The organism is Pseudomonas sp. S04, assembly GCF_009834545.1.
Classification (GTDB): domain Bacteria; phylum Pseudomonadota; class Gammaproteobacteria; order Pseudomonadales; family Pseudomonadaceae; genus Aquipseudomonas.
In genome coordinates, this window is the sequence record NZ_CP019427.1 from 2,730,581 (window position 1) to 2,845,923 (window position 115,343).

Sequence of the window (115,343 nt, forward strand, 5' to 3'; positions counted from 1 at the left end):
GTACGCCGCACAGCACGTAACCGATGAAAAAAATCCCGGCCCCAAGGCCGTACACGGTTTCGCTGAATTTCAGCGCATCGAGCATCTGCAACTTGGCGAAGCCAACGTTGACCCGGTCCAGGTAGTTGAACAGGTAGCAAATGAAGATGAAGGGGATCAGGCGCAGGGTAATGCGCTTGTAGACGGCGTTTTTATCGTCATCGGTGGCCAGGGTGGCAGCGGCGCTCTGTGACATGGCGGGTCTCTCTTTATTATGATTTTTTGCGGTGCGAGGGTAACGTGACCGCATGCAGAGTCTCGGTCACCCATTGGCGGATGTCTTTGTGCCTGAGCACAGCGATTACGCCAAGCGCCTGTGCGGGTGAACAACCAAAGCCCTAGCTTTTCCAGGAATACCCCTCATGTTCGAACTTGATCACGACCTGGCCCAGGATATCGTCGACCGGGCGATGGCCATTCTGCCCTACAACGTCAACGTCATGGACAGCCAGGGGCTGATCCTGGGCAGTGGCGAGCCGGAGCGGGTCAACACCCGGCATGAAGGCGCGCAGTTGGTGCTGGCCAATGGTCGGGTAGTGGAAATCGACGCCCAGACGGCAGTGCACCTCAAGGGCGTGCAGCCGGGGATCAACCTGCCGTTGCTCCTCGATCAGCGCCTGATCGGCGTACTCGGCATCACCGGTGAACCCGAGCAACTGCGCACCTACGCCGAGTTGGTGCGCATGACCGCCGAAATGCTGGTGGCCCAGCGCAACCAGCAGGCCGAGCAGCAATGGCGCCGCCAGCGCTGCGATGATCTGTTGGCGCTATTGCTCAGTGAGGCGGGGGACTCGCCGCGGTTGATCGACGAAGCCCAGCAAATGGGCCTCAAGCCGCAATTGGCACGTACCCCCTATTTGTTTGAATTGGGCCTGGAACACGGCAACGGCCAGACCGTCGAAGCCTTGAGTGCCTGGCTGAGTTCGCGCTACCCCGATAGCTGGTGCGTCAGTTCGGCCAAGTCCTCGTTGCTGTGGTGCCGCCCGACCACTCATACGGTGGAGAACGAGCGCTTGTTGGAAAAACTCGATGGCCTGGGCTGGAACATCCTGCGCATTGCGGTCGGTGGCCAGGCCGACGGTCTGCAGGGCTTGCGCCGCTGCTATCGGCGGGTTGGCGACTTGCTGGCCTACGGTCGCGATGTATTGCCGCACAGTCGTTTGTTGACCCTCAACCGCTACCGCCTGCCGGTGATGCTCTGGCGCCATCGCAACGATGATGCGCTGGATGAGCTACTCAGCCCCTTGCGCAAGGTCATCGCCAAGGATAGCAACGGGCAGTTGCTGGCGACCTTGCGCAGTTGGTGCGAGCACGATGGCCAAAGCCAGGCCTGTGCCGATGCCCTGGGGATCCACCGCAACAGCCTGCGCTATCGCATGGAGCGGGTGGCCGAACTCAGCGGAGTCGATCCGCTGCGGCTGGATGGCATGTTGGCGCTGTACCTCGGTGTGCAGCTGTTGCCCCAACCCTGCGCAGACGTGTAGGAGCAGGGCTTGAGTTGGGTTTTGTAGAAATGAACAATAAACCCCCTCCACCCTTGTGCAGCGGACTGGCGTCATCGTCTGGGGCAACTGGCAGCATGCTCTGCATAACAACCGGAGAAATCACATGAAGATCGTCATCGCCCCCGACTCGTTCAAGGACAGCCTGAGTGCTATTGGGGTGGCGGATGCCATTGCCCAGGGGCTGGCCGAGGTCTGGCCGGATGCACAGTTGGTCAAATGTCCGATGGCCGACGGCGGTGAAGGCACGGTCGAGGCGATTCTCGCGGCCTGCGCTGGCGAGTTGCGCAGTACCCGGGTGCAAGGGCCATTGGGCGAACCGGTCGAGGCCCGTTGGGGCTGGTTGCCCGACAGCCACACTGCAATCATCGAGATGGCCGAAGCCAGCGGTCTGCAATTGGTTCCGCTGGAGCAGCGTGATGCGTGCATCAGCAGCACCTTTGGCACCGGCGAGTTGATTCGTGCGGCGCTGGATGCGGGTGCCCGACGTATCATCCTGGCCATTGGCGGCAGTGCCACCAATGACGGTGGAGCGGGCGCGATGCAGGCGTTGGGCGTGCGCTTGAACGATGCCCAGGGGCAAGCGATCCGTCACGGTGGCCTGGCGCTCGAAGACCTGGCCCGTATTGAACTCAAGGGCATCGACTCGCGCCTGGCCGAGGTCCGTTTCGAGATCGCCGCCGACGTCGACAATCCACTCTGCGGCCCCCATGGCGCCTCAGCGATTTTCGGCCCACAGAAAGGTGCTTCGCCTGAGCAGGTGCACCAACTCGATCTTGCCCTGGGGCACTTTGCCGATCGTTGCGCGCGCGTGCTAGGCAAGGACCTGCGTGACGAACCCGGCAGCGGTGCGGCGGGGGGCCTGGGGTTTGCAGCCAAGGCGTTTTTGAACGCGCAATTTCGTCCTGGCGTGGAAGTCGTGGCTGAACTGGTCGGGTTGGCGGACGCCGTGCGGGGAGCCGATCTGGTGATCACCGGCGAAGGTTGCTTTGATGCGCAGACGCTAAGGGGCAAGACCCCTTTCGGGGTGGCGCGTATCGCCCGCCAAAACCGTGTACCGGTGATCGTGATCGCCGGCACCCTGGGCGAGGGTTACGAGCAGATGTATGAACAGGGGGTCGATGCCGCCTTTGCGTTACCTTCCGGGCCAACAAGCCTGGCTCGGGCGTGTGCCAATGCCGCGCAACTATTGCGTGAGCGGGCACGGGATATTGCCCGGGTCTGGCGGTTGGCGTTGCGCCAGGCATGACCCTCCACACAGCGGGTACCTGTCAACTCTGACAGCTATCGGCAGATAAAAAACTAGTGCCTAATTTGCTCCGGGTCGCTCAGGTCCGGCAGAACGATAAGGCGTAGTGTGCAGTGCTTTCGAAGTTCGAACTGCCAGACAGGTTTCATCGCCTTGGCTCAGGTCACGGTTGACTATGAACAGTACTGGAGAAAGCACATGGCACGTTCAGACAAGCAGCTAAATGCCGAGCAGGTGCGCTGGGCCAATCGCGAACGGTTGGCCCAGCGTGATGCCCCAACCGCGGGGCCGCTCGACCCCCTTACCGTGAACGGCTTGATGCCGGGAGATACTGAGGGACTGCGACCGGCGGTGAGCAATGACCAGCCGCTGGTGGTGAATATTCCGGCTTGGGATAATCTTGTGCCGATCCCCAACGAGGCTGACACGGTTCGTATTGAAATGGCCAGGGTTGGCAGCGGCGTCTGGGAAGTGCTCAAGGAGCAACCGTTTCCCTACCCGCAAAACCGTCCGGATTTCCCCAAGGCGGTCACGCTCGATGTGTTCGATAAGGAGATTGAAGGTAAATTCAATCTCCGATGGAGGTTGAAAATCTGGAGTGCTCCGGGGTTCGTCGAAGAGTCAACCACCGCACCACTGAGAATTGACCGCACGCCTCCGTATGATCTGCTCAACCCACCGGAGTTCATACTCGCTACCAATGAAATCAACGATGTCTACCTGGCTGCCAACGGCAACCAAGTAATCGTCGAGTTACCCGCCTATGCGGATTATGAGCCGGGCGACACGATTTCCTACGGCTGGCAAAAAGTCGAACCGATCAACCCGGATGACATCGTGCCGATTACTCCGGTTCCGGTCACTATTCCTGCGAATCGCCTGTTCGAAATTCCCTTGCCGTGGATTCAGGACGCTGGCGATGGCCCGGTCTTCTGTGCCTACCGCTTGTTCGACAAGGCCGGCAACCCGGGCCGGTTGTCCCGGATGCGCCTGCGTAACGTTGCGCTCGGAGCGCTACCCATTGCTCCTCTGGATCCTCCCAGCGTACCGCTGGCAGACGACGACGGTTTGATCGATCAACTCGACGCCGCCACTCGAGAGGTCACCGTGGTGATTCCTGCAGTGACCAACGGTAAGAGCTCCGACAAAATTCATCTCATCTGGGGGACTCAGGAACTCGAGCCCCATCCTCTCGTGCCGCGTGCGCAAACGTTGGTCAAGGTTCCGCTGGCGGTGTTGCTGGCTCAATACACCCAGACTACAGGCGAGCAAACCACCCCGGTCAGGTATGAGGTTCGCCGGGGGTTGAGGCCGTTCGACGCACCAGGCATTACCGTCCAGGTGGATTTTTCCAGGATCGGCCCCGTTAACCCAGATTGGCCGGACATTACCAACCCCAACCTGCACGAAGTTGAGGTGTGGGGTGACCAATCGGGCCTTAAGGACGAACTGAATCTGTCGGATGCGACATATGACGCCGAGGCCAGGTTTGCGTTGTACGACTCGCCGACCGCCGGTGATGAAATCCACTTGATGTGGGACAACTTGCCTGTGTTACCCGTACACGTCATCACAACTGAGGTTGCGGGTCAGGCGATGGTCCTCCCAATCCCGTGGAGTGTGATTGATCAACGCAGTAACAGTACGGCTCCTGGGTTGCCAGTGTTTTACTGGCTGCGTCGTGCTGGCTATATCAACGCCGAGCATTCCAAGCCCAAGCCGGTCAAGGTGGAAGTCCATACCATTGTCCCGGATGTCGTGGAATTTCCCGGGAACGCCGGTGGTTTCATGTTCTGTCACTTGTTGGACTGGGATCCGGTGGAGGGCCTCGGGATCAAGGTGCACATTCCGGCCAACGCCCGCTACTTGAAGTTAGGGGTGGTAGTCACCGTCAAGTGGCAGGGGCATAAAGGCTACGATCCTTCGGGTCCGCTCCCTGCCGACCCCATTGCGGGCACTGATTTGCAACATACCTTCCCACCCCTGACTGCGGCGCAAGTGGTTAACGGTCTTGACTGGATCGTGCGGCCGTATGCGACAAAAATCCTGCCCTTGTACGGCGGCGAGTCGGACCAGATTGGTCGGGGCATCGTCAGCTATACGGTTAGCGGCGTGACGCCACCTTCGCCGGACGCCACGCTGAATGTCGCGTTGGGCACGGGTACAGGCACCTGCCCGATACCCCCAAGACCGTAATGGGGTAGATGAGTCGTTATGTCGATGCAAGAGGGGCGTGCAGCCCCTTTTTTGCACCTGAACGGCTGGATGTCTGGTTCTGTGGATGATTCCGTTCCATTGCAGGATTAGTCCTACATTCGGTGGGGCTGTATCTCGATATTGTTCGCCGCCTTTGTAAGTACAAGCCGAGTTCGTCGTGAGAAGCAATGAACTCGTTCTACTGGCGACTCTAATTTCGTGGTGATCCTTTCATGTTTTCGATAACTCCTTTTGCTGTGCGCCAACTGGCTGGCGCGATCAAACTATTGTCCATTGCACCGTTGTTATGGGTCAGTCCGCACGCGCTTGCGCGGGATATGAACAATGAAAATGCAACGATTGGTGCAGGTAACTCTCCGGACAATTATCTACTTCGCAACCAGTCCAGCCTGACCGCAATCGATGCACGTACCTTCGATATCCAGGTTCGCAGTGGCTCGACCTTGAGCCTTGATCGCAGTCAGGTCACGGCAAGTGGTTTCAACGATGGTGTCGGAGTCCATGGCAGTACGGCGAGCATTACCTCCAGCACGATCGTTGCCGGTGTCGATGCTACGGGAGTGTCCGCCGGCGACAATGGCGCGGTCAGCTCAACGGTGAGCGTGGTTGATAGCACGATTTCGGGCGGGCGCAATGGTGGCCTGGTCAACGGGCGTAGTCAGTTGAATCTGACCCGATCTTCCCTCAACGGTACTAACGCGGACAGATTTGGCCTATTGATGTCCAGTGGCAATGTCACGGCCAACGACAGTTCAATCAGTGGCGGCAAGAACGGGGTGCTGATGGTGTTCGACCCGCAAGTCTCGGCCCCCGGCACACTGATACTGGACAACCAGTCGAGCGTCACCGGACAAAACGGTTCGGCAATCCTCGTCGATGGTTTCGATATCAGTACGCCCACCGCCAATATCGAAGTGCGCAACAACTCCACCCTGGCTGCCAGTAACGACACCTTGCTTGAAGTCAAGGGTGGGGGGCTGGCCAACCTGCTCGTGAGTAACAGCCAGCTGGAGGGCAATGTGGTCGTCGAGGCTGGCAGCGCCGCCACGGTGCAGCTGGAAAATTTTGCGACATTCACCGGGCACCTGGAGAATGTCGAGCGCCTGACGATCAATAGCGATGCCACCTGGGCCATGGTGGGTGATGGTGATATCGCGACGCTGTCGATGAATGGGGGGGCAATCAAGTTCGGTGATGTGAATGAGTTCTACACCTTGTCGGTCGGCAACCTGTCCGGCAACGGTACGTTCATCATGGGTGCCGATTTCGCCACCGGCAGTGTCGACTTCCTCGACGTGACGGGCTCTGCCAGTGGAAATCACAGCATCGCCGTCAGCAGTAGCGGTGCAGATCCTTCCGACACCAGCAATCTGCACATGGTGCGCATCGGCAGCGGCGACGCCGATTTTACGTTGCAGGGCGGTCCGGTCGACCTGGGCGCGTTCTCTTACGATCTGGTTCAGCGAGACAGTAATAACTGGTATCTGGACACCACGACACGCGTCGTCAGCCCTGGTACGCAATCGGTCATGGCACTGTTCAATGCAGCGCCAACCGTCTGGTACGGCGAACTCAGCACGTTGCGTAGCCGCATGGGCGAATTGCGGATGGACGCAGGCAAGGCGGGTGGGTGGATGCGCGGCTACGGCAACAAATTTGAGGTCGATGCCAGTGCAGGCGTCGGTTATCAACAAATTCAGCAGGGTATTTCGTTCGGTGCCGACGCACCGCTGCCGATCGGCGACGGGCAATGGCTGGTTGGCCTGCTCGGCGGTTACAGCAAGTCCGATCTGGACCTGGGCCGCGGCACCAGCGGTAAGGTCGACAGTTATTATGTCGGTGCCTACACCACCTGGCTGGATGACGAGAGCGGTTACTACGTTGACGGCGTCCTCAAGTACAACCGCTTCCAGAACTCGTCCGATGTTCAGTTGAGCGATGGCAAAAAAACCAAAGGTGATTACGACAACAGCGGCATTGGTGCCTCTGTGGAGTTCGGCCGGCACATCACCCTGGACGACGGCTATTTTATTGAGCCGTATACCCAGCTGTCGGGCGTGATGGTTCAAGGCAAGGATTACGATCTGGACAACGGTTTGGCTGCCGAGGGCGATAGCACTCGCTCCTTGCTGGGCAAGGTAGGTGCCACCGCCGGACGTAACTTCAATCTGGGTGAAGGCAAGGCAGTGCAGCCGTATGTACGTGCGGCTTATGCACATGAGTTTGCCAAGAACAACGAAGTCAAGGTCAACAGCAACGTGTTCAACAACGACCTTTCCGGTTCCCGCGGTGAACTGGGTGTCGGGGTGGCGATGACGGTGACTGACAAGGTGTCGATCCATGCCGACTTCGATTACAGCCAGGGTGACAAGATCGATCAGCCGTGGGGGGCTAACGTCGGCGTGCGCTACAGCTGGTAATCGCCTGGCATCAGCCTGTGCCCCTCTGGTTTGATCGTGTGTCCGAGCGCAGTCAAGCCTTAGGGGAGGGTGACAGGTTCGTTTGCATTTTTATCCTGCCTACCTGTCAACTCTGACAGTATCAGACGGCGTCAAACTGTCGTCTAATCCCGGTTTATATAGTTCATGTGAAGTAGGCCCTGCCGGGTAGGCATTGTGTCCCTTCGCGTCTATGTAAGGGAGAGCGACAATGTCCGGATCCAGATCTGATGCAGAGGAAAAACTTGGCGCCCCCAGCGTGCCGGATGTGCTTCCAGACATAGAGGGCGGGGAAAAGAATCTTGTTCCCGTTGATCCTGGGCGTCAGCACTTGAAGGTCATTTTCCCCCTCTGGAAGAACTCCTTGCCCTCGATTGCGTTTCCGGAAAGCGTACGGATGTTTCTGGACGGTGCTGAAGTTGCATACAAAGTGTGGACCGCAGGGCCTATCGAAAGCAGTGATTTGTTCGTCGAGATTCCTCTCGACAAAGTGCTGAATGTTCACGGTGTGCGGGTTTTGCATTACGAGGCGCTGAACTGGTCCGGTGATCCAGATAATCCAGATCCATCGGACACCGAGATTATTACCGTCGACATTCGTGCGCCGCTGTTGGCCAGCCCAGACAGCAGGTTGAGCATACCGAGTGCTGTTCTCCCGCCCAGTCAACTCACGGCCTATTACCTTGATCGCAACGAGGATCGACTCCAGGTCACTGTCCCGGTTTTCACAACGCCAGCGCCAGGGGATCGTATTGTCTGGTATTGGGGGCGCAGTCCCGGGGATCTGGACGAGGGTGGTTTTCTCGAGCTGGACGAGCAAAACTACACCGACCTGCTAGTGCTCAGTATTCCTGGCGAATTGATTCGCGGGCGTGGGGATGGCTTGCGCTCTGTGAGTTACCGGGTATTGGATCGTGCGGGTAATCCAAGTGCATATTCCGACTATGTCGAACTGGATGTCGCCGCAACACCGATTCCGCGTTTATTGCCCTGGCCTTCAACTGACAAGGCAACGGGGGCGGGTGAGCAACAGGTACTGGACCCCTTGCAGGCAAGTTCCGGAGTCGTTGTCGAGATTCCGCAAACTGCGGTTATCTACCCACCAGAGCGGGCTTGGGTGCAATGGGGGGAGCCCGGCCAGGTAGGTGCGCATCGGGTTGACCAGCCTATCAGTCCAGGGCAACGGCGCTATCAGATTCCCATGCGGCCGGTGGCTGCCCATATAGGTAGAACCCTGTGGGTGCGATACTACGTCATTGATGAGGATGGTAATGAAATACCCTCTGTACCGCGCAAACTGCAGGTTCAAACCCTACCCGTGAACCGATTGCCGACGGTTCAATGCAATGGGCTCAGCGGTGGTAACTTGAGTTACCGGACCGTTGCACCTGAAGGCGCAATTCTCAAGATGACGACATGGCCCTTAATGACAATCGACCATTGGCTCATGATTACGATGACGGGTATGGACGCCAATGGACGGGACTCTGTTTTTCCCGTGATCCCCAAGCGTGCGGTCACGGCACAGGAAGTCATCGGCGGGATCGGCCAGGGTAATCAGGTCCGAGTACCGAAAACATTTCTCAATACATTACGGCGTAACCAATACCTGACAGGTAAGGTTTACGTGAGTTTTGATGGCGGGCGGACTTGGCCTTCTCTATTAGCTCCCAACTTCCCGGAGTTAAAGCTGACACTGATTGATTGAGACGCTCGCCAGCCCTGGCTAAAGGGCTGGGTCTGGCTATCTGTACGTGAGCGTGAAATTCAGGGCACCCTTGGCAATGCCGGGGTGAACGTCGATGCTCGGATCGGTCTGGTAGAAGCGCGCGGTGAAGTCCAGAACAGTCCCGCTCGCGCTGATGGGCCTGAGTGGAACTTCTGTATTGAGTTCCACCGGCGTTGAACCATCGCTTTTCAGGATCTGTATCCCGATACCCTTGGCGGTGGAATCAGGCGTCAGGCCGAAGACGCCAGGAGCCGACACCACGAAGGGGAGCGCACTGGCGTCCTCGAAGCGGATGTTGGCCGTAGCGATATTGACATTCGAGCCATCCGCTTCGCAGTCGCTGAGGGTGATGCTGAAAGGAATTGCGGCGGTGGCGTAGCCGGTATGGGTAAAGTCCTTCTGGTCCCAGTCTCCGAGTTGTACCGGATCGGCGCTGACGGTGTTGCTGCCACAATGGGCTTGTATCACGGTACCGCTAAGTCCGGCACCGAAGGCCTTGCCGGGGATTCCCGAGAATCTGCCGCTGAACAACTCAGTTCCGTCGAATGTCTGTGGCCCGGGAGCGATCGGCCCGGTTTTTATCAGGGTGATGTGGCTTTCCAGGACGGCAAAGTTCATCTGTGCCGATCCCATGCCCTGCTGGTGATGTGCACTGAAGGGAACCGTGGTGTCTCCATGGTCGGGGGTGAATGCGTTGGAAGCCGAACCATCGAACGGGAAACCCAGCGACGTCAGCACACCCACCCCCGGGATATTGGTCTGCCTGACGGTGAACCCCGGTATGCCATTGAGTACCCCATTCAGGGGGGGCGCGGTACTTTGGGCATCAAACGTCAGCCTTGCATTGCCATCGTTGTCACAGATTATGGCGAGCCCCTCATTATTGTTGGTTCTTTTGAACTGTCGTTCCCTGCCAATGACGCTTCCAACAGGCGCGTCCCGCGGAACGTAGACGCTGCCCATATCCTGGGTAAATGTCATGGGCCCGCTGCCGGTCCGCCATTCGCATGTATTGGTGGCGCTTGCCATGACCCACGGCGCCTGACAGCTGGCGACCAGCCCCAGGGCGGTGGTCAGGCAGCGGATGGATGGTTTCATGTGGTCTCTCCGAAATGGGCCGGATGGGTGTAGACGGCTACGGCTTTTCTTGAGTGCTCAGGCGTGGTCGCAGTCACCGACATGTCAGCTCCTGCAAGCGGTAGCCTTGCGCTTGATCCATGGCCTGGGGGTCGATGAGCAACTGACATTGCGGCTCGGCCTGTTCTCCCCAGTGCACATCGAGTATTTGTGGCTCTATGCCAGTTGACAGCATGACCTGGCCGGCTTGACCGACAACGCCGATTACGCCGTGTTCGGTATTGCTCAGCTGTGCACCGAAGGGGAGCGGTTGGCCCGTTGCGGTTCGGGCGGTGATAACCAGACGGGTGACGGAGCGGGCAGGGAATGTCGCCTTGACCACAGCGCCGCGTCGAGGCACGAGCTGGGTCGTGGCGTTGTCGATTTCCACCTCGGGACCCAGGTCGTCGGTTTTCAGCACCACATGATTGACCCGGTACGGTCGCAGGTAAGGCGCCAACGCATAGCCGCGCTCATTAGTCTTTACGCCAGTGGCATTCTGTATGCCGACGCCGGCAATGTTCGGAACTTCCACCAGGGCCGTGGTTTCCCCCAGATAAGGCCCCAACTCAATGCCGCCGGCATGCAGCAGTAGTGCTCCGTTGGCGTTGAGTGACAGGTTGCGGTAGTCGTTGCCTTGGGTAAGTCCTGCGCCGACGGTGCCGAAGGCCGCCTGATAACCGAGAGAAAGCGCCCCCGTTCGCTGCTTGTGGTTATCGTTGCTGACAGACGCCTGATAATTCAGCCGAGTTTCATCGACGTTGCCGCTCATGCTCGCGCGTTGACTGAAATGCTCGCCGCTCTTCTGGATATCGAAGGTCGCGTTGGCCGAGTGCCCGAAATCCAGGGGCATGGTCATGCTCAGGCCAAGTTGTCGATCATTACCACGCGTGTCGTTCAACGATTGCGACGCAAACAGGTTGTATCCCACGCCTTTGTAGTGAGTACTGACGTTGAACTGGAATTGACGCTGCACTTCGCTGTTTTGCCAGTAGTCCTGATGAGACATTGTCAAGCTCAACGAACTGCGCGCGCCGATATTCTGGTAGACCGAAGCCTCCAATCGGCTGCGTCGACTGCCGTGCCAGCTCGAGTCGTGGCTGCGTTGGCGGACGGCTTCATCGAAGTCGCGATAGCCTTCGGTGGAGTAGCGATAGCCGGCGAAGCGCAGATTGGTGTTAGTGGCAAACGACTTGCCGTACTTCAGTGCGTAGCTCATGCCTTGCAGGCTCTGGGTGTCCCGACTATCGATGTCGGCGCTGGAGTGGGTCAGGTCCAGGGACAACGCACCGAAGGGGCCTAGATCCTTGGACGCTCCCATGTTGCCGGCGCGGTAGAAGTCACTGGCGATCAGGCCACCGTACAAGGTTGAGTTCCACGCGGTGCCGGCAGCCAGGGTGCCCTGCCAGAGCAGGGGATCCTCAAGCCCATGTGCGCCGTTGTAGCGACCCAAGGCGGCGCTGTAACGCCATACCCCCTCACGCAACAGATTACTGAGGGTGGCGAAGGATTGGCTAAATCGCCGGACCTGGCCGTCAGCCTCGGTCAGGACGATGTCCAGTTCACCGCTGCCACCGTTGGTGCTCAGGTCGTCGATCTCGTATGGGCCAGCACTGACATAAGTGGAGTAGATCGGGTAACCGTTCTGGAAAATTTCGAGTTTCGCTCGGGTTTGCGCGACGCCACGGACAATCGGTGCATAGGCCTGCAGAACATCGGGCAGCATGCCAAGGTCGGTGGCAATGAGCGCGCCCCTGATCGGCAGGCTTCTGAATACATCGCCGCTGGTGAATGTTTCACCCAGCGTCAGATTGGCCTGAGTACCCGGCAGGTCGCGCTGGGCATAGGTATAAGCACTGGTCCATTGACGATCGCCCTCTGCGTCCTGGCGCAGTGACTGGTTACTGCGCAAGCGCCAGGCGCCCAGGTTGATCCCGCTGTTGAGGTACAGGTCATCGCTGTTCTGGCGTCCGCGATAGCGGTTGCTGCCCTGCTGCGTGGACGCCTGGTAGCTGACAAAGGCGGCATTGATGCCGTGGTCCCAGCGCTCGGGGTCGACTTGACCGAGCACATCGCGACGCATGGCGATTTGTGGAATGGAAAGGTTCAGCAGCAGCTTGCTGCTATCGAATTCGAGGGTGGCCCCCGGGATCAGCGCCAACAGATCGACACAGCTGGACTGCGTGAGTGCAGGCTCCGCCAGGCTGTCGAGTCGCACGCCCATCTGACTCAACAGGTCGGCGGACAGGCAAGGCAGCAGTCGATCATCTTCGGGGCTGAGCACGAACTCGATTTCACGCTGGCCGAAATACACCTGATTGACCTGTATATCGACCTGATAGCGTCCGGGTCCCACATCGTTACCTTGGGTCAGCGCACTGAGGGCCAACACCCCCGCGTCGCTGGCATGGTCTGCGCTCTGGCGCATGAAACTGGATTGAAATTCCACGGTGGGCGCCGCCATAACGAGCCGGGTTTCAACCAGGGCGGCACCGCTTACGCCGGTCACGAACAAATGGGCAAGGCGGAGTCGAAAAGGCGCCCATGGGCGCCCGGGCAATAGAGTCATGGGTATATTCCTGGCCGTGAACACAGTCGGCACTGTTTCAAGGGGCCGTCTGAATCGGCAGGGTCAACGCCAGGGTGTAGCCGCCGTAGTCGTTGATGGCCGAGAACTCCACCTGCAATCCTGCTTGCGGCTTGATGCCGTCCAGTGCATAGGTCTGACTGGACAAGGGAGCGAGCATTTCGGCGTTATGCAGGGCAAGCTGCTGGCCATTGCCCTTCACTTCGATGCGGGCGAAGGACACATGGAAAGGTGTTGGGTTGTTCACCCGCAATTGCGGTTTACCGTTGGCCAGTTCGATCGACCACTGCAGTTCCTTCAGGCTTGTGACGGGGTTGTCCTTGAGTTGGGCAGGCCGATAAAACAGTTTGATGCGAGTGCGCAACGCGATGTTCAGGACATTGCCTTCGTTGGCATTGGCCTGGGGGATTTCCTGAACATTGAAGTAAAACAACGACTCTCGATCCGTGGGCAGCGTATTGGGCAGTCCATTGATCTGGATGTGCTGCTCTTTGCCTGGATTGAGACGGAACAAGGGGGGGGAAGGGATGAATGGCACCGCAGTGGTCGTATCATCGGCGGCCGTGTTGACCCAGGTTTGTACCGCGAAAGTCCGGTCGCTGGGGTTGGCGACGATCAGTGAAACACTGCGCTTGTCGCTGTCGAATACCACGCGGGTACCATTGAGCGTCAAGGCTGCCTGGCTGGCTGGCAGGTAGGATGTAAGCATGAGCGCAGTCATGCAGGCAGCAAGGGTCGGGCGGGAAGTGGCCGCCTGCTTGATCAAGCCGAACATAGGTCTTTACCTTTTGCCCAGGAGAAACTGCAGACCTGGACTGTCGTGAGCAGCCCCTTGTTCACGACCGTGAGCAAGGGGCCGGGAGCGGGTATCAGTTGATGGCGACAATGAACTGGACATCGGCCGAAGCCGCGCCAGCAGTGACAGCGGCGGCGGTCGACCGGTAGTAGGCGTTGAACTCCAGGTCGGTCGTTGTGCCGACGTTCAGGTCATAGTCGGCCGAGGCGGCCCCTGGTGCGATCGAGGCACCGAGTTTGTCCCTTAGGGAAATGACCACGTTTTTCGCGCCGTCCAGTCCCGGCGTTACCGCAAAATAGGAGCCGGTTGGGTCGGCGGTACCGTTAAAGGTGGTATTGGCCACGCTGCCAGCTGTGATGTTGCAGCCTGGATCGCCGCTGACGCGAAGCGCAAAACGTTTACCGCCATGCTCCTGGCCCGCGGCGGTAAAGCGACTGGAATCGACACTGCCCATTTTCACCAGGTCGCCGACCTGGCCATCTTCCGGGTTGACGATTTGAATCGGGCAGGTACTGCTGGTGATCTTGCCCTCGAACTTGATGGTACCGGTGTTGGCGAATACCGAAGTGCCGATCAAACCGGCAGTCAGGCCTAACGAAAGTGCGAGTAGAGACTTTTTCAATGTGTAAATCCTTTTAGGTCAAATGGCGCCCGGCGTTGAAGGGTCGAGACAATGCCGTGGCATCGCTGTTTGAGAAGTGAGGTGTGAGGAACACCGGGTGTCTCGATGGGGGGCGATTCTAGAAAGCGCGGAGGAGGGTGAATATGAGAGAACTCTCAGTCTGGGGCTGCTTGTGTAAGTGATTGCGAATGGTGTTGACCCATGGCTGAAGTCGATTGAGGGCTGACAAAGAAGTTTGTACCCGTTCTAGGGACGCTCCGAATAAGTCCTCAAATGTGCTGATATACGACCGCACTGCCTGACCCGAGCAATGCATGAGCCAGATGAGCTTCCGACTTTGTCCCTGCGCCAGGGCACCATCGCCGATGCCACGATCATTCATGCTCCCAGCTCAACCAAGAACGAGGAAGGCAAGCGTGATCCTGAGATGCATCAGACCCAAAAAGGTACGGGAAACGCAAAACGGCGTGTATCTGTTGGGCAATGGTTATCGCGCGTACAGCCCGGGTTTGATGCGGTTTCATTGCCCGGATAGTTGGAGTCCGTTTGGGGCGGGGGGGGCTTAATGCCTATGTGTTTTGTGGGGGGAATCCAATGGGCAATGTGGATCTGGATGGACATAGTTGGTATTCAGCTCTGTGACGGCGTATTTCAGCGCCTTTTCGGAGAAGCCCAACTAGTGGTGTCGCACAAAAAATACTATGGATAAAAGCACCCAAATAGGAGGGTCTGCTGGTCCGGCACAGAGTTCGGGAGAAAAGAATGTATCCAAGTGGGTGAATGATTTAACGGAGAAAGGGTATCGGGCCAATATTGAGGTTTGGATCAAAGGACAAAAAAGAATCCGAAGTCGCAAAAAATCCAGCAAGCAGCAGATAAACGAAAAAAATTGGTGCAAGAGAGAAAAAAGATTGAGGGGGGGATGTCACTTTGGGGGTCAAGAAAAAACACACCGAGGCTGTATATGATGCAAATAAAACAGCTTTTAAGCCCTCTGGCGATGCAGTACCGAACCAAAGAAAAATAGATGTTGATCCTAGAAGTCTTTTGGACCCGGATCTTCATAATAAAATGGTTGTTTTACGACGCGATGTCTTGTTCTAACGCAATTGCGCTGCCTTGGGTCCGAAGTGGAGTGGGCAGGGAGTAGCCCACTAGCCCTTCAGCCCACTCACCCGCGCAAACTCCACCAACCCACCGTCATGCACAAGTCCCAACTTGTCCATGGCGGTGCGTTTTTGTCGGCTGATGGTTTTTTCGCTGCGGTTCAGATGTGCGGCGATCTGCCGGCCGGACAGGCCTTGAACAAACAAGCGCACCACTTCCAGCTCCCGTTCGGACAGGCTCACCAGCGGTGCTTCGGTACTGTCGGTTGGCAAGGCCTGGGCCTCGAGGATCCTGGCGAACGTCGGGCAGAGATGGCGACGCCCCCTGGCCACGCTCTGTACCGCGTGCCTGAGTTCACTCAACGGGCTACGTTTATCGAACAGTGCGCAGGCGCCCTGGTTGAGCAACGCCTGCAATAGGGACGGATTGCGCAGCATGGTCATGACGACCAAGCGCACATGTCCGAAGTGGCGTCTCACATAACCCATCAACGCCAGGCCATCGGGAAAGTCCCCATAGGGCATTGCGTAGTCGCTGATCAGGATGTCACAGGGTGTGCGTTGCAGGCGGTCAATCAGCTCATCGGCGCTGTTGGCCTGGGCGACAACCGCGAACCCCTGGCTGGAGGGGTGGCACAGGGCCATTTCAGCGCCCATCAGCACCACGGGATGGTCGTCGGCGAGAATGATGCGTGGTGTGTTCAGTGTGCGCTGTACAGGTGTTTCAGGTGTCTCACCGCAGCGGTTTGGGGCAGTTTGGGACAACGATTGCGCAGGGTTCATGCGGTGTCTCGACAGGGGCCAACGGCGCGCCGTACACCGCAGTCAGCCAGGTTCAAGACAGTTGAATCAAACCTTGCTCCAGTGCCTTGAACACTGCGGTCCAGCGTGAACTGACGCCGAATTTCCGGCGGATATTGCCAAAGTGATAATTCACCCCGGATTCGCTGCAATTGACGATCTGGCCGATTTCCCAGGACGACTTGCCTCTGGCACTCCATAGCAGCACTTCTTTTTCTCGGTTGGTCAGCGTGATACCCAACGGCTGTCCGGTTGCTTGCCGCTCAAGCCCGGGCTGGAGGTTGCGAGCGCGAATGGCGATTGGGGCTGAATGGTTCATGACAGGCACTCCCATTTATCAATCAATGAGGTGGGCGAAGGATCCTTCCTGAATCTGGGCGTGGTTCCTGCGTCCTGCTGACAGACGCCGCTCAGGGCGCTGTAGGTTCGGCTCAGTTATAACGCGGATCCAACGCCTTGAAACCTGTAAGAACTAACAGGTGCTGCACCTTAATGCAGGGGAGTGAGAAATTTCTGTCTGTTGTTTCTCAAAATTGTGTAGGTGGATTCTCTGGTTTGGTCCGATTCTAGGCCCTCGCGAGCCCTTGTACGGGGCAGACCCTTGCGGATCTGCCGTTCATCACATTTTCAACGCTTGGAGCGATCGGTCGAAGCGCGCCCGATCTCAGACCCTTTCCAGCCTCTGGCGCCATACCACCTCGTTCACCAGATTTGCTGGCCGCTCACCCGCCAGCGCCGCCAGCAAGTTGTCCACCGCGCATCGCGCCATCGCTTCACGCGTTTCATGGGTGGCCGAGCCGATATGTGGGGTCGCCACCACATTGTCCAAATGCAGCAACGGTGAATCGTGCTGCAGCGGTTCACGCTCGAATACATCCAGACCGGCGGCGCGAATCTGCCGCTGCTGCAGGGCTGCGATCATGGCGTTTTCGTCGACCACCTTGCCCCGGGAAATATTGATGAAAATACTCTCGGGGCGCATCAGGGCAAACTCTTCGGCACCGATCAGGCCTTGGGTCTGGGCGGTCAGGGGCAGGGTCAGGCAGATGAAGTCGGCTTGCTGCAACAGCTGCGACAGGCTGCGGTATTGGGCATTGAAGCGTTTCTCCACCGCCGGTTTCGGGTTGTTACTGTGATAGATGATCGGCATGCCAAAGCCGAAATGCCCGCGTTGCGCCAGTGCCTCGCCGATTCGCCCCATGCCGATGATGCCGAGGGTCTTGCCGTGCACGTCGCTGCCAAAATGCAGCGGCCCGATGTTGTGGTTCCATTGTCCGGCGCGGACCAGATTGGCGAGCTCCACCACCCGCCGCGCCGTGGCCAGGATCAGCGCGAAACCGGTATCGGCGGTGGTTTCGGTCAACACGTCCGGGGTGTTGCTGAGCAGGATATTGCGGCCGCTCAGGTAGTCGATGTCGTAGTTGTCGACTCCCACCGAGACACTGGAGACGGCTTCCAGTCGGGGTGCCAGGTCCAGCAGTTCGGCGTCCAGGCGCAGGCTGGCGCCCAACAGGCCGTGGGCACTCGGCAGGGCTGCGCGCAGGCGCTGCAGGCCGTCGCTGTCGAGCGTGTCGATCAGGGTCACCTGTGCCCGTTCCTGCAAGCGGATCATCAGCGCGGGCGACAGTTTTTTGTAGAGCACGATGTGCTTGTTCATGGGTATACCTTCCATTCAATTCAGGAGTGGGTCGCCAGCAGCGGTTGGTTCGCGGTCTGCTTGGATGGCGCGCGGTCGCTGGCGCCGGGCTTGAGGCAGAGGGTCAACAGCACCGACAGCAGCAACGCACCGCTCATCAACAGGTACGAAGCGCCGGGCGAGCCAGTGGAGCTGTTCAGGTAGCCGACCAGATAAGAGCCGCCGAACGAACCCAGCGCGCCCATGCTGTTGATCAACGCCATGGCACCACCAGCGACGTTGGCCGGGAGGATTTCCGGGACGATGGCGAAAAAGGGTCCGTAGGGCGCGTACATGCACGCGCCGGCAATCACCAGCAAGGTGTAGGACCACCAGAAGTGTTCGGCGCCGAGGGCGTAGGAGCCGTAGAACGCCACCGAGGCAATCAGCAGCGGTGGCCAGACGAAACGTTTGCGCTTTTGCAGTTTGTCCGAGCCCCAGGACACCAGCAGCATGCCGATCACCGCCGCCAGATACGGCAGGGCAGACAGCCAGCCGGCTTCGATCATGTCCATCTGCGCGCCTTGCTTGAGGATCGACGGCAGCCACAATACGAAGCCGTAGACCCCAATGCTCCAGCAAAAGAACTGCAGGGCGAGGATGATCACTTTTGGCGAACGGAAGGCTTCGGCGTAGTTTTTCACCGCCTTGATGCCCACCTGTTCGGCGGCCAGGGCGCTTTCCAGGTCGTGTTTTTCCTGGTCGTTGAGCCACTTGGCCTGGGACGGACGATCATCGGCCAGGCGCCACCAGATAAACGCCCAGAGCACCGCCGGCAGGCCTTCGATGATGAACATCCAGCGCCAGCTGTAGTGCTGCACCAGGTAACCGGAGACCACCGACATCCAGAGCATGGTCACCGGGTTGCCGAGGATCAGGAAGGTGTTGGCGCGCGAGCGTTCGGCGCGGGTGAACCAGTGGCACAGGTACACCAGCATCGCTGGCATCACGGCGGCCTCGACCACCCCGAGCATGAAGCGGATGACGATCAGCCAGTAGGCGTTGGAGACGACTCCGGTCAAGGTCGCCAGGCTGCCCCAGAGGATCAGGCTGACGAAAATCAGCTTCTTCACGCTGTTTTTCTGCGCGTAGATCGCGCCGGGGATCTGGAAGAAAAAGTAACCGAGGAAGAACAGGGCGCCGAGCAACGACGACAACCCCGGGGTGATCATCAGGTCGGCGGCCATTCCGGAGGCGGCGGCGAAGCCATAGTTGGCGCGGTCCAGATACGCCAGGCTATAGGTGATGAACACGATGGGCATGATGTACCACCAGCGGCGGGTGGCGAGTTTGGGCGTTTGCATGGCAGTGCTCCTGAGCTTGTTGTTTTTGTCGCAGCAGGTATCGGAATCTTCAGTGACTGGGCTTGCTCGCGATGGCGGCCTCAAATTCGGTGACCATTTCGGAGCGGGTCGGCAAACCCTCCATGTCGCCACGGCTCTGCACCGCGCGGCTACCAATCCAGTTGGCGCGTCGCACCGCGTCGTTGACGCTGTGGCATTCGAGCAATGCGCTGATCAGGCCGACGGCAAAACCATCGCCGGCGCCGACGGTATCGACCACCTGCGCCACCGGCACGGCGGCGACAAAGCCCTGGTCCAGCGCCGTGCGGTAGTAGGCACCGTGGGCGCCGAGCTTGATCGCCACGACCTGGGCGCCTTGATCCAGGTAGAACGCGGCAATGTCCGCCGGGTCGTCGAAACCAGTCAGCAGGCGGCCTTCGCCCAAGCCCGGCAACACCCAATGGGCGAGGGCGGCGAGGCGGTTGATCTCGGTGATCATCTGCTGCTCGCTGGCCCACAGCGCCGGGCGCAGGTTGGGGTCGAACGACACGGTGCGGCCGGCGGCGCGCATTTGCGTCATCAGTTGCAAAGACAGCTCGCGGGCCGTGGCCGACAGCGCAGGCGGAATGCCGGTGGCATGCAGGTGCCGGGCTTGCAGCAACTGCGGCTGGATCGCCTGGGTCGACAGATGACTGGCGGCCGAACCCCGACGGAAGTACTCCACCTGGGGATCGGCGCCGGCTTCCTCGCGGGACTTGAATTGAAAACCGGTTGGGTGCAACGGATCGACCTCGACATGGGAGCAGTCCAGGCCTTCACGTTGCAAAGCGTCGAGGACAAAGCGCCCCAGGGAGTCAGCGCCGACCCGGCTCAGCCAGGCCACCTTGAAGCCCAATCGCGACAGACCGATGGCGACATTGCTGTCGGCCCCGGCAATGCGTTTGTGAAAGTTCGCGACCTGCGCCAGATCACCGGTCTGCTCGGCGACCAGCATGGCCATGGTTTCGCCAAACGACAGGATATCGACTTCAGACATGGGCCTGCTCCAGGCGTGGTTGACCCAGGCGGGCGAGGACGGCCACGTGCTCGGTGGTCAGTTGCTGCAGGTCATCGGCCTGCAATGGGTATTCGGCGGCACGCGAGATGCCCGGTGCCATGTGCTGCAGCATCTGTTCCCACTGCAGCAGGTCGTCGGCGGCCGGCGGGATCGCCACCAGCTTGCTGTCGGAACGACGGGTCACCGCCTTGCAATGCACATAGGCGACATGCCGGCCCAACAGACGCGCCGCGGTGGCGGCGCTCTGGTCCTGCCATGACCAGTTGCCGATATCGAAGGTCATCCGCACCGGCAACGCGTGTTGCTCCACCTGCGCGAAAAAACGCTGGAACGGCTCGATGCGTCCGCCGTGCAGGGTCTGGTCGTTTTCCACCAGCAACTGCACCGAATGCTCGGCCAGGCACGCGGCCAGGCTGTGCAGGTCGTTGTTGTCGGTGAAGTAACCCAGCGACACCTTGAGCCACCGGGCACCGAAGCTCGCGGCGCGCTTGAGGGTCGCTGCCAGCAATGGGGTGGGCTGCGAGCGACCGGCCACCCACAATTCCAGCGGCGAGGAAAATACCGCCTCAAGCCCCTGTTGTTCGATGGCGTGGGTCAGTTCCCGCGGGTCCTCGCTGGTCAGCAATTCTTCGCGCCACTCGATCCGCTGGGCCCCGGCCCTGGCCAGGATCTCGACGAATGCCAGTTGGCCAACCTGGCGAACCAGGTCGGCGCCGTAGCTGGACAAGCTGATGGAAACAGGTGATTTACTCATTGTTATTGACCTCTGAAACCGGTTTCATTTTTGTTCAAAAAAATCTGCACACATCTGTAGCAACTGCGCAGGCTGCGTTTGGTTGCCTAGCAAGTGCCTGTGCGGATTAGCCGTTAGTGCTGGAGGATCGTGGGTGCGTCGACCCGCGCACAATCAATTGCGCCGGGTAATCCAGGGTTCGCACGGGCCCATCGTCGCCGCGCAAGCGCTTGAGCAGGCAGTCGAACGCACTGGCGCCAATGGCTTCGGTCGGCTGGGCGAGGGCAGTGATGCCGCTGCCCACCAGCGGGTACCAGTCCAGATCATCGAGGGCGATCAGGCCGACGTCGGCGAACAAGTCGCACCTAAGTTCACGCAGCGCACGGGTCGCCGCCAGGGCGGCAATGCCGTTGGCACAGAACAGGGCTTTAGGCACATCAGGGGCGTCAGTGAGGAAGGCCTGGATACGTGCAGTCAGCTCGCTGCCGGTCTCCACCACCGCCCCCGACAAGGCCGGGCGTTGGGCGATTTGCGCGGTGAAGCTGCTGACCCGCTCGATCCGCGAGCTGGTGCCGTCATAGGGCTCGCTGACCAGCAGCACCTGGCGATAACCCTGCTCCTGCAGATGGCTCAGGGCGGTGTGGACGGCAGCGGGGTTGTCCAGGCCGACCAGGTCGCTGTGCAGCTGCTCGACCTTGCGATCCACCAGCACCATGGGCATTTCCCGGTGCAGCTCACGCAGTTGTTCTGGATGATGGCCGAGGGTATTCACGATCAGGCCTTCGATGTTGTACGAGCGCAACGCTGCCAGGTGCTGGCTTTCCTGCTCGTCATCGCGGTCGGTGTTGCACACCACCAGGCTGTAGCCGTGCTGGCGGCAGGCGGTCTCCACGCCATGCATCACGGCAATCGAATAGGGGTTGCGGATATCGGCCACCAGCATGCCGATCAGGCGGGTGCGCCCGCGTTTCAGACCGCGAGCCATCTGATTCGGGCGATAACCCAGCTCGTCGATCGCCTGTGCGATGCGCAAGGCGATGGCATCTGACAGCAGAGCGCGGTCCTCGCCGATAAAACGCGACACGCTGGCTTTGGACACCCCGGCACGTTCGGCGACATCGAGCATGGTCACGCGGCTGCGTTGGGCGGCGGAAAAACTGTTCACGGCGACGACCTTATTTTTGGAATTATCGGCAGCAGCGTAGGTTAACTATCGTTGAAACCGGTTTCAGAAGATACCAAAAGCCCTTGGGCCGTCAAGCTCGAAAATGCCCGTATCGAAAAAAGTTGATCAAGCGCGTGCGCCATCGTCCGGATCACGACGTGGGCACAAAGGCAACTGGCAGATCTGTCAGGTGCGCGACAGGTTGGTTTCGCCTGACACTGTGTGACGCAAGGTTAACGTGCGCAGGAGCTTCAATCATGATTTGCAGTCCCGGTGGAATTCGAGGAGAAAGAACCAGCGCGACAACCGCGCTCCTGACGTGGGATGAGCCCTACACCCGGTGCGTCTATTGCCCGTATAACGCCTCGGGTTATGAGGTCATGGCCGAGGGGATTGCCACCATTACCGTGAGCCGACCACCGTGCGTCATCAACGGATTGAACCCTAATCAGGAGTACTTTTTTTATCTCTATGCCAAGGCGGCGGGCAACATCCGCTCCAACCCGAGTCGGGCTCGCATAGGGCGGTATGTGCCGGATCGGACGCCACCGAGTAAGCCAACGGAGTTACGCACTGAAAGCGTGGTTGGTAACAGGGTCGACTTGGCGTGGGTGGCGTCGGTCGACAATGGTGGGGTGGTGGGGTATCAGATTTTCTGCGACGGGAAGCTGATCGGAAATACAGATAGTACTCGTTATGCGGTCGCCGATCTGAACGATGCGACGACTTATATTTTCATGGTGCGGGCGCAAGATCCCGATGGAAACCATGCCGATTCCGATCCCCTGATGGTAACAATCCCGGATCTGGGGGGGCCTACGACTCCGGGTAGCTTCAGGGTCATCGCGGCCATCACCCATGACACCATCAGCGTCGGATGGCTTCCCTCTTATGGCGACGCCCGTATGGCATATGAGATTTTTGTAGATACGGTGTACCTGGCTACAACCGGCAACACCTACCGACGCATTGAAGGTTTAAGGCCCGGCACGACTTACAGTTTTTCGGTGCGTGCAGTGAACACTCTGGGCAAGCGTTCGGGCTCGACCACCATACAGGCGACGACGACTGCTGCGCGTTAGCTACCGACCAACCCCGCCGCAATATTGATCGAAAAGCCCAGTATTGCGGTGTTGAACACAAAGCCGATCAGTGATTGTGCCAGCACGATCTTGCGAATGTCCCGGGTGGCCACGCCGACGTCGGCGGTTTGGACCGCCACGCCGATGGTGAAGGAGAAGTACAAAAAGTCCCAGTAGTCGGGGTGTTTCAGGCCCTCGGCGAAGCGCAACGCCGGTTCCTTGCCGTCCCAGGTGTAGAACAGCCGCGCGTAGTGCACGCTGAAAATCATCCCGATCAGTAGCCAGGAACCGATCACCGTCACCCCGGTAAAACCGTAGCGCACAAGCTTTTGCGAGGTGCCGAGATCGCCGGTGCCTGCCAACTCGACAGTGATCGCGACCAGGCTGGCGATGGCGGCAATGCTGACGATGAACAGCACCAGCCCGGCGTTTTCATCCTCGACCTCAGCGATACGCTTGACCTGATCGGCCCGGGAACGGACGGTGAGCCACAGCATCAGCGCCAGGTAGGTCCAGACGCCGGCATTCCAGCCAATGAGGATTTTGCTGACCACAGAATCGGCCGGAACCAGGATGCCTACCACCACACCCAGCAGGGCGGCAGCGGTGAGGCGAGGGTGGGTACGCAGGAGGTGGGGCATAGCAGCTCGATTGAAGTGTCCAGAATCATTAGGCCAGTTCAGGCTTGTCCGCGATGGCGGTGTGTCAGGCGCCAGTGATGTCGAATGTTCTGGCCCCATCGCGGGCGAGCCCGCTCCCACAGGTGCTTGTGGGCTCCCCCCAACTATAGAACCACCCACACTGGACAGTGTTGTGTCAGGTGATTTTATTTCGCTTGCGCACCAGCTTCATCACCACCACAAAAAACACCGGCACAAACACCACCGCCAGGGTCGCGGTGATCATCCCGCCAATCACGCCAGTGCCGATTGCTTGCTGGCTCGCCGAGCTGGCGCCGGTGGCAATCGCCAACGGCACCACGCCGAGGATGAACGCCAGCGAGGTCATGATGATCGGCCGCAGGCGCAGGCGCGCGGCTTGCAGGGTGGCGTCGAGCAGGTCGTGGCCGTCGTCGTACAGGCTCTTGGCGAACTCGATGATCAGGATCGCGTTCTTCGCCGACAGGCCGATGATGGTGATCAAGCCGACCTTGAAGAACACGTCGTTGGGCATGCCGCGCAAGGTCACCGCCAGTACCGCACCGAGTACTCCCAGCGGCACCACCAGCAATACCGACGTCGGGATCGACCAGCTTTCGTACAGCGCCGCCAGGCACAGGAACACGATCAGCAACGACAAACCGAGCAGGATCGGCGCCTGGCTGCCCGACAAGCGTTCCTGCAATGACAGCCCCGTCCATTCCTGGCCCAGCCCCGCTGGCCCCTGGGCCACCAGACGCTCGATTTCCGCCATGGCTTGTCCGGTGCTGTAGCCAGGGGCCGGCTCACCGGAAATGCTCACGGCCGGGTAGCCGTTGTAGCGGGTCAACTGGGTCGGCCCCTGGGTCCATTCGGCCCGGGTGAAGGCCGACAGCGGGACCATATTCGCGTTGCTGTTGCGCACATGGATCTTCAGCAAATCTTCAACCTGGCTGCGTTGATCACCCTCGGCCTGCACCACCACCCGCTGCATCCGTCCCTGGTTGGGGAAGTCGTTGATGTAGCTGGAGCCGACCGCGGTGGACAATACGCTGCCGATGTCGGCAAACGACACGCCCAAGGCATTGGCCTGCTTGCGGTCGACGATCAATTGCACTTGCGGCGCTTCAGCCAGGGCGCTTTCGCGCACATTGGCCAGGATCGGACTTTTTTCAGCGGCGTCCAGCAAGGCCGTACGCGCCTGCATCAACGCGCTGTGCCCCAGGCCGCCACGGTCTTGCAGGCGGAACTCAAACCCGCTGGAAGTGCCCAGGCCATCGACTGGCGGCGGCAGCACCGAGTAGGCGACCGCGTCCTTGATCTGGCTGAAGGCGATATTGGCGCGCTCGGCAATCGAGGCCGCCGAGTCATCGCTGCCGCGCTGCGACCAATCCTTGAGGGTAGTGAAGGCCAGCGCCGCATTCTGCCCACTGCCGGAGAAGCTGAAGCCGAGAATCACCGTACTGTCGCCGATTCCCGCTTCGCTGGCGTTGTGCGCCTCGATCTGTTGCGCCACCTGCACCGTGCGGTTCTTGCTGGCGCCCGGCGGCAGTTGAATGTCGGTGATGGTGTAGCCCTGGTCTTCGGTCGGCAGGAACGAGGAGGGCAGGCGACTGAACAGCACGCCGAGCGCCACCAGCAACACGCCGTAGATCAGCAGGTAGCGGCCGCTGCGTTTCAGCGCATAGGCCACCCAGCCTTGGTAGCGATCCGTGAACTGCTCGAAACGTCGGTTGAACCAGCCGAAGAATCCGCTCCTGGCATGCAGCTCGCCCTTGGCCACTGGCTTGAGCAGGGTCGCGCAGAGCGCCGGGGTCAGGGTCAGCGCGAGGAACGCCGAGAACAGGATCGAGGTGGCCATCGACAGCGAGAACTGCTGGTAGATCACCCCCACCGAACCTTGCATGAACGCCATCGGGATAAACACCGCCACCAGCACCAGGGTGATGCCGATGATTGCCCCGGTGATCTGGGTCATGGCCTTGCGGGTCGCTTCCTTGGGCGACAGGCCTTCTTCGGCCATGATCCGCTCGACGTTCTCCACCACCACGATGGCGTCGTCCACCAGGATGCCGATGGCCAGCACCATGCCGAACATGGTCAGCACGTTGATCGAAAAGCCCAGCGCCAGCATGGTCGCGAAGGTGCCCATCAGCGCCACCGGCACCACCAGGGTCGGGATCAGCGTGTAGCGGATGTTCTGCAGGAACAGGTACATCACCGCGAACACCAGCAGCATTGCCTCGCCCAGGGTGTAGACCACCTTGGTAATCGAGACTTTGACGAAGGGCGAGGTGTCGTAGGGGATCTTGTATTCGACGCCAGCCGGGAAGTAGCGGGCCAGTTCGTCCATCTTCTCGCGCACCAGGGTGGCGGTGTTAAGCGCGTTGGCGCCAGGTGCCAGCTGCACGGCGACCGCGGTGGACGGCTTGCCGTTGAGGCGGGTGCCGAACTGGTATTCCTGGCTGCCGATCTCGACCCGCGCCACATCGCCGATGCGCACGATGGAGCCGTCGGGGTTGGCCTTGAGCACGATGTCGGCGAACTCTTCGGGCGTCGACAATTGCCCCTTGACCAGCACGGTGGCGGTGATTTCCTGGCTGTTGTGGGTCGGCAAATCACCGATGCTGCCAGCGGAAACCTGGGCGTTCTGCGCGACGATCGCGGCGTTGACGTCGGCCGGGGTCAGGTTGAAGCCAATCAGTTTCTGCGGGTCGATCCAGATCCGCATCGCCCGTTCAGCGCCGTACAACGAAGCCTTGCCGACCCCATCCAGGCGCTTGATCTCGTTCATCACGTTGCGCGCCAGGTAATCGCTGAGCGCCACTTCATCGAGCTTGCCGTCGCTGGAAGTCAAGGTGATCATCAGCAGGAAGCCGGAAGACACTTTCTCCACCGACAAGCCCTGCTGGATCACTGCTTGCGGCAGGCGCGACTCCACCACTTTGAGGCGGTTCTGCACATCGACCTGGGCCAGCTCCGGGTTGGTGCCCGGCTTGAAGGTGGCCGTGATGGTGGCCGAAGCGAGGCTGCTCTGGGATTCGAAATACAGCAGATGGTCGGCGCCGTTGAGCTCTTCCTCGATCAGGCTGACCACACTTTCATCGACGGTTTGTGCCGAGGCACCCGGGTACGCCGCGTAGATTTCGATCTGTGGCGGCGCCACATCCGGGTACTGGGCCACCGGCAGTTGCGGGATGGCCAGGGCGCCGGCCAACAGGATGAACAGTGCAACCACCCAGGCGAACACCGGGCGGTCAATAAAGAAATGCGGCATAAAATCTGCGTCCTGCCTACTGCCCGGTGACCAGGGCGTGCTCAAGAGGGGTGGCGTCGATGGCTACTTTGTCGCCGGGACGGGCGTGCTGCAGGCCTTCGATGACAATGCGGTCGCCGGGCTTGAGGCCGGCGCTGACGATCCAGCGGTCCTGTTGCACCTGGCCCAGTTGCACGGCTTGCTGGCTGACCCGGTCCTCGCTGTCGAGCAGCAACACCTGGGCAATGCCGGCGCTGTCGCGCTGGATCGCCCGTTGCGGCACGCTGATGCCTTGCTGGTTGACCGCTTGCTCCAGGCGCACGCGAATGAAACTGCCAGGGAGCAGGTCGAGGTCGGGGTTGGGGAACTCGCTGCGCACAATGATCTGGCCGGTGCCGGGGTCGACACTGATTTCCGAGAACAACAGCTTGCCCGGCAACGGATAGTGGCTGCCGTCGTCCTGGATCAGCGTGGCCTTGGCCTGGTCCTGGCCAACCTGCTGCATCTGCCCGGCACGGAAGGCGCGGCGCAACTCGTTGAGCTCGCGGGTCGACTGGGTCAGGTCGGCGTGGATCGGGTCCAGTTGCTGGATCAGCGCCAGGGGCGTGCTTTCGTTCTGTCCGACCAGTGCGCCTTCGGTGACCAGCGCGCGGCCGATGCGCCCGGAAATCGGCGCGGTGACCGTGGCGTAACCCAGGTTCAGCCGGGCACGGGCCACGGCAGCCTGGTTGGCGGCGACGTCGGCATTGGCCTGCAGCGTGGCCGCACGAGCATTGTCGTAATCCTGGGCGCTGACGGCCTGGTCCTTGATCAACTGGGCGTAGCGTTTTTCCTGCAGGCGCGCCTGGAACGCATTCGCCTGCGCCTTGCGCAGCGCCGCGTCGGCGCTGTCGAGGTCGGCCTTGAACGGCGCCGGGTCGATGCGAAACAACACCTGGCCCTGTTTCACGTCGCTGCCTTCGCGAAAGGCGCGCTGCAGCACTACCCCGGCGACCCGGGCGCGCACTTCGGCGATGCGTGGCGCGGCGATCCGCCCGCTCAGCTCGCTGCTGATCGACAGGGGACGGGCTTCGATGGTTTCGATGCGCACGCTGGCCAGCGGCGCGGCCTCCTCGACGCTGGAAGACTTGTCACAGGCGCTCAGCATCAATGCCAGTGCTATCAGGCTGAGCGGTGCAAGCAGGTTCTTGGACATGTAAATACCCCAATAATGACCCAGGCATGCTACGGGCAGCCGAGCAGGGTAGCGGTGAAGCTTTGTAGTGGCTGTGTGAAATTGTGTGAAGGTTTTGCTCCTGCATGCGTGAGGGCGTATATCCTTGGTTTCTTTTGTGTCTGTTCAGCCGCTTTCGCGGGCAAGCCCGCTCCCACATGATCTGTCTGTGGTGCGCAATCCCCTGTGGGAACGGGCTCGCCCGCGATGGACCCGTCCAGACGCCATCGCTATTTCTGGAAACACCCATGCCCAACATCCTCCTGGTCGAAGACGACTCTGCGCTCTCCGAGCTGATTGCCAGCTACCTCGAACGTAATGGCTATCAGGTCAATGTGATCAGCCGTGGCGATCAGGTGCGTGAGCGGGCGCGGGTCAACCCGCCGGACCTGGTGATCCTCGACCTGATGCTGCCCGGGCTCGATGGCCTGCAGGTGTGCCGGCTGTTGCGCGCCGATTCGGCGAGCCTGCCGATCCTGATGCTGACCGCCCGCGACGACAGCCACGACCAGGTGCTGGGCCTGGAAATGGGCGCCGACGACTACGTCACTAAACCCTGCGAGCCCCGGGTCCTGCTGGCGCGGGTGCGCACCTTGCTGCGCCGCAGCAGCCTCAACGAACCGCAAAGCGCCAGCGACCGGATCCTCATGGGCAACCTGTGCATCGACCTGTCGGAGCGCACCGTGACCTGGCGCGAGCAGCCGGTGGAGCTGTCCAGCGGCGAGTACAACCTGCTGGTGGTCCTGGCCCGGCATGCCGGCGAAGTGCTGAGCCGCGACCAGATCCTGCAGCGCTTGCGCGGCATCGAGTTCAATGGCACCGATCGCTCGGTGGACGTGGCGATTTCCAAGCTGCGGCGCAAGTTCGACGACCACGCCGGCGAAGCGCGCAAGATCAAGACGGTGTGGGGCAAGGGCTATCTGTTCAGCCGTTCCGAGTGGGAATGCTGACGCCATGCTGCGCATCCTGGTCCGCCTGTACCTGATCACCATCGTCACCTTCAGTGCGGCGATCTACCTGGTGCCAGACCTGGTGGTCAAGGTCTTTCACGAGCGCTTTTCCAGCTATAACCTGGACCACTCCCGGGGCGTGCAGAACCTGCTGGTCAAACAGTTTCAAGGCGTGCCGAGCGCTCAATGGCCGGCGCTCGCCGCTGAGCTGGATCAACAATTCAGTCCGTTGCAGATCGCCGTGGTTCCGATCAGCGATGAGGGTTTCACCGTCCATGAACGCGAGCGTTTGCAGCGCGGTGAAATGGCCGTGCGCACCGGTGACTGGGGCTGGCGCACGTTGGCCGCGGCGCCATTGAATGAGTCGCAGGCGGTCAAGCTGGTGGTGCCGCCGGATCCGCTGGACGTCAGTTTGCTGTACTGGGGCATCAATGTGCTGATCGGTGCGGCGCTGCTCGCCTGCCTGCTGATCTGGTTGCGTCCGCACTGGCGCGATCTGGAGCGCCTGCGCAACACCGCCGAACGTTTCGGCAAAGGCCACTTGAGCGAGCGCACGCAGATCGCTGCCAGCTCCAACATCGGCAGCCTGGCCCACGTCTTCGACACCATGGCCGGCGACATCGAGAACTTGCTGAACCAGCAGCGCGACCTACTCAACGCGGTATCCCATGAGCTGCGCACGCCCTTGACTCGCCTGGATTTCGGCCTGGCCCTGGCGTTATCCGATGACTTGCCGGCCGCCAGCCGTGAGCGTTTGCAAGGCCTGGTGGCGCACATTCGTGAGCTGGACGAGTTGGTCCTCGAGTTGCTGTCCTACAGCCGCCTGCAAAACCCGGCACGTTTGCCGGAGCAGGTCGAGGTGGCACTGGACGAGTTCATCGACAGCATCCTGGGCAGCGTCGATGAAGAACTGGAGTCGCCGGAAATCGTGATCGACGTGCTGCTGCACGGCCATCTCGAACGCTTCAGCCTCGACCCGCGCCTGACCGCCCGGGCTATCCAGAACCTGCTGCGCAACGCCATGCGCTATTGCGAGAAGCGCATCCAGATTGGTGTGCAAGTGCGGCCCGAAGGCTGTGAAATCTGGGTCGACGATGACGGCATCGGTATCCCAGACGACGAGCGCGAGCGGATTTTCGAACCGTTCTACCGTCTCGACCGCAGCCGTGACCGCGCCACGGGCGGCTTCGGCCTGGGCCTGGCCATCAGCCGCCGGGCCCTGGAAGCCCAGGACGGCACCCTCACCGTCGAGGCGTCGCCACTGGGCGGAGCGCGGTTCCGGTTGTGGTTGCCCACCCCAGGCTGATTGCGAAGCGGCTACTTAGCCCAATGGCCAACTCGCGCTCCAGGTGCGCACACTCACGTATTGAACCAGGAGTGTTCATGCCCGATATCGACCACGGCTCGGCGATTGAACGGAAAGTAATGATCGATCAGGGCCATTTGCTGGTCGACATAAGCCTGATCCCACAGGTGATGAGTGTTTGAAATGTTGGCGCCCGGCTCGGCATTGAAGCAAAGCCGATAGTAGTCGGCGCGCTCGACGGCGACCACATCGTTGAGCACACCGGGGCCTGTGAGGCGGAACAGTTCACGTGCGTAGGTCGGCATGTCCATGGCCGCTTCCCTGGGGTTGCCGAGGATGCCTTGGGCATCGACATAGGGCCGGACCTGGGTAAAAAAGCCTGGGTTTTGCACAAAGCGCAGCTGCATCTCCTTGGAAATTTCCTGCAATACCGGATTGTTGGGATGGGACGCGAAAATGCTGCTGTTGTAGCCTGAAAACCCTGCCATCTGCTCAGTGACCTTGGGCCCAAGCAGCAAATCGTTAGGTGCGGCCAGCAATTCGATATCGTTGATATCCACCTGAAAGGTGTCATCGACATCCATGTAGATACCACCATGATGGTCGGTCAAGGGATAGCGCAACACATCGGAGGCTGCCGAGTAATTACGCCCGGGCCCGTGCATGACGGTGGTGTACTGCTGGTAGTTGTCCGATTGCGAGAACATGCTGAAAAACGCGGTGTCCCGTAAGGGCGCTATCACCAGCGAGGGCGCGGCCCGTTGCAGCTGCTCCCGAATTTGTGCCAGTACCTCGGCGTCTTGTATATCGACATGCAGGGTCGACACATAACGACTGCTGAGCCGGCAGTTATGGGCGATGTTCTCGATCAGTCGAGGCGACGGCACGGCATGGCCCAGCCATAGGTAGTGAATGTTCGCAGGAATCGGCGCAAGGTCGCTTGGAAAGACCGGGAGCCTGGGCAGTTGCACCGTCTGCATTCTTGCAGGCGCCGGCAGGCTGTCCTTGACCGCGCGCCATTGCGCGACAGGACCGGTGACCCATTGGCCCTGGGCATTGCGCCAGGTGGGTGTAGTCGGCTGGCCGCGCCAATCGATCAACCTCCAGCAACCTTGCTGCACCATGAAAATCGCTTGGCAATCCTGCTCTGGCCCCAGGTGAACCCAGCCGATGTTGGGCATGTCATCGGCAGGAATGGCGACCTCATGCACAGGTGCCAGCTGTTGTTGCGGCGTGCGTGGCAGGCGGCACAGGCCGCTGACGCTCAGCATGTGACCTCCCAGGCCTGGCGCGAGGCGTTGAAGGTGACTACCGGCCCCTGCATCTCAGCGCTGTGGACCCGCCATTGCGTGGTATCGGGCAGCGGGCTTACAGCGTAGGGATGGCCCTGCATGAGGATGTAGGTGTGCCGGTTTATCGTGTAAAGGTTCATGACGGGGGGGACGTCCGAAAGATCAATGCCGTGGGCGACCAATTGGCGCTGTTGAGGGATAGTCAGAGCGTTGTGGGTGACAGACAGGTTTGGCTTGAAGAAAGCCAGCGCGTCGGCCTGCCTGAATGCGGCCAGGGTGGTCAGGTCCTGTGAGCGCAACAAGTCGCCGGAGGTGCCCCCCAGGGGCGGCAGGTTCAGGCCGTTGGCAAGCTGCGATGCATGGAGTTGCCCACGAACGAAACGCGAGCCGGCGCGTGCCAGCGCCACGCCTTTGATACCGCCTTGAAACAGGAATATCGCCGGTCCCAGCGGGTTGGCGGCCTGAGCAAAGCCTTTGGCCAGCACTGCACCAAACTCCCGGGCACCCTGGGCGGTTTGCGCCGCCTTGAGCGCCAACCGGGAAATCCCGAAGGAGGTCGAACGCACGACCAGGCGTCCCACTTGGACGTAAGCCCTCACGGCATGCAATACGGCACTGCCAAAAGGCACCAGGTAGCTCAGCGCTTCCAACCCGGCGAACAGGAAGGTTCCGGGGGTTACGGTGCCGCGGCTGATGTCCAGGTATACCGAATAGCCGGGCACGAAGAAGCTCGCCAGGCGCTCGTTGCTCGCCAGTAGACTCTCGCGGTAGCGCTCATAGGGTGTCGGCTCACGCAAGACGTCATAGGCCTGCTCGACGGCTTTGCCAAAGACTTCGTCGACCATCTTCTGGCTGAGAAAGCGGATTTTTCCATCACGATCCAGTGCGCTGACCTGGCGAGCTACTGTGTAGAAACCAACGTCCAGTTCGGGTTCCGCGAGAACCTTGCCGGGACGCCCTTGAAGGTAGGCATCCTGGTCCAGATCCGGCACTGCGCTCATGTAGGGCGATTCGTGATAGATGGCGTCGGCCGTAGGGGGCGAGAACTTGTAGTTGACGCGAATTCTTCGCGTGCCGTTGCGTCCCAGCAGGCGAATCGTGCCCGATGCAGAAAAGATTTCGTAGGCGTACTCCTGGTCATCCTTCTTGTAGAGTGCGATCAACCCGTGGCAGGCGGTCTGGCGTTGCCCCTGGGGATCCTTGAAGGACACCTTGATGAATTTGTAAGCCCCAAGGATCCTGTCACGGTCCAGCGCCGGCAAGTCGTGCAAGGCCAGGACCATGCGCTCTACCTGGCCTTGCAGGTAGTTTTGCTTGAAGTCCTGGTAGCGCTCCTCGAACGCTGCTTGAAGCGCACAGCCGCCGTCGATATCAGGGACAAAACCCAATTCGCTGACACCGAATGCACGCTCTACACCACAGGTCATATAGCGTTCGAGCGCGGTCATGCGCATCGAGCGACCAAGCTCGTGATAACCCTTCACAAAAAATCGCAGTACCTGGCTTTCAGTGAATGATGACCGGCGTTGCAGGTTCAGTTCCGGTTGCGACTTCAGACGTTCCAGGGCCATGGATTTGCGCACGGGAGGCACTTGTGCCAGCTGGGTAAAGGTTCTGGCCTCAAGCATTTGTTGCTGTTGCAAATGCAGCAAGGCTGCCAATGACTGATCCGGCCCGACCTGGTCAGCGTTAGTCTGCGCGATGACGCCCCGGCACATCGCAAAGTGCAAGGTGGCGACTTGGCCACTGACGGCAATCGCCAGTTGTGCTGGTTCAGGCAATTGCTCGAATGGGCATTGGCTGTAGAAGCTCATTAGCTCCTGATAACGGTGAATCAGCGAAGAACCGGGGCGAAGTTGTTCTGCCAGGTTGACCGCATGACGGAACTGGATGGCGCTCAGGCTCTGTCCGAACAGCAGAGTGTCAGGCACATTGCGGACCAGCAACTCCGGTGCATGCTCACGACACAGCAAGGTAAAGGTCAACGCACCTGCCCCACGGGCGCTGCTTTGCTTAAACGTGGCCTGCAGGTGCTGGCGCAGGTGTAGACGTACCTGCTCATGGGTACGCTCTCCCAGCGCCACGGTTAACAGGTTCAGCCCGCAGACATGCCCCAGGGAGCGGCTGGCCACCGGCTCGATATAGTTGGTCAACGCCTCGAGCGCCATGGCCCTGCGCAGTGGGGGCGATTGGCGGTGCTGGGGATCCATTGCCCGTTCGAGCCGGTGAAAACCCGGAAAGTCAGACAGTAAGTCGAGGAACAGCCCGTGGGTCAGCAGGTAAGGATCCGTGTGGGAAGGGGCGGTTGCTGCTGGGTACACAAGGCTGACCTGCAAGTAATCGCACAGGGCATCGATGTCGGGAGGCGTGCTCCTGGCGCCGATGATTGAAGCAATCATCAAGCTGGCGGCCCGTACGCGGGCCTGAGCTTCGTCCAGCACGGTGGAGCTATAGCTGAGGTCCAGGCGCTCGGAGGCGGCGGGATTCAGGCCCAGCAAGCCTGGAGTCACCAGGTCGGCGGTATGTCGTGCCTGTTCGCGGGTCGCGTCGCGAGCAAGTAGTTGCTCCATGACGAAACACTTGTAGCCACGGCTATCGGGAACCTCCCACTGCGCATTCAGCCGATGCAATTGATGGCGGTAGATCTTTTCGATGACGCTGAAGGCGAGCGCTGGGGTGATGGCGCCCTGGGCAAAATAATACGGCGTTCGGTTCAGCACTTGGCCAACACGCTCGATCGTTTGCGGGCTGGCCAGTGCTTCAAGCATCAGTTGACGACGTTCGGTGTCTGTCAGTGCTCCAGTCCTTAGAGGAGGCATGTCGAAAAACGTCAAGGCCAGGGCATTGCCGTCGCGACCGGCTTCGTTGCGGTGCGCCGTCCAGGCATTGAACAACTGTTGGTCGGCGATCTTTTCGACGAGCCGCAGGTTACGTTCGGCCACCCATGGGGCCAGATCCTGGACGCGGGATGTCTCAAGGGCGGCATCCAAATGTCCGAGGAATGCGAGCAGGCCTTGGTCCAGTACCGACCCCTTGCCGGTTTCAACGGCAAAGTTGAGGTTTTTATCTTGCATTGCCAGCGTGGCGTCGATCAGTTCGCCGACCAGGTCCGAGGCAAGCGGGTACGCGTGAAGGGATACTCGCTCGATGCTGTCACGCAGCGCGCTGGCCAGATGCAGGGCGTCGTGCCTGGTCAGGCATCCCAGTAATGGACCTGCTCCTGGCGCCTGAGCCAATTGCTCAGTGACGTCGCGGTTCAGCGCTGTCCACCCGGTAAATACCTGCAGCCCTCTGGTCGGCGTCACACAGATGATCGGGCCTTGCAGTTGCTCGACGTCTGGCGCATCCGCCAGAGCGGGCGTGATGAGGAAGCAGCGATTGAGTACGCAGGTACGAAAGCTCGCGCGGTCTTGCAATGCCAGGGTATGGATGCGCGCGGTGGTCGGGTCTTCAAGCGTTGTGGACAGGAATTGATAGTGCGCAGTTTCCAGCGTGCCATCCAGTACGCCCAGGCGTGCAGCATCCTGCAAGCGTGCCGTCAGCTGGCTACCCCATGCCTGTTTGCTGGGTGTGTTCCAGTAGTGCTTGAGGTCGTCTAGCCACCTTGCCGTCCAGTTGCGCAGGAACTCGAGGAGACCATCGAACAGGGTGCGGCTGACGGGCAGGAAGGCGTGGAGTTTGAAATTGCTGTAGTTGACCGGTGCTTCCCTGAGCAAGTCCGCGCTGCTGACTGGGCTCGACGGGCCGTCCTGCTGCTGGACGTGAAGGTCCTGATACAGGGATATCCAGAGGGTTTTCCATTCGAGACCCTCAGGCGAGGTCGTGTTGGCGCGCAGCATCTCGGTGATCAATTGGGCAACCGGTTGGTTGTACGACAGCGCGATAGCCGGACGTTGCGTGATCGGGTCGAGCATGATCAGGGCCGGGTCATCTTCTTCTGCAGCGTGTACCCGCATCGAGTAAATGGTTGTCGGATCGAGGGTCGGAGCAACTTTGCCGATCAGCTCGGTGAGCGCTTTGATCAGCGTTGCCTGCGCGCTCGGCTGCTGGGCAAACAAGCCGATCTGCTCGAAGCGGTTATCCAGCATTCGCCCAATCTGCTGGCGTTGCAGTCCGCGTACGTGGTGAGCATCGACGATGCTGGCGAGTAGGCTGATCTGATCGTTATCCAGTACATAGGCGTTGTGGTTGTGCTCCAGGGCCCGGGCAAAAAAGCTGGCTCGGAACTGGCGTCGCGCTGCGCTATCCGGGAGCGAATCGGGATAAGCCGCACGGTCGGCAAAGTCCCGCCAGATGGTCGAGGCCAACTGGTACATGAACTCCAGCATCCACTCGGGACCGATGGTATCCAGGGCGCGGCCCGTGGCCCGGGCCGCGATCAACCGGGTTGCCTTGAGGTTGAGCAGCAGTGGCAGCACGCTGCCGTCGGTCCATTGGCCTGTACTGTCGGGCGCCGTGGCACTCAGGGCGCGATGAACATCGACGCTCGTCAGGTAGCCCAGCATCTGCCGGGCTTGCATGCTTTCCAGGCTACTGATGGACGGATCATCGAGGTGGGTGAGGTAGGTGCGGATCGTGAGCGGAGTGAAGGGTTGCATAGTGGGCTCCCGTTAATTGTGAGCTTCACTATCAAAAGAACCGAACCTGGTAATGCGGTACATAGTTATCGCTTGCCAATGTGTTTTCGCGTGGTGTTGCACAGCACTTTGTAGGAGCGAGCCTGCTCGCGATGGTCGCTAACGATGACGCGTATTGCCTGAATACACGCGTAGTCTTTTGCGCACGAATGCGGTGCGTCGCGGTCGTACCCTTCACAGGGCCCAGGCCCAGCGCAACGGGGAGACGTAATGAGCCAGGATGTACTTGCCACTGAAACCAATCGCCGGCAGTTGCAGCAAATCATCGCCGGGCTGTCCGATGGGGTGATTCTGCTCGATGCCGACAAGACCCTGCTGTGGGCCAATGACGCGGCGCTGGCCATGCACGGGGTCGAGCGGATCAGCGATCTGGGGTCCAACGCCCGCGAGTATGCCCGGCGATTCACCCTGCGCTATCGCAACAACCATCCGGTGTTGGTGAAAAACTACCCCATCAGCCGGGTTGCCAATGGTGAGACCTTCAGCGATGTGGTGGTCGAAGTCACGCCGACCGGCGACCCGGAGCGTACCTGGGTGCACCGCATCCGCAGCATGATCCTCACCGATCAGCAGGGTGCGCCGGAATCCCTGGTGTTGATCCTCAGCGATGCCACTGAATGGGCCAGCGCCGAGCAGCGCTTTGAAAAAACCTTCAACGCCAACCCGGCCCCGGCGGTGATCTGCCGCCTCAGCGACCTGCGTTACCTCAAGGTCAATCAGGGTTTCGTGGAAATGACCGGCTACTCACGCGAGCAGATCATTGGCCGTTCGTTGTACGAACTGGACGTGCTGGAGGACGCCGAGCGCCGCGACCTGGCCATCGAACGCCTGAGCCAGGGCATTACCGTTCCGCAAATGCAGGCCGACCTGCGCCTGCCCGATGGCAGCCGCAAATTGGTAGTGGTGGCCGGGCAGCCGCTGGACCTCAACGAAGAACCGTGCATGCTGTTTTCCTTCGTCGACCTGGAATTGCGCCGCAGGGCCGAAACCGCGCTGCGCCAGAGCGAGGAGCGGTTCGCCAAGTCATTTCGCATGAGTCCGGTGCCGACCCTGATCTGCAGCGCCGAGAGTCTGCAGGTGGTAGACGTCAATGATGCCTTCCTCAACAGCATCGGGTACGCCAGTGAGACGCTGCTGGGCAAGACCATCGATGAGCTTGGCTTCTTCGCCACCCGAGATGCCGCCAGCCAACTGTTTGCTACGTTGAAGAGGCTCGGCAGCGTGGAAAGCGTCGACCTGCAAGTGCGCAAGCAGGACGCGGTGTTGATCGACTGCGCGGTCTGGGCCGACACGGTGAGCATCCAGGACCATCCTTGCTATTTGCTGGTGCTGATGGACATCACGGAACGCAAACGCACCGAGCTTGAACTGGTGGCGGCGATCGAGGAGGTGATGCAGGACGCCTCCTGGTTCAGCCAGACCCTGATCGAAAAGCTGGCCAACGCCAAGAGTGCCCATCGCAGCCACCGGCCGAGCGTGGCGTTTACCGAACTTACCGCACGTGAGCGCGACGTGCTGGGCTTGATCTGCGAAGGCCTGGCTGACAAAGAGATCGCCGCGCGGCTGCAACTGGCGCCCAATACCGTGCGTAATCACGTGGCTACGCTGTACTCCAAACTGGCCGTGCACAGCCGTAGCGAGGCTATTGTCTGGGCCCGTGAACGTGGGTTGTTTGCTGGTGAGCGGCGGCTGAAAAGCCCGCAATAAAGGTGCAAATGCACTAGTTGCGACAGTGCAAATTGAGCTTCTGCAACGGCTCGCCAGTTCATAGGCTGTCAGGGTGCGCATCGTCCATCGGACGTTTGCCGCTTCCTTTCAGCCCAGCCCAATGGACGCCTGCCGTGATGACCCAAGCGCAACTGCGCAGTTACATCGAACAAGCCCTGGCCCCGCTGGCCTGTGCCTTCAGCGTGGATGCCGATGGTTGCCTGACGCTGCGAGTGTTCGAAGCGCAAGACGGTCGGGTGCACCTGGTGGTGACCGGGATCAAGCCCGGCCGGCTGACCAGCGCCAGCGACCTGGCGCAAATGCTCGAAGAGCTGCGTTACGAGCTTGGCGCTACCCGCCTGGGGCAGGCCGACAGCGCTTGAGCCTGGGTTTGCCGTTGAGGAACCATCGAGTGCTGAACTATCTGGAACCCTTGCGGCTCTACAGATCAGGCCCTCTGTGGCTTACATTGGGCTGAACTCCTCTTAACCCGACTCGCAGGCCACCTCATGCACACTTTTTTGAGATCTGCTTTTGCGCCATTGCTGTTGCCACTCTGCGCGGTTGCCATCCTCAGTGGCTGCGCCAGCCCACCACCGCCAGTGGTGGTGCAAGCCCCGCCGGTCAAGACCTGCAACACCGCGCAAGATACCCAGGTGCTGGGCCAGGCCCGGGCGGAGGGGGAAGTGACCCGGGTCACTACTACCACCCGTTGCATCACTCAGTAGCCGGCAACAAGCGCTGGCGGCAATCGAGTGTCAGGCGCGCACCGCCCAATTCGCTGACCCCGACGTCCAGGCTGAAGCCGTGCAGATGGACGATGGCGGCGACAATCGACAGGCCCAGGCCGAACCCACCGTTCTGGGCGCTGTCGTCGACCCGGTAGAAGCGCTGGAATACGGCCGTGCGTTTGTCAGCGGGAATGCCGGGGCCGCAATCGTGTACTTCGATCCGGCAACTGCCGGCATTGTCGCTGGCCCGTACCTGCACCTGACCGCCGGCCGGGGTGAACTTGATCGAGTTGCTCAGCAGGTTGGACAAGGCCTCGAACAGCAGCGCCCGGTCGCCGGTCAACGCCGGCAGGCTGGGCGGTGCCTGCAGGCTCAAGGTCAACTGGCCTTCTTCGGCGAGGGGCAGGTAGAAGTCGTGCAGTTCCTGCAGCAGCGGTAGCGGGTCGAACAACAGGAAGCCGGAACGCCGCTGTTGATCCTCCAGCTCGGAGATCCGCAGCAATCCGCGAAAACGCGCCATCAAGGTGTCGGTCTCGGCAATCACCTGATCCAGTTGCGCCGCCTCGGTCGAGCCTTCGGCTGCTTGCTGCTGGATCCGGTACAACTGGGCGCGCAGCCGGGTGAGCGGGGTGCGCAGGTCGTGGGCGATGTTGTCGCACACCCCCTTGACCTCGTTGACCAGGCGTTCGATGCGTTCGAGCATGGCGTTGACGATGGCGGCCAGCATGTCCAGTTCGTCGCGGCGGCTGGACAGCGGCAGGCGGTGGTTGAGGTTGCCGGCGACTATGGCTTCGGCGCTGGCCTGCAGGGCGTGGATGCGGCGCAGGGGGCGGCGGCGTAACAGGTACCAGCCGGCAATGCCGGGAATGATGGTCAGCGATACACCCCAGAGCAGCGCATGCAGGATGATTCGGTTCACGGCAAACAGTGAACCGTTGTCGCGCGCCAGCACCAGCCAGCGACCATCCAGGGTCGGCGTTGCCACGGCGTCGCAGCTGTCCGGGGGGAGGCGTGGGTCATGGGGGTCGGCGCAGTTGGCGAGTTCATGCACTTTGCCGTCCAGCGGCAGACCCTCGGGGATCTGCTGGATCAGCCCGTGCAGGGGGCGGTGAAAGGCGTCGAACAGGCCGTAGGCATCAACGCCGCGTTGGTCGAAGGTGGTGCTGGCGATCAGCGCTTCATCCAGTTGCTCGCCGTGAAAGCGCGAGAACAGGTGCTGGCGTTGCATGATCGAATGCCGGGACAGGTTATCCAGGTAGCTCGACACCTCGTAGTACATCACGCCCATCAGCAGGCAGCTCCAGACCACGAACAGTGCACTGTAGAGCGCCAGCAGGCGGCTGCTGGAGGAGCGCCAGCCTTTAGACGGGTTCAGCAATGACATAACCCGAGCCTCGCACGGTGCGGATCAGTGGCAGCAGCCCCGGTGGGTCGACTTTCTTGCGCAGGCGGCCGATGTGGACGTCGATCAGGTTGGTGCCGGGGTCGAAGTGGTAACCCCAGACTTCTTCGAAGATCATCATCCGCGAGAGGATCTGCCCGCTGTTGCGCAGCAGGAATTCCAGCAGTTTGTATTCGGTGGGCAAGAGGATCAGCAGTTGCCCGGCGCGGGTGGCTTCGCGGCTGATCAGGTTGAGTTCCAGGTCGGCTACCTGCAGGGTGGTTTCCACGCTCTTGACGGTGTTTTGGCGGCGCAGCAGGACTTCGACCCGGGCGGCCATTTCATCGGTGGCGAAGGGTTTGGTCAGGTAGTCGTCGCCTCCGGCGCGCAGGCCGCGTACACGTTCGTCGACATCGGACAGGGCGCTGATCATCAGGATCGGGGTTGACACACCCATGGTGCGCAGGGTGGTGACGATAGCCAGGCCGTCGAGTTCGGGCAGCATGCGGTCCAGGGTGATCAGGTCGTAGTCGCCGCTGACCGCGCGAGCCAAGCCTTCGCGACCATTGGCTACCCAGTCTACGTCGAGGCCGTGGCTGCTCAGTTCGGCGACGATCTCCCGGGCGGTGACTGCGTCGTCTTCAATGGTCAGGATTCGGGTCATGGGGTTGCCTGAGAGTGGGTGAGTTGCCTGGCGTAGTGTGCCAAGAAATGGGGGTTGGGTTGCTAAATTAAAGTTTATGTAGGGTTGAGGGGCGGGGGGGTATTGCCTAACGCCCACTGGCAGCAGAGCTACAAGCGTAAGTAGTGCATTAAGCCCGCTCCACGGGGGCGGTTGTTGCAAATTGCATGGGTGGAAAATCGCTGAAGTTTTCAACCGATTGAAATAGAAGAATTTATTCAAAGTTAGTCGCTGGCATGTTGACTGCAATATCAGGTCTGAAGCGTTGCAACAGTCTTCCTCATGCCTGGAGCACTACAACAATGAATAGAACCTCTGATATGTATCCGGCCGATCTGCCAGCGTCGAGTGCGCTGTCGGGGGTGTCCTGGGCGGCGATTTTTGCCGGGGCGGCGGCAGCGGCAGCGCTGTCGCTGATTCTCGTGGTGCTGGGTTTTGGCCTCGGATTTTCCGCGGTGTCGCCGTGGGCCGGGAGCGGGATCAGTGCCAAGGGCCTGGGGATTTCGACTATCGTCTGGCTGGCTTTCACCCAGATTGTTGCCTCCGGGGTCGGTGGCTATATCGCTGGGCGGTTGCGGGTGAAGTGGTCGAACATGCATGGCGATGAGGTGTATTTTCGCGACACGGCCCATGGCTTTCTGGCTTGGGCGGTGGCGACCCTGGTGACCGCGACCCTGGTGGTCGGTTCGGTCAGCAGCATCGTCAGTGGTGGGGTGCAGGCCGGTGCCAGTGTGGCAGGCGGGGCGGCCAGTGCCATGACCATGGCTGCGGGGACCGCTGCCAGCCAGGGCGGCGCGGATGATTACGGCTATTTCGTCGACAGCCTGTTTCGTGATGATCGTCCAGCGGCGGTGAGCGACGATGCCGCCCATGCCACCGTGACCCGGATTTTCGTGCAGACCCTCAGCCATGACGGTCAACTGGCGGCGGAGGATCGTACCTACCTGGCCCAACTGGTGGCCCAACGGACCAACCTGACCCAGGCGGATGCCGAGCGGCGGGTCGATGAAGTGTTCGCCAAGGCGCGCAAGGCGGTCGAGGATGCCAAGCTGGCGGCCAAGCAAGCAGCCGATACTGCCAGCAAAGTGGCGGCCTGGACCGCACTGTGGATGTTTGTCGCACTGTTGTGTGGTGCTTTTTTTGCGAGCCTCGCCGCTACCTTTGGCGGTCGTCGCCGGGACGCGGTGGTGTACCTGGAACCGGCCGGCTATATCCCGGTCTCTGCGCCCACTGCCATTCGTTGATTGAGGAGAACTACCATGCGCTCACTCCTGCTGTTTTTCCTTGGCGTGCCAATCCCGATCATTATCCTGATTGCCTTGTTCATGCATTGATCCTGCTACAAGGCGGAACCCACCGCGTCTGCCCCTGGCAGGCGCGGTTTTTTTGCGCCCGGTACTTGGCAAGGGCAGTCCTGTTTTTGGCCGATGCGGCGCCTACGGCTGGGGGCATCGGCTTGGTATAGTTCGGGCCTTCATTTCTGTGCCAGCAAGGACTACTGCCATGCCCGAATATCAAGCCTTCCGCGTCGAACTGGCGGACAACATCGCCCATGTGCAGATCAACCGTCCGGAAAAGATCAACGCGATGAACGCGGTGTTCTGGACCGAGATCATCGAGATTTTCCAGTGGATCGACGACACCGACGAGGTGCGCGCGGTGGTGATCAGTGGTGCCGGCAAGCATTTCTCCTCGGGGATCGACCTGATGATGCTGGCCGGGGTGGCTAACGAAATGGGCAAGGACGTGGGTCGCAACGCGCGCCTGCTGCGCCGCAAGATTCTCGCCTTGCAGGCCTCGTTCAATGCGGTCGACAACTGTCGCAAGCCGGTGTTGGCGGCAATCCAGGGGTATTGCCTGGGTGGGGCCATTGACCTGATCAGCGCCTGCGACATGCGCTATGCGGCCGCCGATGCGCAATTCTCGATCAAGGAAATCGACATCGGCATGGCTGCCGACGTCGGTACCCTGCAACGCTTGCCGCGGATCATCGGTGACGGCATGCTGCGTGAACTGGCTTACACTGGACGCACCTTTGGTGCCGAGCAAGCGCGTGAGATTGGCCTGGTCAACCGGCTCTACCCGGACACCGAGAGCCTGCTGGACGGGGTCATGGGCATAGCCCGCGAGATCGCCGCCAAGTCGCCAATCGCTATCGCCGGTACCAAGGCAATGATCAGCTACATGCGTGATCACAGCATCAACGATGGCCTGGAATACATCGCCACCTGGAACGCCGCCATGTTGCAGTCCAACGATCTGCGCGTGGCCATGGCCGCCCATATGAGCAAACAGAAGCCCGAATTTCTGGATTGAGCCCACATGACTTCACGCTGGACCACGGCAGTACTCGACACCGACGTAACCGGCGGCTGGGCAGTAGCCCGCAGCCCCGAAGGCTTTTTGTTCGATGACAATGGCGCGCTGTTCCCCCGGGAATGGCTCAAGCGCCAGGACTTGTCGCTGCTCGCCGAGCATGGCATTGGCCATCTCGACGGCGAGCCGGTGTATCTGCTGGAGTTGCAGGCCGCAGGCGAGGTGCCGGGGTGTGGCTGGAAAGGCTTGCGTGGGTTCATGCTTGAAGGCGATCACACGTTGTACAAGGTACTGGGCTACGCCGCGCAGATCGGCACCTGGGCCCGCGAGCACCGTTTTTGTGGCAACTGCGGCCAGGCCATGGTCCAGGTGCCACGTGAGCGGGCGATGTATTGCCAGCCGTGTGACTTGCGCAGTTACCCGCGGATTTCACCGAGCATGATTGTGCTGATCACCCGCGGCGACGACATCCTCCTGGCGCGTTCACCGCGGTTTGTCAGCGGGGTCTACAGCACCCTGGCCGGTTTTGCCGAGCCGGGGGAGTCGGCCGAGGACTGCCTGATTCGCGAGGTGCGCGAGGAGGTGCAGATCGAGGTCAGGAACATCCAGTACCTGGGCAGCCAGTGCTGGCCGTTCCCTCATTCGATGATGCTCGGCTTCCATGCCGAGTACGCCGCTGGCGAGATCGTCCCACAAGCCGACGAGATTGAAGACGCCCAGTGGTTCAACATTCACGCGCTGCCGCCGTTGCCGGCGTCGCGCTCGATTGCCCGCTACCTGATCGACGTCTACGTTGCGCGGCGTTTAGGCCACGCTGAACCAGTGCTGCCAGGCTAGGCGTACGGTCAGGCCCAGCACTACCGCGATGAATACCGGGCGAATGAACTTCGCCCCACCGCTGATGGCGGTGCGCGCCCCAAAAAACGCCCCGACCATCACCGACACGCCCATGCTCAGGCCGATGATCCAGTCCACCTGCCCGGAAAAAATGAACACCGACAGCGCGGCCGCGTTGCTGACGAAGTTCATGCTGCGCGCCACGCCGCTGGCCTTGACCAGGTCGATGGGGTACAGCAGCAGGCTGCTGACGGTCCAGAACGCGCCCGTGCCGGGACCGGCCACGCCGTCGTAGAAGCCGAGGCTGAAGCCCTGGGTCGACTGCCACTTCTTCTTGATCGGCGCGTCGCTGTCCACCGGCGCCTTGGGCGTCCCGCCAAACAGCAGGTACAGGCCACAGGCAAACACGATCACCGGGAGCATTTTGTTCAGCCATTCGGCCGGCAGGTAGTGCGCCACGACCGCACCGGCCAGCGCTCCCACCAGGGTGCCGACAATCGCATGCACCCACTGCCTTGGATGGAACAGCTTGCGCCGGTAGAAGGTGACGCTGGCGATGGCCGAGCCGAAGGTCGCGCTGAGCTTGTTGGTGCCCAGCACCAGGTGCGGGGGCAGGCCTGCAGTGAGCAGGGCCGGGGTGGTCAACAGGCCGCCGCCGCCGGCAATGGCATCGATGAAACCGGCAATGAACGCGACAACGGCCAGAATGGCCAGGGTGGTGAGGTCTACGCTGAGTTCGAAAGGCATGGGGTCGACTTATTCGGTGGGGCAGTGGGATAAGGCCGGCGCCATCTTACCCATAACCTGTGGCGGCCGCGACCGCCACACCACCTGCCGCCAGGTTCAGGCGCTGTTGCGGCGCAACGTCTGGGACGGCGATTCACCGTAACTGCGCTGATAGTCCTGGGAGAAACGCCCCAGATGGAAGAAGTTCCAGTGCATGGCCGTTTCGGTCACGGTCGCCCAGCGCTGGGTCAGCAGGTCGTGCCTGGCGTTAGACAAACGCAGGGTGCGCAAGTACGCCATGGGCGTGGTGCCGAAGGTCTCGACGAAACCCTGGTGCAAGGTGCGGCCGTGGGTTCCCAGGGTTTGCGTGAGCTGCTCCATGCACAGGGCGGTGTGCGCATGGGCGTGCAGGTATTCGATGGCCTGGCTGGCGATTTGTCTGCGCAATGGCGCCTCGCGCGCCGAGTCATGGCGTGGGCTCAGGGCTTGCAGCAAGGAGCTGAGCAAGGTCGCTTCCCATTGCGCGCCGGACACGACGTCAGGTGGATGGCGCTGGTTCAACGAGACGCTGATGGCGTTGACCGCGTTCAGCACCGAGTAATGATCGTGCGCCTGATAGCGCTGGCCCTGGCGCTGCTTGAGCACATCAGTGGTGCCGTACAGTTCGCGGCACTGCTCGTAGTGCTCCAGGGTGGTGGTAACGGTGAACAGCGCTTCGTTGGGCTCGCACAGGTAATGCACCGGTTCGCCGCTGTACAGCACCACCATTTCATTGGGGTACAGCCGCTGGTGGTTCCAGGTCGGGCGGCCCGTGGTGGACTGGGACAGGGCGAAGGTGATGTGCCCGTCGGGAACACAACTGACGGCGCTGATGGAGCACTTGAAATCGAACCGGCTATGGCGCAGGCGAGGGCCGCGCATGTGCTTGAGGCGATGGATGCGCGCGTGTTTCTCGACGGAAGAAAAATCGATGTGCCATTGGTCATTGCCGGTGGACAGTTCGTCCAGGGCAACGGATTCGAGGGTCAATAAAGCAGGAGTTGGAAGGGCGGACATGCTGTACAGGAAGGGCACCTGAAAAAGACTCGGGTTGAGTGGGCCTCGCGGCGTCTGAGTGGCCAGGTCGGGCGAGCATTGCGCGCGCCCGGCCGGCGGAACTCAGAACAGTATATAGGCCGACGCCGTGGTCTGGTTCAGATCTAGGTTACCGACCTGTAACACTTCATACTCGGCGCGGATGCCAATGTTGCGCAGCACATCCATCTCGACCCCGGCGCCGTAGGTCAGGTCGACCCCGGTGTCATCGTCGGCAGCGTTGCCATCGGCGTCCCAGGCGTGGGCGCCGACGATGCCGAACAGACGAATGCGCTCGCCCAGCGGGAAGCCGACGTGGGCGGCGACCTGGGCCGAGTGGCCTTCGAAGTCGAGGTTGTCGTCCTTGAACTTGCCGAGGTCGACAATGGCGCCCTCGAATGCCAGGTAACCATTGGCGCGGTAACCGGCATAGACCTTGTAGCTGTTGTCTTCATCACTCAAGGCGCTGTCGTCGGTTTCGATGCTAGTCACACCGGCGCCCAGGTAAAAGCCCTTGTCATCGGCGAACGCTGGCAGCGCCAGCAACGACAGTAGGGAAACGAAGGCGAATTTTCGAAATGGCATGTGCAGGGTAGTCCTTGTACGGGTTTGTCAGGTGTGAAGTGTTGGGCGGGAAATTGCCCGGCCCCAATCATGGATAAAAGTCATTAATGCTTATTGCCGTCGCCGCGGTTCAGCGCCCCAGGGTCTGCGCTTCGTTGGCAATCGCGAAGTACTTGCGGGCCAGCGCGGCAATGGGCAGCGCGGCTGGCTGATTGCCAGGGGAACTGGCGCAGGCATCGAGCATGATCGCCGAGGCGGGGATGGCGTACCGCTCCAGTACGTCGGCAACAAAGTCCGGGAAATCAGGGTCGAGGATGTCCAATGGGGACAGGGGAAGGCAGATGGAGAAGTTTTTGCAGGCCCACAGGTAGGTGCTGTAGTCCTCGGCAACCTGGCGGACCACGGCGCCTGTCAGTTGCTGCGCTACCTGGGGTGCGATACTGACGCCGCCCCGGGCCCAGCGTGACAGGGCCCTGGCGCCGACCAGGCGGCCCGTGCGCCGATCAGTGATGGGCAGGTAGTTGATTTCAAGCCATCGGTTACTTACACAGCTCGACAAGTCCTGTTGTCTCGCCCACGCCAAATAGTGCGCCATCATGGTTTGACCCTGGTGTATTCAAATCGGCTGTTGCAACCCGTGGCGGCTGTTCACACGTCCACTAGCCAGGCCAGGGTGATTCCGCACAGGTAGGCGAAGGTGCACAGCAGGATCTTTTGTTTGAGTGGCAAGCGATTCAAGCGACGGCTGAGCATGCTGACCTCCTAGGGACAGGGAAATGGAGCAGGGTGGGAATGCCAGGCGCGCAATGGAAATGATTGATTGTCATTTGCCGGGATTTCAGTGGTTCATGCAGCGCAGGCGGTCCATTTCATGGAGGAAGAAACACAGGGTGTTTTCACTGGGCGTCGCCAGCAGGCTGTAGTTGAGCGTGGAGCCTTCCTGGACGACGTACTGGCGACGAAAAAACAGCTCCGGGGTTTTTTCGATGGCAAACAGTTCGCGATCATGGCTCAGTTTGGCGCGCACCACTTGTACCTGGAGGGCGTCATTGCCCGATTGGGTGATGTCGGCAGTCAAGGTGGCATGACGGAACTTGCCGTTGAGACTTTCGATGGTCGAGTGGGTCATTCGATGCGCGTTCACCGTGAGGTATTCCTCGGTGTTCAATTGGCTCTGGTCATCCAGCCACTGCTGGCTCTGGGTGTGAAAGTTGCTGTTGTTCTCGAACGGCACCGGCGAATAGAGCCAAGCTCCGATACAGCCCAGGTTGATCAGCCCCAGCAACAGCCACTGCACAAGGGTTTTTGTCTGGCGGTTCACAGGGTCACCTCCAGGCATTGCGCAAGCATGCTGGCGAGTGGTTTTTGCTGGGGGTTGAACAGCATATTGCGGGTACTTTGATCGGCGCGAATGCAGGAGATCGAGTAGTTGGAGCGGGACTGGTTGATCCAGACCTGGCCGATCAGGTTCTTCGGCAGGTCTTGCAGTTGTTGCTCGACCGCGGTGTTGAGTGCCCGGGCCGAATCGAGGCTGCTACCCAGGGTATTGATGGTCAACTGCTCACGCTGGGAGCTGGCCACTTCGATGCTCGGCGCCTTGGTCGAGAACGTGTAGTGGGCCAGGGTTGCCAGGCATGTGAGCAGGGTCACGGCACAGGCAATCGATAGCCATCCAATGGGCTGTTTCGGTTCGACAGTAGGCGCTGTATCAGCGGTTGGGGTGGTCACCCTGATGGGTTCCAGCTCGACCGGCGCCGGCGTCGGCTGAGCCTGCAAGGTGGTCCCGGCGCTGACATACGCCGGGTTGAAGCGATAGCCACGCCGCGGAATGGTCATCAGGATTTCGTGATCGCGGCTGTCGTTGAGCAAGTTGCGTAGGGAGAACACCACCTGATTCAAGCTGCCCGAGGCGACCACCCGATCATTCCAGGTGTGCTCGATAATCTGCTCGCGGGACTTGATCACCCCAGGTTCAGCGAGCATCAGATCCAGCAGGCGTGATTCGGCTCGACCCAGGGTGCTGTGCTGAACTTCGCCCAGGGGCGTGGTGATCGATAACCTGGAGTCCTCAGGATTGAACAGGGCCTTCGAGCCGTTTTTCAAGGTGAAAGAATGGCTCATGGTTCGTCCTCTTGGGTGCTCGTGTTCGCGAAGTTCTGCTGGTCAGCCACGGTCTGGCCAACCAGGGGACTGTTGCCCGGTGTCGGATCAGTCGGTGGTGGTTTGTTTGGCGAAGGCCAGGTCAGCGCGCTCGCGCAATTGTTTGGCCCAGGCATCAAGGGCGGGGTAGGTGTCCTCGACCTTGGTGGCGTCCGATGGCGAGATTTGCTTGCCAGTGGTGGCGCTGACGGATTGAGCCAGAAGTTCGCCAGTCTGGGCGTCGCGCATTTCGCTTTCAAAGAAGATGCGCAGGCTTTCATCCCGGGTGCCAGTCAGGTACATGGCGCCGCCGATGACAAACCCGATTGGCAGGTATTCGGGAATCGACAGGTCACGTGGGGTGCGTTCGGTGCCGGTGATGGCGGTGCGCAGCATCAGAGCATGGGGTTCCGGGCGACGGGTTACTTCGTAGCCTGCCGTCAGGAACTGATGCTGCAGCGCCTGGTTCAGGTACTTGAGCATGGCGGTGGTGTCCGCCGGGCTGCGCGAGAGGTCCTTGCCGGTGAAGTAAAAGCGCGGCGGCTCCAGGTAGACCCGTTTCTGGTAGGCCTGGTTTATTTCAAGGCCAGGCTTGACCCACATTTCGCTCTTGGGCCATTGCGGATCCTTGCTCAGCCTTGCGTAGTCGTTGAGGAATCCGGAATGGCGTGTGTCAGCGTCGGGCATTGTCGTACAACCGGTCACGGCGAGGAGCAGGACCACTGGAAGCAGGCGAAAGAGGCGTATCACTGGATTACCCATGGGCTGTGGCGAATGAGCCGCGCATGGTGCAGGGCGCCCGGGGGTGGCGCTATCCGAAAACTGCGAGGCCCGAAAGCGCTACCCCAGGCGGCTCAAGATCAAGCTCTACAGGCCCAGCTCAGACAGCCCGGGATGGTCGTCCGGCCGCCGGCCCAGGGGCCAATGGAACAGACGTTGGTGCTCCTCGATCGGCAGGTCGTTGATGCAGGCATACCGCTTGGCCATCAGGCCCTGTTCATCGAACTCCCAGTTTTCATTGCCGTAGGAGCGGTACCAGTTGCCCGAGTCGTCGTGCCATTCGTAGGCATACCGCACGGCGATGCGGTTATCGCTGAACGCCCAGAGCTCCTTGATCAACCGGTAATCCAGCTCCCGGGCCCATTTGCGGGTGAGGAAAACCCTGGCTTGCTCGCGGTCGTTGATGAACTCGGCGCGGTTGCGCCATTGGGTGTCCAGGGTATAGGCCAGCGACACCCGCTGTGGGTCGCGGGAGTTCCAGCCGTCTTCGGCCAGGCGCACCTTGTGCATGGCCGACTCGCGGGTGAAGGGAGGCAAGGGCGGACGAACTTCGGCAGCAGAGGACATAAAGTGGCTCCGGGCAGGTTGGGGTAAAAACAGCAGGTGTCTACGGATTGACGCATTCGAGCTGTAACAGCTTGCGCACCATGTCTTGCGCAGTATCAGCGGCACTCTGATCACCCGTCACCAGGGCGACGGTAATGGCGCCATCGATCAGGATCAGCAACTGCCTGGCCAGTGCGTGCGGGTCCTGTACGGCATGGTCGAGACACAGGGTGTGCAGGTAGTCGAGCAGCTTGTCTTTATGCGCTTTGGCGACCTGGCGCACCGGGTCCTGGGGATCGCCGGTCTCGCCACTGGTGTTGATGAATGCGCAGCCGCGAAAGCCTTCGCTGGCGAACCAGGCCTTGAGCACGTCGAACAGCTTGAGCAGGCGCTCGCCAGCAGTCGGGGCCTGGTCCACCTGGCTGGTGAACCAGTGCATCCAGCGCTGATCGCGACGCTGCAGGGCGGCAACGATCAACTCGTCCTTGTTGGCGAAGTAGCGATAGATGCTCTTGCGCGAGACCCCGGCGGTTTTCACCAGCAAGTCCATGCCCGTGGCGGCAATGCCACTTCGGTAGATTAACTTTTCGGTGACGTCGAGGATAATATCGCGGGTGTCGTTACTGGTGATTGAGTTCATGTGGCAAAGAGTAGAACGATCATTCTCCTTGGTCAATGCTAGATTCGAAATGTCTATTTTTTCGGACATGGTGTAAGCTCGTGGGTTCTTCGGATTCGACCCATTTGCGAGCCCTATGCCGTCGCTTTTCAAACGTTCCCTGCTGCCCAAACTGCGCAGTTTCCCGCTGACCGCCGATGCGGTCACCATCCTTGATGGCGCTGCCGAGTTCCGTCGTTGCCTGCTGGAGCAGATCGCCCAGGCGACCCGGCGCATCTACATTGTCGCGCTGTACCTGCAACAGGATGAAGCCGGCCAGGAAATCCTCGATGCCCTGCACGCCGCCAAAGCCGCACGTCCGGAACTCGATGTGGTGGTTGTGGTGGACTGGCTGCGGGCCCAGCGCGGCCTGATCGGTGCAGGTAAACAGCCGGGCAACTCGGCCTGGTACCAGCAGATGACCCGCGACCACGCCAGCGAAGTGCCGGTGTATGGCGTCCCGGTCCAGACCCGCGAGTTGTTCGGGGTGTTGCACCTCAAGGGCTTCGTGATCGATGACTGTGTGATCTACAGCGGCGCCAGCCTGAACAACGTTTACTTGCACAAGTTCGACAAGTACCGCTTTGATCGTTATCACCTGCTGCGCAACCGCGCGCTGGCCGACTCCATGCAACACCTGGTGCAACACGGGCTGATCACCTCCAAGGCGGTGCACCGCCTGGACCTGCCGAACCTGCCGAGCACCCGTAGCCTGCGCCACGACATTGGCGATCTGCGCAGCCGCCTCAAGCATGCGGCCTACGACACCGCCGCGGGTGAGGTGGTCAAGGGTGGCCTGTCGGTGAGTCCGCTGCTGGGAGTGGGCAAGAACAACCCGCTGAACCGGGTGATTTGCGAACTGATTGCCAGTGCCCAACAACAACTGACCATTTGCACGCCGTACTTCAACCTGCCCTTGCCGGTCACCCGCGAGATCAACCGGGCCCTGGCCCGTGGGGTGAAGGTCGATATCGTGGTCGGCGACAAGACCGCCAATGACTTCTATATCCCGCCAAGCGAGCCATTCCGGGTCATCGCGGCGCTGCCATACCTCTACGAGATCAGCCTGCGGCGCTTCGCCAAGCGACACCAGCGGGTGATCGACAGTGGGCTGTTGAACCTGCACCTGTGGCGTGACGGTGACAACACCTATCACCTCAAGGGCATGTGGGTCGACGAGCGCTACACCCTGTTGACCGGTAACAACCTCAACCCGCGGGCATTTCGCCTGGACCTGGAAAACGCCTTGTTGATCGATGATCCCAAGGCCGAGCTGCAGGAGCCCCGTCGTCGCGAGCTGGCGCAGATTTTCCGCAATACCAGCCGTATCGAGCGTTATCAGCAACTGGAGACGCTGCTGGAGTACCCGCCGGACGTCAGCAAGTTTCTGCGTCGGGTCAGCCGGGTACGGATCGAGCGTCTGCTTTATCGCATCCTCTGAGGCTCAGCGCGGCTTGCGCGACGGCCACACCGCCACCAGCACCAACAGGGCTGCAGCGCAGAGGTAGGGCAGGCGCGGTTCCAGGGCATAGATCAGGGTCCCGGCCAAGGGCCCGATGACCACGCCAAAACCCTGGGCGGCACCGATGCTGCCGGCCGTGGCGCCTTGTTCGCCGGCCTCCACGGCATTGGCGGCCAGGGCGGCGAAGGACGGGAAGATCCAGCCCATGCCCGCCGCAGAGACAAAAAAGCACAACCACAGGCCCCAGGCCGTGTCGGCCAACATGCTGCCGGCATAGCCGCACGCTGCAATCAGCGCGCCGATGCGAATCAGGCGCTGCGGCGACCAATCCAGTTTGCGCACGATCAACTGCGCACAAATCAGCGCCAGGCCAACCATGGTCAGGGCGATGCCGGCGGTTTGCGCTGCTTCGGCCGGGCCCATGCCCAGGCGGTCGATGGCGTAGAAGCCGACAGTGATCTGGGCGATCGACACACAGAGCATGGCCACGAAGGCCACGGCCATTGGCCGGCGCAGGCGTGGGTCGTTGAGGCTTACGCTGCGCGGGGCTTGCTTGAGGTGCAGCTCCTGGCCCTTGAGCTTGAACCGCAGCACCAGGAACGCCAGCAACGGCAGCAGGGCCATGGCGTAGAACGGCAGGCTCAGGCTATAGCGCGACAGCAGGGCAGCAATCGCCGGGCCGATTACCAGGCCACAGGCGTTGGCGGCGCCCAGTGAGGCCATGGCGGGAGCGCGAAGACGGGGTTCGAGGTTGTCGGCGATCAAGGCGTTGCAACCCACCGGAATCGCCGCGTAGAACACGCCAATGATCCCGCGTCCGAGCATGATCCCGATAAACCCCACCAGGGCCGACGGCAGCCATTGCAGGGAGAGGTCGATGAACACGCAGAGCGCCCAGTAGGCGAGGGTGAAACCGCCGACGCCGAGCAACAGGATATGCCGGCGTCCACGGCGGTCGCTGTACTCGCCCCAGGGTCGGGCAAGGATCATCCACAGTACGCCGGACACCGTCACCGCAGCCCCGGCTTGCCAGGTGGCCATGCCCAGCACCCGGGAAATCGGGCCGATCAGCGAAACAAAAGCCATCATCGCCATGGTGCAGGCCATGTTGGCGACCAGTAGCGGGCGCAAGTCAAAAGTACTGTGCGTCAGTGCGGTATCGACACTGGCGGTGGGCGTGGTCATGGGCAACATCATCCGTGAAAGTCGAGAGCGTGGGTGATGGTAGCCAAATGCTCACGATCCACATAGGTCGGAGTGAAAATCCGTTGCTATGGTGATGGCTGATTAGATGTGGGAGCGGGCTCGCCCGCGATGGCGGCCTCTGACTCATCCTGGATCTCGGGAGTAACCCAATCCCCCGTAGCTGTCGAGGACGCAGTCCTCGCGGGTCCTTGCACTTCGGGACAAAAGAAATAAAAAAGCCCCGTCACCAGGACATAATGCTGTTCACTTAAGCATTTGAGCTCACGCCGGGCTTCCTAGAAAATCCGATGCCAGACCTCTGGCATCGGATTTTTTATGTCTGTTCAACAGGACCTGCTCGACCTCGACGACCTTTTTAACTTCTGCGACCTGAGCACCTTCACCCAAAACATTCCCATCGAGTGGGTAGCGTCTGCGCTCGACCTCTCCAGTCAGGCGACCATTCGCCGGCGGCGCCTGCCCGCTGATCAAGTGCTGTGGCTAGTGCTTGGCATGGCGTTATTTCGTGACGAGCCGGTTCACGAGGTGGCCAGGCGTTTGAACATCTGCGCCCAAGGCCTGGCCTCTGACCATTTGCTGGCGCGCAGTGGTGTAACCGAAGCTCGTAAACGGCTCGGCGCCGATCCTGTTGAGTGGTTGTTCCGTAAGACCGGCAACCATTGGGGCGCAGAGCGCTATGACGATGATGCCTGGCATAATTTGCAGGTTTTCGCGGTGGACGGTGCGCTTTTTCGCACCCCGGATACGCCCGAGCTTCGAGATCACTTCGGGTCGGGAAACACCCCCAGCGATCGCCAGACACCGTTTCCGATGCTGCGCCTGGTGGCGCTAATGAATGTGCGTTCGCACGTGATCCTAGATGCACAATTGAGCCCCTACCGACGCAGTGAAATGCGCCTGGCCGACGAGTTTTTGCAGCAGATTCCCGACCACTCGGTGACGCTGTTCGACAAAGGGTTCTGGGGCGCGGAGCTGCTGTTGAGCCTAAGTAGAACGGGCACCAGCCGTCATTGGTTGATCCCGGCAAAAAAGGGACTGGTCTGCGAGGAAGTGGCCCGCTACAACCAGCGCGACCGTTTGGTGCGTATGAAAGTCTCGCCACAGGCCAGAAAGCGAAATCCGACTCTTCCCTCGCACTGGGAGGTACGCGAAGTCAGCTATGAAATTCAAGGCAAAGTGAAAACCGTCATGACGTCCTTGCCGGCCAAGACCTACACCACTAAGGCTGTTGCCAAACTTTATCAGGAGCGTTGGGAGATCGAGTTGGGTTTCAGGGACATCAAGAGTTCAATGCAACAGAACGCAATGACCTTGCGCAGCAAAAAAATCGAGCTGATCTATCAGGAAGTGTGGGGGCTGTTGCTGGCTTACAACGTGATTCGCCGGGAAGCGAGCCAAGCGGCGGTGGCGTTTGGTCGAGCGCCTTCGGACATCCGTTTCAAACCGGCCTGTCAGTACATCGCCGTGCAATTGATCGTGATGGCAGCAGCCAATCCAGTTTCAGCGACAGGGAGACGCTTGGCGGAACTGAGGGCAGGTATCGGGGGATTGTTTCTGGATCACCGCCCCAGGCCTTCGAGGCCAAGGACGGTGAAGATTTCAAAGACCCGGTTCCCAGTGGACCGTAAGGCTGCTCCGCTTAAGTGAACAGCATTACGTCACCAGGACAGGGCTTTTACTTGTAGCGTTTCACTTGAAACTGACAGCTGACCTTAGAACACCACGCCTTGGCTGCGCAGGTAGTCGTCGTAGGTGCCGCTGAAGTCGGTCACGCCGCTTGGGCTCAGCTCGATGATGCGAGTGGCCAGGGACGATACGAATTCACGGTCGTGGCTGACGAAGATCAGCGTGCCCGGGTAGTTCTCCAGCGCCAGGTTCAGCGCTTCGATGGATTCCATGTCCAAGTGGTTGGTCGGTTCGTCCATGACCAGCACGTTTGGCTTTTGCAGGATCAGCTTGCCGAACAGCATGCGACCTTGCTCACCACCGGAGATGACCTTGACCGACTTGAGGATCTCATCGTTGGAGAACAGCATGCGGCCCAGGGTGCCGCGTACCAGTTGCTCGCCACCGGTGGTCCAGCGACCCATCCAGTCGAACAGGTTGGATTCGTCTTCGAAGTCCGACGCGTGGTCCTGGGCGTAGTAGCCGATTTCCGCGGCGTCGGTCCATTTCACGCTACCGGCATCCGGGCTCAGCTCGTTGACCAGGGTGCGCAGCAGGGTGGTTTTGCCGATGCCGTTAGGGCCGATGATCGCGACGCGCTCGCCGGCTTCAACCTGGAAGCTGAAGTCCTTGAACAGCGGCTTGCCGTCGAAGCCTTTGGCCATACGCTCGACGATGACCGCCTGGCGGTGCAGCTTTTTGGTCTGCTCGAAACGGATGAACGGGCTGACCCGGCTCGAAGGCTTGACCTCGGCCAGCTGGATCTTGTCGATCGCCTTGGCACGGGAGGTGGCCTGCTTGGCTTTCGAGGCGTTGGCCGAGAAGCGGCTGACGAACGATTGCAGTTCCGAGATCTGCGCTTTCTTCTTGGCGTTGTCCGAGAGCAGTTGCTCGCGGGACTGGGTCGCCACGGTCATGTACTCGTCATAGTTGCCCGGGAACAGGCGCAGCTCGCCGTAGTCCAGGTCAGCCATGTGGGTGCAGACGCTGTTCAGGAAGTGACGGTCGTGAGAGATGATGATCATCAGGCTCGAACGCTGGGTCAGGATGTTTTCCAGCCAGCGAATGGTATTGATGTCCAGGTGGTTGGTTGGTTCGTCGAGCAGCAGCACTTCCGGATCGGAGAACAGGGCCTGTGCCAGCAGCACGCGCAGTTTCCAGCCTGGCGAGACTTCGCTCATCGGGCCGAAGTGTTGTTCGATGCCAATACCCAGGCCCAGCAGCAGTTCACCCGCGCGGGATTCGGCGGTGTAGCCGTCCATCTCGGCGAACTCGGTTTCCAGCTCGGCAACGGCCATGCCGTCTTCTTCGGTCATTTCCGGCAGCGAGTAGATGCGATCGCGCTCGGCCTTGACCTTCCACAGCTCTTCGTGACCCATGATCACGGTGTCGATCACGCTGAATTCTTCGTAGGCGAACTGGTCCTGGCGCAATTTACCCAGACGCACGTTCGGTTCGAGCATGACCTGGCCGCCGGACGGATCGAGGTCGCCGCCGAGGATTTTCATGAAGGTCGACTTGCCGCAACCGTTGGCGCCGATCAGGCCGTAGCGGTTACCTGCACCAAATTTGACCGAGACGTTCTCGAACAACGGCTTGGCGCCGAACTGCATCGTGATATTTGCTGTGGAGATCAATTACTTTACCTTTCAATAGCTTAGGTTGCGCATTTTGCAGCCGGGAGCAATTTCTGACCCATCTGGAGTATGTTTCGCTGCACTCCAGCCTGAGCGTGAGTTGATCCATCGCGCATAAGTAGACAGCAACATCGGCGGGTGTTGGCCGAGTTGCTGGGAAATGAATGCGGGGTTCATGCCAGACATAACGCATATTGTCGCATAGACGTGACGACAGTTGTATGGCGGTCTGTATTGCGATCGCAGTGTTTTCGTCGCCGATTTGCCCGGTGCGCGTGCTGCAGGCGTCTGTCCAAGGTGCCCGCTGTTGTTTGATGGCGGGAAAAAACAAGGTGCTTCAAGGACTCTTCCTGGTGGTTTTTTCCGACGGTTTGTCTATTTTTTGGTGAATGCCAGCGCGTGCGATGCTCGTTCATTGAGCAGGACCAAGCGATCACCGCCACTCTTCAGCAAGGATCCGCCTTGGGCTTCGAGGACCTTGTAGACCATGTGCCCGCTAGCGCGACCACCACTGATTCCGATCTGGACTGGGCCGGTCATCAGGTAGGGATTCCTAATTGCTCCAGGCAGCCGATTGCCTCGCCGGCTGGCGTGATTCGTTGAGGTGGGTTATTTCTATTATCTCGACACTTTTGTTACTGACGGAGTATTTCAATGAAGCGATCACTGCTTGGCGCTTTGGTTGTATTGACTGCGGGGACTGCGAATGCGGGGATTCCGCTAGTCAACGCGACCTGCCCAGGAAACATTGAGGTACACGCCGATGAGGGGGGGCCAATCTATATCAACGGTAAAGAAGCCAAGCTGAAGAAGTTCAGTGAGGCTTATTTCGAGGCCAAGGGCAGTAACGTCACGATCTCATTGATGGTGAATCCCGACGGTTCTCCAAGTGTTTCATACACCGGCAAGGGCAAGGCGAATGGTGTTTGCCAAGTCAAAGAGTAGACATCAGGAACATGATGATTAGCCTGGGTATATAAGCAGGGTATTCCAACACGCGCACCGATGGCCCCGGCCAGAGGCTGGATACCAGCAAGCGCAAGTACACACTGACTTTCCCGGCCGGCAAACTGCCGCCAGTCAATGCCTTCTGGTCAGTGACCATGTACGACGGCAAGAGCCAGGTGCTGGTCAAGAATCCGCTCAACCGTTACCTGATCAATTCGCCGATGCTGTCGGCGATGAAGAAAAACACGGATGGTTCACTGACGCAGCGCACCCTTGAGCGCAGCATCGTCCGAAACGTGAAGGTTCGCGGTGCTGGTGGAGCGGAACGACGTCCAATCGTGCTGATGAAAATTTGCATCGGCAAGCCAGTCTACAACGAACAGTTTTCTCTCAATGATCGAGGGGAAATGAACTATCCGGTACTCATTGGGCGGAACACCATTGAGCACCTGGGCCCTGTGGATGTCACCAAGGCCTTCACGATGGAGCCTCATTGCGCTAAGGACTTATCCTCGAAATAGCGGGCTAAAATCCACCAACTGCATATCAGCGCCATTAACCAGATCTTCACGATCACCCCCGCAGCTATTTGGCTGCCTGGGCATGGTGCTGGCATGAGTGCGAGGCGATTTTGGATGCCTAGCCAAACAGGTTTTCGAGGGTCGTGATGAAAACTACTGACAAGCCGGGCGATGTTTCAACTACTGCGCCAATCCAGAAGCCGTCAACCGGCAATGTCTGGCGCACCATGCCTAGCGGCATCTGGGCATTGGGCTTCGTCTCGATGCTGATGGACATTTCCTCAGAGATGATCCATGCATTGCTGCCGCTCTATATGGTCACCGTACTGGGTACCTCCGTTTTGGCCGTGGGGTTCATCGAAGGCATAGCCGAGGCTACGGCCTCGATCACCAAGGTATTCTCCGGGGCACTGAGTGATCGATGGGGCAAGCGCAAATTGCTTGCGGCGCTGGGCTATGGACTGGGGGCACTGTCCAAACCGATCTTTCCTTTGGCAGGCTCGCTGGATTGGCTGATCGGGGCTCGCTTTATCGACCGCATTGGCAAAGGTATTCGCGGCGCCCCGCGCGATGCGTTGGTCGCCGACATCACGCCGCTCGAGATACGGGGGGCAGCTTTCGGACTGCGGCAAACTCTGGATACCGTTGGTGCATTCCTGGGACCGTTGCTGGCGATCGGATTGATGTGGCTGACCGCGAACCACTTCCAGTCTGTGTTTTGGGTGGCCGTCATCCCGGCCTTCCTTGCCGTCGCGGTGCTGCTGGTGTTCGTTCATGAGCCCAAACAAGTGGAAGGGACGCGCCGGGTGCATGCACCTTTGAGCCGGCGGGAATTAGCCCGACTGGGCGCTGCCTACTGGTGGGTGGTGGGTGTCGCTGCGGTGTTCAGCCTGGCGCGTTTCAGCGAAGCCTTTCTGATTCTGCGCGGTCAGGCAGTCGGGCTGGCGCCGATGTGGGCGCCGGCGGTGCTTGTCCTGATGGGGGTGGCGTACTCACTGTCAGCCTATCCCGCCGGGGCATTGTCTGATCGTGTCAGCCGCGTGGCGGTGCTCGGCATAGGTCTGATATTGCTGATTGCTGCCGACCTGACTCTGGCATTCGCGCCGGGTATCGGTGGCCTGGTCGTTGGCGTCGTTCTATGGGGGCTGCACATGGGGTTCACCCAAGGGATATTCGCCGCACTGATTGCCGATTGCGCGCCGGCTGAACTGCGCGGAACGGCATTTGGCATGTTCAATCTATCGACCGGGTTGGCCTTGCTGCTAGCCAGTGTCATCGCTGGGGCGTTGTGGGACACGGTAGGCTTGCAAGGCACCTTCTTGATGGGTGGGGGCTTTGCTGTGCTGACTTTTCTGGGGTTGTGGGTGATCCAGGCAAAAGTTCAGGTTCGATAGCGACTCAGTGACTACCGATATCACGGCAGCTCCCTCTTACATGGTCGAATACAGGCCCTCACGACAGGCAGCTATCTCACCCGCTGTCAGAGCTAGTTCAACTAATTTACTGGTCAACGCCGCGCCCATTGAGCCAGGTAGGCTTGGGCCGCGTGAACGGCCTCCCGGCACAAGGTGGCAGAGATGCTTCCTTCCTGCGCGTAACCATATTTCATACAGGCGAAGGCAATTTCCACCGAGAGGACAGCCGCATCCGGAGACTCTGGTAGCGCGGTTAATGCGCTCATTTTGGTGCGCAGCAGTGTACTGATGGCCTGATTCTTTACGGCATGGGCTTGGTCGTCGCCATCGGCTAGCGCGCCTCGCAACAACAGGATGCTGGCGACTGGGTGGCGGTTGTAATAATCCGTGGCTGTCTCGATCAGCACCTGGACCCAGGCTCTCCAGTCATCGTCAGCAGCGTTATCGAGCCGCGCCTCGCTCAACACCACCACCAAGCGCTCCATGTGCAACCTGGCGAGATGAGAGAAGAGCGCGTATTTGTCCGGAAAAAATGGATAGATTGCTGCTCGCGGGACGCCAGAGGCTTCAGCAATTGCCGGAATAGAGGTCTTCTCGGGGCCGAGTTGCTCCAATAGTTGCTCGGCAGTCTCCAGCACTTTGGTCATGCGAGCAGCGGAGCGCTCCTGTGCGGGTTGGCGAGGGGGCGTGACTTTGGCGTTGCTTGTCCTTAAATCCAACATAAGTTATATTTTTCCCGTTTCTAACATAAGTTGGATTTTACATTGATCTGGCGTTAAGCCAAGCAGCGCATTCTCGGGAGCAGACCGTATGACTTACTCAGAACAGGCCGAATGGCGGGCCATTCAACAGTTTCTTCCGCAAGGCTACCGGCTTAAACCTGATCAGGAGCCAACGGAAGAGTGGTGGCAATGGTGCCAACACAGCATCCACCTGGACTGCTACCGCAATGCCGCAGCGCCCATGAAAGTCATATTGCTGCACGGTGTCGGCACCAACGGGCGACAGATGTCGACGATTCTGGGGGCACCATTGGCGCGTCTCGGTTATGAAACCATCGCTATCGATATGCCCGAGTATGGAGTCTCTCGTGTTGGGAAAGGATCGCTGGTTACCTACGACGACTGGGTACAAGCTGGCAGCGATCTGGTTGATGCTGAACTCGCTCGCGATGATCGGCCCATCGTGTTGTACGGGCTGAGTGCCGGTGGTATGGAGACCTATCACATCGCCGCCCTGAACCGGAAAGTTAAAGGCATTGTCGGGATGACCTTCCTCGATCAACAACTGCAACAGGTCCGCGACGCTACAGCTCTGAATCTGTTTATGAGCCGAGTTGGCGTGCCGCTGGCCAAGTTCAGTGCCGTGGGGCCGCTCGCGGGTCTGCGTATGCCGATGTCTATCGCCGGTAAAATGCACGCGTTGGTGAATAACCCTGAGGCACTCAAGGTCTGCTTGGCCGATAAAACCTCAGCGGGGAAATGGGTCACCATGCGTTTCTTGGCCAGCTACATGTACTACCGGCCTGCTGTCGAGCCGGAGGACTTTGATGTCTGTCCGATACTGCTGACACAGCCCGCCCAAGACCGCTGGACTCCGCTTGAGTTGAGCAAGCTGTTCCTTCGCCGAATCACGCACGTGCCGGTAAAGACCGTACAACTGGAGCACGCCGGGCACTATCCTTTGGAACAGCCTGGCCTTGATCAGATGGTGGCCTCGATTCACCAATTTCTGTTGGCGTGCGCGTAGTTATCGCCGCACATTCAAGATCACCGTCTTGGCCGGCACGGCCATGGGTCTGGCTGACGACGCCATGGACTCGCCGATTCGAGCCTAAGTAGGCTGAAGGCATACAACAAATGGAGTCACATATGGAGTTCAATAACCGCGTGGTCTGGGTTACCGGAGCCTCATCGGGCATTGGCGAGGCACTGGCCCGACTGCTGTTGCAACAGGGGGCCTTCGTTATTCTGTCTGGCCGGCGCGAAGCGGCGCTGCAGTCCGTCGCAGCACAGGCGGCAGAGCGCGCGCTGGTGCTGCCCTTCGAAAGCACCGACTATGCTGCGCTACCCCTGGCAGTCGAGCGCGCTCGGACTTGGCGCGGGCGCATTGACTGCCTGATTAACAATGCGGGCGTCAGTCAACGTAGCTTGGCGCTGGACACCCACTTCGAGGTCTATCGCCAGTTGATGGAAGTCGACTACCTAGCACCCGTGGCCCTGACCCAGCTACTGTTGCCGCACCTGGTTGCACAGGGCGGCGGCCAACTCGCGGTGGTCAGTTCGGTGGCCGGCAAGGTTGGCGCGCCTCTGCGCACGGGTTACTGCGCTGCCAAACATGCGGTTATCGGCTATTTCGAGGCGTTACGCGCCGAAGTCGAGCAGGCCTATGGCATCTCTATCAGCGTAATTCTGCCTGGCTCGGTGCATACCTCCGTGGCAACCAATGCGCTAAGTGGCGATGGTTCGCGCCGCGGACGCTCGGACATCAATATAGACAACGGCATGCAGGTCGAGGAGGCCGCGCGCCGCATCGTCGAAGGCCTGGCTGCTGGCCAGCGCACCATTGAGGTGGCAGAGGGAGCCGAGAAAATGGCGCTTTTCCTGCGCAATGCTGATCCGGATCGGCTCTTTGCCCTCACCGCCGCCGAAGGTGCGCGCCTTACAGAAGAGCGCGCCAGAAACGGCAGTGCGGGGATCGAGCCTGGCGATGTCCAGCACCTCGGTGCATGACACCTTTGGAATCAACGCTCCACTTTATGGAAATGCTGCTTGTGTAGAGGATTACTAATGAAAGTGTATCCGCATAGCTGCAACCGACCGCTTCTGGCCGATTCTGTTGAAAAAGCCGGTCATGGTTTCCGCGGCTGAAAAGTACGCGTTTGAGATTGAAATCTTTACTTTTAGCAGAGGATTCCAGGCTCAGGTTTCGCGTAGCGATGCGCAATAAAGACGTTTTCAGCGCTCAGTATTGGGGCAGTCTGGACGAACTGTTTTTTTCAAAAGAATCGACCCAGAGCTGACATTCACCAAGGTTTGTTTTCGACCAGTTACTGTCAAGAGAGTAACCGGTCGAAAAAAGTTTGTAGCTGTCCAGGCCATTGAATTACAGCTTATGCCGCGCGGCATACAGGCAGATCATCTCCATCGCCAACGCGGCCCCGGCAAGCGCAGTAATCTCGGCGTGGTCATAGGGCGGTGCTACCTCCACCACGTCCATGCCGATCAGGTTGATACCGCGTAGACCTCGCAGAATCGCCAAGGCCTGATGGCTCGATAGTCCGCCGCAGACCGGCGTCCCCGTGCCAGGGGCAAATGCTGGGTCGAGGCAGTCAATATCGAAGGTGAGATAGACCGGATGGTCGCCAACGCGCGCCCGGATAATCTCCGCCAGTTCCTTGGTAGAGCGATCATGCACTTCACTGGCGTTGAGCACCTGGAAGCCCATGACGTCGTCATTGGTCGTGCGCTGACCAATCTGGATGGACCGTGCAGGATCAACCAGTCCTTCGCGGACGGCGTGATAGAACATCGAGCCGTGGTCGATGCGCTTGTCCTCGCCGTCGGACTCCAGGTCATGGTGCGCGTCAAAATGGATCAACGACAGTGGACCATGCTTAGCCGCATGAGCTTGCAGCAGCGGATAGCTGATGAAGTGATCGCCGCCCAGGGTTAGCATCGCAGAACCCGCCGCCAGGATCCGTTCGGCATGGGCCCTGATCGCCGCAGGGGTGTGCTCCGGGGTGCCGTAATCGAAATAGCAATCGCCATAATCGACACAAGCCAGCAGATCGAACGGGTCAAATTCCCAAGGCCAATGACGCGCCCAGGCGGACTGTACCGATGCCTCGCGGATGGCCCGCGGCCCGAAGCGGCTGCCCGGTCGATTGCTGGTCGCTGTATCGAACGGGATGCCGCTGATGGCGATATCCACGCCTCGCAAATCGCGGGTGTAGCGACGCCGCATAAAACTGGTGATACCACCGTATGTCGGTTCACCCTCGGTGCCATACAGGCTGTCACGTGTCATCGCCTGATCGATTATTGAATTGTCATTTAGCATGGGATTCTCAATGCAAGTTGTTGAAGCTGACCCAGGCATGCGTACGCTCACGCAGCGCTCGCTGGGGCAAAGGTTGGTTTCTGTAATTCGGACTTGCCGTGAATGAGCGGGGTTGGCGCTTGACCGCGCCAATCCCATTGCGGTTTCAGCCGCTTGGCAAGGGCGGGGTCCGCACCGGGATCAAGCGTTTCGATCCAGTGGCCTCAAATGCCGACGCCAGGCGCAGCAGCGCTGAGTCGTCGTAGGCGCGCCCAGCAAATGTCAGGCCGACGGGCATGCCGATGTCCGGCATCACACCCATCGGCACGGTGACCGTTGGCACGCCGAGGTGACGGATGGCAAGGTTGCCGTTGGCGACCCAGACGCCGTTGCTCCAGGCGATATCCGCCGATTGCGGATCGACATCGGCATTCGCCGGGCCCACGTCGGCGACCGCCGGGAAAATCACCGCGTCGAGCCCCAGCCGATCCATCCACTCCTCAAGATCGATACGCCGGGTCTGCTCCAGCCCGCGTAGGCCATCAGACAGCGTGGCGATCTGATCCCACGGGGTGATGCCACGCTCCGCTATGCGCACGTATTCGTCCATGCCAATGGCCGGGCCATCTTCGCGGTCAGGCAGAGCGCCTGGGGCGTGCGGAAAAATCTGCGGGCCGTCGACGTCAGCCAGACGGTTTAGTTTGGGATCGTCGTTGGCCTGCAGGAAGTCATCGAATGCCCAGGCGGTCAGGTCCCACAGTTCGTGATGGAGGAATTCCTTGGACACCAGGCCGCGGGTTAACACCGTCGGCGCCCCAGGTCGATCTCCCTCGCAATTGGAGACCAGCGGGAAGTCCGTCTCGACCACTTCGGCACCGGCCGCTTCAAGAGTCTTTCGCGCGTTTTCCCAGAGGGCAATCACCGAGGGGCGAGTGTTGATCCGCTGGCCTGTCGCCCACCCGATACCTGGCGCTTCGCTGGTGCCCGCGCCGGGGTCGGCATTGATGTACATGCGCGGAACGCCCAAGCGCTTGCCGGCGAGTGCGGCGGGCCTGGCAGCCAGTTCCAGGTAGGAGGCGGGACGCACCGAGGTGACGCCGGGGATCGGCACCCAAGGCTGCAAGCGCCACAGGTCGCCACGTTTGTCGGCGTCTTCGGCCACCACCACGTCGAGCACTTCGAGCAGGTCGGCCATGGTCCTGGCATAGGGCACGACCACGTCCATGGTTGGCGTCAGTGGCCAGTTGCCGCGCACCGAAATCACCCCGCGCGACGGTGTATAGGCGCACAGACCATTGTTGGAGGCCGGCCCGCGACCGCTCGACCAGGTTTCCTCAGCAAGGCCGAAGGCGGCGAAACTGGCAGCGGTGGCCGTGCCTGCGCCATTGGAGGAACCCGAGGCGAAGGGTGCAGTGAGGTAGTCCGCGTTGTACGGGCTCTCGGCACGGCCATACACGCCGCGCTGCATACCGCCATTGGCCATGGGCGGCATATTGGTCTTGCCCAGGCAGATCGCACCGGCGCCGCGCAAGCGCTCGATGGTGAACGCATCGCGATAGGCAACCAGGTCCTTGAAGGCCGGGCTGCCGGACGCCGCGCTCAGGCCTTTGATCAGATAGCTGTCCTTGGCTGTATAGGGAATACCATCGAGCGGGCCGAGCGATTCACCACGGGCACGACGGGCGTCGGAAGACAGCGCTTCTTCAAGCGCATTCGGGTTGCGCACCACCACCGCGTTGAGGGCGGTGGGCGTGTTGGGGCCGTCGTAGGCATCGATCCGTGAGAGATAGGCCTGGACCAGCTCAACTGCCGTGGTCCGGCCAGCTTCGAGGGCTGCGCGCAGCTCGGCAATGGAAACTTCGGTTACTTCAATCATGCTTTTACCAATGGCTACTGGGTCTGCAAGGTGACTAGATTGGCGCCGCGTGCCAGCGAAACCGCATCGGCCATGCGCCTGGTTCCGTTGAGTTTCACTGGCGCAGCGCAATTTACTGTCAGGTTCCCGACTTGAGCTTGGTCCATGCACGGGTGCGAGCGCGTTCTGCACTGGACGGCAGAGGCACCAGCGCGAATAGAGAAGTCTGGATGTCGGCGGCGGGGTAGAGATTGGGGTTGTTGCGGATTTCCGGGCTGACCAGGGCAGTGGCGTCCTTGTTCGGGTTGGGATAACCGACGAAGTCACTGATTGGGGCAATCACCTGTGGCTGCAGCAGGTAGTTGATAAAGGCATGGGCATCATCCGGGTTCTTCGCATCCTTGGGGATGGCCAGCACGTCGAACCAGACCGGTGCGCCTTCCTTGGGCAAACGCATATCCACCACCACGCCGTTGCCGGCCTCTTTGGCGCGATTGGCTGCCTGGGAGAAGCTGCCGGAATAACCCACGGCCACACAGATGTCACCATTGGCGATATCGGTCATGTATTTTGAGGAGTGGAAGTAGGCGACGTTGGGGCGGATCTTTTTCAGCAATTCTTCGACCTTCGCGTAGTCCTTGGCTTGAGTACTGTTGGGCGGTAGGCCCAGGTAGTGCAGGGCGATGGGAAACATATCCGTCGGCGAATCGAGAAGGGCTACGCCGCACTGCTTGAGCTTGGCAATGTTCTCTTCCTTGAAGATCAGATCCCAGCTGTCCACCGGCGCGTTTTCGCCGAGCGCAGCCTTGACCTTGGCCGGGTTGAAACCGATCAGTACGGTTCCGTACAAATAAGGCACGGCGAAACGGTTACCCGGATCGTTGGCTTCGATCAGCTTCATCAGTTGCGGGTCCAGATGCTTCCAGTTGGGTAGCTTGCTGCGGTCAAGTGGCTGGAAAGCGTCGGCCTGAATCTGCTTGGCGAGGAAACTGTCGGACGGCACCACCACATCATAGCCGGAGTTGCCGGTGAGCAGTTTGGCCTCCAGGGTTTCGTTGCTGTCGAAGATGTCGTAGACCAGTTTTGCGCCGTTCTCCGTCTTGAAGTTGTCCAGGGTCTGCGGGGCGACGTAGTCGAACCAGTTGTAGACACGCAGGGTGCGCTCTTGCGCATTAGCGTTAGCAGTTAGCAGGCCAAGGCTGCAGATCGTAGCGAGGAGCGATCGGAGGAGTGGATGCTTGATCACTTTCTCACAGCTTTTTCCAACGTGGGAGGTGCGCCAGGACAGCGAGTCCGCTCCTTTATCGAGTTTTTGCCACGGCTGTTGTTGCTTGTACTTCATAGAACCACCTTTTGAATTATTGTCTTTGGCCTAGCTCCAAATGAATTGTTGCGGTTGCTCGAATCACAATCAATCTATATAAATTACAAGAAGTTCAGGCAGAAAAACTAAACGATAAGATCTCACGCCGATGTCTCCTCGGCTTCGTGCAGACGCTGAAGGGATGGACTAGTCAGCGACATGCACAAGCACACGCACGTCATCCTCGTGGCGCTGGGCGGTGATTCATCGTAGCTATTGGACCAGCCGATCTGGTCCGACGCTGCTAAGGAAAGCAATCTTGCTAATGCTTGCGCCCCATAGAGGGCAATTATCTTCAGCGCTAACCGACACCAGGAATGTGTTGGGTGATGCAATGCACACCACCGCCATTGCTGGCAAGGATGGTGCCATCAACACCCACTACTGGCCGTCCCGGAAAAATCTCACGGAAGAGCTTCAAGGCAGTTTCATCCGCAGGAGTGTTTGAAGTAGGAACCACAATGCCGACATTGGATTTATAGAAGTTGATGTAGCTGAAGTTCTCTACCGTCAGGCCTGATACTTTGAATGTTGGCTGAACGGGCATCTTGGTAATCTTGAAGGGGCGGCCCCTTGCATCGGTGCTTTGTTGCAGCACTGCCAGGTTTGACGCCATCCTGGGCACGTTGGGGTTGGCTGGGTCCGATGGGTAATTCAATAGCAAATGTGCTGGCTCGATGTACGCAGCAACCAGGTCGACATGCCCATCGGTAGCAGCGGCGCCGTCGTCGCCGTGCACCCCATACGGCAGCCAGATCATTTTGGTCGCGTTATAGGCGCGTAGCAGCGCTGTCTCGATCTGTGCCTTGGTCATGCTCGGATTACGATTGGGATTGAGCAGGCACTGTTCGGTGGTTATGAGCGTGCCCTGTCCATCGGTAATCACTGCACCCCCTTCAAACACCATATTGACTGTTGATTTAGGCACATCAAGGGTGGCGCACACGCCGCTTGGCAATTGATCATCCAGGATGGCCGACCACCTGTTGCCCCAGCCGTTGAAAATGAAATCTCGCCCCAGCATGTCGCGTCCTGATGGGCTCAGTGCGAAAACTGGCGCGGTATCCCGGGTCCAGCAATCGTTGTATGGATACTCGATGACAGTAACGTTAGGGCCGCAGCGCTTGCGTACAACCTCGGTATAGCCGGTCATCGCCATCATCAATACCGGCTCGAACTGCGCAATGGCATTCGCTACGTTGATGACAGAATCCTGCATAGGTTTCAGCTGGTCCTCGTAGCTCTCGTCATAGGGGTACGCCATCAATACGCTCTGGTGTGGCTCCCACTCTGCGGGCACCCGGTAGCTGTTGGCGGCAGAGTTGGACTCTGCCGCCCAGGCCTGGCGTCCAAGCCCCGATGCGGCGATGGCCGTTGCAGTGACAGCCACCAGAGCGCCCATATTGAACCGACGCCTTCCCGGATTCGCAGGTCCCTCCATCGCGACTTGATCTGCCATCAAAGGCTCTTTTGCCAACTGAATGTCTTGTTCTTGATCCACGTAACGAGTCCCCCCAGGTTATCTAGCCAGATATCTCATTTTCCAAGGCGTGCTAGCGAAACAGGCAGTAGTGCAACGAGCCCATCCCTCATCACTTCTTTTGCCGCGCCTGTTGTTGCCTGTGCTTCGTAGGGCCAGCTATTGAGTTGTGGTCTTTGGCTTGCCTCTGCTGAATCTTTGCGGTTGCTCAAGGCACAATCAACCTATATAAACTGCCATGAAATCAAGCAGAAAAACTAAACGGTAGGCCCGCATGCCCTTACCTCCGCTCCATGCGTTTCGAGTATTTGAATGTGTTGCAAGGCTGGGCCATGTCGGTGCGGCCGCGGCTGAGTTGCATGTCACCGCCGGGGCTGTCAGCCAGCAGATAAGAGCGTTACAGGGCTCACTTGGCATCGATCTTTTCTACAAGCAGGGCCGCCACTTGGTGCTGACCGAACGAGGCTTGGCCCTACAACGTTCGGTAGCCCGCGGCATCGGCGAAATCACCGAAGGGGTGCGACAGATTTCCGAGGCGTACTTCCAGGAGCCGGCGACGAAAGTCCTGACCATTTCCACGGAACCGATTTTTGGCGCGGCCTGGTTGATGCCGAAGTTGTTCGCCTTCCGTGCAGAACATCCGCACATTCAACTGCGCGTCATTACTGCCGACGACATCAGCGAGGTGGACTGGCGCAGGGCGGATATCGCCGTGCTCTACGACGCTCCGACGTGGGAGGGCTTCTGGTGGCGGCCACTGCAAAACCTCCATATGTTTCCCGTCTGCTGCCCGCAATTGTTGCGCGGTCCGCGTGCGCTCAAGCAGCCGTCGGACCTCGTTCACCACCGTCTCTTGCATGAGGACGACGGCGCTCAATGGCGGCGCTGGCTACTTGAGGCGCGCTTGCCTTACCCAGGTGATGCCGATGTTCATCTGGAAGACTTCGGCATTGCCCTGCAGGCGGCGCGAGATGGGTATGGCGTTGCACTCAGCGACGAGATCAATTCATTGCGCGATTTGGATGAGGGCCGCCTGGTGCAGCCCTTTGCACTGAAGGTTCCGACGGGGATGGACTATTTCTGCATCTGCAACGAGGAGAGTCGCGATATCCCTGAGATAGTTTTGCTCATCGATTGGCTGATCAAGCAGGCAAAGATAGTCCCGGGCTACCCGTAAGCATTGGTGGGGCGTTTTAAGTTGCGCATTTTGTAGCCGGGAGCAATTTCTGACCCATCTGGAGTATGTTTCGCTGCACTCCAGCCTGAGCGTGAGTTGATCCATCGCGCATAAGTAGACAGCAACATCGGCAGGTGTTGATGGACTCACTGTTGCTCGACAGCGCGAACACGCAGGGAGTGGCCAACACCTTTGCAATCCCTGGTTTTCAGCCATTTGCGCAAGCGCCCGCGTGCATTGTCATAGGGCGATGCGGTGTTGAATTGGATCATTCGCCCCATCGTCCAGCGCTCATACCACGGGCACTCATAGAGGTCGGCGTTGGCGTGACTGCGGATGAAGGACACGATCCGCTGTTTCGCCATGTCGAGTCGCTCGAGCAACTGCGCAAAAGCAATGCCCTCGTAGTCGCGGTAGAACTTCTGCGCCAACTCGCCCAACTGGTTCCACTTGAAGCCGGTTTCCGGGAAGTCGATAACTTGCCCGCGAGCATCCATTTCCAGCCACTTCAACACCAATTCGTTCCAGCCCACGAGGTAGGCGACGAGGTTGGCAACGCTCATCTGAGTCCCTTTGGCGTGTCCCTCCAGGGTGCATTCGTCGAGCCATTGCGTTGGCACACTGTTGAGGGTGCAGAGAAGTTTTTCATAGCGAGTCTCTATGGCAGCCAGCAATTGCTCTTTGTTTTGCGGGACGGCCATGGCTCACCTATATCGTGAAAAAACCTGATCCTACCTCAGCACGGAGGAGGGGCTGTAACCCAATAAGCGCCATATCCGTGTTGAGCCCCGCGACGAAATACCGCAGCCCGGTACCCGCCAGTGGGGGGGGCCGTAGGACCTGAACCCTTTGCTTGTACGAGCACGGTCTGACACTGCTAGAATGCGATGCATTCTCATTCATGTATCTCCTATACCGTGCAGTCCACTTCATCGGCAAACCGCCACCCTAACCAGGCCATCGATCAGCTCTACAGCCACCACCACGGTTGGCTGCAACGCTGGCTGCACAAACGCCTGGGCAATGCCGCCGATGCGGGGGACCTGGCCCAGGATACGTTCGTGCGGCTGCTCAGCAGTGCGCCTGGCGAGCCGCTGAACTTCACGACGCCGCGCGCCTATCTGGCAACCATCGCCAATCGCCTTTCCATCAATCTCTACCGCCGTCGCTCACTGGAGCAGGCCTACCTGGCCACCCTGGCGCAAACCCCGGAAGACCTGGCGCCGTCTGCGGAACATCAGGCGCTGGTGCTCGAGGCCCTCGACGAGATCGACCAGGTACTGGCCCTATTGCCAGCCAAAAGCCGGCAGGCATTCCTGATGGCGCAGTTGGAGGGTTACACGCAGGAAGAGATCGCCAGCCGCCTCAATCTCAGTGTGCGTTCAGTACAACGCTATCTGGCGCGTGCTTTTGAAGAGTGCATCATGCTCGCCAGCCAGGACGCGTTGCATGAGTGATACGCCCATCGACCGGCGCATTGCCCGGGAAGCGGCGGGCTGGTTCGTGCGCTTGCAGAACAGCGGTGCCGGTGCCGCCGAGCATGCCGCCGGCGCGGAGTGGCGGGCGCGGCACGCTGATCACGAACGCGCCTGGCAACTGGCCGAGCGCTTCAGCGAACGCACCCAGCAGCTTGCCGGTGATGCCGGACGGACAGCGTTGGAACGCCCGCGCGGTCTGGATCGGCGCCAGACGCTCAAGACCCTGGCGTTGCTGATCGCCGCCGCCCCGCTCGGGTTCGCAGCACAGCAACGCCTGCCGTGGCGCGAGTGGCAGGCGGACGAGCGTACCGCCACCGGGGAACAACGCACGCTGCATCTGCCGGATGGCGAACAGATTCGCCTGAACACTGGCAGCGCCGTCGATATCGCCTACGACGAGAGCATTCGTCGTGTGCGCCTGATCAGCGGAGAGATGCTCGTCGAGGTGCCTCGCGAGCATGCCAGGCGGCCATTCATTGTCGATACCGCCGACGCGCAACTCACCTTGCTCGGCAGCCGCTTTGTGGTGCGTCAGTACCCGCACAGCACTTACCTCGCCGCTCTGGAGGGCGCTGTCCTGGTGCGTCCGCGACTGTCACGGGGTGATGACGGCCTGATGCGCCTGACGGCCGGCCGGCAGACCCATGTCACCCCCCTGGCTGCGGAGCCATCACTGGCATTGGCGCAGAATCGTCTGGACTGGATCAGCGGCGTGCTGCGCGTAGAAAAGATGCGCCTCGATGCCTTCATCCGCGAACTGGATCGCTATCGAACTGGCCTGCTGCGTTGCGATCCAGCGGTCGCCGGACTGCTGATCTCCGGCACCTTCCAGTTGCGTGATACCGACCAGATTCTTCATGCACTGAGCCAGACTCTGCCGGTGAGCGTCCACTACCGCACGCCCTACTGGGTCACTCTCACGGCCCGCGCGTAAAGTTAATAAGAATCATTGTCGTGTTTTCTTCAGGTCGCGTGTCCCTTCTGTAACCACATCAATTTTACAGGGCTGGGACGAACACATGGCGACGAAGCAGGGCATGCAACCATTGGCGCGGGCAGTACACGCTGCCGCACTGGGTCTGATCATTGCGGGCGGCAGCCTGGCCACCGCAACGCTGCAGGCCGTCGAGCAAGGCGCGCAGCATAAGCGTGCCTATCAGGTGCCAGCCGGCAACCTGAGCAGTTCGCTCGCCGAGTTCGCCAGCCAGGCGGATATCACCCTGCCCATCGAACCGGGCCTGGTGGAGGGGTTGCGCAGCCCTGGCCTGAATGCCGCCACCAGCGTGGAAGGCGGCCTGCAGCAACTGTTGCAGGGTACCGGCCTGCAAGCTTCACCGCAGGGTCGCGGGCTGTACCTGCTGACACCGCAGGACACCGGCACCAGTCTGGAACTGGGCGCTACCAGCATTACCGGACAGCACCTGGCGGCGACCACTGAGAATAGCGGTTCCTATACCACCGGGGTTATGCAGACTGCCACCAAGCTGCCCCTGACCTTGCGCGAAACACCGCAGACGGTCAGCGTGGTCACGCGCAAGCGTATGGACGACAAGGCCATGACCAGCATCAGCGATGTCGCTCAAAGTGCACCGGGGGTTTTTCTGAACAACTCCGGCGGGGCGGGGCGGCCGACATTCAGCGCTCGCGGTTTCGACATCGACAACATCATGTACGATGGTTTTCCCACCAGCTTCCTGACCTACCTGCCCAGTGGAGAGGCCAACCTGGCCATGTATGACCGGGTCGAAATCGTGCGCGGCGCCACCGGGCTGGCCCAGGGCGCCGGCAATCCTGCTGGCGCCATTAACCTGATACGCAAGCGCCCGACCCATCAATTCCAGGGCACGCTCACCGGCAGTGCCGGGAGTTGGGACGATTACGCCGGCACCCTGGATGTCGGCGGCCCGCTCAATGACAACGGTACCCTGCGTGCCCGTACCGTGATCTCGCGCGAGGATGCCAAAAGCTTCCGCGACTCGGTGGAAAGTGATGCGGATCTGTACTACGGCGTGGTCGACGCCGACCTGAGTGAAAGCACCACCCTGACATTCGGTGGTTACCGGCAGAAGAACTACACCAACTACATCTGGGGCGGGTTGCCGATGGCCCGTGGTGGCGGTCATCTCGGGCTGCCACGTGACACCTTCCTCGGTAATGACTGGGAGTATTCGGATAATCGCACTACCGGCTATTTCGCCACTCTTGAGCAAGGCTTGGCCAACGACTGGACATTACGCCTGGCAGCCATGCAATCGAAGACCGACACCGACGTGCTGGCCTCTTCGATATGGGAATACGATCGCCACTACCTCTGGACCGAAGCCATGGAGCAGAAGGAAACCGGCTACGACCTGGCGCTGAGCGGCCCTTTCCAGTTGCTCGGTCAAGAACATGACCTGAGCCTGGGCGTAAGCAAGCGCAAGCTGGATTATCGTTCCGGTAAGGCTTGGAGCGATTTCATCGACGCAGGCAGCAATCTTTTCGAGTGGGACCCACGGGGTCATGACAAGCCGGATTACGTCAGGGGGCCTGATGGCCTTCCCGAGACCACCACCCAGGACAGCTTCTATGCCAGTACCCGCCTGCGCTTGAGCGAGCCACTGTCGCTGATTCTCGGTGGCCGTCTGGACTGGTATGAATTCGATGACAGCGCAAACAGTCAAAGCAACTACAAGGTCACTCGCAACCTGACCCGCTATGCCGGCCTGGTCTACGACCTCAACGCCAATCACTCGGTCTATGTCAGCTACACCGATATCTTCAAGCCGCAGAGCGAAAAAGGCATAGGCGGCAACGTGATTGAGCCCGTAGTGGGTGAGAACTACGAAGTGGGCATCAAGGGCGAGTACTTTGATGGCGCGCTGAATACCAACATGGCAGTGTTCCAGATCGATCAGAAGAATCGCGCCCAGGAGTTGCCTGATATCAAAGGTTGCGGTTCAGGCGCCGCCAGTGCCTGCTATGAGGCCGCTGGCCTGGTGCGCAGCAAGGGCATTGACCTGGAAATCCAGGGCGCCCTGACCGACAACTGGCAATTGGCTGGCGGTTACACCTACACCCAGACCCAATACGTCAACGACGCCAACGCAGCCAAAGAAGGCGAAGACTTCGACCGCAAGAAACCGCGCCAGCTATTCAAGCTGGCGACGATCTACACCCTGCCCGATGACCTGCAGCGCTGGCGCATTGGTGGTGATGTCTATCAGCAGAGCCGCATACGCACTTCGGGAGGAACCGGTGCCAGCGCATGGAAAAACCAGCAGGGCTCCTACACCGTGGTCGGTCTGGTAGGAGGCTACCAGGCCACCGAGCAACTGGATCTGCAGCTCAACGTCAACAACCTGTTCGACCGCACCTACTACAGCAGCGTGGCCAATGGTGGCTATAGCCCGTACGACATCTACGGCGACCCACGCAATGTGAAGCTGACCGCCCGCTATAGCTTCTAAGAAGCTGTTAGAACCCCCAGATCCATCAAGCTACACGTGCTGCCCAGCGGCATACTGCTGGGCCACACATCCACCTCAAGGAACGAGCCAATGATCACCCCACCTGAGCAGTTGCCGTTTTTGCCCGGGGCCTTGCGCAACTGATAACGCACGCGCAACTGCAGGTGTTCCCCGACGCGGGTCATGACTTGGGTTTACCCACTCACCTGCAGCGGCCGGGTTGATCGATAAGCACCTGGATTGCGCGCAGCTTTGTAAGCAACCGGCAAATTAAGAATCCTCCTAAAGAACTGTTCAGTGCGCAGCCCTAAGCTGTGCTCATTCGCCCGGTAAGGGTTTACAGGCTCAAGGTTGGAGCCAGGGAACGGGCGAATACCGTCAACTGAGCTGGAAGGTATTTCCATGAAGCGTCGAGTCGCCCCCGCTGCGTGTTTGCTTGCCTCGTTCCTAATGGTCAGCCTGGGCGGGTGCATGAGTGATAAAGAGGCGCTGGCTACCAGTAAAGAGTCGGCCCTCCTGACCGCGACTAAACGCGCGCAGTACGAAATCAATTGTGAAAACGTCACTTCGGCGGTGATCACCAGCAAGATCAGCTTTATTCCCTATTCCAGTCAACGCACGGAGTACACCATCGGTGTGCGCGGTTGCGGCAAACAAGTCATCTACATCACCCATTGCCTGGAGGCGGGCAGTTGCAGTGCGATCAGCGACAACGCCTCTATTTTGCAAGAGCAGGAGGGTTGAGCGGGGCGTTGCGTCGGCGTTGATCCAGCAGGTGGACCATCAGGCAGGCATAGAGGGTCACCAGGATAAACAGCCCCATGCGGATCGCGAATGCGGTGTAGACGTCCTTGCCGGCGGCGCTGTCTTGTACCGATTGACCGAGCAGGATGATCATGGTCACCAGGGTGTTTAGCCAGAAGCCCGGGCTTTGTGCGGTCGGGCGCAGGCGGTAGAGCTTGCGCGCCACCAGCAAGGTGAACAGCAGGGTCCACAGGAAAAACATCCAAAGGTGGACAAACAGGCTCAGTCCACACCAGAACAATATCGCCAGCAGGCCGCCGAGCAGGGTCGAGCCGATCAGTTCGCGCCCGGCGTGGCGGGTTCCGGTGGTGGAGCTCTGTTGCCCCAGGCTGACGGCCTTGAGGACGATCGGCAAGTAGCTGGCCGGGTCAAGCAGCACCAGGACAAAAGTCGGCAGCACGATCAACGTGGCGCGCAGCGCGACCCGGGTAATCTCTGCTGGGCTGAGGGCCGGGGCCGGCGGGGGGGAGGGCGCGTTACCAGGGTCGGGAAACAGCCAGTGGCTCACGCCTACCGACAGCATCGCGAGGAACAGGCCCTTGCCCAGTGCCTCGATCACCGTCACCGCCAGGCCGAAGTCGGCGACGCCGGCAGCGGAGATCAGGGTCAGGCCGATAATCAGAAAGGTCACCACCAGGCCATTGGCGCCACGCAAACCCATGCGAAACACCACAAACAGCGCCAACGCGATCAGCAGTACGCCGCTGGCCGGGTAGTAGCGCAGCATGGGGATCAGCAGCAGGCCGATACCGGTGGTGAACAGGGCGACCAGGATCAGGCCCAGGCCGGCCTTGAACGACAGCGGTTGGTTGAGTGACACCAGCAGCATCAGGGCCAGCACCGGTGCCATGAAGGGAATCGGCAGCGCCAGGCCGAAGCTGACCGTCAGGCACAGCGCCGTACCGCAGGCCAGGCGCAGCGCGCGCTGGGCCTGTGGCGAGCGCTCAGTAGGCATAGGACAGCCAGCTCATCAGCCCAAGGAACAAGCGGCCAAGGGGATTGAGGGGGTTGCCAGCGGTGGGGAACGCCATGACTTCCGCCTGGCCACCGGCGCGTATTCCACGGCCGTCGCGCAGGCTGGCCAGGGACTCGGCGGAAAACTCGATGATCACCGGGAAACGTTGCGCCGGGCGTAGCCAATCGCGGCTGTTCTGCACAGTAGGCAGGGCGCCGGGGGAGGTCGGTTGGCCGACGCTGACGCCGTAGCCGACGCTGCGCACGTGGCCGCTGAAAACCTCGCCGGGCAGGGCGTCGAGGACGATGGATACCTCGGTGTCGGTCTTGACCAGGCCGAGGTTGTTCTCGGTCATGTCGGCACTGATCCAGACATCGTGGATGGCGATCAGGGTCATGACCGGGGTACCGGTAGCCGCAAACTGCCCGGTGTCGGTACGCAAGTCGGTGATCAGGCCCGCCGAGCGTGCATGCACCTGGGTATTGGCCAGGTCCAGTTCGGCTTTCGACAGCGCGGTGGCGGCGCTGCGCAACAAGGCGTTGTCCTGCTCGCTGCCGCCTTCCTGCTCACGAGCGCGCTGGACTTCGGCGCGGGCGGCCGCTACCTGGCTGACCGCCTGGGCGTGGTTGGCGCGGGAGACTTCCAGCAAGCGCACGGAAATGGTCCCGCGGTCTTCCCGGTACAAACCTTCCAGGCGCTGGTTGTCCTGACGGGTCTTGAGCTCGTTGGCCTGGGCCGCGCGCAGGTTGGCTTGCGCTGCGGCAATCCCGGCGGTGCTGGCGCCGATCTGCCGGCGGGTCGACTCAAGGTCGGCACGGGCCCGGTCGACGGCGATCTGGTAGGGCTGCGGATCGACTTCGAACAGCACGTCCCCGGCCTTGACGTCCTGGTTGTTGCGCACATTGACCTTGATCACCCGACCCGCTACCTCGGACGCCACCGGGATGACAAAGGCGCCCACGCGCGCCTGCTGGGTGTAGGGCGTGAAGCGGTCCGCCAGCAGGTACCAGGCCAGGCTCAGGACGATGAGCAGCACAACCCACTTGAGGCTTTTGTTCACCGGTTCGGCGGCAGGTTCGGGGGCCTTGGCGGCGGGCGGCGGGACGTCACTCATCGTTGATCACCTTGGGGAGCGGGAGCCGGGACTGGGGCGGGTGGCGGGCTGGCGGGTTCCTGCAGCAGGTCGCCCCAGTCGGTGCGTTGTTCCATTTGCTGGCGCGTAGCTGCATCGATTTTCGCCTGGGCGCTGTACCAGCCACCTCCCAGGGCCCGGTACAGGGCAATCAGGTTGCTGACGGCGGTGCTGCGGCTGAGCAGGTAATTGTCCTGTTGCGCCAGCAGCGCGCTCTGCGCATCGAGGACCCGCTGGAAGTCCGAGTAGCCCTCGCGGTATTGGGCGTTGGCCAGCACCAGCGAACGTTCGGCGGCAAATGCCGCCTCGCGCAGGATGCGCTCGCGCTCCAGGGCCTTGGTCAATCCGGTGGCGGCATCGTCGGCTTCGCGCGCCGCCTGGCGGACCTTGTCGCGGTAGGCTTCGATCAGTTGCTGCAAGCGAGCATCCTGCACCCGCACGTTGTTGTGGATCTGCCCGTAATCGAAGATGTTCCAGCGCAAGCTGGGGCCGCCGACCAGGTCCAGGTTATTGGAGGTGCCGCCCAGAGAATTGGCTGACCAGACGATACTGCCCAGCAGGCTCAGGGACGGATACAGGTCGGATTCGGCCACGCCGATCAGTGCCGACTGCGCCGCGACATTCAGCTCCGCGGCCCGCACGTCGGGGCGGCGCAGCAGCAGTTCGGCGGGCACGTCCTGCAGCACGGCGCGGTCCACCAGCGGTATCAGGCCAGTATTCAGGCTCAGTTGCGGCAGCGCCCCCGGCGGTTGCCCGATCAACACGGCCAGGGCGTTGCGGGTGCGTGCCGCCTGATCTTCCAGGCTGGGAATGTTGCTCAGGGTTCCCAGGTACTGGGTCTTGGCTTGTTGCACGTCAAGCTCGGCGGTCTGGCCGCTGTTGAAGAGCTTTTCGGTGATCTCGAAACTGCGCTTCTGCTGGGTGCTGTTTTCCCGTGCCACGCGTAGCCGTGCTTCGGTGGTGCGCAGGGCGAAGTAGGTATCGGCGACCTGGGCGCGCAGCAGCACCAGGACATCCTCATAGTTGGCCTGGGCGGCGAAGTAGCTGGCATCCGAGGACTCGATGGCGCGACTGAAACGGCCCCAGAAGTCCAACTCCCAGCCGACATCGAAGCCAGCACTGTACTGCCAGAAGTTACTGCTCTGCGGGTTTTTGCCGCCGGCCTGGCTACGGTTCACGTAGAGGCTATCGGCGCTGGCCTGCTGCACTTGCGGATAGAGCCCGGCTTGCGCGATGCCCAGTTGCGCGCGGGCCTCCATGACCCGCAAGCCGGCGATCTGCAGGCTTGAGTTGTGGGCATCGGCAGCGGCAATCAAGCGGTCGAGCAGCGGGTCGTTGAACACCCGCCACCATTGACGCAGGTCCGGATTGTCGCCGCGTTGGCTGGCCTGTTCGAGGGCGGCGCTGTTCCACTGCCGTGTCCAGGGCTGCGCCGGACTCTGGAAGTCGGGGCCCAGGCGCACGCAGCCGCCGAGACCGAGCAGCGCAACCAGCAACAGGTGCCCTGGATGGCAGGATTTAATCATGCAGTGCACCCGCTCGTGTCAGGACTGCCCCAGTTTGTCGGGTCGGGAAGCGGGTGGCTGGTCCTGTACCCATTGCCAGAACAACTGGTAGGCCACGGCCAGGACCACCGGGCCAATGAACAGGCCGATGATGCCGTTGGTGACCATGCCGCCCAGGGCACCGATCAGTACCACTGGCATCGGCACGTCGACGCCGCGCCCCAGTAGCAGGGGCTTGAGCACGTTATCCACCAGGCCGGCGATGAATACATAGATGGAGAAGATGATGGTGGCGGTCGTCGCCCCTTGGCTGGCCAGCACGAAGATGATCACCGGCAACGTGATCAACGTGGCCGGTAGTTGCATGATGCCCAGCAGTAGCACCGCCAGGGCCAGCAGGCCGGCAGCAGGTACGCCCATCAGGACGAACCCGGCACCCACCAGCAGCATTTGAATGAAGGCAATGCCGATCACGCCCAGGGCTACCGCGCGAATGGTCGCGGTGCACAGCTCGGTGATGGACGGGCCACGGTCCGGGCCGCAGACCCGCGAAACAATATGCACCGCGCTGCGGCTGCCGCTTTCACCGTAGGCCATGAAGATCCCGGCGATGATCAGGGCAAAGATGAAGATCAGGAAACCCGCACCGGCGCCGGCCAACTTGCTCAGCAGGGCGAGGCTGAAGTGCTTGATCTCGGGGATGTACTTTTGCACCAGCACCGGCAGGTCGGTGACGGCTTGCATCCACAGGCTATGGAGTTTTTCGCCCACCAGTGGCCAGGTGGCTACCGAATCAGGCGGAACCGGGATATGCACGGTGTCGGCCCGGACAATGGTCATGGCGCTTTCCACCGAGCTGACGATCGAGGTGCCCAACAGATAGACCGGCACCAACAGGATCGCCACGGCGATCAGCACCATCACGGTCGCGGTGTGCCCGCCACTGGTGCCCAGCTTGCGGCTGAGTTTGCCGTGCAACGGGTACAGGGTGATCGCCAGAATCACCGACCACAGCATCAAGTCCAGGAACGGGCTGAAAATGCGGAAGCAGAACATCAGGAGGACCGCGAGCAGTCCCGCACGGATCAGCACATCAAGCATATCCCGGGAGAAGGATTTCTCGGTCACAGGGGTGGGTAGCATGGAGAGCCTCCGGGGGCGGACAGCAACGGCATGAGAAGGGTAAATCCAGCATAGACGCTCAATTGGAAATGATAGGGATGTCGAATCGATGATTTTCATCCACCAGCTCACCGCCGGAGCAGCCGGGGGGGCGGCAGTGGAGCCCTGGCGCGCAGCTAATACCAATCAATAATGCTCATTAATCTGCTTGGACAGCCTGGCGGTGTCGGTGTGGGCACCGCCAGGACGGGTCGCCGTGCCTCAAGGCTGCTGGAGCAGATGCTGCGCGAGGGCGGCGAAGGCCGGCAGGGTCACCGGGTCATTGGCGGCATTGCCCGCCACCGGGTGCGAGGCGAAACGGGCGATGACCATCTGCGCCTGCGGATCGATGTACAGGCTTTGCCCGTGAACGCCGCGGGCCATGAAGGCGCCGTTCGGGTTGTGGCTGACCCACCACATGTTGCGGTAGCTCCAGCCCTGCAGCAGGCCATAACCGGCCTTGGCGAAGGCGGCCTTGTCGCCACCGCCACGGATCTCGTCGACGACCGCCTTGGGCACGATCTGCTCGCCGTTGGCTTGCCCGTCATTGCGCAACATTTCCGCGACCCGGGCCATGTCCCGCAACCCGGCGTTGAAACCGCCACCGGCAAAGGGCGTGCCGATGCTGTCCACGCTGAAATAGGCGTCCTGTTCCATGCCCAGGCGACTCCAGATGCGTTGCGAGAGGAGTTGGGCGACGTTTTGCCCGGTGGCCCGGGCGATCACCCAGCCCAGTACGTCGGTGTTGACAGTTTTGTAGGCAAAGGCCTCGCCGTGACGGCCCTGGGCTTGCACGCTTTGCAAAAACTCATAGTAGCTGCGTGGCCCACGGTAATCCTTGGGCTTGGGCAGGGGGTTGCCGGCATTGGCATGGGCCCAGATTTGTGCGTCGGGGTTGGCATAGTCTTCGCTGTACTCAAGGCCAGTGGTCATGTCCAGCACCTGGCGCAGCGTCGCATCGCCAAAGGCCGAACTCGCCAGTTCCGGCACGTAGTGGTCGACGCGCTGTGCCGGGTCGAGCTTGCCTTCGGCGACCAGGGTTGCCCCCAGGATGCCGACCATGGATTTGCTCACCGACATGGCCGCGTGCTGGCCTTGGGGTGTCAGTACGCCAAAGTAGCGTTCATACACCACCTTGCCGCGATGCAGCACGACAATCCCGTCGGTGTAGGTGGCGGCCAACGATTGCGACCAGGTAAGAGACTGGTTGTCCGTGGTGTTGAATGACAGGGCGTCGATGGCGTTGTCGGGTGCCTGTGCCAGCACCGATGGCGCTGCCAGGCCGCGCGAGACGTTCAGTGTCGGCATCAACTGGCGGAAGTTGGAGAAGCTCCAGCGCAGCGCCGGAAATTGGTAGTAGCTGCCATCGGCGAACCGAATGATGCGCGCAGGTGGCGGTGGCGAACCGACCATCCAGCCGAGCTTTATCGGGTCGCTGGCAGCGGCATCGGGGTAATCAATGGCGCAGGCGGACGCGCTGGTCAGGGCGCTGAACACGCCGGCGAACAGCGAAAGAGCGGTCAAGCGCGCAGCTGGCTTCATTATTTGGATCTTCCATGAACAGGGGGCGGGTAGCTGGAGATTTTGCCTGAGTGGCCAGGGTGCCGGATTGTCGGCAGTACATCCAGCCTAAAGTTTTTCACATTTGTTGGTTTTCCCTAGGTTACAAACTGTGACTAAAATGCGCGCCAATGGTCAGGTGCTGGCGTTGTGCTCAGCCCCTGCCAGAGATGCCCGATGTTGCGTTAAGCCAGGTCCCGTGGCGCGCAGCGTGTATTTTTTCTGACCTGTGATTATTTTTCGTGAAGCTGATCATTGTTTCCCTCTACCTGCTCTCCATCGCGTACGTACACCTGCGCGGTCGTGTCCGGCACAAGCTGGGTCGCCAGTTAAGCGATCATTCGAGCTTCCTGGCGCCGATCAACTGCTTCCTCTACCTGTTTTCCAAACTGCCGAACCGACCGTACCTGGACCCCCGTGACTTCCCCGACCTGAGTCCGTTGCAGGCTCACTGGCAGGAAATTCGCGCAGAAGGCCAGAACCTGCTGCGGGCGGGGGAGATCAAACGCTCGGACCAGTACAACGACGTGGGTTTCAACTCGTTCTTCAAGACCGGCTGGAAGCGTTTCTACCTGAAGTGGTACGGCGAAAGCCATCCTTCGGCGACCAAGCTGTGCCCGCGCACCACCGAGCTGGTCCAGAGAATCGGCTCGATCAAGGCAGCCATGTTTGCCGAGTTGCCACCGGGTTCAAAACTGGTGCGCCACCGTGACCCCTACGCCGGCTCCTATCGTTATCACCTGGGCCTGGACACTCCCAATGACCCCGGTTGCTACATCGAGGTCGACGGCGAGCGCTATCACTGGCGCGATGGCGAGGCGGTGATGTTTGACGAGACCTATATCCACTACGCCGAAAACACCACCCAGGAGAATCGCATCATCCTGTTCTGCGACGTCGAGCGGCCGTTGAAGTACCGCTGGGCAGCTGCGTTCAATGCCTGGTTCAGTCGCACCGTGATGTCCGCCGCCGGCGCGCCCAACGATGCCGGCGATAAAACCGGCGGGATCAACCGCGCGTTCGCCAGGCTGTACAAGATCCGTCTGCGCGGCAAGGAACTGAAGAAGCGCAATCGCAAGCTCTACTACCTGGAAAAGTGGGCGATCTTCGGCGGCCTGCTGGCCGTGATCCTCTGGATCTAGGGTTTTTTCGCCCCCAGGCGTTGCCACATCCTTGCGCTCAGGCGCTGGCGATGAGTGAGGTCGGCCCAAGGGTCGGCCTTGAGTGCGCGTAAGCGCTCGCCAAGGTTGGCCACCGTCCATTGCTGTGCGCTGCGTAACCCCGGCAGTTCATCGCGGCGCACCGGCACCGACACCGGCAGGCCCTCCCGGGCCCGCACCGAGTAGGGCGCGACTGTGCTGGCCCCGCGCGCATTGCGCAGGTAGTCGATGAAGATTTTGCCGATGCGATTCTGCGGTCCCATTTTGGCGCTGAAACGCTCCGGCAGTTCGCTCGCCATGAACTGGGCGATGGCTTTGGCGAAGGCCTTGACCCGGTCCCAGGTTTCCGTGCGGGCCAGCGGCACGATCAGGTGCATGCCCTTGCCGCCACTGGTTTTCAGGTACGCCTCCAGGCCCAGTTCATCGAGCACCGACAGGGTCAGTTGGGTGGCCTCCAGCATGCTTTTCCAGGGCAGCGCCGGGTCGGGGTCGAGGTCGAGCACGAACTGGTCCGGCGTCTCGATGTGATCGGCGGTGGCCCCCCAGGTATGCAGCTCGATCGCGCCCATCTGCACTGCGCCCACCAGGGCCTCGACACTGTCGATGGCCATCAGCCGTGCATGTCCAGGGTCCAGTCCGGGAGCCAGGTGGCGGATGTTGGGAATCGCCAATCGCTCTGCGTGTTTCTGGAAGAACTGCTCGCCGCCCACACCTTCCGGCGCCCTCAGTAACGACACCGGGCGCTGCCGTAGATGAGGCAGGATCCAGTCGCCGATACCTGCGTAGAACTGCGCCAATTGCAGCTTTTGCGTGCCGCTGGCCGTATCGATCACCCGTTCGGGATGGCTGACCCGAACCCCCGCCAACACCTCGTTTTTCTTGCTCTTTTCTGGCACCGGGGCGCTGACGGGCTGGGCTTGTTCGCGGCTGATCTGGCTGGCCGGTTTGTCGCTGCGCAAGGCGATAAAAGCGCCCTGGCGGATCAGGCCGGCGCGGGTCCACTCGGCGAACTGGACTTCGCACACCAGCTGCGGTTTGATCCAGTGCACGCCACGAGCCTGGGCGCTGCTCAGCGCATTGGCCAAGGGTGAGGTGTCGCGGGCCAGGCCCGACATCCGTTGGTGCAGGTGGCCCAGGGTCTGCTGGTCGAAACCGCTCCCCACGCGGCCGGCGTAGACCAGGTCGCCAGCGTCATGCACCGCGAGCAACAAGGCACCAAAACCACTGCGCGAGCCTTGCGGTTGGGTGTAGCCGACGATGACGAATTCCTGGCGTCGCCGGCATTTGAGCTTGATCCAGTCAGCGCTGCGCCGGCTTTGATAAGGGCTGCCGAGCCGCTTGCCGATCAGTCCTTCGAGGGACAGGGCACAGGCGCTGGCGAGGATGTCCTGTTGCTTGGCGACAAACGCCTCGGAAAAACGCAGCAGCTGGCCGCGGTGGCGCGCCAGGGCCTTTTTCAAGGCGGCACGACGCCGTTCGAGGGGCATCTGGCGTTGATCGCTACCCTGCAGAAACGGTGCATCGAACAGGAAATAGACCATCTCCAGGGTCCGCCCGAGTTCAAAAGCGTTTTGCAGCGCCTGAAAGTCCGGTAGACCCTGGTCGTCGAGCACCACCATCTCGCCATCCAGCCAACTGCCGTCGAGCTTGAGTGCGGCCAGTGCCTTGGCCTGGCGGGGCAGGCGAGCGGTCCAGTCGTGGCCGTTGCGGGTGATCAGGCGCACCTCGCCGTCGGCGATCCGCGCCAGGATGCGGTAGCCGTCGAATTTGATTTCATACTGCCAATCGCCGCTTGGGGCCTGATCCACCAGGGTCGCCAGTTGCGGGGTGAGGTGGGTGGGCAGCGCCTGGATGGCTGGGGCGGATTTGCCGGCTTTTATCGGGTTTTTTCTCGACGGTTTTTTACCCGCGATGTGTGCCTCGCTCAGCACGCTGTCGGGCTGTTGCGTGAGCACGTCATAGTCGGCACTGGCGCGGGCCTGGGCATCGCGCTCCTTGATCAGCAACCATTGTTCCTTGTCACTGCTGCCGCGCAGGCGGGTTTTCACCAGGGTCCAGTCGCCCGCGAGCTTCTCGCCGATCAGGGTGAACTTGAGTTTGCCGGCTTGGTACGCCGCTTCCGGATCATCGTGGGGCTGCCACACGCCGTGGTCCCAGACGATCACCTCGCCAGCACCGTACTGCCCGGGGGGAATGGTGCCCTCGAAGCTGGCGTAATCCAGAGGATGGTCCTCGACATGCACCGCCAGGCGTTTCTGGCTCGGGTCCAGGCTTGGGCCCTTGGGCACTGCCCAGCTTTTCAGGGTGCCGGCCAGTTCCAGGCGAAAGTCGTAGTGAAGGTTGCGCGCGGCATGTTTCTGGATCACGAAGCGCAAGGCCGCAACGGCTTTTTTACCGGGCTTGCGCGCGGACGCTTCTGGCGGCTCGGAAGTCATCGCGAAGTTGCGTTTACGCGTGTATTCACTGACGGCCTTGGTCATTAGCACGATCCCTGGCGATCAATCGCCGGCAGCCTTACGCGGTTTTTTTGCTGGCGTGGCTTTGCGCGCGGTTTTTTTTGCGGGCGTGGCGGCAGACTTGCCACCCAGGCTGCGTTTGAGCAGCTCGGTCAAGTCGATGACGTCGGCGGACTTGCGCGGTTCGGCACCAGGCACGCTTTCGACGTCCTCGATCTTGCCGGCCCGGGCCTTTTTCTCCACCAGGGCCATGATTTTGTCCTCAAAGCTGTCGCGGTAGTCGGCCGGTTGCCAATCGCCGCTCATGTCTTCGACCAGGCGCTTGGCCATGTCCCGTTCGCCCTTGGCCAGGGTCGGGGCGGTGACGTCGCTGCCCAGGGCCAGTTCGTCCAGGCTGCGGACCTCGGCAGGCCAGCGCAGCATCACCAGCACCAGGGCCGAATCCAGCGGCATCAAGGCGGCCAGGTGCTGGCGGGTATGCAGCACCACGTGGGTCAGGGCGACCTTGCGGGTGTTGGCCAGGGTCTCGCGCAGCAGGGCGTAGACCTTGCCACCGCGTTTGTCGGGGGCCAGGAAGTAGGGCGTGTCAATGTTCTGCAGGGGAATCTGCTCGGCATCGACGAAGGAAAAGATGTCGATGGTCTGGGTCGAGGTGGGGTGAGCGGAACGGATTTCTTCCTCGCTGAGCACCACATAACGACCTTTTTCGTAGAGCACGCCTTTGACGATGTGCTCCTTGGTCACCTCCTTGCCGGTGACCTTGTTGACCCGCTTGTAGCCGACCGGGTCCATGCTGCGGTTGTCCAGCCAGTCGAAATCCACCCCATGGGAGGCCGTGGCCGAGACCAGGGACACCGGGATGTGGACCAGTCCGAAACTGATTGCGCCTTTCCAGATTGCCCGTGCCATCGCCGTTGCCTCGCGCTGTGATGATCAGGTGACCTGCGCTGGTTGGCGAAAGTTTCCGGCGGGTGCCCGGTGGAGCGCGGTAGCAGGCAGCCTTGCAACATCTTGTCTGGGAGTATTTCCTTCACAGCGGCGAACCCTGGGCGTAGCGTGGTATCGAAGACCTTATCGGCATGACAGTGGAGGAGCTCCATCATGAGCAGGTACGTGTTGGCTGTAACGCTGCTGGCGTCGACCTTGCTGGGGTCGATGGCGCAGGCGCAGGACGATCCGGACCGGATTGCCGCACTCGCAGGGCCAGGCCTGGTGGTTGCGCAGAATCTGCCGGGCGCCAGCAACAACAATCCCTACAACAACCCGATTCGCCGGGCCAACCCCAACAGCATGCAGGGCACCCGACCGGCAGCGCCGGTAATTCGCGCGCCCAACACCGTGCCAGTGCCACGCCCACCGACCCTGGATAACGGCGGCATTGGCAACGGTTATCCGCGCCCTAATGCCACCCCCGGCACAGTCAGGCCCTATGTCTCACCCGCACCCCCGCCCAGAGACCCGGACACCAGCAACCGCTGAGGGGCCAGGGGGTAATGATCAGCAATAAAGGAAGTGTGCATGTCAGGTAAAACTCTTTTGGCGACCCTGTTGGGCAGCGCCCTGATGATCGCGCTGCCGGTGTCGGCGGCGTCCAGCCAACAGTTGCCGAGCGAGCTAGGCAGCCTGACGGTGACCCAGCTCACCGAAGGTCTGGAACACCCCTGGGCCCTGGCGTTTCTCCCCGACCAGCAAGGTATGCTGGTGACCGAACGGCCGGGCAACCTGCGTATCGTCGACCTCGATGGCAAACTTTCGGCGCCATTGAGCGGGGTGCCCAGTGTCTGGTCCAAGGGCCAGGGCGGCCTGCTTGACGTGGCGCTGTCACCGCAGTTCAAGAGTGACCGCCTGGTGTACCTGTCCTACGCTGAGGGCGGTGGTGCCGGGGATAAGGCCGGCACGGCGGTCGGTCGTGGCCGCTTGTCCAGGGACCTCAGGGCACTGGAGGATTTCCAGGTGATCTTCCGCCAGGAGCCCAAGCTGTCCACCAGCAACCATTTCGGCTCGCGCCTGGTGTTTGACCATGACGGCTATCTATTCATCACCCTGGGCGAGAACAACGTGCGCGAAACGGCGCAGGACCTCGATAAGCTGCAAGGCAAAGTGGTGAGGATCTATCCGGACGGCCAGGTCCCCAAGGACAACCCCTTTGTCGGCCAGGCCGGGGTCCAACCGCAAATCTGGTCCTACGGCCAGCGCAATCCGCAAGGTGCAGCCCTCAACCCCTGGAGCGGTGAGCTATGGGAGAACGAGCACGGACCCAAGGGCGGCGATGAGCTGAACATCATCTCGCGCGGTAAAAACTACGGTTGGCCCTATGCGACCCACGGTATCAACTACTCCGGTCTGCCAATCCCCGAAGCTCGCGGCCAGACCGCCGAAGGGACAGTCGGTCCGCATCACGTCTGGCAGCAGTCACCGGGCATCAGCGGCATGGCGTTCTACGACAGCGACCGGTTCAAGGCTTGGCAGCACAGTGTATTCATCGGCGCGCTGGCGACCCAGGAACTGATTCGCCTGCAGCTCGATGGTGACAAGGTGGTGCATGAGGAGCGTTTATTGGGTGAGCTCAAGGCGCGGATCCGCGATGTACGCCAGGGGCCGGATGGCTACCTCTATGTGCTGACGGACGACCGGAACGGTGCGCTCTACAAGATCGGCCTGCAAACCGGGGATTGACTTGCTGGCGCCCCGAGGCTAATTTCCGGGCATGACTTTCACCGTATCGCGCCGCCAGCCAAGCATTATTATTACCGCCATTGCGAATTTGGCGGGCTAGCTGACGGCTGCACCCAACCCGCCCTTGAGGCGGGTTTTATTTTTCTGTCTCCAGGGCCTGACGTACTCCAGGAGACATCAATGGACACTCCCACCGCCGGCCAGCCGCTACTGGCGCACTATGTGAAGAAAATCCTCGCCGCACCGGTCTATCAACTGGCGGTGCGTACGCCACTGCAGGCAGCCCCCGCGTTGTCTCAGCGGCTGGACAACCAGATCCTGCTCAAGCGCGAAGACCTGCAGCCGACCTTCTCCTTCAAGATTCGCGGCGCCTACAACAAGCTGGCCCACCTGAGTGAGGCACAGAAAGCCCGCGGCGTGATCACCGCGTCCGCCGGCAACCACGCCCAGGGTGTGGCGTTGGCCGCACGGGAGTTGGGGATCGACGCCTGTATCGTCATGCCCGAGTCGACGCCGGAGTTGAAGGTGGTCGGCGTGCGCAGCCGTGGCGCGCAGGCCCTGCTGCACGGTGCCAGTTTCCCGTTTGCCCTGGAGCATGCCTTGCAACTGGCGCGCGACAGCGCTCGCACCTTCGTCTCGCCGTTCGACGACCCGGATGTGATTGCTGGGCAGGGCACCGTGGCCATGGAAATCCTGCGCCAGCATCCGGGGCGCCTGGATGCGATCTTCGTTCCGGTCGGTGGGGGCGGGCTGATCGCGGGCATCGCCGCCTACGTCAAATACCTGCGGCCGACTATCCGTATCATCGGCGTCGAGTCCGAGCATTCGGCCTGTCTGCAGGCGGCGATGGCGGCGGGGGAACCGGTAATGTTGCCGAGCGTGGGGAGTTTCGCCGATGGGGTCGCCGTGGCACAGATCGGCGCCCACGGTTTTGCCATATGCCGCGATTATGTGGATCAGGTGCTGACCGTCAGTAACGATGAGTTATGCGCAGCAATCAAGGATATCTACGACGATAGCCGCTCGATCACCGAGCCTTCTGGAGCCTTGGCCGTGGCGGGAATCAAGCAGTATGTGGCACGCAACGCGATCCAGGGGCAGACGTTGGTGGCCATCGACTCAGGTGCCAACATCAACTTCGACAGCTTGCGCCATGTCGCCGAGCGCGCCGCCTTGTGGGGCGCGTCGGCTTGAGCGTGGGTCGGCAGGGTTATTGCTGGACGGCTTTCTCGACCTTGTCGGACGCCGACCAGATGCGGTAGCGCACTTCGATGTCCTTGGGTACGTAGAGCACGATGGGCAGCTTGCTGTTGTAACGCAGCATGAAGCCATCTCCGACCACGGGCACGAAGGCTTCCGTGCGCTTGCCGTCAGGGCACGCCATCAGGGTGCTCATGGGGCCGATGACTTTGTCCATCCGGTAGAACGGATAGCCCCAGCCTTCGAGGTTCTTTTCTTCGAGAATGCCGCCCAGGCGTGGGTTGTTGCAATCCACGGTCAGGGTCTTGCCGGCGAGGATCTCGACCTGGTAGTTGTTTTCAGCGGTCAGCGGGGCGAGGTTAATGACCTGCCGGGTAAAACCCTTGTCCGCCTTCGGAAAGGGCGCGACGTCTTCGAGTTTTGTGGCCAAGGCCTGGGTCGACAGACCGGCCAGCAGCACGGCCATGACGCTTAAGTGAGAAGAGCGCATGATGCCTCCTTGCATAGGGTGGATTCGGTGAACGGGAGCATTCTTACCGTGCCGCTCGCCTAATGCAAACCGCAATGGTGGAGCTGGCAAATTGCAGGACGATTTACCGCCAATCTTGCGTTTTGCATGAGCCCAAATGCTGATGCTTGACCTAAGCTGCTGATTGGCCTACGAACTGCTGCGAGCGGTTTTAGGCATGTTTAATGCTCCATTCTTGTGAAAGGAATATGAAGATCATCATGTAAAAATAAATCTCGGGCTGCGTCCTGGCAGAAACCGGGAACCATCGCGAAGGAAAGATCCGGCCCGGCCGGCAGAGGTTGACCAAACAAACATCATTCGGTCGATAAAAAGGAGAGCCTGCTTATGTTTCTGTCTGCCCTGGAACTGCGCAATATCATTGAAAGCAGTTTTTTGCCAAAACGCTGCCAATGCACGCTGTCACCGGACTTGTCGATGACCATCAAGATCTTCGGCGATCACCAGACCGATCAGATCGACCTCGTGGTCACCGGGATCGACGCCAGCACCCTCAATGGTTGCCGCGAAATCAACGAGCTGATTGCCGAGCTGCGCCATGACCTGGCATACAAACCTGGCACTCATGCGATCGAGCCGAAACTGCGGGCATTCTAAGCCCACGCTCGAAAAGTTCGACCCCAGATGCCCCGGGCCTGGTCTTGCAGCCAGGCCCGGGGCATTTCAGCCCTTGGTTCAGTTCTGATAGCTACAGGCGTCCGAGAGCTTCTGATAGCTGATGTTCTCCTGTTTGTCCTGGTTGTCGATGAACGTCATCTGCGCAGTGACCACTTTGCATTCCTGGGTGCTGGGTTCGGTCATCGAGATCACGTGTTTCACGTGCAGCTCCATGCCGTAGTGATAGGGCACGGGTAGCGCGGTGTTGGTGTTGTCGGCCAGCGCCAGGCCGGAGGCCCCGGTGCAGGCGAGGGAAGTGGCAAGCAGGAGGATTCGCAGGTTCATGGATAGTCTCCACAGCGGGCTTGAAGTCGGCGCGGCATTTCGGATGCCGGCCCTGCCGCGTGGGGCGTCAGAGAGCTCTGCGCGAACGCGGTCCAGTCACTGTTGGACCACAGGATTAACCGGAGGTTAAGTCGATTTGCGCTGATTTTTCGCCGGCGGATTTCCGACTAAAGTCGCCTGCCGAGCAAACAAGCCTTATGCCATCATTGGCGATCACCCGTTATTACTTCCCCCTGCATTCCCGAGCCTTGTCCGGCATGGGGTGCGCGTTATTTGTGTTGCTTGATTGACCCGTCGCACAGATGCACTGCTGGAGCTTTTTTCATGCGTCCCCCGTATTCCCTCATCACACCGCGCCCGGCTCTGGGCCTCGGCGTCCTGGCCCTGTGCGCAGGTTTTAGCACTGGCGCTCAGGCCAGTGGTTTCATCGACGACGGTCGCGCCAGCGTCGAGTCGCGTACGGTGTATTTCAACCGCGATTTTCGCGATGGCCACAGCAGCAACCCGCAAGGTGCTTCCAAGCGCGAAGAATCCGCCCAGGGTTTTATCCTCAACCTGCAGTCGGGTTACACCGAAGGCACCGTGGGTTTTGGCCTGGATGCGCTGGGCATGCTCGGGCTCAAGCTCGACTCCAGTGCCGACAGCAGCAACAGCGGCCTACTGCCGTCCTCCGGCAGCAACCCGCGTGGCTCGGAAGACCAATACGCCAAGCTCGGCCTGACGGCCAAGATGCGCATCTCGCGCAGTGTATTGAAGTACGGCTCCTTGTTGCCGGATCTGCCGCTGCTCAAATACAACGACGGGCGCCTGCTGCCGACCCAGTTCAATGGCGCCTTGCTGAGGTCCAGGGAACTCAAGGACCTGACCTTCACCGCCGCCCGCCTGGACCAGTACACCGCCCGGGATTCCACCGACCAGCAAGACATCCGCGTGCACTGCAAGAACAAGCGCTACGCGTGCAATATCACCGCCGATCACTTCGACCTGTATGGCCTGGACTATAAATTCAACGAGCGCTTGAGTGCGCAGTACCAGTACGCGGAGCTCGATGAGATCTACCGTCAGCACTTCGTTGGCGTGCTCGGTAACCAACCCATGGGCCCAGGGCTGCTCAAGGCTGACCTGCGGTTGCTCAGCAGCGCCGACACCGGCGCCGCGCGCGCCGGCAACATCGATAACCGCGCCTTGAGCGGGATGCTCGGCTATGCCATCAGCGGCCACACCTTCAGTGCCGGCTGGCAGCGGATGATCGGCGACACCTCGATGCCCTACCTGGATGGCAGCAACCCTTATCTGGTCAACTACGTCCAGGTCAACGACTTCGCCGCGGCCCAGGAGCGCTCCTGGCAGGTGCGCTACGACTATGACTTCAAGGCCGTGGGCATCAATGGCTTGAGCTTCCTGACCCGTTACGTCAGCGGTGACCAGATCAAGGTGGCGGGCAGTGACCAAGAGGGCAAGGAATGGGAGCGCGACAGCGAGCTCAAGTACGTGATCCAGGGCGGCACATTCAAGGACCTGAGCCTGCGCCTGCGCAGCGCGACCTACCGCACCAACTACGAGGCGGTCGCCAGGGACGTCGATGAAACGCGGCTGATCCTCAGCTACAACTTTTCAGTGTTATAGGACCATGGGCAACACCGCCCCTGTTGGAGCGGGTACCCGCTTGCGGCTTGCTCGCGATGGACGTCAACGATAACGCGCAGATCCAGGATGAACGCAGCGTTCTTGAGACCATCGCGGGCAAGCCGCAAGATCCGACCAAGGTCAACGACTACTTTTTACGTGCCTTGTACATGTTGGCTTCCCGGCAGTACTCGACCAGCAAGGTTTCGTCGATAAAGTCGACATTGATAATGCTGCACTTGAGCAGCCATTCGCCGGTTGGACTGGGGCTGAACCATTCATTCAGTTCATCGGTGATCTTATTGACCCTTACGAAAGCGTTGTTAGCCCCGTATAACGGGTCAATAAGGGAAATGCCCGACGCATCGAACAAGATATAACTGGTTGCTGACAGCGACCACGGCAGCGAACCGTCTGGCGGATTGTCGAGTGTGCGGGCGATGTGTTGTTTCAGCTCACTGGGAGAAGTCAGGTCCTTGCCGCTCCAGCAGTGCAGGATCTTCGGCCAGAATACCCGTGCGTCGAATTCGGGGTGCCCCGAAGCGGCAATCACCACCCGTTGTGTACGGCTGATGGCTTTGAGTTCAGCCAATGTCAGATGGCGATTCTCGAAAGGAATCAGGCGCTCGCCCAGGCGACGGTTGATCGCATCGTTGAACTCCTTGAAGGCAAAACCGTTACCTTGGCTGCCCTCGGTTTGATGCACGTCGAGCAGGATGAATTCATCGGGGTTTTTATCGAGGAAAAAGTCCAGGGCCTTGACCAGGTCGCTGAGCGGGCTGCCGGTTGCGGGGCCGTGAAAGGTCTCGAACTGATAAATATCTGTTTTTCTGGAGTTGGAGAAAACCCTCAGGTCCAGTGCCCGTGCACCGCTATTGAGCTGTTGGATATAAGGGCTGTTCTGGCACATGGTGTGGGTGGCCAGCACGCTGTTGATTGTGTTGTGGTTGGCGGTATATAAATCCATTCCCGAGTTGTGAGCTCCTGGCCAAACCAGTTGGTTAAGGGTCAAGCCGTCCATGCTCGGGGTCTTGCTCATCCATTCATGCCGGAATGAGATTTTTGCGGTGTGGGTGATGTTCATATCTACACTTCCTTGAGTAGTCATGATCCCGTCCTGTCGCACCAGGCTATTTAAGGACGGCTGATGAAGTTGCACTGTGGGTCAACAAGGTTTCCACTCTTCATCTATGCACGCCGGACCGTTTGGTGGCTGTCATGAGTAATTTGCCAATGAACGAGATGAGAAGAGGGAAGTTCCTAAACTAGGCTCAAGTTGCAGTGCTCGGTAGTTGCAGATTTCGCTAAGGGCCGTGGGAATTGGAGGAGGTCGTGCAGGAATAAGGCAGCGTGCCGAAACAACCTGCAGCCCGGCACTGCCCCTGGCCAGATTACCGCTTACGCGTTGTTGCGGTTCTTTTCTTCAATCCACTGCGACATGTACTGGGTGCTCTTGTGTTGGTGATGACGCAACATGCCGCCAATAAAGTTGGCCTGGCGTAATTCAAGTAGATGTTCGCGGCAATGTTCCAGGCGTGCAATTAGCGCCGGGCCATGCACGCTTTGCCGGTAACGGGCGTGCAGCAGCTTTACGCCGGCATCCTGGGCCTGGTTCCAGAGCTGTTCATCCTGGTACAGGCGCACGGCGGCTGCGGCAATGGCCGAGGCGCTTTCGCCAATGGCGCCGGCCCAGGGCATGTCCCCGGCCATACCTTCGGCGCCGATGGGAGTGGTGACGTTGGGCGTGCCGCAGAGCATCGCGTCGACAATCTTGCCCTTGATCCCGGCCCCGAAACGCAAGGGTGCCAGGCAGATACGCGCGGCCGTCATCACCTGCAACGCATCCTCTGCCCAGTTCATGATGTGAAACCCCTGCGCCGGGTTGTGCAAGGCGCTCGCCTTGGGCGGCGTGTAGGCACCATAGATGTGCAGTTGCGCGCCAGGCAGTTGTTGGCGGATCAGCGGCCAGACGGCATTTTTCATCCAGAGCACCGCATCCCAGTTCGGCGCGTGGCGGAAATTGCCGATGCTAAGAAAATGCGCACGGTCGGCGTACGGAGCCAGCGCCTGTGCCGTGGGTTCGAGCATCAGTGGACACCAATGCAGGGCACTGGGTGGCAGGCTGAAGTGCTCGACCAGCAAGCGGATCTCCACCTCGGAGATCATCAGGTTGAGGTCGCAGCGAAACAGTGCGGCAATTTCCCGCCGAGCCAGATCGGTGTCGGCCATCGCAGTGAACTCCTGGGCCAGCGTCTGGCCGAACAGCGCGGTGCCGTCATCGTGGTCGTCGCTGGCCTTGAGATGGTCCTTGAGCCGCTGGTGGCGAGCATGGCGCAGGCTTTGCAAATCTGAAGTCTCCAGGACCCGCAAAGCGCTAGGGCAGTGTTTTTCCACGCGCCAGCCAAACTGTTCTTCCATCATGAACTGGTCGAACAGCACGATATCCGGGGCCAGTTCACTGACGAAAGCATCAAAGCTGCTGCTGTTGAGCTCGATGCTGCACTCTGCGATACCCATGGCCGTCAGGTCGGCCTTGTGCTCGCCGGGGCCTGCCGGGCTGCTGAAGGTAATGTCCCAACCCTGTTCCAGGAACGTCTCGAGGATCTGCATCACGTGCCCACTGGCGGCGGATGAGCGGGGTTCGGGCCAGACGTAACCAATAACCAGGACTTTGGTTGCGCGGGACTGACTCATGAGCGGTATTTCCTTGAAGCGGCAGGGGGAGGGCGCGAGCGGCGTTATTAAACCACAGGGCGGTCAGCCAGCAGGCCCTTGACCTTGTCGCGCAACTGATCGATGGAGAAGGGCTTGCCGATCACGTGCATCCCGGCAGGCACTTCCAGGCTTTCGGCATAACCGCTGGCAAACAGGATCGGCAGGCTCGGGCGCAGCGCGCGCGCGCGTGCAGCCAGCTCCCGGCCATCCATCTCCGGCAGGCCCACGTCGGTCATCAGCAGGTCAATGAGCGTATCGTGGTTTTTCAGCAGGGCCAGGGCCGCGGTGCCGTCGTCCGCCTCCAGCACCTTGAACTCCAGTTCTTCGAGCACATCAACGATCAGCATGCGCACGATGGCGTCGTCTTCGACTACGAGGATGGTGGAAGTGGTGCTGGACATAGTGACTGTTCTCGAAAAGGGCGTGGGGTGACCGGTGTCGCAAATTGACCGGCTTTTTCATCAGTAATCAGCCGGCCCCGACAAGTTCCCGGCGGGCTGAAAAAACCCTCAGGGTACGGGCCTCGACAGGATAACCCCGGTGCTGGGGAGATTGCAGCGCAATGCAGGAAAATGCTGGCTAAGCTGTCAGAAAAATGGATCCCAGACGCGATTTTGGGGCAAACTCCTTCATTTATGCCCGTCCACCAAGGCCCGCAAATGATCACTTCGTCGTCCGTTGATGAGCAAAGTTTCCGCAAACTCCTGAGCCGCAACATCGGCTTGCCGTTGGGGGTGGGCGTGCTCAGCGTGGTGTTTTTCGTCTCTCTGATCACCTACCTGATGTCGACCATCCAGTGGGTGGAGCATACCGATCGGGTGATCAACAACGCCAACGAAGCGGTCAAGCTCACGGTCGACCTGGAAACCGGCATGCGCGGCTACCTGCTGACCGGTGACGAACATTTTCTCGACCCTTACGAGACCGCCCGGCCGCGTATTGTAGTGGCCCTGCAAACCCTGCAGGAACTGACCGCGGACAACCCGGTCCAGGTCGACCGGTTGCACCGCCTGCAAGCCATGCAGGAGGAATGGAACACCTACGCCCAGAGCATGATCGAGCTACAGCGCAGCAGCGGCGACTACCGTTCTGCCGTGCGCGCCGGTCGCGGCAAGCGCCTGACCGACGAGATCCGCAAACAGTACGAAGACGTCATCGAGATGGAGCAACAGTTGCGCACCACGCGCAATGAAGAGGTGCGTCGTACCACGATCTGGAGCATTACGCTGTACGTCCTGTTCGTGGTCGGCATCAGCGCTTTGCTGGCCTACATCGGGCGTCGCGACTTGCTCAGTCTCTCGCGTAGCTACAGCACCAACCTGGCGGCCCAACAAAGCAGCGCCCGGCGCCTGGAACAACAGGCCTGGTTGCGCAACGGCCAGACTGAACTGGCCGAACAAGTGCTGGGCCAGCTGTCATTGAACCTGCTGGGGCGCAATATCCTGCAGTTTTGTGCGCAATACCTGGGCAGCGCAGTCGCGGCGGTCTACGTCAAGGAGGATCATGGCGGCCTCAATCGCGTGGCAACCTATGGTTTTTCCCGTGAGCAGGAAGCCGTTGACCAGCAGATCTATAACGGCGAGGGCATCGCCGGCCAGGCCGTACTGCAGGGCCGCCTGATTCGCCTGGACGAGGTGCCGGCCGACTATTTCAAAGTCAGCTCCGGGCTTGGCGACGGGGTGCCGCGCAGTGTGCTGGTGGTGCCTACCAGCGACGACGGCCGGGTCAATGGGGTGATCGAGCTGGGTTTCCTGCGGGCACTGGACGAGCGCGACATCGAGTTGCTTGAGTTGATTGCCGGCAACATCGGCACCTCGATCGAAGCGGCCCGTTATCGCCAGCGTTTGCAGGAAGTGCTGGCCGAGACCCAGCAACTCAACGAAGAACTGCAGGTCCAGCAGGAAGAACTCAAGACCGCCAACGAAGAGCTGGAAGAACAGTCGCGGATTCTCAAGGAGTCCCAGGCCCACCTGGAAACCCAGCAGGTGGAACTTGAGCAGACCAACGAGCAGCTCGCCGAGCAGGCCCAAACCCTGGCCGAACAGCGCGACGCCATGGACCTGAAAAACACTGAACTGAACCAGGCGCAGGTCCAGCTCGAGGACCGTGCCCAGGAGCTGCAGCGCTCCAGCAAGTACAAGTCCGAATTCCTCGCCAACATGTCCCACGAATTGCGCACGCCGCTCAACAGTTCGTTGATCCTCGCCAAGTTGCTGGCGGAAAACCCCCAGGACAACCTCAGCGCCGAACAGGTCAAGTTCGCCGAGTCGATCTACTCCGCCGGCAATGACCTGTTGAACCTGATCAACGACATCCTCGACATCTCCAAGGTCGAGGCCGGCAAGCTCGAGATACGCCCGGAGAACACCAGTGTCGCGCGCCTGGTGGACGGCCTGCGCGGCATGTTCGAGCCGCTGGCGGTGGACAAACACCTGGCGTTCAACGTCCACCTGGACTCGGACGTTCCGACGCTGCTGTTCACCGACCGCCAGCGTGTGGAGCAGGTGCTGAAGAACCTGTTGTCGAACGCGATCAAATTCACCGAGCAGGGCGAAGTCAGCCTCAATGTCAGTCTGCAGCCAGGGGGCGCAATAGCCTTTGCCGTGCGCGACTCGGGGATCGGCATCGCCAGCGATCAGCACAGCAGTATTTTCGAGGCGTTCCGCCAGGCCGACGGCACCACCAACCGGCGCTACGGTGGCACCGGGCTGGGGCTGTCGATCTCTCGCGACCTGGCAGCGTTGCTCGGCGGCTCGATCACCGTCAGCAGCGAACCGGGGCAGGGCAGCCTGTTTACCTTGCTGTTGCCCGAGCAGTACGTCGAGCGTGACGAGAACAGCGTCGAACTGCCGCCACCGGCGTCGGTCGCCTTTGTCCCGGCGGTGCCGGTGGCACGTCCGGCCGCGATCATCGAGGCGCAGATCCCGCGCTTTGCCGATGACCGCGCCAATGCGCCGTTCAGCACCCGCTGCATCCTGGTGGTGGAGGATGAGGTCAACTTTGCGCATATCCTCTACGACTTGGCGCATGAACTGGGTTATCACTGCCTGGTGGCCCATGGTGCCGATGAAGGTTACGACCTGGCCAGCGAGTTCCTGCCCGACGCGATCCTGCTGGACATGCGCCTGCCGGACCATTCCGGGCTGACCGTGCTGCAGCGCCTCAAGGAACACGCCGAAACCCGCCACATACCGGTGCATGTGATTTCGGTCGAAGACCGGGTCGAGGCTGCGATGCACATGGGCGCCGTGGGCTATGCGGTCAAGCCGACCACGCGCGAGGAACTCAAGGACGTGTTCGCCCGTCTGGAGGCCAAGCTGACGCAGAAGGTCAAGCGCGTGCTGCTGGTGGAAGACGATGACCTGCAGCGCGACAGTATCGCCCGGCTGATCGGCGACGATGACATCGAAATCACCGCCGTGGGCCTGGCCCAGGAAGCGCTGGACCTGCTGCGCAACAATATCTATGACTGCATGATCATCGACCTCAAGCTGCCCGACATGCTCGGCAATGACCTGCTCAAGCGCATGTCCACCGAAGACATCTGCTCGTTCCCGCCGGTGATCGTCTACACCGGGCGCAACCTGACCCGCGATGAAGAGGCAGACCTGCGCAAGTATTCGCGGTCGATCATCATCAAGGGCGCGCGTTCGCCGGAGCGGCTGCTGGATGAAGTGACATTATTTCTGCACAAAGTCGAATCGCGGTTGTCCCATGAGCGGCAAACGATGCTCAAGACCGCGCGCAGTCGCGACAAGGTCTTCGAGGGGCGCAAGGTGCTGTTGGTGGACGACGACGTGCGCAACATCTTCGCCCTCACCAGCGCCCTGGAGCACAAAGGCGCAATCGTGGTCATTGGCCGTAATGGTCGTGAAGCGATCGACAAACTCAATGAAGTCGAGGACATCGACCTGGTACTGATGGACGTGATGATGCCGGAAATGGACGGCTTCCAGGCCACCGTGGAAATTCGCAAGGATCCGCGCTGGCGCAAGCTGCCGATCATCGCCGTCACGGCCAAGGCCATGAAGGACGATCAGGAACGCTGCCTGCAGGCGGGCGCCAACGATTACCTGGCCAAGCCCATCGACCTGGATCGCCTGTTCTCGTTGATTCGCGTGTGGTTACCGAAGATGGAAAGAATTTAGTGGAGCGCAATACTGAAATCGAACTGCGGCTGCTGATCGAAGCGATCTACCTCAAGTACAGCTACGATTTTCGTGACTACTCGGGCGCTTCGATCAAGCGCCGGGTCAATCACGCCCTGCACCAGTTCGAATGCAAGACCATTTCGGCGTTGCAGGAGCGAGTCCTGCACGATCCGACGGCGTTCATGCAGTTGCTGCAGTTGCTGACCATTCCGGTCAGCGAGATGTTTCGCGATCCGGCGCACTTCCTGGCGATTCGTCAGGAAGTGGTGCCCCTGCTGCGCACCTATCCCTCGATCAAGATCTGGATTGCCGGCTGCAGCACGGGCGAGGAGGTCTACTCGATGGCGATCCTGCTGCGCGAAGAAGGCCTGCTGGAGCGCACGATCATCTACGCCACCGACATCAATCCGCGCTCGCTGGAAAAGGCCAAGCAGGGGATCTTTTCCCTGGAGAACATCCGCGCCTATACCCGCAACTACCAGCAGGCCGGCGGGCAGAGTTCATTCGCTGACTACTACACTGCTGCCTACGATTACGCGATTTTCGACAAGAGCCTGCGTGACAACGTGACCTTTGCCGATCACAGCCTGGCAACCGATAGCGTGTTCTCAGAAACTCAATTAATTTCGTGTCGTAACGTATTGATTTACTTTAATAAAAAGTTGCAGGATCGCGCCTTCGGATTGTTTCATGAGTCGCTCTGTCACCGCGGTTTCCTGGTGCTGGGCAGTAAGGAAACCCTCGACTTTTCGAGCTACAGCAAACAGTTCGAGCCCCTGGTCAAACAAGAACGGATCTACCGTAAAACATGAAAACCGGCTTGTTGAGCAACGCTCCAGCCTCGCGGGTCGAGGCCATCGTCATTGGCGCTTCCGCCGGTGGCGTGGAGGCGTTGTTGAGTATTTTCGGCAAGCTGGGGTCGGGTTTTGCCTTGCCGATCATTGTCGTCCTGCACCTGCCGGAGCAACGGCGCAGCCAGTTGGTTGAGGTCATTGCGCGGCGGGTGGCGATGCCGGTGGTCGAGGCGCTCGACAAGGCCGTGATCGAGGCCGGCACCCTGTACCTGGCTGCACCCGGTTATCACCTGTCGGTGGAGCAGGATCGCAGCCTGTCCCTGAGCCTGGAGGAGCGCCTGCACTATTCGCGGCCAGCGATCGACTACCTGTTCGAATCCGCTGCCGACGCCTATGGCCCGGCCTTGCTGGCGGTGCTGTTGACCGGCGCCAACCAGGATGGCGCGCGGGGCCTGGCGCACGTCAAGCGCCTGGGCGGGTTGACCGTGGTCCAGGACCCGGCCGAAGCCCAGGTGGCGACCATGCCCGACGCGGCGCTGGCCCTGCAGCAACCCGATCACATACTCACCTTGCACGGCATCGGCCGTCTGCTTGTCGAGCTGGAAGGAACCTCATGCTAAGTACTATCCAGGCCAAATTGCTGATCGTCGACGATCTGCCGGAGAACCTGCTGGCCCTTGAAGCGCTGATCAAGCGCGAAGATCGCGCGGTGTACAAGGCGCTGTCGGCCGATGAAGCGCTGTCGCTGCTGCTGCAGCACGAGTTCGCCCTGGCCATTCTCGACGTGCAGATGCCGGGCATGAATGGCTTCGAGCTGGCAGAACTGATGCGCGGTACGGAAAAGACCAAGAACATTCCGATCGTGTTTGTCAGCGCCGCCGGACGCGAAATGAACTATGCCTTCAAGGGCTACGAAAGCGGCGCGGTGGACTTCCTGCATAAACCCCTGGATATCCACGCGGTGAAGAGCAAGGTCAACGTGTTCGTCGACCTGTTCCGGCAACGCAAGGCAATGAAGCTGCAGGTCGAAGCCCTGGAGCAAAGCCGCCGCGAGCAGGAAGCCTTGCTCAAGCAGTTGCAGACCACCCAGGGCGAACTGGAGCAGGCAGTACGCATGCGCGACGACTTCATGTCGATCGTCGCGCATGAGGTGCGCACGCCGTTGAACGGGCTGATCCTGGAAACCCAGTTACGCAAGATGCACCTGGCCCGCGACAACGCCGCAGCCTTTACCCTGGACAAGATGCACGCGATGGTCGACCGCGATGAGCGGCAGATCAAAAGCCTGATTCGGCTGATCGAAGACATGCTCGATGTGTCGCGGATTCGCACGGGCAAGCTGTCCATCCGGCCCAGCCACTTCGACCTGTCACAACGGGTGGCTAACCTGCTGCAGAACTTTGCGCCGCAGGTGGAGGCCGCCGAGTGTTCCATCAGCTTTATTGCCGAGCATCCGGTAGAGGGACACTGGGACGAATTCCGCATTGAGCAGGTGATTTCCAACCTGCTGACCAACGCCTTGCGGTATGGCGGCAAAGGCCTGATCGAAGTCCGTGTGTACAGCCAGGATGGCCAGGCCCGGGTTGAAGTACGCGACCGAGGGATCGGCATCAGTGAAGAGAACCAGCAGCGGATATTCCAGCAGTTCGAACGGGTTTCGGCCAAGACCGTAGTGGCGGGCCTGGGCCTTGGGCTGTTCATTTCCGAGCAGATAATCGCCGCCCATGGAGGTTCGATCAGCGTCGAGAGCCGGATCAACGAGGGCGCAATGTTCCGGGTTTGCCTGCCGCTCCAGTAAAACAGGCAAAATAAACGCAACCTCTGCAGCGATGCAGGGTCGTAATAGCAGCTATTGACCGAACAAAGGCTTCCCATGAGTGAAGATGCACAAGACGTCGTATTGATCGTCGAAGATGATCCTTCGATCCTGATGGTGCTTGCCGCCTACCTGTCAGGCGAGGGCTATCGGGTGTTGCAGGCGGTGGACGGCGAGGAAGCGTTCGCGATCCTGGCCAGCAAACCCCACCTGGACATGATGATCACCGACTTTCGCCTGCCCGGAGGCATTTCCGGAGTGCAGATTGCCGAGCCGGCAGTCAAGTTGCGCCCTGAGCTCAAGGTGATTTTCATCAGCGGCTACCCACAGGAAATCCGCGAGTCCGGCAGCCCCATCGCGCAAAAGGCGCCGATCCTGGCCAAGCCGTTCGACCTCGACGTGCTGCAGGAACTGATGCAGGAAATGCTTTCCTGATCCAGCCGCAACCCCCGCATTACCCAATCTGATGAGCGTCCCGGGGCCGTGCTGGCAGTTGCCTCAGGTGCGGATCATTTCGCGGACTTTGGCGGTCAGCAGGTCGAAGGTGAATGGCTTGGTGATCATTTGCATGCCCGGGTCGAGAAAGCCGCCGCGCACCGCGGCATGCTCGGCGTAGCCGGTAATGAACAGCACCTTGAGGTCGGGCCGGTATTGCCGGCCGATTTCCGCCAGTTGCCGGCCGTTCATGCCAGGCAGCCCGACGTCGCTGATCAGCAGGTCGATGCGCTGTTCGGAATCGAGGATCGGCACCGCGCTGTCGGCGTCCCCGGCTTCGACGAAGGCATACCCCAGCTCGCTCAATACCGCACTGACCAGCACCCGCACCGCCGGATCGTCCTCGACAATCAGCACGGTTTCCCCGGCCTTTGCCCCCGGTGCGTGGGGCACCTGGGGCGGTTGACTTTGCGTGAGGTCGCCACGAAAGCGCGGCAGGTAGAGATTCACCGTGGTCCCGCTGCCCACTGCACTCTGGATGGTCACGTGACCACGGGACTGCTTGCTGAAGCCATAGATCATCGACAGCCCCAGGCCAGTGCCCTGGCCGATCGGCTTGGTGGTGAAGAACGGGTCGAAAGCCCGGCTGATGGTGGCCTGGGGCATGCCACAGCCACTGTCGATCACACTCAACACCACATAATCGCCAGCTTGCAGGTTGCCATGGGCTTGGGTGAACTCGGTGTCCAGGTGCTGATTGAAGGTCTTGACCGCCAGGGTGCCGCCGTCGGGCATGGCGTCGCGCGCATTCAGGACCAGGTTGAGCAGGGCGCTTTCCAGCTGGTTGGGGTCGGCCTCGGCCACCCACAGCGGATCCTGCAGTTGCATGTTCAACTGAATGCTTTCATTGATACTGCGCTGCAGCAGTTCGCCCATCGAGCGCACCAGGGTGTTCATTTCCACCGGCTTGGAATCCAGCGACTGGCGTCGGGAAAACGCCAGCAGGCGATGGGTCAGGCCAGCGGCGCGGTTGGCGGAGGTCACGCCCAGGTCGATCAGCCCGTCCAGGTCTTCGGTGCAACCGCGCGCCAGGCGCCGGCGCAGCAATTCCAGGCTGCCAATGATGCCGGTCAGCATGTTGTTGAAGTCATGGGCGATACCGCCCGTGAGCTGGCCGACCGCTTCCATTTTCTGCGATTGACGCAGGGCCTCTTCATTGTGCCGCAGTTGGGTGGTGCGTTCCTCGACCTGTTGCTCGAGGGTTTCCAGGGTGTTCTTCAGCCGCAGTTCGCTCTGGTACAAATCCACCAGGCGGTCGCGGGCTTCATACTGCCGGCGGCGCCCGCGCAGCGCCGTGGATACCAGGCTGATCAGGGTCACCGGGTGAAACGGGCGCTCGAGGAAGGTCACGTTGCCCAACTGGGCGCCAAAGCGCGACGCTGGATTCTGCTCGGCGCCGCCATGGTGGGTGAGGAGCACGATGGGCAAGTCCGACCAGGCCGGTTGTTGCTCGATAAACCGCAGCAACGGCTCCAGGTCCGCGCCCAGCAGGGCCTCGGAGGAAATCAGCAGCAGGCCCGCACCGTGTTCCAACTGCTCGCACAGCACGCCCAGCCCCTGGGTGATTACGCCAGCGTAACCGGCCTCGTTAAGCAGGGTCAGGGCGATCTGGCTATCGCGTCCCAACGGCGCAAGAATCAACGCGCGCTCGGACACTGCCTTGAGCGCGATCAATGGTTCTCGTCCACAAGTAGCGGTGTGTTGGCGCCCAGGTAGGTGGGCACACCACGCAACACGCCTTGAAAGGCGTCCAGGGGCTCACCAATAGTCATGCCGGTGCTGCCGATACGGTATTCGCGAATGGTCGATTCATGGCTGCCCGTGCGTTTCTTGATGATCGAAATGGCCCGGCGCACTTTGCCCAGGGCCTCGAAGTAACGCAGCAGAATCACCGTGTCGGCCAGGTAAGTAATATCCACCGGCGCCTGCATGTCACCCACCAGCCCGTGTTGGGCCACGGTCATGAAGGTCGCGGCGCCCTGGCGATTGAGGTACAGCAGCAACTCGTGCATGTGCAGCACCAGGGCGTTTTCCTCGGGCATGGCGGCCTGGTAGCCGTTGATGCTGTCGATCACCACGGTCTTGATCCCGCGTTCATCGACGCAACGGCGCACCCGGTGCGAGAACTCGCCTGGGGACAGTTCGGCCGCGTCCACCTGTTCGATCAGCAGGTTGCCGGAGTCTTGCAGGGCTTGCAGGTCGATGCCCATGTTCTTCATGCGTTCGAACAGCAGGCCCAGCTCTTCATCGAAGATGAACAGCGCGGCCTTTTCGCCCCGTGCCACGGCTGCGGCGGCGAAGATCATCGAGATCAGCGATTTGCCGGTACCGGCCGGACCGAGGATCAGGGTGCTGGACCCGGTCTCGATGCCACCGCCGAGCAGGGCGTCCATTTCCTTGATGCCGCTGGTCAACTGCTGGCGGATATACCGCCCGCGATGTTCGGCCGCCACCAGCCGGGGGAACACGTGCACGCCATCGGCCATGATGGTGAAGTCATGAAAGCCGCCGCGATACTTCTGGCCCCGGTACTTGACCACCCGGATGCGCCGGCGTTCGGCGCCATAGTTGGGGGTCAGTTCTTCCAGGCGAATCACCCCGTGGGCCACGCTGTGCACGGTTTTGTCGAGGGATTCGGTGGTCAGGTCGTCGAGCAGCAGCACGGTGGCGTCGTAGCGCACGAAGTAGTGCTTGATCGCCAGGATCTGCCGCCGATAGCGCAGCGAACTCTGGGCCAGCAGGCGGATTTCCGACAGACTGTCGAGCACCACCCGGGTCGGCTTGACCCGTTCTACCACCTCGAAAATCTGCTTGGTGGCTTCGCCCAACTCCAGGTCCGAGGAATACAGCAGGCTCTGCTGGTGCTCGCCATTGAGCAGGCTCTCTGGCGGCGTCAACTCGAAGATGTGGATGTTCTCATCCAGTTCCCAGCCGTGGGACTTGGCGCCTTGGCGCAATTCGCGTTCGGTTTCCGACAGGGTGATGTACAGCGAGCGTTCACCGGCGCGGGCGCCGGCCATCAAAAAATGCAGGGCCACCGTGGTCTTGCCCGTGCCGGGTTCTCCTTCCAGCAGAAACACATGGCCGCGGGACAGGCCACCGGCGAGGATGTCATCCAGGCCTTCAATGCCGGTGGCGGCTTTTTCACTGTTCAACTCGTTGGATGTAGACAAAAAATGCCCTCTCATGACTAGGGGAAGCGAGGCAGCGGCCGATACTGGCGAAATGGCTGCCTGTTCACTGGACCCCGGGACGAGCCAAACGGTTCAACGCAATCTGATCATAGACCCTGCTGCAGCGCCGGATCGTCCGGATTCATCTGCTCCAACTGCGCCAGCAGCACCTGGACATTCTGCAACTGGCCGCTTTCCTTCCAGTAGTTGATCAGCAGTACCCGCGCCTTGCGATCGGCCGGGTGGCGCTGGACGATTTCCTGCAACTGCTTCTGCGCCGCTTCCAGCTCGTGCTCGCTGTGCAGGGTGGTCGCCAGGTCATAGCGGTAGTGCTTGTTGTTCGGCTCCAGCTCCACCGCCCTGGACAACCCCAGCAGGGCGAACTCGCTTTGCCCGTGGTGCAACAGCCACAAACCCAGGGCGTGTTGCAGGTACGCCGAGTCAGGTTGCGCCTTGAGCTGGCGGGCCAGCAGTTGCTGGGCCGCTTCGCTCTGGCCTTGTTTGTCGAGGACCTCGATCTGCATCACCAGCGCAGGCAGGTTGCCCGGGTCCAGGGCCAGGGTCTGCTCCAAGGCTTGCTGCGCCTGCTTGAGTTCGGCGTTGTGCAGGTGCAGGCGCGCCAGTTGGTACTGGGTGTGGGCGGTAACTGGCTGGCTTTGCAGTGCCTGCTCGTACTCATCGATGACTTGCTGCAGCGGACCGAAGTACAGCCCCAGGTCATCGGGCGACAAACCGAGCAACGCCTCGGCGGCGGCAAATCGCACCGCTTGCTCGCTGTCCTCCAGCAGTGGCCCGAGCAACAAGCTGCGCTGGCCGCTGGGCACCAGCCCGACGATGCTGTCGATCGCCGCCTCGCGCACCGCCACCGAAGGGTGGTGCAGGTCGGCATCGGCCAGCTTCAGGGCCTGGGGGCTGGGGTAGTTGGGCAGCTCGGCATGCAGCCACAGGCGGCGCTTGTCGGAGATATCCGGGCGGGCCAATTGCTGGTACAGCACACGCGCCGCACCGGGCTTGCCATTGCGCGCCTGGTCCAGGGCTTCGCTGTAGCCGCGCTTGATCGCCTCCGGCACCTGCGGCGCGACACTGCGCAGGGACAGCCAGGTGATGGCGATGGCAACGACAACCAGTAGGCTGATGATCAGGTAGCGACGAGGCTTGGACATGCGCGGATCCGGAAGCTGACAACGAGTGCAGGGGTGCCAGCTTCGGTCAGCGCAGGCCCTGAGTCAAACCCGCGCCTAGTTTAAAACGTAGTCGACCGGCAACAGGGCCGGGGGCAGTTCGTCGTGGCCGAGGGCAGCCAGGACTTCGCGCTCGATCAGGCGCAGCAGGGCATTGCACGGCAGATCGTTCTCATCGAAGCCGAACGGATCTTCGAGGTCGTCGCCGATTTCGTCCAGGCCAAAAAAGGTGTAGCTGACGATGGCGGTGAACACCGGCGTCAGCCAGCCCAGCGGTTCGGCCATGGCGAAGGGCAGGAGGATGCAGAACAGGTAGATGGTCCGATGCAGCAGCAGGGTATAGGGGAAGGGCAGGGGCGTGCTTTTGATCCGCTCGCAAGCGGCCTGTACCTGGCTCAGGCTGACCAGCCGGGTTTCCAGTTGGGTATAGCGCCATTCGCTGATCCGGCCCAGCTCGGCCAGGCGTGAGCAACGGGCGCCGACGTGTTGCAGCAGGCGATCGCTGAGGTTCGGATGGCGCAGGTCGGCCTCGACATCGGCCCATGGCCTGATTGCCGCAGCCTCGTCTTCGACCCGCAGCCGGGCAATCAGGCCATGGGCGAAACCGCAGAGTTCGCGCAGCAGCGGTTCACGTTCACCTGGGTCCTTGAGCACCTGGGTTTCGCGGATCAGCGAACGCAGCTCGATGATCAACTGGCCCAATTGCTTGCGGCCTTCCCACCAGCGGTCATAACAGGCGTTGTTGCGAAAGCTCATGAAAATCGACAGCGACAGGCCTAGCAGGGTGAAAGGCGTGGCATTGACCTTGGAGAAGTACGCGGGGTGCCAGGTTTCCACCAGCACAATGACCGATGCCAGCAGCGTCACCAGCAGGCTGCGCAAGGCGATGCGCTTGGCAATCGAACCCTTGAGGGAGAACAGGATGCCGATCAGGTTGGGTTTGGGACGGACAATCATCAGTGGGGTCTTCAGCCGTTTTCGTGCTGTGGCAGCGGTTGAAGGCTAGAGGCCTGGAGGCAGCCTGTCCAATTGCTCTGGCTGACGGGGTGATCGATGCTGTCTATGGCTTTGACTTGGCTGATCGATCTACGCCATGCGCCACGTCCAGACCTTTTGTGGGAGCGGGCTTGCCCGCGATGGACGCCAACGATGACGCGCGGCTCCTGAATAAACGCGGCGCTCTCAGGTTTTTCGCGCGTAGGCTCGCTTCCACAGGACGGCGTTCGGCCTGTGGGAGCGGGCGCCCGCTTGCGGCTTGTCCGCGATGGGCATAGGTTTCTACACAGCTGTGGTGCGACGTTGCACCAGGGTTTTGGATTAGACCGAGTACATATCCATTTTTGCGGTAATGGCCTCCTATGGTTCCGCCTGACGGCGGCTCACTTTTGAACAGCCCAAAAGTAAGCAAAAGGCTCTTGCCCCACCACTCGGCACCTCGCTTAGGCTCGGTGTTCCCTCACTCCGGTTTGAATCCGTGGGCCGCCGCCACGCGCCATCCATGGCGCGGGGCGGCTAACCCGGCGTCCTGCCGGGTTACCCACGGCTTCAAGCCTGCGTTCGGCCAGCGTGGTTAACGGGGCGCCCAGGATCAAAAGCAAAGCGAGGCGGCCTAAAAGCCGACCTGATCGCTAGGGCATGCGCGGTGTAGCTTCTACTTCCCAAGACGCTGACGAAGTCAGCCATCTTTTGATCTGGCTCTGGCTCTGGCTCTGGCTCTGGCTCTGGCTCTGGCTCTGGCTCTGGCTCTGGCTCTGGCTCTGGCTCTGGCTCTGGCTCTGGCTTTTGATCCTGGGTGCCCCGTTAACCACGCTGGCCGGAGTCCGATATTGATTTGGGGGGTAAACCGGCAGGACGCCGGTTTAGCCGCACTGGGCCAGGGAGGGCCCATTGCGGCGGCCCCCCAAATCAATGTCGGAGTACGGGCATGCCGAGCCTAAGCGAGGCACCGAGTGGTGGGGTAAGAGCCTTTTGCTTACTTTTGGGCTTTCAAAAGTGAGCCGCCGTCAGGCGGAACCATAGGACGCCGTTACCGAAGAAATGGATATGTACTCCGCCTAATCCAACACGCCAGAGGCCGCTACAAAGTTGTGTAGATACCTATGCCGCGATGAGGCCGGCCCAGTCCCACAGGTGTGGAGGCCATACGCAAAATTTGCCGGCAGCCAGATTCACTGTGCGAGTCCGCTCGCGAAAACGGCCCAAAGCCTCGCGCAGTGTTTGATTCAACCAATCACCAGGCCAAAAAAAGCCCCGCGACCGAATGAGACGCGAGGCTAAAAATTGGTTGGTTGCGGCCAACCAAAGGAGCACGTTTAAGCTTAGTTGCTGGCGACGGTTTGTGGTTGCCAACCGCCACCCAGGGCTTTGTAAATCGCCACGATGCCACGGTACAGGTCGACTTCGGCCTGGGCCTGGGTGTCTTCGGCAGCCAGGCGTTCGCGTTGGGCGTCCAGCAGCACCAGGAAATCGACGGTGCCTTCGCGGTAGCGAATCTCTGCAAGGTCAGCGGCGGCCCGGCTCGATTCGCTCTGGCGAATCAGCGAGATCAGCCGTTGTTGACGTTTGCCGTAGTCAGAGAAGGCGTTTTCCGACTCTTCCAGGGCCAGCAACACTTGCTGCTCGTAGCTGGCCAGGGCGCCGTCGGCATTGGCATCGGCGGCACGCAAACGCGCGCGCACGCTGCCCAGGTCAAAGGCCGCCCAGGTGATGCTGGGGCCCAGCGCCCAGGCATTGGCGGCCGATGAGCCGATCTGCGAGCCGCGTCCGGCGGTAAAGCCCAGGAAGCCACTGAGGCTGACCCGCGGGAACAGGTCGGCCTTGGCCACGCCGATGCGCGCGGTGGCGGCGGCCAGCTTGCGTTCGGCGCTCTGGATGTCCGGCCGGCGTTGCAACAGTTCGCCCGGATCGCCTATCGGCAAGGCCTTGGCAATGGCCGGCAGGCTGGCCGGGCTGAGGTCGACGCTGAGTTTATCCGGGCGCTCGCCGAGCAAGGTCGCGATGCGATTGCGCTGACGGATCTGCACTTCCTGCAATTGCGGCACGCTGGCTTCCACGGACGCGAGGCGGGCATCGGCGCGCACCACGTCCAGTTGATCGCCGACACCGGCATCACGCAGGGTCACGGTGATCTTGCTCGACTCCTGCTGGTTCGCCAGGTTGGCCAGGGCAATTTTCTCGCGCAGTTGCGCACCCCGTAGCTGGCCGTAGGCATCCACCAACTCGGCAATCAGGGTGACTTGCAGTTGGTACAGGTCGGCCGCGGCCACCTGGGTGTCGGCGTCGGCCGCTTCCAGGTTGCGCTGGATACGTCCGAACAGGTCGATTTCCCAGGCCATGTCCAGGCCCAGGTCATAACGCTCGCTGCTGACCCGGTCGGTGGTCTGGCCGGGGATCTGCCCCTTGGCCAGGTCACTGCTGACGCGGCTGGTCACGACCGGCATGGCATCATTGCTGACGTCATCGCGAAACGCCCGGGCGGCCCGCAGGCGGTCGAACGCCACCCGCAGATCGCGGTTGCCCTGCAGCGAGGTGTTGACCAACTGGTTGAGGATCGGGTCCTCGAACTGCTGCCACCAGATCCCTTCGAAGCGGGCCCGATCGAAGTTCTTCTGACCCTGGGCGCCATCGGTGGCGGCCGTGATGTTGGCCGCTTCCGTCGCCGGGGTCTTATAGTCCGGGCCGACGGCGCAGGCACTCAAGGCCAGCACCAACAAGCTCGGCAGGAAGACTTTCAGGCTCATGGTTGTGCCTCCAGTGGCAGGGCCTTGGCCGCTTTGCGAGCTTCGCCGCGCTCGACATAGCGGCGGATCAATACGTAGAACACCGGCGTCAGCAACAGGCCGAAGAAGGTCACCCCGAGCATCCCGGAGAACACCGCGACGCCCATGGCGTGACGCATTTCGGCACCGGCACCGCTGGAGAAGACCAGGGGCACCACGCCCATGATGAAGGCGAAGGAGGTCATGAGGATCGGCCGCAGACGCAGGCGGCAGGCTTCGAGCACCGCGCTGAGTGCGTCCATGCCTTCCTCTTGCTTGTCCTTGGCGAACTCGACGATCAGGATCGCGTTCTTACATGCCAGGCCCACCAGTACGATCAAACCGATCTGGGTGAAGATGTTGTTGTCACCACCGGACAGGATCACCCCGGTAATGGCCGACAGCAGGGTCATCGGCACGATCAGGATCACCGCCAGGGGCAGGCTCCAGCTCTCGTATTGCGCCGCCAGCACCAGGAACGCCAGCAGCACACACAGCGGGAACACGAACAACGCAGTGTTGCCAGAAAGAATCTGCTGGTAGGTCAGGTCGGTCCACTCGTAGGTCATGCCGTTGGGCAGTTCTTCCTTGAGCAGTTTTTCGATCGCTTGTTCGGCCTGGCCGGAGCTGTAGCCGGGGGCTGCGGCACCGTTGATTTCAGCGGTGATGAAGCCGTTGTAGTGCATCACACGGTCCGGCCCCGAGGTGTCGCTGACCTTGATGAAGGTCGCCAGCGGGATCATCTCGCCTTTGTTGTTGCGCACTTTCAGCTGGCCGATCTGGTCTGGTTCGAGGCGGAATTGCTGCTCGGCCTGGACGTTGACTTGATAGGTGCGACCGAAGCGGTTGAAGTCGTTGGCATACAGCGAACCCAGGTAGATCTGCAGGGTGTCGAAGATGTCACTGACGGCCACGCCATGGGTCTTGGCTTTTTCCCGGTCGATGGCGGCATCGACCTGGGGCACGTTCACTGTGTAGCTGGTGAACAGGCCAGCCAGTTCCGGCACGTTATGGCTCTTGTTGATGATGTTCATGGTTTCTTTGTACAGCTCGTCGTAACCCAGGTTGCCGCGGTCCTCGATCTGCAGGCGGAACCCGCCGATGGTGCCCAGGCCCTGTACCGGCGGCGGTGGGAAGATCGCCATGTAGGCTTCCTGGATGTCGGCGTATTGGCCATTCAACGCGCCGGCAATCGCCCCGGCCGACTGGCTCGGGTCCTTGCGTTCATCGAAGGGCTTGAGGGTGACGAACACGATCCCGGCGTTGGGGCTGTTGGTGAAACCGTTGATCGACAGGCCCGGGAAGGCCACCGCGGCTTCCACGCCCGGCTGCTTGAGCGCCATGTCGGACATGCGCTTGATCACTTCTTCGGTGCGGTCCAGGCTCGCCGCATCCGGCAACTGGGCGAAGGCCACCAGGTACTGCTTGTCCTGGGCCGGGACAAAACCGGTAGGGGTGTTGGAGAAGCCGAAGAAGGTCAGCACCATCAGCCCGGCGTACAGCACCAGGGCAATCCCGCTGCTGCGGATAACCCGGGTCACGGTGCCGACATAACCATGACTGGCGCGGTCGAAGAAGCGGTTGAACGGACGGAACAACCAGCCGCCAAACAACCTGTCCAGGACCCGTGAGAAGCGGTCCTTCGGCGCGTCATGACTCTTGAGCAGCACGGCAGCCAGCGCTGGCGACAGGGTCAGCGAGTTGAACGCCGAGATCACGGTCGAGATGGCAATGGTCAGGGCGAACTGTTTATAGAACTGCCCAGTCAAGCCGGAGATGAACGCGGCCGGGATAAACACCGCACACAGCACCAGCGCCGTGGCAATGATCGGGCCGGTCACTTCGCGCATGGCGCGCTTGGTGGCTTCCACCGGTGTCAGCCCCAGGCCAATGTTACGTTCGACGTTTTCCACCACCACGATGGCGTCATCGACCACGATACCGATGGCCAGCACCAGGCCGAACAGCGACAGCGCGTTGAGGGAGAAGCCGAACAGGTGCATCACGGCAAATGTGCCGATCAGCGAGACCGGTACTGCCACCAGCGGAATGATCGAGGCGCGCCAGGTCTGCAGGAACAGGATCACCACCAGCACTACCAGGATCAGTGCTTCGAACAGGGTGTGCACCACCGCTTCGATGGAGCCACGGACGAAGATCGTCGGGTCATAGACGATGCTGAAGTCCATGCCTTCAGGAAAGTTCTTCTTCAGCTCCGCCATTTTCTCGCGAACCTGATTGGAGATTTCGATGGCGTTGGAGCCCGGACGCTGGAAGATCGGGATCGCCACCGCCGGGTCGTTGTTCAGCAGCGAGCGCAAGGCGTATTGGCTGGACCCCAGCTCGATTCGGGCGATGTCCTTCAGACGGGTGATTTCACCGTCGTCGCCAGCGCGAATGATGATGTTCTCGAACTCTTCCTCGCTGACCAGGCGGCCTTGGGTATTGACCGAGAGCTGGAACGCGGTGGCATTCGGTGCGGGCGGCGCACCCAGGGCACCGGCGGCCACCTGGCGGTTCTGTTCGCGAATCGCGGTGACCACGTCGGTCGCGGTCAGGTTGCGCGAAGCGGTCTTGTTCGGATCAAGCCAGACCCGCAGCGAGTAGTCGCCCATGCCGAACAGCTGCACGTCACCGACACCGCCCAGGCGCGCCAGCTCATCCTTGATGTTGAGCAGGGCGTAGTTGGACAGATAGAGCATGTCGTAGCGTTTGTCCGGCGAGGTCAGGTGCACGACCATGGTCAGGTCGGGCGAGGCCTTGTCCACCGTGATGCCGATCCGGGTCACTTCTTCCGGCAGCTTGGGCTCGGTACGGGTGACGCGGTTCTGCACCTGCACCTGGGCGTTGTCCAGGTCGGTGCCCAGGGCAAAGGTGATGGTCAGGGTGATCTTGCCGTCGGCGGTGGACTGCGAGGACATGTACAGCATGTTCTCGACGCCAGTGATGGCTTGTTCCAGCGGGGCTGCGACGGTTTCGCCGATGACCTTGGGGTTGGCGCCGGGGAAGTTGGCGCGCACCACCACGGTCGGCGGTACCACTTCCGGGTATTCGCTGATCGGCAACTGGAACAGCGAGATGCTGCCGGCGATCAGGATCAGCAGCGACAGCACGGCGGCGAAGATCGGCCGTGAAATGAAGAACTGGGAAAAATTCATTGGAGTCTGTATCCCTTAACCGCGTGGAGTCGCAGCGGCGAGCTTCACAGCCGTACCCGGCGCACCCTTGGCAGGCGCGACTTGGGGCAGGTTGCTGGCTTCAAGCGCCTGGCGTTGTTGGGCGAGGGCGGCGAGGGTTGCCTGGCTGGCCATCTGCACCACTTCAGGGGTGACTGGCGAGCCTGGGCGCACCCGTTGCAAACCCTTGACGATGATCGTGTCGTCCTTGTTCAGGCCACTGCGCACGATGCGCAGGCCTTCGATCTTCGGCCCCAGTTCGACGGCGCGGTACACCGACTTGTCGCCGTCCATCACCAGTACGAACTTCTTGCCCAGGTCGGTTCCCACCGCTTCGTCGGTGATCAGCACCGCCGAGTAGGTACCGCTGCCCACCAGCTTCAGGCGTGCGTAGAGGCCGGGGGTGTATTCGCCCTTGCTGTTGTCGAACACCGCACGACCACGAATGGTGCCGGTCTTGGGGTTGACCTGGTTGTCCATGAAGTTCATCTGGCCCTGGTGCGGGTTGCCGTCTTCGTTGGACAGGCCCAGGTACACCGGAGTGGTCTGGCCACGCTGACCCTGGCGAGCCAGCTGGCTGTACTTGAGGAACACTCGCTCGTCGGCGTCGAAGTAGGCGTAGACCTTGTCGGTGGAAACCACGCTGGTCAGCGGCGTGACATCGGCGGTCACCAGGTTGCCGGCGGTGATTTCGGCACGGCTGACGCGGCCACTGATGGGCGCGGTAACACGGGTGAAGCTCAGGTTCAGTCGGGCCAGGTCCAGTTGCGCCTGGATCGCGCCCACTGCGGCGCGGGCTTCCTGGGCAGCGCTGGTGCGCGAGTCGGCGAGCTCCGCCGAGATCGCGTTGCTGGTGCGCAGGCGCTCGCCGCGCTGGGCTTCGTTTTCGCTGCGGGTGGCATTGGCACGGCCTTGGGCAACCAGGGCTTCGAGGCGGCGGACCTCAGCCTGGAACGGACGCGGATCGATCTGGAACAGCAGGTCGCCTTTTTTCACCAGGGCGCCTTCGGTGAAAGCCACTTCATCGATCTGGCCAGATACGCGCGGGCGGATTTCCACGGTTTCCGGCGCTTCCAGGCGCCCGGTGAATTCGTCCCACTCGTTGACCGGTTGTTCCAGCACCTTGGCCACGCTGACTTTGGCGGCGGGCATGGTGGCGGCCGAGTCCGGGGTCTTGCCGCAGGCGCTCATCACCAGCACGGCGAGGGCGGCCAGGGGCAAGCGCAAATGTTTAAGAGACTGTTCCATGGATAGATCCGCCAATGTATTGAGATGGGCGGATGATGCTCGGCGAGTCTCTATCTCACGAATCGAATGAAGCAAAGGTAACTATCATTCGGAATGATATAAGCCTCGGGGCAGCCCTCTAGCCTAAGGCTTTTGTTAGGTTGCTATCAATATCATTGATGGCGCCACAGCCCTAAACCCCGCCCCTGGCCAGCCCCCTGAAAGCAGTAAACGCTCTAATCCGGGCATCTTAGACCAATGAATAAGCGCTCATGAGTGTTATTCCGAACACCATGTGTGATATTTTGCGCGCCGTTCAAGGTTTTACTGCATGCAGTGCTTTGATGACGAACGCTGCGTGGATTCTGCAATAACTATAAATAGCGAGAATTGTTCATGAGCAAGACCCCTTACGCCGTGGCCGACGAGCCACACGAGGCGAGCCATGCCGAGTCTTCCGGGCTGGAAGTCAAACGCCTGACCTTCGTCGAGGCGGTGGCAATGATTGTCGGCACCAACATCGGCGCCGGCGTGCTGTCGATGGCCTACGCCAGCCGCAAGGCCGGCTACATGCCGCTGCTGTTCTGGCTGGCGGTCGCCGGCATCTTCACCACCATCTCCATGCTGTATGTCTCGGAAACCGCCTTGCGCACCCGCCGTCACCACCAATTGAGTGGCCTGGCCCAGCGCTACGTAGGCTCCTTCGGGGCCTGGGCGATTTTCCTCTCGGTTGCGGTCAACAGCATCGGCGCGCTCGTAGCCTACATGAGCGGCAGCGGCAAGGTACTCAGCGAGTTTTTCGGCATCAGCCCGGCACTCGGCAG

92 protein-coding genes and 4 pseudogenes (2 of these 96 running past the window's edge) are annotated in these 115,343 nt (G+C 60.8%); 40 read left to right on the plus strand and 56 right to left on the minus strand.

Translation table 11 applies throughout. The features are described from left to right. Positions 1 to 235 carry the 5' portion of an MFS transporter gene (locus PspS04_RS12315; protein ID WP_095168434.1) on the minus strand. Its footprint begins 1,076 nt before the window's first position, so the window shows 235 of its 1,311 coding nt (coding positions 1-235); it begins with the start codon at positions 233 to 235; its stop codon lies off the left edge, out of view. A 166-nt stretch (positions 236 to 401) separates the two neighbouring features. Here PspS04_RS12315 and PspS04_RS12320 point away from each other — a divergent pair, with 166 nt between their 5' ends. The 5 genes from PspS04_RS12320 to PspS04_RS12340 all read left to right on the plus strand — a co-directional run bounded on the left by PspS04_RS12320 (position 402) and on the right by PspS04_RS12340 (position 9,153). Further along, positions 402 to 1,523: a sugar diacid recognition domain-containing protein gene (locus PspS04_RS12320; protein WP_159995536.1), complete on the plus strand. Its 1,122-nt coding sequence runs from the start codon at positions 402 to 404 to the stop codon at positions 1,521 to 1,523. A 124-nt stretch (positions 1,524 to 1,647) separates the two neighbouring features. Beyond that, on the plus strand, positions 1,648 to 2,790 hold the full coding sequence (locus tag PspS04_RS12325) for a glycerate kinase (protein WP_159995538.1): 1,143 nt from the start codon (positions 1,648 to 1,650) through the stop codon (positions 2,788 to 2,790). Between the two features lie 198 nt (positions 2,791 to 2,988). Further along, entirely contained in the window at positions 2,989 to 4,986 is a 1,998-nt protein-coding gene (locus PspS04_RS12330; RefSeq protein WP_159995540.1) for a hypothetical protein, read from the plus strand. Positions 4,987 to 5,219: 233 nt separating this feature from the next. Continuing rightward, positions 5,220 to 7,427 (plus strand): autotransporter outer membrane beta-barrel domain-containing protein, encoded by a 2,208-nt coding sequence (locus tag PspS04_RS12335; RefSeq protein ID WP_159995542.1) that lies wholly within the window; start codon positions 5,220 to 5,222, stop codon positions 7,425 to 7,427. 229 nt (positions 7,428 to 7,656) lie between these two features. Further along, positions 7,657 to 9,153, plus strand: a complete 1,497-nt coding sequence (locus tag PspS04_RS12340; RefSeq protein WP_159995544.1) for a hypothetical protein — start codon at positions 7,657 to 7,659, stop codon at positions 9,151 to 9,153. 36 nt (positions 9,154 to 9,189) lie between these two features. On the opposite strand, the gene PspS04_RS12345 is transcribed toward PspS04_RS12340, so the two are convergent. From PspS04_RS12345 to PspS04_RS12360, 4 genes are all read right to left on the minus strand, one after another. Continuing rightward, on the minus strand, positions 9,190 to 10,272 hold the full coding sequence (locus tag PspS04_RS12345; RefSeq protein ID WP_159995546.1) for a fimbrial protein: 1,083 nt from the start codon (positions 10,270 to 10,272) through the stop codon (positions 9,190 to 9,192). Positions 10,273 to 10,345: 73 nt separating this feature from the next. Beyond that, positions 10,346 to 12,859, minus strand: a complete 2,514-nt coding sequence (locus PspS04_RS12350) for a fimbria/pilus outer membrane usher protein (RefSeq protein WP_159995548.1) — start codon at positions 12,857 to 12,859, stop codon at positions 10,346 to 10,348. Between the two features lie 37 nt (positions 12,860 to 12,896). Then, on the minus strand, positions 12,897 to 13,652 hold the full coding sequence (locus PspS04_RS12355) for a fimbrial biogenesis chaperone (protein ID WP_159995550.1): 756 nt from the start codon (positions 13,650 to 13,652) through the stop codon (positions 12,897 to 12,899). A 94-nt stretch (positions 13,653 to 13,746) separates the two neighbouring features. After that, positions 13,747 to 14,295, minus strand: coding sequence for a fimbrial protein (locus tag PspS04_RS12360; protein ID WP_159995552.1), 549 nt, complete (start codon positions 14,293 to 14,295; stop codon positions 13,747 to 13,749). A 337-nt stretch (positions 14,296 to 14,632) separates the two neighbouring features. Between PspS04_RS12360 and PspS04_RS12365 the strand changes: the two are divergent. Further along, positions 14,633 to 14,743 (plus strand): annotated as a pseudogene (locus PspS04_RS12365) (IS5/IS1182 family transposase); the annotation flags it as partial. Continuing rightward, positions 14,739 to 14,916, plus strand: a pseudogene (locus PspS04_RS28100) (RHS repeat-associated core domain-containing protein); the annotation flags it as partial. The pseudogenes PspS04_RS12365 and PspS04_RS28100, both read left to right, overlap by 5 nt. A gap of 533 nt (positions 14,917 to 15,449) precedes the next feature. Here the strand turns inward: PspS04_RS28100 and PspS04_RS12370 are convergent. From PspS04_RS12370 to PspS04_RS12400, 7 genes are all read right to left on the minus strand, one after another. Beyond that, on the minus strand, positions 15,450 to 16,184 hold the full coding sequence (locus PspS04_RS12370) for a response regulator transcription factor (RefSeq protein WP_159995554.1): 735 nt from the start codon (positions 16,182 to 16,184) through the stop codon (positions 15,450 to 15,452). A 52-nt stretch (positions 16,185 to 16,236) separates the two neighbouring features. After that, positions 16,237 to 16,521, minus strand: coding sequence for a response regulator transcription factor (locus PspS04_RS12375; protein ID WP_095168415.1), 285 nt, complete (start codon positions 16,519 to 16,521; stop codon positions 16,237 to 16,239). Positions 16,522 to 16,866: 345 nt separating this feature from the next. Continuing rightward, positions 16,867 to 17,859, minus strand: coding sequence for a 2-hydroxyacid dehydrogenase (locus PspS04_RS12380; RefSeq protein ID WP_159995556.1), 993 nt, complete (start codon positions 17,857 to 17,859; stop codon positions 16,867 to 16,869). A gap of 20 nt (positions 17,860 to 17,879) precedes the next feature. Then, on the minus strand, positions 17,880 to 19,181 hold the full coding sequence (locus tag PspS04_RS12385) for an MFS transporter (RefSeq protein WP_159995558.1): 1,302 nt from the start codon (positions 19,179 to 19,181) through the stop codon (positions 17,880 to 17,882). Positions 19,182 to 19,230: 49 nt separating this feature from the next. After that, positions 19,231 to 20,196: a sugar kinase gene (locus PspS04_RS12390; protein WP_159995560.1), complete on the minus strand. Its 966-nt coding sequence runs from the start codon at positions 20,194 to 20,196 to the stop codon at positions 19,231 to 19,233. Then, positions 20,189 to 20,971, minus strand: coding sequence for a sugar phosphate isomerase/epimerase family protein (locus PspS04_RS12395; protein ID WP_159995562.1), 783 nt, complete (start codon positions 20,969 to 20,971; stop codon positions 20,189 to 20,191). Before PspS04_RS12395 ends, PspS04_RS12390 begins: the two co-directional genes overlap by 8 nt. A 106-nt stretch (positions 20,972 to 21,077) precedes the next feature. Then, positions 21,078 to 22,115 carry a LacI family DNA-binding transcriptional regulator gene (locus PspS04_RS12400; protein WP_159995564.1) on the minus strand — a complete coding sequence of 346 codons (1,038 nt, stop codon included), beginning with the start codon at positions 22,113 to 22,115 and terminating at the stop codon, positions 21,078 to 21,080. A 257-nt stretch (positions 22,116 to 22,372) separates the two neighbouring features. Between PspS04_RS12400 and PspS04_RS12405 the strand changes: the two genes are divergently transcribed. After that, positions 22,373 to 23,197 (plus strand): fibronectin type III domain-containing protein, encoded by an 825-nt coding sequence (locus PspS04_RS12405; RefSeq protein ID WP_159995566.1) that lies wholly within the window; start codon positions 22,373 to 22,375, stop codon positions 23,195 to 23,197. Here the strand turns inward: PspS04_RS12405 and PspS04_RS12410 are convergent. The 3 genes from PspS04_RS12410 to PspS04_RS12420 all read right to left on the minus strand — a co-directional run bounded on the left by PspS04_RS12410 (position 23,194) and on the right by PspS04_RS12420 (position 28,286). Next, positions 23,194 to 23,838, minus strand: coding sequence for a DUF1345 domain-containing protein (locus tag PspS04_RS12410; protein ID WP_159995568.1), 645 nt, complete (start codon positions 23,836 to 23,838; stop codon positions 23,194 to 23,196). The genes PspS04_RS12405 and PspS04_RS12410 overlap by 4 nt on opposite strands. A 175-nt stretch (positions 23,839 to 24,013) precedes the next feature. Beyond that, positions 24,014 to 27,112 carry an efflux RND transporter permease subunit gene (locus PspS04_RS12415; protein ID WP_159995570.1) on the minus strand — a complete coding sequence of 1,033 codons (3,099 nt, stop codon included), beginning with the start codon at positions 27,110 to 27,112 and terminating at the stop codon, positions 24,014 to 24,016. Positions 27,113 to 27,128: 16 nt separating this feature from the next. Next, a complete protein-coding gene (locus PspS04_RS12420) occupies positions 27,129 to 28,286 on the minus strand; it encodes an efflux RND transporter periplasmic adaptor subunit (RefSeq protein ID WP_159995572.1) in 1,158 nt (385 codons plus the stop codon). Positions 28,287 to 28,552: 266 nt separating this feature from the next. Here PspS04_RS12420 and PspS04_RS12425 point away from each other — a divergent pair, with 266 nt between their 5' ends. Together PspS04_RS12425 and PspS04_RS12430 are read left to right on the plus strand one after the other, a co-directional pair. Beyond that, positions 28,553 to 29,254 carry a response regulator transcription factor gene (locus PspS04_RS12425; protein ID WP_095168397.1) on the plus strand — a complete coding sequence of 234 codons (702 nt, stop codon included), beginning with the start codon at positions 28,553 to 28,555 and terminating at the stop codon, positions 29,252 to 29,254. A 4-nt stretch (positions 29,255 to 29,258) separates the two neighbouring features. Further along, positions 29,259 to 30,560 (plus strand): ATP-binding protein, encoded by a 1,302-nt coding sequence (locus tag PspS04_RS12430; protein ID WP_159995574.1) that lies wholly within the window; start codon positions 29,259 to 29,261, stop codon positions 30,558 to 30,560. Positions 30,561 to 30,613: 53 nt separating this feature from the next. Here PspS04_RS12430 and PspS04_RS12435 read toward each other — a convergent pair whose 3' ends face one another. Further along, positions 30,614 to 31,831 (minus strand): glycosyltransferase, encoded by a 1,218-nt coding sequence (locus PspS04_RS12435; protein ID WP_159995576.1) that lies wholly within the window; start codon positions 31,829 to 31,831, stop codon positions 30,614 to 30,616. Further along, the gene (locus PspS04_RS12440; protein WP_159995578.1) at positions 31,825 to 36,450 is read right to left on the minus strand and encodes a hypothetical protein; all 4,626 of its coding nucleotides are present in this window, start codon (positions 36,448 to 36,450) and stop codon (positions 31,825 to 31,827) included. Before PspS04_RS12440 ends, PspS04_RS12435 begins: the two co-directional genes overlap by 7 nt. Positions 36,451 to 36,699: 249 nt before the next feature. Between PspS04_RS12440 and PspS04_RS12445 the strand changes: the two genes are divergently transcribed. From PspS04_RS12445 to PspS04_RS12455, 3 genes are all read left to right on the plus strand, one after another. Then, positions 36,700 to 38,196, plus strand: coding sequence for a helix-turn-helix transcriptional regulator (locus tag PspS04_RS12445; protein ID WP_159995580.1), 1,497 nt, complete (start codon positions 36,700 to 36,702; stop codon positions 38,194 to 38,196). 137 nt (positions 38,197 to 38,333) lie between these two features. Next, positions 38,334 to 38,579 (plus strand): DUF1652 domain-containing protein, encoded by a 246-nt coding sequence (locus PspS04_RS12450; protein ID WP_159995582.1) that lies wholly within the window; start codon positions 38,334 to 38,336, stop codon positions 38,577 to 38,579. 126 nt (positions 38,580 to 38,705) lie between these two features. After that, positions 38,706 to 38,924, plus strand: coding sequence for a hypothetical protein (locus tag PspS04_RS12455; protein WP_143501188.1), 219 nt, complete (start codon positions 38,706 to 38,708; stop codon positions 38,922 to 38,924). Here the strand turns inward: PspS04_RS12455 and PspS04_RS12460 are convergent. After that, positions 38,914 to 40,311, minus strand: a complete 1,398-nt coding sequence (locus PspS04_RS12460; RefSeq protein WP_159995584.1) for a sensor histidine kinase — start codon at positions 40,309 to 40,311, stop codon at positions 38,914 to 38,916. The two genes, PspS04_RS12455 and PspS04_RS12460, sit on opposite strands and share 11 nt — an antisense overlap. Further along, positions 40,289 to 40,972 carry a response regulator transcription factor gene (locus tag PspS04_RS12465; RefSeq protein WP_095168383.1) on the minus strand — a complete coding sequence of 228 codons (684 nt, stop codon included), beginning with the start codon at positions 40,970 to 40,972 and terminating at the stop codon, positions 40,289 to 40,291. Before PspS04_RS12465 ends, PspS04_RS12460 begins: the two co-directional genes overlap by 23 nt. A 320-nt stretch (positions 40,973 to 41,292) precedes the next feature. Between PspS04_RS12465 and PspS04_RS12470 the strand changes: the two genes are divergently transcribed. The 3 genes from PspS04_RS12470 (at position 41,293) to nudC (ending at position 44,143) form a co-directional block, all read left to right on the plus strand. Then, positions 41,293 to 42,234: a hypothetical protein gene (locus PspS04_RS12470; RefSeq protein ID WP_159995586.1), complete on the plus strand. Its 942-nt coding sequence runs from the start codon at positions 41,293 to 41,295 to the stop codon at positions 42,232 to 42,234. 259 nt (positions 42,235 to 42,493) lie between these two features. Then, on the plus strand, positions 42,494 to 43,306 hold the full coding sequence (locus tag PspS04_RS12475) for a crotonase/enoyl-CoA hydratase family protein (RefSeq protein ID WP_159995588.1): 813 nt from the start codon (positions 42,494 to 42,496) through the stop codon (positions 43,304 to 43,306). A 6-nt stretch (positions 43,307 to 43,312) separates the two neighbouring features. Further along, entirely contained in the window at positions 43,313 to 44,143 is an 831-nt protein-coding gene (gene nudC / locus PspS04_RS12480) for an NAD(+) diphosphatase (protein ID WP_095168377.1), read from the plus strand. Here the strand turns inward: nudC and PspS04_RS12485 are convergent. From PspS04_RS12485 to PspS04_RS12525, 9 genes are all read right to left on the minus strand, one after another. Beyond that, complete coding sequence (locus PspS04_RS12485) at positions 44,111 to 44,890, minus strand: TSUP family transporter (RefSeq protein ID WP_095168375.1); 780 nt, start codon at positions 44,888 to 44,890, stop codon at positions 44,111 to 44,113. The two genes, nudC and PspS04_RS12485, sit on opposite strands and share 33 nt — an antisense overlap. A 96-nt stretch (positions 44,891 to 44,986) precedes the next feature. Continuing rightward, entirely contained in the window at positions 44,987 to 45,925 is a 939-nt protein-coding gene (locus tag PspS04_RS12490) for a helix-turn-helix transcriptional regulator (RefSeq protein ID WP_159995590.1), read from the minus strand. Between the two features lie 102 nt (positions 45,926 to 46,027). Continuing rightward, positions 46,028 to 46,528 carry an outer membrane beta-barrel protein gene (locus PspS04_RS12495; protein ID WP_095168372.1) on the minus strand — a complete coding sequence of 167 codons (501 nt, stop codon included), beginning with the start codon at positions 46,526 to 46,528 and terminating at the stop codon, positions 46,028 to 46,030. A 109-nt stretch (positions 46,529 to 46,637) separates the two neighbouring features. Beyond that, positions 46,638 to 47,105 carry an EAL domain-containing protein gene (locus tag PspS04_RS12500; RefSeq protein ID WP_159995592.1) on the minus strand — a complete coding sequence of 156 codons (468 nt, stop codon included), beginning with the start codon at positions 47,103 to 47,105 and terminating at the stop codon, positions 46,638 to 46,640. A gap of 240 nt (positions 47,106 to 47,345) precedes the next feature. Beyond that, positions 47,346 to 47,828 carry a hypothetical protein gene (locus PspS04_RS12505; RefSeq protein WP_237234990.1) on the minus strand — a complete coding sequence of 161 codons (483 nt, stop codon included), beginning with the start codon at positions 47,826 to 47,828 and terminating at the stop codon, positions 47,346 to 47,348. After that, on the minus strand, positions 47,825 to 48,628 hold the full coding sequence (locus PspS04_RS12510) for a transcriptional regulator (RefSeq protein WP_159995596.1): 804 nt from the start codon (positions 48,626 to 48,628) through the stop codon (positions 47,825 to 47,827). Before PspS04_RS12510 ends, PspS04_RS12505 begins: the two co-directional genes overlap by 4 nt. An 87-nt stretch (positions 48,629 to 48,715) precedes the next feature. Next, a complete protein-coding gene (locus tag PspS04_RS12515) occupies positions 48,716 to 49,333 on the minus strand; it encodes a DUF3313 domain-containing protein (protein ID WP_159987292.1) in 618 nt (205 codons plus the stop codon). Between the two features lie 180 nt (positions 49,334 to 49,513). Further along, positions 49,514 to 49,993 (minus strand): nuclear transport factor 2 family protein, encoded by a 480-nt coding sequence (locus tag PspS04_RS12520; protein ID WP_095168362.1) that lies wholly within the window; start codon positions 49,991 to 49,993, stop codon positions 49,514 to 49,516. 40 nt (positions 49,994 to 50,033) lie between these two features. After that, on the minus strand, positions 50,034 to 50,612 hold the full coding sequence (locus PspS04_RS12525) for a TetR/AcrR family transcriptional regulator (RefSeq protein ID WP_095168360.1): 579 nt from the start codon (positions 50,610 to 50,612) through the stop codon (positions 50,034 to 50,036). 115 nt (positions 50,613 to 50,727) lie between these two features. On the opposite strand from PspS04_RS12525, the gene pssA reads away from it, so the two are divergent. After that, positions 50,728 to 52,071: a CDP-diacylglycerol--serine O-phosphatidyltransferase gene (pssA, locus tag PspS04_RS12530; protein ID WP_095168358.1), complete on the plus strand. Its 1,344-nt coding sequence runs from the start codon at positions 50,728 to 50,730 to the stop codon at positions 52,069 to 52,071. Positions 52,072 to 52,074: 3 nt separating this feature from the next. On the opposite strand, the gene PspS04_RS12535 is transcribed toward pssA, so the two are convergent. Beyond that, on the minus strand, positions 52,075 to 53,277 hold the full coding sequence (locus PspS04_RS12535) for an MFS transporter (protein WP_159995598.1): 1,203 nt from the start codon (positions 53,275 to 53,277) through the stop codon (positions 52,075 to 52,077). A 336-nt stretch (positions 53,278 to 53,613) separates the two neighbouring features. Here PspS04_RS12535 and PspS04_RS12540 point away from each other — a divergent pair, with 336 nt between their 5' ends. Beyond that, positions 53,614 to 54,945 carry an IS4 family transposase gene (locus tag PspS04_RS12540; RefSeq protein WP_159993239.1) on the plus strand — a complete coding sequence of 444 codons (1,332 nt, stop codon included), beginning with the start codon at positions 53,614 to 53,616 and terminating at the stop codon, positions 54,943 to 54,945. A 65-nt stretch (positions 54,946 to 55,010) separates the two neighbouring features. Here PspS04_RS12540 and PspS04_RS12545 read toward each other — a convergent pair whose 3' ends face one another. Both PspS04_RS12545 and PspS04_RS12550 read right to left on the minus strand, forming a co-directional pair. Continuing rightward, positions 55,011 to 56,600, minus strand: a complete 1,590-nt coding sequence (locus PspS04_RS12545) for an ABC-F family ATPase (protein ID WP_095168355.1) — start codon at positions 56,598 to 56,600, stop codon at positions 55,011 to 55,013. Positions 56,601 to 56,975: 375 nt separating this feature from the next. Further along, entirely contained in the window at positions 56,976 to 57,140 is a 165-nt protein-coding gene (locus tag PspS04_RS12550) for a hypothetical protein (RefSeq protein ID WP_159995600.1), read from the minus strand. 114 nt (positions 57,141 to 57,254) lie between these two features. Between PspS04_RS12550 and PspS04_RS12555 the strand changes: the two genes are divergently transcribed. From PspS04_RS12555 to PspS04_RS12565, 3 genes and pseudogenes are all read left to right on the plus strand, one after another. Beyond that, a complete protein-coding gene (locus PspS04_RS12555; RefSeq protein WP_159995602.1) occupies positions 57,255 to 57,545 on the plus strand; it encodes a hypothetical protein in 291 nt (96 codons plus the stop codon). A 35-nt stretch (positions 57,546 to 57,580) separates the two neighbouring features. Next, a pseudogene (locus PspS04_RS28105) lies at positions 57,581 to 58,069 on the plus strand (DUF1214 domain-containing protein); the annotation flags it as partial. A gap of 227 nt (positions 58,070 to 58,296) precedes the next feature. Beyond that, on the plus strand, positions 58,297 to 59,463 hold the full coding sequence (locus tag PspS04_RS12565) for an MFS transporter (protein ID WP_202982090.1): 1,167 nt from the start codon (positions 58,297 to 58,299) through the stop codon (positions 59,461 to 59,463). Positions 59,464 to 59,576: 113 nt separating this feature from the next. Here the strand turns inward: PspS04_RS12565 and PspS04_RS12570 are convergent, their stop codons facing one another. Further along, on the minus strand, positions 59,577 to 60,131 hold the full coding sequence (locus PspS04_RS12570) for a TetR/AcrR family transcriptional regulator (RefSeq protein ID WP_202982084.1): 555 nt from the start codon (positions 60,129 to 60,131) through the stop codon (positions 59,577 to 59,579). A gap of 163 nt (positions 60,132 to 60,294) precedes the next feature. On the opposite strand from PspS04_RS12570, the gene PspS04_RS12575 reads away from it, so the two are divergent. After that, a complete protein-coding gene (locus tag PspS04_RS12575) occupies positions 60,295 to 61,233 on the plus strand; it encodes an alpha/beta hydrolase (protein ID WP_159995608.1) in 939 nt (312 codons plus the stop codon). Between the two features lie 122 nt (positions 61,234 to 61,355). Continuing rightward, entirely contained in the window at positions 61,356 to 62,216 is an 861-nt protein-coding gene (locus tag PspS04_RS12580; RefSeq protein WP_159995610.1) for an SDR family NAD(P)-dependent oxidoreductase, read from the plus strand. Between the two features lie 373 nt (positions 62,217 to 62,589). On the opposite strand, the gene speB is transcribed toward PspS04_RS12580, so the two are convergent. The 4 genes from speB to PspS04_RS12600 all read right to left on the minus strand — a co-directional run bounded on the left by speB (position 62,590) and on the right by PspS04_RS12600 (position 68,244). Beyond that, positions 62,590 to 63,546 (minus strand): agmatinase, encoded by a 957-nt coding sequence (gene speB / locus PspS04_RS12585; RefSeq protein WP_159995612.1) that lies wholly within the window; start codon positions 63,544 to 63,546, stop codon positions 62,590 to 62,592. Between the two features lie 145 nt (positions 63,547 to 63,691). Beyond that, entirely contained in the window at positions 63,692 to 65,401 is a 1,710-nt protein-coding gene (locus PspS04_RS12590) for an amidase (RefSeq protein ID WP_159995614.1), read from the minus strand. Positions 65,402 to 65,519: 118 nt separating this feature from the next. Continuing rightward, positions 65,520 to 66,722 carry a polyamine ABC transporter substrate-binding protein gene (locus PspS04_RS12595; protein ID WP_237234991.1) on the minus strand — a complete coding sequence of 401 codons (1,203 nt, stop codon included), beginning with the start codon at positions 66,720 to 66,722 and terminating at the stop codon, positions 65,520 to 65,522. A 322-nt stretch (positions 66,723 to 67,044) separates the two neighbouring features. Continuing rightward, positions 67,045 to 68,244, minus strand: coding sequence for an agmatine deiminase family protein (locus PspS04_RS12600; protein ID WP_202982085.1), 1,200 nt, complete (start codon positions 68,242 to 68,244; stop codon positions 67,045 to 67,047). A gap of 253 nt (positions 68,245 to 68,497) precedes the next feature. On the opposite strand from PspS04_RS12600, the gene PspS04_RS12605 reads away from it, so the two are divergent. Then, the gene (locus PspS04_RS12605; protein WP_159995616.1) at positions 68,498 to 69,400 is read left to right on the plus strand and encodes a LysR substrate-binding domain-containing protein; all 903 of its coding nucleotides are present in this window, start codon (positions 68,498 to 68,500) and stop codon (positions 69,398 to 69,400) included. 146 nt (positions 69,401 to 69,546) lie between these two features. Here the strand turns inward: PspS04_RS12605 and PspS04_RS12610 are convergent, their stop codons facing one another. Beyond that, positions 69,547 to 70,101 carry a ClbS/DfsB family four-helix bundle protein gene (locus PspS04_RS12610; RefSeq protein WP_159995618.1) on the minus strand — a complete coding sequence of 185 codons (555 nt, stop codon included), beginning with the start codon at positions 70,099 to 70,101 and terminating at the stop codon, positions 69,547 to 69,549. A 186-nt stretch (positions 70,102 to 70,287) separates the two neighbouring features. Here PspS04_RS12610 and PspS04_RS12615 point away from each other — a divergent pair, with 186 nt between their 5' ends. From PspS04_RS12615 to PspS04_RS12630, 4 genes are all read left to right on the plus strand, one after another. Then, positions 70,288 to 70,857 carry a sigma-70 family RNA polymerase sigma factor gene (locus PspS04_RS12615; protein ID WP_162530202.1) on the plus strand — a complete coding sequence of 190 codons (570 nt, stop codon included), beginning with the start codon at positions 70,288 to 70,290 and terminating at the stop codon, positions 70,855 to 70,857. After that, positions 70,850 to 71,812: a FecR domain-containing protein gene (locus tag PspS04_RS12620; protein WP_159995620.1), complete on the plus strand. Its 963-nt coding sequence runs from the start codon at positions 70,850 to 70,852 to the stop codon at positions 71,810 to 71,812. The genes PspS04_RS12615 and PspS04_RS12620 overlap by 8 nt, the downstream gene beginning before the upstream one ends. An 85-nt stretch (positions 71,813 to 71,897) precedes the next feature. After that, the gene (locus tag PspS04_RS12625) at positions 71,898 to 74,327 is read left to right on the plus strand and encodes a TonB-dependent siderophore receptor (protein WP_237234992.1); all 2,430 of its coding nucleotides are present in this window, start codon (positions 71,898 to 71,900) and stop codon (positions 74,325 to 74,327) included. A 471-nt stretch (positions 74,328 to 74,798) separates the two neighbouring features. After that, complete coding sequence (locus PspS04_RS12630) at positions 74,799 to 75,071, plus strand: hypothetical protein (protein ID WP_143501186.1); 273 nt, start codon at positions 74,799 to 74,801, stop codon at positions 75,069 to 75,071. Here PspS04_RS12630 and PspS04_RS12635 read toward each other — a convergent pair. The 5 genes from PspS04_RS12635 to PspS04_RS12655 all read right to left on the minus strand — a co-directional run bounded on the left by PspS04_RS12635 (position 75,046) and on the right by PspS04_RS12655 (position 81,426). Further along, positions 75,046 to 76,086, minus strand: a complete 1,041-nt coding sequence (locus tag PspS04_RS12635; RefSeq protein WP_095168347.1) for a DUF2955 domain-containing protein — start codon at positions 76,084 to 76,086, stop codon at positions 75,046 to 75,048. The genes PspS04_RS12630 and PspS04_RS12635 overlap by 26 nt on opposite strands. Next, a complete protein-coding gene (locus PspS04_RS12640; RefSeq protein ID WP_095168346.1) occupies positions 76,076 to 77,200 on the minus strand; it encodes an HlyD family secretion protein in 1,125 nt (374 codons plus the stop codon). The genes PspS04_RS12635 and PspS04_RS12640 overlap by 11 nt, the downstream gene beginning before the upstream one ends. Further along, positions 77,197 to 78,744: an efflux transporter outer membrane subunit gene (locus PspS04_RS12645; protein WP_159995622.1), complete on the minus strand. Its 1,548-nt coding sequence runs from the start codon at positions 78,742 to 78,744 to the stop codon at positions 77,197 to 77,199. Before PspS04_RS12645 ends, PspS04_RS12640 begins: the two co-directional genes overlap by 4 nt. Positions 78,745 to 78,762: 18 nt before the next feature. Beyond that, positions 78,763 to 79,866 (minus strand): AI-2E family transporter, encoded by a 1,104-nt coding sequence (locus PspS04_RS12650; RefSeq protein ID WP_159995624.1) that lies wholly within the window; start codon positions 79,864 to 79,866, stop codon positions 78,763 to 78,765. Positions 79,867 to 80,106: 240 nt separating this feature from the next. Beyond that, complete coding sequence (locus tag PspS04_RS12655) at positions 80,107 to 81,426, minus strand: serine hydrolase domain-containing protein (protein ID WP_159995626.1); 1,320 nt, start codon at positions 81,424 to 81,426, stop codon at positions 80,107 to 80,109. A gap of 260 nt (positions 81,427 to 81,686) precedes the next feature. On the opposite strand from PspS04_RS12655, the gene lpxO reads away from it, so the two are divergent. Next, entirely contained in the window at positions 81,687 to 82,586 is a 900-nt protein-coding gene (gene lpxO, locus PspS04_RS12660; RefSeq protein ID WP_159995628.1) for a lipid A hydroxylase LpxO, read from the plus strand. Here lpxO and ligD read toward each other — a convergent pair. Together ligD and ku are read right to left on the minus strand one after the other, a co-directional pair. Beyond that, the gene (gene ligD / locus PspS04_RS12665) at positions 82,583 to 85,084 is read right to left on the minus strand and encodes a DNA ligase D (RefSeq protein WP_159995631.1); all 2,502 of its coding nucleotides are present in this window, start codon (positions 85,082 to 85,084) and stop codon (positions 82,583 to 82,585) included. The two genes, lpxO and ligD, sit on opposite strands and share 4 nt — an antisense overlap. 18 nt (positions 85,085 to 85,102) lie before the next feature. Then, entirely contained in the window at positions 85,103 to 85,969 is an 867-nt protein-coding gene (gene ku / locus PspS04_RS12670; protein WP_095168333.1) for a non-homologous end joining protein Ku, read from the minus strand. Between the two features lie 192 nt (positions 85,970 to 86,161). On the opposite strand from ku, the gene PspS04_RS12675 reads away from it, so the two are divergent. The 3 genes and pseudogenes from PspS04_RS12675 to ilvA all read left to right on the plus strand — a co-directional run. Then, positions 86,162 to 86,539: a hypothetical protein gene (locus tag PspS04_RS12675; RefSeq protein WP_095168331.1), complete on the plus strand. Its 378-nt coding sequence runs from the start codon at positions 86,162 to 86,164 to the stop codon at positions 86,537 to 86,539. Between the two features lie 39 nt (positions 86,540 to 86,578). After that, positions 86,579 to 87,736, plus strand: a complete 1,158-nt coding sequence (locus PspS04_RS12680) for a PQQ-dependent sugar dehydrogenase (RefSeq protein WP_159995633.1) — start codon at positions 86,579 to 86,581, stop codon at positions 87,734 to 87,736. Positions 87,737 to 87,916: 180 nt separating this feature from the next. Then, a pseudogene (ilvA, locus tag PspS04_RS12685) lies at positions 87,917 to 88,912 on the plus strand (threonine ammonia-lyase, biosynthetic); the annotation flags it as partial. A gap of 34 nt (positions 88,913 to 88,946) precedes the next feature. On the opposite strand, the gene eco reads toward ilvA, so the two are convergent. Then, entirely contained in the window at positions 88,947 to 89,426 is a 480-nt protein-coding gene (eco, locus tag PspS04_RS12690; protein ID WP_095168325.1) for a serine protease inhibitor ecotin, read from the minus strand. A 366-nt stretch (positions 89,427 to 89,792) separates the two neighbouring features. On the opposite strand from eco, the gene PspS04_RS12695 reads away from it, so the two are divergent. Beyond that, positions 89,793 to 90,062: a DUF1652 domain-containing protein gene (locus tag PspS04_RS12695; RefSeq protein ID WP_159995637.1), complete on the plus strand. Its 270-nt coding sequence runs from the start codon at positions 89,793 to 89,795 to the stop codon at positions 90,060 to 90,062. A gap of 78 nt (positions 90,063 to 90,140) precedes the next feature. Here the strand turns inward: PspS04_RS12695 and PspS04_RS12705 are convergent, their stop codons facing one another. Continuing rightward, positions 90,141 to 90,407 carry a DUF2790 domain-containing protein gene (locus PspS04_RS12705; protein ID WP_159995639.1) on the minus strand — a complete coding sequence of 89 codons (267 nt, stop codon included), beginning with the start codon at positions 90,405 to 90,407 and terminating at the stop codon, positions 90,141 to 90,143. A 324-nt stretch (positions 90,408 to 90,731) separates the two neighbouring features. On the opposite strand from PspS04_RS12705, the gene PspS04_RS12710 reads away from it, so the two are divergent. Beyond that, complete coding sequence (locus tag PspS04_RS12710) at positions 90,732 to 92,033, plus strand: OprD family porin (RefSeq protein WP_159995641.1); 1,302 nt, start codon at positions 90,732 to 90,734, stop codon at positions 92,031 to 92,033. Positions 92,034 to 92,181: 148 nt separating this feature from the next. Here the strand turns inward: PspS04_RS12710 and PspS04_RS12715 are convergent, their stop codons facing one another. The 3 genes from PspS04_RS12715 to PspS04_RS12725 form a co-directional block, all read right to left on the minus strand. Beyond that, positions 92,182 to 93,117 (minus strand): phospholipase, encoded by a 936-nt coding sequence (locus PspS04_RS12715; protein ID WP_159995643.1) that lies wholly within the window; start codon positions 93,115 to 93,117, stop codon positions 92,182 to 92,184. A 314-nt stretch (positions 93,118 to 93,431) separates the two neighbouring features. After that, a complete protein-coding gene (locus PspS04_RS12720) occupies positions 93,432 to 94,727 on the minus strand; it encodes a glycosyltransferase (protein ID WP_159995645.1) in 1,296 nt (431 codons plus the stop codon). 47 nt (positions 94,728 to 94,774) lie between these two features. Further along, positions 94,775 to 95,149 carry a response regulator gene (locus PspS04_RS12725; protein ID WP_159995647.1) on the minus strand — a complete coding sequence of 125 codons (375 nt, stop codon included), beginning with the start codon at positions 95,147 to 95,149 and terminating at the stop codon, positions 94,775 to 94,777. A 258-nt stretch (positions 95,150 to 95,407) separates the two neighbouring features. On the opposite strand from PspS04_RS12725, the gene PspS04_RS12730 reads away from it, so the two are divergent. The 5 genes from PspS04_RS12730 to PspS04_RS12750 all read left to right on the plus strand — a co-directional run bounded on the left by PspS04_RS12730 (position 95,408) and on the right by PspS04_RS12750 (position 101,944). Then, positions 95,408 to 98,896 carry a response regulator gene (locus PspS04_RS12730; protein ID WP_159995649.1) on the plus strand — a complete coding sequence of 1,163 codons (3,489 nt, stop codon included), beginning with the start codon at positions 95,408 to 95,410 and terminating at the stop codon, positions 98,894 to 98,896. Further along, positions 98,896 to 99,711 (plus strand): CheR family methyltransferase, encoded by an 816-nt coding sequence (locus tag PspS04_RS12735; RefSeq protein WP_159995651.1) that lies wholly within the window; start codon positions 98,896 to 98,898, stop codon positions 99,709 to 99,711. The genes PspS04_RS12730 and PspS04_RS12735 overlap by 1 nt, the downstream gene beginning before the upstream one ends. After that, the gene (locus PspS04_RS12740; RefSeq protein ID WP_095168310.1) at positions 99,708 to 100,313 is read left to right on the plus strand and encodes a chemotaxis protein CheB; all 606 of its coding nucleotides are present in this window, start codon (positions 99,708 to 99,710) and stop codon (positions 100,311 to 100,313) included. The genes PspS04_RS12735 and PspS04_RS12740 overlap by 4 nt, the downstream gene beginning before the upstream one ends. Then, positions 100,307 to 101,491: a hybrid sensor histidine kinase/response regulator gene (locus PspS04_RS12745; RefSeq protein WP_159995653.1), complete on the plus strand. Its 1,185-nt coding sequence runs from the start codon at positions 100,307 to 100,309 to the stop codon at positions 101,489 to 101,491. Before PspS04_RS12740 ends, PspS04_RS12745 begins: the two co-directional genes overlap by 7 nt. Positions 101,492 to 101,566: 75 nt before the next feature. Further along, on the plus strand, positions 101,567 to 101,944 hold the full coding sequence (locus PspS04_RS12750; RefSeq protein WP_095168307.1) for a response regulator: 378 nt from the start codon (positions 101,567 to 101,569) through the stop codon (positions 101,942 to 101,944). Positions 101,945 to 102,007: 63 nt separating this feature from the next. Here the strand turns inward: PspS04_RS12750 and PspS04_RS12755 are convergent, their stop codons facing one another. The 7 genes from PspS04_RS12755 to mexE form a co-directional block, all read right to left on the minus strand. Continuing rightward, on the minus strand, positions 102,008 to 103,678 hold the full coding sequence (locus PspS04_RS12755; RefSeq protein ID WP_159995655.1) for a response regulator: 1,671 nt from the start codon (positions 103,676 to 103,678) through the stop codon (positions 102,008 to 102,010). Beyond that, positions 103,675 to 105,177, minus strand: a complete 1,503-nt coding sequence (locus PspS04_RS12760) for an ATPase domain-containing protein (protein WP_095168304.1) — start codon at positions 105,175 to 105,177, stop codon at positions 103,675 to 103,677. Before PspS04_RS12760 ends, PspS04_RS12755 begins: the two co-directional genes overlap by 4 nt. Positions 105,178 to 105,284: 107 nt before the next feature. After that, positions 105,285 to 106,340 (minus strand): tetratricopeptide repeat protein, encoded by a 1,056-nt coding sequence (locus tag PspS04_RS12765; protein WP_159995657.1) that lies wholly within the window; start codon positions 106,338 to 106,340, stop codon positions 105,285 to 105,287. A 75-nt stretch (positions 106,341 to 106,415) separates the two neighbouring features. Continuing rightward, the gene (locus PspS04_RS12770; RefSeq protein WP_095168300.1) at positions 106,416 to 107,315 is read right to left on the minus strand and encodes a bestrophin family protein; all 900 of its coding nucleotides are present in this window, start codon (positions 107,313 to 107,315) and stop codon (positions 106,416 to 106,418) included. A 1,361-nt stretch (positions 107,316 to 108,676) separates the two neighbouring features. Beyond that, a complete protein-coding gene (locus PspS04_RS12780; RefSeq protein WP_159995659.1) occupies positions 108,677 to 110,098 on the minus strand; it encodes an efflux transporter outer membrane subunit in 1,422 nt (473 codons plus the stop codon). After that, entirely contained in the window at positions 110,095 to 113,274 is a 3,180-nt protein-coding gene (locus PspS04_RS12785; RefSeq protein WP_095168295.1) for an efflux RND transporter permease subunit, read from the minus strand. Before PspS04_RS12785 ends, PspS04_RS12780 begins: the two co-directional genes overlap by 4 nt. Positions 113,275 to 113,289: 15 nt before the next feature. Continuing rightward, positions 113,290 to 114,540 (minus strand): multidrug efflux RND transporter periplasmic adaptor subunit MexE, encoded by a 1,251-nt coding sequence (gene mexE, locus PspS04_RS12790; protein ID WP_095168293.1) that lies wholly within the window; start codon positions 114,538 to 114,540, stop codon positions 113,290 to 113,292. A 375-nt stretch (positions 114,541 to 114,915) separates the two neighbouring features. Here mexE and PspS04_RS12795 point away from each other — a divergent pair, with 375 nt between their 5' ends. Then, on the plus strand, positions 114,916 to 115,343 hold the beginning of the coding sequence (locus PspS04_RS12795) for an aromatic amino acid transport family protein (RefSeq protein WP_095168291.1). It continues 829 nt past the right edge of the window; the window shows 428 of its 1,257 coding nt (coding positions 1-428); it begins with the start codon at positions 114,916 to 114,918; the stop codon falls past the right edge of the window.

What these genes read in the sequence shown, in the direction of transcription:
- PspS04_RS12320 (WP_159995536.1), top strand. Translation starts at nt 402, where the DNA reads ATGTTCGAACTTGATCACGACCTGGCCCAGGATATCGTCGACCGGGCG.
- PspS04_RS12325 (WP_159995538.1), top strand. Translation starts at nt 1,648, where the DNA reads ATGAAGATCGTCATCGCCCCCGACTCGTTCAAGGACAGCCTGAGTGCT.
- PspS04_RS12330 (WP_159995540.1), top strand. Translation starts at nt 2,989, where the DNA reads ATGGCACGTTCAGACAAGCAGCTAAATGCCGAGCAGGTGCGCTGGGCC.
- PspS04_RS12335 (WP_159995542.1), top strand. Translation starts at nt 5,220, where the DNA reads ATGTTTTCGATAACTCCTTTTGCTGTGCGCCAACTGGCTGGCGCGATC.
- PspS04_RS12340 (WP_159995544.1), top strand. Translation starts at nt 7,657, where the DNA reads ATGTCCGGATCCAGATCTGATGCAGAGGAAAAACTTGGCGCCCCCAGC.
- PspS04_RS12345 (WP_159995546.1), bottom strand. Translation starts at nt 10,272, where the DNA reads ATGAAACCATCCATCCGCTGCCTGACCACCGCCCTGGGGCTGGTCGCC.
- PspS04_RS12350 (WP_159995548.1), bottom strand. Translation starts at nt 12,859, where the DNA reads ATGACTCTATTGCCCGGGCGCCCATGGGCGCCTTTTCGACTCCGCCTT.
- PspS04_RS12355 (WP_159995550.1), bottom strand. Translation starts at nt 13,652, where the DNA reads ATGTTCGGCTTGATCAAGCAGGCGGCCACTTCCCGCCCGACCCTTGCT.
- PspS04_RS12370 (WP_159995554.1), bottom strand. Translation starts at nt 16,184, where the DNA reads ATGAACCCTGCGCAATCGTTGTCCCAAACTGCCCCAAACCGCTGCGGT.
- PspS04_RS12375 (WP_095168415.1), bottom strand. Translation starts at nt 16,521, where the DNA reads ATGAACCATTCAGCCCCAATCGCCATTCGCGCTCGCAACCTCCAGCCC.
- PspS04_RS12380 (WP_159995556.1), bottom strand. Translation starts at nt 17,859, where the DNA reads ATGAACAAGCACATCGTGCTCTACAAAAAACTGTCGCCCGCGCTGATG.
- PspS04_RS12385 (WP_159995558.1), bottom strand. Translation starts at nt 19,181, where the DNA reads ATGCAAACGCCCAAACTCGCCACCCGCCGCTGGTGGTACATCATGCCC.
- PspS04_RS12390 (WP_159995560.1), bottom strand. Translation starts at nt 20,196, where the DNA reads ATGTCTGAAGTCGATATCCTGTCGTTTGGCGAAACCATGGCCATGCTG.
- PspS04_RS12395 (WP_159995562.1), bottom strand. Translation starts at nt 20,971, where the DNA reads ATGAGTAAATCACCTGTTTCCATCAGCTTGTCCAGCTACGGCGCCGAC.
- PspS04_RS12405 (WP_159995566.1), top strand. Translation starts at nt 22,373, where the DNA reads ATGATTTGCAGTCCCGGTGGAATTCGAGGAGAAAGAACCAGCGCGACA.
- PspS04_RS12410 (WP_159995568.1), bottom strand. Translation starts at nt 23,838, where the DNA reads ATGCCCCACCTCCTGCGTACCCACCCTCGCCTCACCGCTGCCGCCCTG.
- PspS04_RS12415 (WP_159995570.1), bottom strand. Translation starts at nt 27,112, where the DNA reads ATGCCGCATTTCTTTATTGACCGCCCGGTGTTCGCCTGGGTGGTTGCA.
- PspS04_RS12420 (WP_159995572.1), bottom strand. Translation starts at nt 28,286, where the DNA reads ATGTCCAAGAACCTGCTTGCACCGCTCAGCCTGATAGCACTGGCATTG.
- PspS04_RS12425 (WP_095168397.1), top strand. Translation starts at nt 28,553, where the DNA reads ATGCCCAACATCCTCCTGGTCGAAGACGACTCTGCGCTCTCCGAGCTG.
- PspS04_RS12430 (WP_159995574.1), top strand. Translation starts at nt 29,259, where the DNA reads ATGCTGCGCATCCTGGTCCGCCTGTACCTGATCACCATCGTCACCTTC.
- PspS04_RS12435 (WP_159995576.1), bottom strand. Translation starts at nt 31,831, where the DNA reads ATGCTGAGCGTCAGCGGCCTGTGCCGCCTGCCACGCACGCCGCAACAA.
- PspS04_RS12440 (WP_159995578.1), bottom strand. Translation starts at nt 36,450, where the DNA reads ATGCAACCCTTCACTCCGCTCACGATCCGCACCTACCTCACCCACCTC.
- PspS04_RS12445 (WP_159995580.1), top strand. Translation starts at nt 36,700, where the DNA reads ATGAGCCAGGATGTACTTGCCACTGAAACCAATCGCCGGCAGTTGCAG.
- PspS04_RS12450 (WP_159995582.1), top strand. Translation starts at nt 38,334, where the DNA reads ATGACCCAAGCGCAACTGCGCAGTTACATCGAACAAGCCCTGGCCCCG.
- PspS04_RS12455 (WP_143501188.1), top strand. Translation starts at nt 38,706, where the DNA reads ATGCACACTTTTTTGAGATCTGCTTTTGCGCCATTGCTGTTGCCACTC.
- PspS04_RS12460 (WP_159995584.1), bottom strand. Translation starts at nt 40,311, where the DNA reads ATGTCATTGCTGAACCCGTCTAAAGGCTGGCGCTCCTCCAGCAGCCGC.
- PspS04_RS12465 (WP_095168383.1), bottom strand. Translation starts at nt 40,972, where the DNA reads ATGACCCGAATCCTGACCATTGAAGACGACGCAGTCACCGCCCGGGAG.
- PspS04_RS12470 (WP_159995586.1), top strand. Translation starts at nt 41,293, where the DNA reads ATGAATAGAACCTCTGATATGTATCCGGCCGATCTGCCAGCGTCGAGT.
- PspS04_RS12475 (WP_159995588.1), top strand. Translation starts at nt 42,494, where the DNA reads ATGCCCGAATATCAAGCCTTCCGCGTCGAACTGGCGGACAACATCGCC.
- nudC (WP_095168377.1), top strand. Translation starts at nt 43,313, where the DNA reads ATGACTTCACGCTGGACCACGGCAGTACTCGACACCGACGTAACCGGC.
- PspS04_RS12485 (WP_095168375.1), bottom strand. Translation starts at nt 44,890, where the DNA reads ATGCCTTTCGAACTCAGCGTAGACCTCACCACCCTGGCCATTCTGGCC.
- PspS04_RS12490 (WP_159995590.1), bottom strand. Translation starts at nt 45,925, where the DNA reads ATGTCCGCCCTTCCAACTCCTGCTTTATTGACCCTCGAATCCGTTGCC.
- PspS04_RS12495 (WP_095168372.1), bottom strand. Translation starts at nt 46,528, where the DNA reads ATGCCATTTCGAAAATTCGCCTTCGTTTCCCTACTGTCGTTGCTGGCG.
- PspS04_RS12500 (WP_159995592.1), bottom strand. Translation starts at nt 47,105, where the DNA reads ATGATGGCGCACTATTTGGCGTGGGCGAGACAACAGGACTTGTCGAGC.
- PspS04_RS12510 (WP_159995596.1), bottom strand. Translation starts at nt 48,628, where the DNA reads ATGAGCCATTCTTTCACCTTGAAAAACGGCTCGAAGGCCCTGTTCAAT.
- PspS04_RS12515 (WP_159987292.1), bottom strand. Translation starts at nt 49,333, where the DNA reads ATGCCCGACGCTGACACACGCCATTCCGGATTCCTCAACGACTACGCA.
- PspS04_RS12520 (WP_095168362.1), bottom strand. Translation starts at nt 49,993, where the DNA reads ATGTCCTCTGCTGCCGAAGTTCGTCCGCCCTTGCCTCCCTTCACCCGC.
- PspS04_RS12525 (WP_095168360.1), bottom strand. Translation starts at nt 50,612, where the DNA reads ATGAACTCAATCACCAGTAACGACACCCGCGATATTATCCTCGACGTC.
- pssA (WP_095168358.1), top strand. Translation starts at nt 50,728, where the DNA reads ATGCCGTCGCTTTTCAAACGTTCCCTGCTGCCCAAACTGCGCAGTTTC.
- PspS04_RS12535 (WP_159995598.1), bottom strand. Translation starts at nt 53,277, where the DNA reads ATGACCACGCCCACCGCCAGTGTCGATACCGCACTGACGCACAGTACT.
- PspS04_RS12540 (WP_159993239.1), top strand. Translation starts at nt 53,614, where the DNA reads ATGTCTGTTCAACAGGACCTGCTCGACCTCGACGACCTTTTTAACTTC.
- PspS04_RS12550 (WP_159995600.1), bottom strand. Translation starts at nt 57,140, where the DNA reads ATGACCGGCCCAGTCCAGATCGGAATCAGTGGTGGTCGCGCTAGCGGG.
- PspS04_RS12555 (WP_159995602.1), top strand. Translation starts at nt 57,255, where the DNA reads ATGAAGCGATCACTGCTTGGCGCTTTGGTTGTATTGACTGCGGGGACT.
- PspS04_RS12565 (WP_202982090.1), top strand. Translation starts at nt 58,297, where the DNA reads ATGCCTAGCGGCATCTGGGCATTGGGCTTCGTCTCGATGCTGATGGAC.
- PspS04_RS12570 (WP_202982084.1), bottom strand. Translation starts at nt 60,131, where the DNA reads ATGACCAAAGTGCTGGAGACTGCCGAGCAACTATTGGAGCAACTCGGC.
- PspS04_RS12575 (WP_159995608.1), top strand. Translation starts at nt 60,295, where the DNA reads ATGACTTACTCAGAACAGGCCGAATGGCGGGCCATTCAACAGTTTCTT.
- PspS04_RS12580 (WP_159995610.1), top strand. Translation starts at nt 61,356, where the DNA reads ATGGAGTTCAATAACCGCGTGGTCTGGGTTACCGGAGCCTCATCGGGC.
- speB (WP_159995612.1), bottom strand. Translation starts at nt 63,546, where the DNA reads ATGCTAAATGACAATTCAATAATCGATCAGGCGATGACACGTGACAGC.
- PspS04_RS12590 (WP_159995614.1), bottom strand. Translation starts at nt 65,401, where the DNA reads ATGATTGAAGTAACCGAAGTTTCCATTGCCGAGCTGCGCGCAGCCCTC.
- PspS04_RS12595 (WP_237234991.1), bottom strand. Translation starts at nt 66,722, where the DNA reads ATGAAGTACAAGCAACAACAGCCGTGGCAAAAACTCGATAAAGGAGCG.
- PspS04_RS12605 (WP_159995616.1), top strand. Translation starts at nt 68,498, where the DNA reads ATGCCCTTACCTCCGCTCCATGCGTTTCGAGTATTTGAATGTGTTGCA.
- PspS04_RS12610 (WP_159995618.1), bottom strand. Translation starts at nt 70,101, where the DNA reads ATGGCCGTCCCGCAAAACAAAGAGCAATTGCTGGCTGCCATAGAGACT.
- PspS04_RS12615 (WP_162530202.1), top strand. Translation starts at nt 70,288, where the DNA reads ATGCATTCTCATTCATGTATCTCCTATACCGTGCAGTCCACTTCATCG.
- PspS04_RS12620 (WP_159995620.1), top strand. Translation starts at nt 70,850, where the DNA reads ATGAGTGATACGCCCATCGACCGGCGCATTGCCCGGGAAGCGGCGGGC.
- PspS04_RS12625 (WP_237234992.1), top strand. Translation starts at nt 71,898, where the DNA reads ATGGCGACGAAGCAGGGCATGCAACCATTGGCGCGGGCAGTACACGCT.
- PspS04_RS12630 (WP_143501186.1), top strand. Translation starts at nt 74,799, where the DNA reads ATGAGTGATAAAGAGGCGCTGGCTACCAGTAAAGAGTCGGCCCTCCTG.
- PspS04_RS12635 (WP_095168347.1), bottom strand. Translation starts at nt 76,086, where the DNA reads ATGCCTACTGAGCGCTCGCCACAGGCCCAGCGCGCGCTGCGCCTGGCC.
- PspS04_RS12640 (WP_095168346.1), bottom strand. Translation starts at nt 77,200, where the DNA reads ATGAGTGACGTCCCGCCGCCCGCCGCCAAGGCCCCCGAACCTGCCGCC.
- PspS04_RS12645 (WP_159995622.1), bottom strand. Translation starts at nt 78,744, where the DNA reads ATGATTAAATCCTGCCATCCAGGGCACCTGTTGCTGGTTGCGCTGCTC.
- PspS04_RS12650 (WP_159995624.1), bottom strand. Translation starts at nt 79,866, where the DNA reads ATGCTACCCACCCCTGTGACCGAGAAATCCTTCTCCCGGGATATGCTT.
- PspS04_RS12655 (WP_159995626.1), bottom strand. Translation starts at nt 81,426, where the DNA reads ATGAAGCCAGCTGCGCGCTTGACCGCTCTTTCGCTGTTCGCCGGCGTG.
- ligD (WP_159995631.1), bottom strand. Translation starts at nt 85,084, where the DNA reads ATGACCAAGGCCGTCAGTGAATACACGCGTAAACGCAACTTCGCGATG.
- ku (WP_095168333.1), bottom strand. Translation starts at nt 85,969, where the DNA reads ATGGCACGGGCAATCTGGAAAGGCGCAATCAGTTTCGGACTGGTCCAC.
- PspS04_RS12675 (WP_095168331.1), top strand. Translation starts at nt 86,162, where the DNA reads ATGAGCAGGTACGTGTTGGCTGTAACGCTGCTGGCGTCGACCTTGCTG.
- PspS04_RS12680 (WP_159995633.1), top strand. Translation starts at nt 86,579, where the DNA reads ATGTCAGGTAAAACTCTTTTGGCGACCCTGTTGGGCAGCGCCCTGATG.
- eco (WP_095168325.1), bottom strand. Translation starts at nt 89,426, where the DNA reads ATGCGCTCTTCTCACTTAAGCGTCATGGCCGTGCTGCTGGCCGGTCTG.
- PspS04_RS12695 (WP_159995637.1), top strand. Translation starts at nt 89,793, where the DNA reads ATGTTTCTGTCTGCCCTGGAACTGCGCAATATCATTGAAAGCAGTTTT.
- PspS04_RS12705 (WP_159995639.1), bottom strand. Translation starts at nt 90,407, where the DNA reads ATGAACCTGCGAATCCTCCTGCTTGCCACTTCCCTCGCCTGCACCGGG.
- PspS04_RS12710 (WP_159995641.1), top strand. Translation starts at nt 90,732, where the DNA reads ATGCGTCCCCCGTATTCCCTCATCACACCGCGCCCGGCTCTGGGCCTC.
- PspS04_RS12715 (WP_159995643.1), bottom strand. Translation starts at nt 93,117, where the DNA reads ATGAACATCACCCACACCGCAAAAATCTCATTCCGGCATGAATGGATG.
- PspS04_RS12720 (WP_159995645.1), bottom strand. Translation starts at nt 94,727, where the DNA reads ATGAGTCAGTCCCGCGCAACCAAAGTCCTGGTTATTGGTTACGTCTGG.
- PspS04_RS12725 (WP_159995647.1), bottom strand. Translation starts at nt 95,149, where the DNA reads ATGTCCAGCACCACTTCCACCATCCTCGTAGTCGAAGACGACGCCATC.
- PspS04_RS12730 (WP_159995649.1), top strand. Translation starts at nt 95,408, where the DNA reads ATGATCACTTCGTCGTCCGTTGATGAGCAAAGTTTCCGCAAACTCCTG.
- PspS04_RS12740 (WP_095168310.1), top strand. Translation starts at nt 99,708, where the DNA reads ATGAAAACCGGCTTGTTGAGCAACGCTCCAGCCTCGCGGGTCGAGGCC.
- PspS04_RS12745 (WP_159995653.1), top strand. Translation starts at nt 100,307, where the DNA reads ATGCTAAGTACTATCCAGGCCAAATTGCTGATCGTCGACGATCTGCCG.
- PspS04_RS12750 (WP_095168307.1), top strand. Translation starts at nt 101,567, where the DNA reads ATGAGTGAAGATGCACAAGACGTCGTATTGATCGTCGAAGATGATCCT.
- PspS04_RS12765 (WP_159995657.1), bottom strand. Translation starts at nt 106,340, where the DNA reads ATGTCCAAGCCTCGTCGCTACCTGATCATCAGCCTACTGGTTGTCGTT.
- PspS04_RS12770 (WP_095168300.1), bottom strand. Translation starts at nt 107,315, where the DNA reads ATGATTGTCCGTCCCAAACCCAACCTGATCGGCATCCTGTTCTCCCTC.
- PspS04_RS12780 (WP_159995659.1), bottom strand. Translation starts at nt 110,098, where the DNA reads ATGAGCCTGAAAGTCTTCCTGCCGAGCTTGTTGGTGCTGGCCTTGAGT.
- PspS04_RS12785 (WP_095168295.1), bottom strand. Translation starts at nt 113,274, where the DNA reads ATGAATTTTTCCCAGTTCTTCATTTCACGGCCGATCTTCGCCGCCGTG.
- mexE (WP_095168293.1), bottom strand. Translation starts at nt 114,540, where the DNA reads ATGGAACAGTCTCTTAAACATTTGCGCTTGCCCCTGGCCGCCCTCGCC.